General features: G+C 44.0%; 104 protein-coding genes, 1 tRNA gene and 2 pseudogenes (2 of these 107 only partly in view). 55 read left to right on the top strand and 52 right to left on the bottom strand.

Annotation, left to right across the window (positions count from 1 at the left end; all coding sequences use genetic code 11):
* The 5 genes in view from ABNE31_RS12260 to ABNE31_RS12240 are tightly spaced (at most 3 nt apart) and all read left to right on the top strand, a layout consistent with a single transcriptional unit that may run on beyond the window.
* Positions 1-218, top strand: the 3' end of a protein-coding gene (locus ABNE31_RS12260) for a molybdenum cofactor biosynthesis protein MoaE (RefSeq protein WP_349351338.1). The gene continues 226 nt to the left of window position 1, outside the view; only the last 218 of its 444 coding nucleotides appear in the window; its start codon lies off the left edge, out of view; the stop codon is at positions 216-218.
* Complete coding sequence (gene moaCB, locus ABNE31_RS12255; protein WP_349351337.1) at positions 219-1,115, top strand: bifunctional molybdenum cofactor biosynthesis protein MoaC/MoaB; 897 nt, start codon at positions 219-221, stop codon at positions 1,113-1,115. It begins immediately after the preceding gene.
* The gene (gene moaA / locus ABNE31_RS12250; RefSeq protein WP_349351336.1) at positions 1,108-2,100 is read left to right on the top strand and encodes a GTP 3',8-cyclase MoaA; all 993 of its coding nucleotides are present in this window, start codon (positions 1,108-1,110) and stop codon (positions 2,098-2,100) included. The genes moaCB and moaA overlap by 8 nt, the downstream gene beginning before the upstream one ends.
* The gene (gene glp, locus ABNE31_RS12245; protein WP_349351335.1) at positions 2,100-3,266 is read left to right on the top strand and encodes a gephyrin-like molybdotransferase Glp; all 1,167 of its coding nucleotides are present in this window, start codon (positions 2,100-2,102) and stop codon (positions 3,264-3,266) included. Before moaA ends, glp begins: the two co-directional genes overlap by 1 nt.
* A 3-nt stretch (positions 3,267-3,269) precedes the next feature.
* Complete coding sequence (locus ABNE31_RS12240; RefSeq protein ID WP_349351334.1) at positions 3,270-4,025, top strand: sulfite exporter TauE/SafE family protein; 756 nt, start codon at positions 3,270-3,272, stop codon at positions 4,023-4,025.
* Here ABNE31_RS12240 and ABNE31_RS12235 read toward each other — a convergent pair.
* From ABNE31_RS12235 to ABNE31_RS12220, 4 genes are all read right to left on the bottom strand, one after another.
* Positions 4,022-4,369, bottom strand: a complete 348-nt coding sequence (locus ABNE31_RS12235; RefSeq protein WP_293282453.1) for a winged helix-turn-helix domain-containing protein — start codon at positions 4,367-4,369, stop codon at positions 4,022-4,024. The genes ABNE31_RS12240 and ABNE31_RS12235 overlap by 4 nt on opposite strands.
* Positions 4,359-5,096 (bottom strand): DUF6624 domain-containing protein, encoded by a 738-nt coding sequence (locus ABNE31_RS12230; RefSeq protein ID WP_349351333.1) that lies wholly within the window; start codon positions 5,094-5,096, stop codon positions 4,359-4,361. The genes ABNE31_RS12235 and ABNE31_RS12230 overlap by 11 nt, the downstream gene beginning before the upstream one ends.
* Complete coding sequence (locus tag ABNE31_RS12225; RefSeq protein ID WP_349351332.1) at positions 5,093-5,566, bottom strand: hypothetical protein; 474 nt, start codon at positions 5,564-5,566, stop codon at positions 5,093-5,095. Before ABNE31_RS12225 ends, ABNE31_RS12230 begins: the two co-directional genes overlap by 4 nt.
* A gap of 759 nt (positions 5,567-6,325) precedes the next feature.
* On the bottom strand, positions 6,326-6,490 hold the full coding sequence (locus ABNE31_RS12220; protein ID WP_127141757.1) for a Lacal_2735 family protein: 165 nt from the start codon (positions 6,488-6,490) through the stop codon (positions 6,326-6,328).
* 114 nt (positions 6,491-6,604) lie between these two features.
* On the opposite strand from ABNE31_RS12220, the gene ABNE31_RS12215 reads away from it, so the two are divergent.
* From ABNE31_RS12215 to ABNE31_RS12145, 15 genes are all read left to right on the top strand, one after another.
* On the top strand, positions 6,605-6,829 hold the full coding sequence (locus tag ABNE31_RS12215) for a hypothetical protein (protein WP_127141758.1): 225 nt from the start codon (positions 6,605-6,607) through the stop codon (positions 6,827-6,829).
* Positions 6,830-7,663: 834 nt separating this feature from the next.
* The gene (locus ABNE31_RS12210) at positions 7,664-8,035 is read left to right on the top strand and encodes a metalloregulator ArsR/SmtB family transcription factor (RefSeq protein ID WP_349351331.1); all 372 of its coding nucleotides are present in this window, start codon (positions 7,664-7,666) and stop codon (positions 8,033-8,035) included.
* A 1-nt stretch (position 8,036) separates the two neighbouring features.
* Positions 8,037-8,639 (top strand): mercuric transport protein MerTP, encoded by a 603-nt coding sequence (merTP, locus tag ABNE31_RS12205; protein ID WP_090292213.1) that lies wholly within the window; start codon positions 8,037-8,039, stop codon positions 8,637-8,639.
* Complete coding sequence (locus tag ABNE31_RS12200; RefSeq protein ID WP_090293639.1) at positions 8,639-8,848, top strand: GDCCVxC domain-containing (seleno)protein; 210 nt, start codon at positions 8,639-8,641, stop codon at positions 8,846-8,848. The genes merTP and ABNE31_RS12200 overlap by 1 nt, the downstream gene beginning before the upstream one ends.
* A gap of 453 nt (positions 8,849-9,301) precedes the next feature.
* Complete coding sequence (locus ABNE31_RS12195) at positions 9,302-9,571, top strand: helix-turn-helix domain-containing protein (protein ID WP_349351330.1); 270 nt, start codon at positions 9,302-9,304, stop codon at positions 9,569-9,571.
* 75 nt (positions 9,572-9,646) lie between these two features.
* Positions 9,647-10,852: a primase-helicase family protein gene (locus tag ABNE31_RS12190; protein WP_349351329.1), complete on the top strand. Its 1,206-nt coding sequence runs from the start codon at positions 9,647-9,649 to the stop codon at positions 10,850-10,852.
* A 205-nt stretch (positions 10,853-11,057) separates the two neighbouring features.
* Positions 11,058-11,960, top strand: a complete 903-nt coding sequence (locus ABNE31_RS12185; RefSeq protein ID WP_349351328.1) for a toprim domain-containing protein — start codon at positions 11,058-11,060, stop codon at positions 11,958-11,960.
* A 45-nt stretch (positions 11,961-12,005) separates the two neighbouring features.
* Positions 12,006-12,302: a mobilization protein MbpA gene (gene mbpA, locus ABNE31_RS12180; RefSeq protein ID WP_349351327.1), complete on the top strand. Its 297-nt coding sequence runs from the start codon at positions 12,006-12,008 to the stop codon at positions 12,300-12,302.
* Positions 12,303-12,307: 5 nt separating this feature from the next.
* Positions 12,308-13,168, top strand: a complete 861-nt coding sequence (locus ABNE31_RS12175) for a relaxase/mobilization nuclease domain-containing protein (protein ID WP_349351326.1) — start codon at positions 12,308-12,310, stop codon at positions 13,166-13,168.
* Positions 13,169-13,178: 10 nt separating this feature from the next.
* Positions 13,179-13,634: a DUF6730 family protein gene (locus ABNE31_RS12170; RefSeq protein WP_349351325.1), complete on the top strand. Its 456-nt coding sequence runs from the start codon at positions 13,179-13,181 to the stop codon at positions 13,632-13,634.
* A 264-nt stretch (positions 13,635-13,898) separates the two neighbouring features.
* Positions 13,899-14,579 carry a response regulator transcription factor gene (locus ABNE31_RS12165; protein WP_349351324.1) on the top strand — a complete coding sequence of 227 codons (681 nt, stop codon included), beginning with the start codon at positions 13,899-13,901 and terminating at the stop codon, positions 14,577-14,579.
* Positions 14,580-14,593: 14 nt separating this feature from the next.
* The gene (locus ABNE31_RS12160; protein WP_349351323.1) at positions 14,594-15,979 is read left to right on the top strand and encodes a HAMP domain-containing sensor histidine kinase; all 1,386 of its coding nucleotides are present in this window, start codon (positions 14,594-14,596) and stop codon (positions 15,977-15,979) included.
* An 83-nt stretch (positions 15,980-16,062) separates the two neighbouring features.
* Positions 16,063-16,563: a hypothetical protein gene (locus ABNE31_RS12155; protein ID WP_349351322.1), complete on the top strand. Its 501-nt coding sequence runs from the start codon at positions 16,063-16,065 to the stop codon at positions 16,561-16,563.
* Between the two features lie 212 nt (positions 16,564-16,775).
* A complete protein-coding gene (locus tag ABNE31_RS12150) occupies positions 16,776-17,591 on the top strand; it encodes an HAEPLYID family protein (protein WP_349353050.1) in 816 nt (271 codons plus the stop codon).
* A 252-nt stretch (positions 17,592-17,843) separates the two neighbouring features.
* A complete protein-coding gene (locus ABNE31_RS12145) occupies positions 17,844-18,425 on the top strand; it encodes a hypothetical protein (protein ID WP_349351321.1) in 582 nt (193 codons plus the stop codon).
* 277 nt (positions 18,426-18,702) lie between these two features.
* Here the strand turns inward: ABNE31_RS12145 and ABNE31_RS12140 are convergent, their stop codons facing one another.
* The 4 genes and pseudogenes from ABNE31_RS12140 to ABNE31_RS12125 form a co-directional block, all read right to left on the bottom strand.
* A complete protein-coding gene (locus ABNE31_RS12140) occupies positions 18,703-19,665 on the bottom strand; it encodes a site-specific integrase (RefSeq protein WP_349353049.1) in 963 nt (320 codons plus the stop codon).
* 3 nt (positions 19,666-19,668) lie between these two features.
* Positions 19,669-19,932, bottom strand: a pseudogene (locus ABNE31_RS12135) (Arm DNA-binding domain-containing protein); the annotation flags it as partial.
* 250 nt (positions 19,933-20,182) lie between these two features.
* Positions 20,183-20,267: transfer RNA gene (locus ABNE31_RS12130), tRNA-Ser, on the bottom strand.
* A gap of 126 nt (positions 20,268-20,393) precedes the next feature.
* A complete protein-coding gene (locus ABNE31_RS12125; protein WP_349351320.1) occupies positions 20,394-20,894 on the bottom strand; it encodes an outer membrane beta-barrel protein in 501 nt (166 codons plus the stop codon).
* 180 nt (positions 20,895-21,074) lie between these two features.
* Between ABNE31_RS12125 and ABNE31_RS12120 the strand changes: the two genes are divergently transcribed.
* Positions 21,075-21,827 (top strand): sulfite exporter TauE/SafE family protein, encoded by a 753-nt coding sequence (locus ABNE31_RS12120; RefSeq protein WP_306013026.1) that lies wholly within the window; start codon positions 21,075-21,077, stop codon positions 21,825-21,827.
* A gap of 16 nt (positions 21,828-21,843) precedes the next feature.
* Positions 21,844-23,037, top strand: a complete 1,194-nt coding sequence (locus tag ABNE31_RS12115; RefSeq protein WP_349351319.1) for a DegT/DnrJ/EryC1/StrS family aminotransferase — start codon at positions 21,844-21,846, stop codon at positions 23,035-23,037.
* Positions 23,038-23,085: 48 nt separating this feature from the next.
* Here the strand turns inward: ABNE31_RS12115 and ribB are convergent, their stop codons facing one another.
* The 11 genes from ribB to ABNE31_RS12060 form a co-directional block, all read right to left on the bottom strand.
* The gene (ribB, locus tag ABNE31_RS12110; protein WP_179383840.1) at positions 23,086-24,225 is read right to left on the bottom strand and encodes a 3,4-dihydroxy-2-butanone-4-phosphate synthase; all 1,140 of its coding nucleotides are present in this window, start codon (positions 24,223-24,225) and stop codon (positions 23,086-23,088) included.
* Positions 24,222-25,709 (bottom strand): LptF/LptG family permease, encoded by a 1,488-nt coding sequence (locus tag ABNE31_RS12105; RefSeq protein ID WP_179383839.1) that lies wholly within the window; start codon positions 25,707-25,709, stop codon positions 24,222-24,224. Before ABNE31_RS12105 ends, ribB begins: the two co-directional genes overlap by 4 nt.
* Before the next feature lie 3 nt (positions 25,710-25,712).
* Positions 25,713-26,360 (bottom strand): outer membrane lipoprotein carrier protein LolA, encoded by a 648-nt coding sequence (locus tag ABNE31_RS12100; protein ID WP_293282461.1) that lies wholly within the window; start codon positions 26,358-26,360, stop codon positions 25,713-25,715.
* 4 nt (positions 26,361-26,364) lie between these two features.
* Positions 26,365-28,752, bottom strand: coding sequence for a DNA translocase FtsK (locus ABNE31_RS12095; protein WP_349351318.1), 2,388 nt, complete (start codon positions 28,750-28,752; stop codon positions 26,365-26,367).
* A 62-nt stretch (positions 28,753-28,814) separates the two neighbouring features.
* Positions 28,815-29,180, bottom strand: coding sequence for a diacylglycerol kinase family protein (locus ABNE31_RS12090; RefSeq protein ID WP_293287774.1), 366 nt, complete (start codon positions 29,178-29,180; stop codon positions 28,815-28,817).
* Positions 29,173-29,679, bottom strand: coding sequence for a thiol peroxidase (tpx, locus tag ABNE31_RS12085; RefSeq protein ID WP_179383835.1), 507 nt, complete (start codon positions 29,677-29,679; stop codon positions 29,173-29,175). Before tpx ends, ABNE31_RS12090 begins: the two co-directional genes overlap by 8 nt.
* A gap of 95 nt (positions 29,680-29,774) precedes the next feature.
* On the bottom strand, positions 29,775-30,032 hold the full coding sequence (locus ABNE31_RS12080) for a hypothetical protein (RefSeq protein WP_349351317.1): 258 nt from the start codon (positions 30,030-30,032) through the stop codon (positions 29,775-29,777).
* Positions 30,013-30,327 (bottom strand): thioredoxin family protein, encoded by a 315-nt coding sequence (locus ABNE31_RS12075; RefSeq protein ID WP_349351316.1) that lies wholly within the window; start codon positions 30,325-30,327, stop codon positions 30,013-30,015. Before ABNE31_RS12075 ends, ABNE31_RS12080 begins: the two co-directional genes overlap by 20 nt.
* A 6-nt stretch (positions 30,328-30,333) precedes the next feature.
* Positions 30,334-30,978 carry a peroxiredoxin gene (locus ABNE31_RS12070; protein ID WP_179383833.1) on the bottom strand — a complete coding sequence of 215 codons (645 nt, stop codon included), beginning with the start codon at positions 30,976-30,978 and terminating at the stop codon, positions 30,334-30,336.
* A gap of 209 nt (positions 30,979-31,187) precedes the next feature.
* On the bottom strand, positions 31,188-32,678 hold the full coding sequence (gene nhaC, locus ABNE31_RS12065; RefSeq protein ID WP_349351315.1) for a Na+/H+ antiporter NhaC: 1,491 nt from the start codon (positions 32,676-32,678) through the stop codon (positions 31,188-31,190).
* A gap of 71 nt (positions 32,679-32,749) precedes the next feature.
* Positions 32,750-33,970, bottom strand: coding sequence for an aminotransferase class I/II-fold pyridoxal phosphate-dependent enzyme (locus tag ABNE31_RS12060; RefSeq protein WP_349351314.1), 1,221 nt, complete (start codon positions 33,968-33,970; stop codon positions 32,750-32,752).
* Between the two features lie 150 nt (positions 33,971-34,120).
* Here ABNE31_RS12060 and ABNE31_RS12055 point away from each other — a divergent pair, with 150 nt between their 5' ends.
* Positions 34,121-34,579: an Lrp/AsnC family transcriptional regulator gene (locus tag ABNE31_RS12055; protein ID WP_349351313.1), complete on the top strand. Its 459-nt coding sequence runs from the start codon at positions 34,121-34,123 to the stop codon at positions 34,577-34,579.
* A 238-nt stretch (positions 34,580-34,817) separates the two neighbouring features.
* Here ABNE31_RS12055 and ABNE31_RS12050 read toward each other — a convergent pair whose 3' ends face one another.
* Positions 34,818-35,048, bottom strand: coding sequence for a hypothetical protein (locus ABNE31_RS12050; protein WP_349351312.1), 231 nt, complete (start codon positions 35,046-35,048; stop codon positions 34,818-34,820).
* Between the two features lie 11 nt (positions 35,049-35,059).
* Here ABNE31_RS12050 and ABNE31_RS12045 point away from each other — a divergent pair, with 11 nt between their 5' ends.
* The 3 genes from ABNE31_RS12045 to lpdA all read left to right on the top strand — a co-directional run bounded on the left by ABNE31_RS12045 (position 35,060) and on the right by lpdA (position 40,093).
* Positions 35,060-36,712, top strand: coding sequence for a BspA family leucine-rich repeat surface protein (locus ABNE31_RS12045; protein WP_349351311.1), 1,653 nt, complete (start codon positions 35,060-35,062; stop codon positions 36,710-36,712).
* A 56-nt stretch (positions 36,713-36,768) separates the two neighbouring features.
* Entirely contained in the window at positions 36,769-38,157 is a 1,389-nt protein-coding gene (locus ABNE31_RS12040) for a BspA family leucine-rich repeat surface protein (protein WP_349351310.1), read from the top strand.
* A gap of 532 nt (positions 38,158-38,689) precedes the next feature.
* Entirely contained in the window at positions 38,690-40,093 is a 1,404-nt protein-coding gene (gene lpdA, locus ABNE31_RS12035; RefSeq protein ID WP_349351309.1) for a dihydrolipoyl dehydrogenase, read from the top strand.
* Positions 40,094-40,211: 118 nt separating this feature from the next.
* On the opposite strand, the gene ABNE31_RS12030 is transcribed toward lpdA, so the two are convergent.
* A complete protein-coding gene (locus tag ABNE31_RS12030) occupies positions 40,212-41,423 on the bottom strand; it encodes a heparan-alpha-glucosaminide N-acetyltransferase domain-containing protein (RefSeq protein WP_349351308.1) in 1,212 nt (403 codons plus the stop codon).
* A gap of 115 nt (positions 41,424-41,538) precedes the next feature.
* Here ABNE31_RS12030 and ABNE31_RS12025 point away from each other — a divergent pair, with 115 nt between their 5' ends.
* The 7 genes from ABNE31_RS12025 (at position 41,539) to ABNE31_RS11995 (ending at position 51,383) form a co-directional block, all read left to right on the top strand.
* Positions 41,539-42,072, top strand: coding sequence for an NAD(P)H-dependent oxidoreductase (locus tag ABNE31_RS12025; protein ID WP_349351307.1), 534 nt, complete (start codon positions 41,539-41,541; stop codon positions 42,070-42,072).
* Between the two features lie 6 nt (positions 42,073-42,078).
* Positions 42,079-43,362: an anthranilate synthase component I family protein gene (locus ABNE31_RS12020; protein WP_349351306.1), complete on the top strand. Its 1,284-nt coding sequence runs from the start codon at positions 42,079-42,081 to the stop codon at positions 43,360-43,362.
* Between the two features lie 22 nt (positions 43,363-43,384).
* Positions 43,385-44,692: a tRNA lysidine(34) synthetase TilS gene (gene tilS, locus ABNE31_RS12015; protein WP_349351305.1), complete on the top strand. Its 1,308-nt coding sequence runs from the start codon at positions 43,385-43,387 to the stop codon at positions 44,690-44,692.
* Positions 44,689-46,671, top strand: a complete 1,983-nt coding sequence (locus tag ABNE31_RS12010) for a cytochrome c biogenesis protein CcdA (RefSeq protein WP_349351304.1) — start codon at positions 44,689-44,691, stop codon at positions 46,669-46,671. The genes tilS and ABNE31_RS12010 overlap by 4 nt, the downstream gene beginning before the upstream one ends.
* Before the next feature lie 81 nt (positions 46,672-46,752).
* On the top strand, positions 46,753-49,140 hold the full coding sequence (locus tag ABNE31_RS12005; protein WP_349351303.1) for a penicillin acylase family protein: 2,388 nt from the start codon (positions 46,753-46,755) through the stop codon (positions 49,138-49,140).
* Positions 49,141-49,246: 106 nt separating this feature from the next.
* A complete protein-coding gene (locus ABNE31_RS12000; RefSeq protein WP_349351302.1) occupies positions 49,247-50,782 on the top strand; it encodes a YifB family Mg chelatase-like AAA ATPase in 1,536 nt (511 codons plus the stop codon).
* A gap of 190 nt (positions 50,783-50,972) precedes the next feature.
* Positions 50,973-51,383, top strand: a complete 411-nt coding sequence (locus ABNE31_RS11995; protein ID WP_179383820.1) for a hypothetical protein — start codon at positions 50,973-50,975, stop codon at positions 51,381-51,383.
* On the opposite strand, the gene ABNE31_RS11990 is transcribed toward ABNE31_RS11995, so the two are convergent.
* Positions 51,380-51,823, bottom strand: a complete 444-nt coding sequence (locus tag ABNE31_RS11990; protein WP_179383819.1) for a hypothetical protein — start codon at positions 51,821-51,823, stop codon at positions 51,380-51,382. The two genes, ABNE31_RS11995 and ABNE31_RS11990, sit on opposite strands and share 4 nt — an antisense overlap.
* Before the next feature lie 181 nt (positions 51,824-52,004).
* On the opposite strand from ABNE31_RS11990, the gene ABNE31_RS11985 reads away from it, so the two are divergent.
* From ABNE31_RS11985 to ABNE31_RS11940, 10 genes are all read left to right on the top strand, one after another.
* Complete coding sequence (locus ABNE31_RS11985) at positions 52,005-53,201, top strand: Nramp family divalent metal transporter (protein ID WP_349351301.1); 1,197 nt, start codon at positions 52,005-52,007, stop codon at positions 53,199-53,201.
* On the top strand, positions 53,202-53,942 hold the full coding sequence (gene pxpA, locus ABNE31_RS11980) for a 5-oxoprolinase subunit PxpA (RefSeq protein WP_349351300.1): 741 nt from the start codon (positions 53,202-53,204) through the stop codon (positions 53,940-53,942). It begins immediately after the preceding gene.
* Positions 53,942-54,676, top strand: a complete 735-nt coding sequence (gene pxpB / locus ABNE31_RS11975) for a 5-oxoprolinase subunit PxpB (protein ID WP_349351299.1) — start codon at positions 53,942-53,944, stop codon at positions 54,674-54,676. Before pxpA ends, pxpB begins: the two co-directional genes overlap by 1 nt.
* Complete coding sequence (locus tag ABNE31_RS11970; protein WP_179383815.1) at positions 54,669-55,508, top strand: biotin-dependent carboxyltransferase family protein; 840 nt, start codon at positions 54,669-54,671, stop codon at positions 55,506-55,508. The genes pxpB and ABNE31_RS11970 overlap by 8 nt, the downstream gene beginning before the upstream one ends.
* A gap of 359 nt (positions 55,509-55,867) precedes the next feature.
* Complete coding sequence (gene ilvD, locus ABNE31_RS11965) at positions 55,868-57,544, top strand: dihydroxy-acid dehydratase (protein ID WP_293287816.1); 1,677 nt, start codon at positions 55,868-55,870, stop codon at positions 57,542-57,544.
* Between the two features lie 36 nt (positions 57,545-57,580).
* Positions 57,581-59,314: a biosynthetic-type acetolactate synthase large subunit gene (gene ilvB, locus ABNE31_RS11960; RefSeq protein ID WP_349351298.1), complete on the top strand. Its 1,734-nt coding sequence runs from the start codon at positions 57,581-57,583 to the stop codon at positions 59,312-59,314.
* Positions 59,315-59,388: 74 nt separating this feature from the next.
* Positions 59,389-59,916 (top strand): acetolactate synthase small subunit, encoded by a 528-nt coding sequence (ilvN, locus tag ABNE31_RS11955; RefSeq protein ID WP_179383812.1) that lies wholly within the window; start codon positions 59,389-59,391, stop codon positions 59,914-59,916.
* Between the two features lie 24 nt (positions 59,917-59,940).
* Positions 59,941-61,416, top strand: a complete 1,476-nt coding sequence (gene ilvC / locus ABNE31_RS11950) for a ketol-acid reductoisomerase (protein WP_349351297.1) — start codon at positions 59,941-59,943, stop codon at positions 61,414-61,416.
* 16 nt (positions 61,417-61,432) lie between these two features.
* Positions 61,433-62,698 carry a threonine ammonia-lyase IlvA gene (gene ilvA / locus ABNE31_RS11945; RefSeq protein ID WP_349351296.1) on the top strand — a complete coding sequence of 422 codons (1,266 nt, stop codon included), beginning with the start codon at positions 61,433-61,435 and terminating at the stop codon, positions 62,696-62,698.
* A gap of 159 nt (positions 62,699-62,857) precedes the next feature.
* The gene (locus tag ABNE31_RS11940) at positions 62,858-64,450 is read left to right on the top strand and encodes an NADP-dependent glyceraldehyde-3-phosphate dehydrogenase (RefSeq protein WP_179383809.1); all 1,593 of its coding nucleotides are present in this window, start codon (positions 62,858-62,860) and stop codon (positions 64,448-64,450) included.
* A gap of 222 nt (positions 64,451-64,672) precedes the next feature.
* On the opposite strand, the gene leuB is transcribed toward ABNE31_RS11940, so the two are convergent.
* The 5 genes from leuB to ABNE31_RS11915 form a co-directional block, all read right to left on the bottom strand.
* Positions 64,673-65,731 (bottom strand): 3-isopropylmalate dehydrogenase, encoded by a 1,059-nt coding sequence (gene leuB, locus ABNE31_RS11935; protein ID WP_349351295.1) that lies wholly within the window; start codon positions 65,729-65,731, stop codon positions 64,673-64,675.
* A gap of 50 nt (positions 65,732-65,781) precedes the next feature.
* A complete protein-coding gene (locus ABNE31_RS11930) occupies positions 65,782-67,299 on the bottom strand; it encodes an alpha-isopropylmalate synthase regulatory domain-containing protein (RefSeq protein ID WP_293287830.1) in 1,518 nt (505 codons plus the stop codon).
* 30 nt (positions 67,300-67,329) lie between these two features.
* Positions 67,330-67,926 carry a 3-isopropylmalate dehydratase small subunit gene (gene leuD / locus ABNE31_RS11925; protein ID WP_293287833.1) on the bottom strand — a complete coding sequence of 199 codons (597 nt, stop codon included), beginning with the start codon at positions 67,924-67,926 and terminating at the stop codon, positions 67,330-67,332.
* A gap of 74 nt (positions 67,927-68,000) precedes the next feature.
* On the bottom strand, positions 68,001-69,413 hold the full coding sequence (leuC, locus tag ABNE31_RS11920) for a 3-isopropylmalate dehydratase large subunit (RefSeq protein ID WP_293282492.1): 1,413 nt from the start codon (positions 69,411-69,413) through the stop codon (positions 68,001-68,003).
* A gap of 201 nt (positions 69,414-69,614) precedes the next feature.
* Positions 69,615-72,155 (bottom strand): DUF559 domain-containing protein, encoded by a 2,541-nt coding sequence (locus tag ABNE31_RS11915; protein ID WP_349351294.1) that lies wholly within the window; start codon positions 72,153-72,155, stop codon positions 69,615-69,617.
* Between the two features lie 91 nt (positions 72,156-72,246).
* On the opposite strand from ABNE31_RS11915, the gene ABNE31_RS11910 reads away from it, so the two are divergent.
* Positions 72,247-74,292 (top strand): M1 family metallopeptidase, encoded by a 2,046-nt coding sequence (locus ABNE31_RS11910; protein ID WP_349351293.1) that lies wholly within the window; start codon positions 72,247-72,249, stop codon positions 74,290-74,292.
* Entirely contained in the window at positions 74,289-75,203 is a 915-nt protein-coding gene (locus ABNE31_RS11905; RefSeq protein ID WP_349351292.1) for a patatin-like phospholipase family protein, read from the top strand. Before ABNE31_RS11910 ends, ABNE31_RS11905 begins: the two co-directional genes overlap by 4 nt.
* 1 nt (position 75,204) lies before the next feature.
* Here the strand turns inward: ABNE31_RS11905 and ABNE31_RS11900 are convergent, their stop codons facing one another.
* The 5 genes from ABNE31_RS11900 to ABNE31_RS11880 form a co-directional block, all read right to left on the bottom strand.
* A complete protein-coding gene (locus tag ABNE31_RS11900; RefSeq protein WP_179383801.1) occupies positions 75,205-75,726 on the bottom strand; it encodes a hypothetical protein in 522 nt (173 codons plus the stop codon).
* Between the two features lie 79 nt (positions 75,727-75,805).
* The gene (locus ABNE31_RS11895) at positions 75,806-76,579 is read right to left on the bottom strand and encodes a hypothetical protein (protein WP_349351291.1); all 774 of its coding nucleotides are present in this window, start codon (positions 76,577-76,579) and stop codon (positions 75,806-75,808) included.
* A 37-nt stretch (positions 76,580-76,616) separates the two neighbouring features.
* A complete protein-coding gene (locus ABNE31_RS11890; protein ID WP_349351290.1) occupies positions 76,617-78,191 on the bottom strand; it encodes an FMN-binding glutamate synthase family protein in 1,575 nt (524 codons plus the stop codon).
* A 98-nt stretch (positions 78,192-78,289) separates the two neighbouring features.
* The gene (locus ABNE31_RS11885) at positions 78,290-79,576 is read right to left on the bottom strand and encodes an amidohydrolase (RefSeq protein WP_349351289.1); all 1,287 of its coding nucleotides are present in this window, start codon (positions 79,574-79,576) and stop codon (positions 78,290-78,292) included.
* 12 nt (positions 79,577-79,588) lie between these two features.
* On the bottom strand, positions 79,589-80,128 hold the full coding sequence (locus ABNE31_RS11880; protein WP_179383797.1) for a DsrE family protein: 540 nt from the start codon (positions 80,126-80,128) through the stop codon (positions 79,589-79,591).
* A 139-nt stretch (positions 80,129-80,267) separates the two neighbouring features.
* On the opposite strand from ABNE31_RS11880, the pseudogene ABNE31_RS11875 reads away from it, so the two are divergent.
* Together ABNE31_RS11875 and ABNE31_RS11870 are read left to right on the top strand one after the other, a co-directional pair.
* Positions 80,268-82,594, top strand: a pseudogene (locus ABNE31_RS11875) (UvrD-helicase domain-containing protein).
* 139 nt (positions 82,595-82,733) lie between these two features.
* Entirely contained in the window at positions 82,734-84,962 is a 2,229-nt protein-coding gene (locus ABNE31_RS11870) for a hypothetical protein (protein ID WP_349351288.1), read from the top strand.
* A 3-nt stretch (positions 84,963-84,965) separates the two neighbouring features.
* Here the strand turns inward: ABNE31_RS11870 and ABNE31_RS11865 are convergent, their stop codons facing one another.
* Positions 84,966-85,565, bottom strand: coding sequence for a hypothetical protein (locus ABNE31_RS11865; RefSeq protein WP_349351287.1), 600 nt, complete (start codon positions 85,563-85,565; stop codon positions 84,966-84,968).
* Between the two features lie 217 nt (positions 85,566-85,782).
* Here ABNE31_RS11865 and ABNE31_RS11860 point away from each other — a divergent pair, with 217 nt between their 5' ends.
* Entirely contained in the window at positions 85,783-86,403 is a 621-nt protein-coding gene (locus tag ABNE31_RS11860) for an L-threonylcarbamoyladenylate synthase (RefSeq protein WP_179383793.1), read from the top strand.
* Between the two features lie 61 nt (positions 86,404-86,464).
* Here the strand turns inward: ABNE31_RS11860 and ABNE31_RS11855 are convergent, their stop codons facing one another.
* From ABNE31_RS11855 to ABNE31_RS11845, 3 genes are all read right to left on the bottom strand, one after another.
* Positions 86,465-87,337: an OmpA family protein gene (locus tag ABNE31_RS11855; RefSeq protein WP_179383792.1), complete on the bottom strand. Its 873-nt coding sequence runs from the start codon at positions 87,335-87,337 to the stop codon at positions 86,465-86,467.
* A 95-nt stretch (positions 87,338-87,432) separates the two neighbouring features.
* On the bottom strand, positions 87,433-88,434 hold the full coding sequence (locus ABNE31_RS11850) for a glycosyltransferase family 2 protein (protein WP_349351286.1): 1,002 nt from the start codon (positions 88,432-88,434) through the stop codon (positions 87,433-87,435).
* A 12-nt stretch (positions 88,435-88,446) separates the two neighbouring features.
* On the bottom strand, positions 88,447-88,893 hold the full coding sequence (locus ABNE31_RS11845; protein ID WP_293288069.1) for a type I restriction enzyme HsdR N-terminal domain-containing protein: 447 nt from the start codon (positions 88,891-88,893) through the stop codon (positions 88,447-88,449).
* A gap of 26 nt (positions 88,894-88,919) precedes the next feature.
* Here ABNE31_RS11845 and holA point away from each other — a divergent pair, with 26 nt between their 5' ends.
* Complete coding sequence (holA, locus tag ABNE31_RS11840; RefSeq protein ID WP_349351285.1) at positions 88,920-89,921, top strand: DNA polymerase III subunit delta; 1,002 nt, start codon at positions 88,920-88,922, stop codon at positions 89,919-89,921.
* Between the two features lie 2 nt (positions 89,922-89,923).
* Here holA and ABNE31_RS11835 read toward each other — a convergent pair whose 3' ends face one another.
* From ABNE31_RS11835 to uvrA, 5 genes are all read right to left on the bottom strand, one after another.
* Positions 89,924-90,301 carry a DoxX family protein gene (locus ABNE31_RS11835; protein ID WP_293282506.1) on the bottom strand — a complete coding sequence of 126 codons (378 nt, stop codon included), beginning with the start codon at positions 90,299-90,301 and terminating at the stop codon, positions 89,924-89,926.
* 97 nt (positions 90,302-90,398) lie between these two features.
* Positions 90,399-92,810 (bottom strand): thiamine pyrophosphate-dependent enzyme, encoded by a 2,412-nt coding sequence (locus ABNE31_RS11830; RefSeq protein ID WP_349351284.1) that lies wholly within the window; start codon positions 92,808-92,810, stop codon positions 90,399-90,401.
* 157 nt (positions 92,811-92,967) lie between these two features.
* The gene (locus tag ABNE31_RS11825) at positions 92,968-95,772 is read right to left on the bottom strand and encodes a metalloprotease (RefSeq protein WP_349351283.1); all 2,805 of its coding nucleotides are present in this window, start codon (positions 95,770-95,772) and stop codon (positions 92,968-92,970) included.
* Between the two features lie 42 nt (positions 95,773-95,814).
* Positions 95,815-96,501, bottom strand: a complete 687-nt coding sequence (locus ABNE31_RS11820) for a TIGR00730 family Rossman fold protein (RefSeq protein ID WP_179383786.1) — start codon at positions 96,499-96,501, stop codon at positions 95,815-95,817.
* A gap of 20 nt (positions 96,502-96,521) precedes the next feature.
* A complete protein-coding gene (uvrA, locus tag ABNE31_RS11815; protein WP_349351282.1) occupies positions 96,522-99,383 on the bottom strand; it encodes an excinuclease ABC subunit UvrA in 2,862 nt (953 codons plus the stop codon).
* A gap of 109 nt (positions 99,384-99,492) precedes the next feature.
* Here uvrA and ABNE31_RS11810 point away from each other — a divergent pair, with 109 nt between their 5' ends.
* Entirely contained in the window at positions 99,493-100,428 is a 936-nt protein-coding gene (locus ABNE31_RS11810) for a nucleoside hydrolase (RefSeq protein ID WP_349351281.1), read from the top strand.
* Here ABNE31_RS11810 and ABNE31_RS11805 read toward each other — a convergent pair.
* Positions 100,425-100,820, bottom strand: a complete 396-nt coding sequence (locus ABNE31_RS11805; RefSeq protein WP_349351280.1) for a hypothetical protein — start codon at positions 100,818-100,820, stop codon at positions 100,425-100,427. The genes ABNE31_RS11810 and ABNE31_RS11805 overlap by 4 nt on opposite strands.
* Positions 100,821-100,909: 89 nt before the next feature.
* Entirely contained in the window at positions 100,910-102,172 is a 1,263-nt protein-coding gene (locus tag ABNE31_RS11800) for an APC family permease (RefSeq protein ID WP_349351279.1), read from the bottom strand.
* An 84-nt stretch (positions 102,173-102,256) separates the two neighbouring features.
* On the opposite strand from ABNE31_RS11800, the gene ABNE31_RS11795 reads away from it, so the two are divergent.
* Positions 102,257-102,784 (top strand): hypothetical protein, encoded by a 528-nt coding sequence (locus ABNE31_RS11795; RefSeq protein ID WP_349351278.1) that lies wholly within the window; start codon positions 102,257-102,259, stop codon positions 102,782-102,784.
* On the opposite strand, the gene ABNE31_RS11790 is transcribed toward ABNE31_RS11795, so the two are convergent.
* Both ABNE31_RS11790 and ABNE31_RS11785 read right to left on the bottom strand, forming a co-directional pair.
* Positions 102,785-103,561, bottom strand: a complete 777-nt coding sequence (locus tag ABNE31_RS11790; RefSeq protein WP_349351277.1) for a TIGR03915 family putative DNA repair protein — start codon at positions 103,559-103,561, stop codon at positions 102,785-102,787.
* 63 nt (positions 103,562-103,624) lie between these two features.
* Entirely contained in the window at positions 103,625-104,887 is a 1,263-nt protein-coding gene (locus ABNE31_RS11785) for a putative DNA modification/repair radical SAM protein (RefSeq protein WP_349351276.1), read from the bottom strand.
* 183 nt (positions 104,888-105,070) lie between these two features.
* On the opposite strand from ABNE31_RS11785, the gene ABNE31_RS11780 reads away from it, so the two are divergent.
* Positions 105,071-105,823: a S24 family peptidase gene (locus ABNE31_RS11780; RefSeq protein WP_349353048.1), complete on the top strand. Its 753-nt coding sequence runs from the start codon at positions 105,071-105,073 to the stop codon at positions 105,821-105,823.
* Positions 105,824-105,825: 2 nt separating this feature from the next.
* On the opposite strand, the gene ABNE31_RS11775 is transcribed toward ABNE31_RS11780, so the two are convergent.
* From ABNE31_RS11775 to ABNE31_RS11760, 4 genes are read right to left on the bottom strand one after another with little or no spacing between them, the layout of a single operon-like run.
* Positions 105,826-106,821 carry an SMP-30/gluconolactonase/LRE family protein gene (locus ABNE31_RS11775; protein ID WP_349351275.1) on the bottom strand — a complete coding sequence of 332 codons (996 nt, stop codon included), beginning with the start codon at positions 106,819-106,821 and terminating at the stop codon, positions 105,826-105,828.
* A 44-nt stretch (positions 106,822-106,865) separates the two neighbouring features.
* Complete coding sequence (locus ABNE31_RS11770; RefSeq protein ID WP_349351274.1) at positions 106,866-107,792, bottom strand: hypothetical protein; 927 nt, start codon at positions 107,790-107,792, stop codon at positions 106,866-106,868.
* Between the two features lie 11 nt (positions 107,793-107,803).
* Positions 107,804-109,486: a gamma-glutamyltransferase gene (ggt, locus tag ABNE31_RS11765; protein ID WP_349351273.1), complete on the bottom strand. Its 1,683-nt coding sequence runs from the start codon at positions 109,484-109,486 to the stop codon at positions 107,804-107,806.
* Positions 109,474-110,067, bottom strand: a complete 594-nt coding sequence (locus ABNE31_RS11760) for an acyl carrier protein phosphodiesterase (protein ID WP_349351272.1) — start codon at positions 110,065-110,067, stop codon at positions 109,474-109,476. The genes ggt and ABNE31_RS11760 overlap by 13 nt, the downstream gene beginning before the upstream one ends.
* A gap of 91 nt (positions 110,068-110,158) precedes the next feature.
* Between ABNE31_RS11760 and glmM the strand changes: the two genes are divergently transcribed.
* On the top strand, positions 110,159-111,547 hold the full coding sequence (gene glmM, locus ABNE31_RS11755) for a phosphoglucosamine mutase (protein ID WP_306012977.1): 1,389 nt from the start codon (positions 110,159-110,161) through the stop codon (positions 111,545-111,547).
* Here glmM and ABNE31_RS11750 read toward each other — a convergent pair.
* Positions 111,544-112,461 carry a lipid A biosynthesis acyltransferase gene (locus tag ABNE31_RS11750; RefSeq protein WP_349351271.1) on the bottom strand — a complete coding sequence of 306 codons (918 nt, stop codon included), beginning with the start codon at positions 112,459-112,461 and terminating at the stop codon, positions 111,544-111,546. The two genes, glmM and ABNE31_RS11750, sit on opposite strands and share 4 nt — an antisense overlap.
* 53 nt (positions 112,462-112,514) lie before the next feature.
* Here ABNE31_RS11750 and ABNE31_RS11745 point away from each other — a divergent pair, with 53 nt between their 5' ends.
* Positions 112,515-113,165 carry a rhomboid family intramembrane serine protease gene (locus tag ABNE31_RS11745; RefSeq protein ID WP_127141826.1) on the top strand — a complete coding sequence of 217 codons (651 nt, stop codon included), beginning with the start codon at positions 112,515-112,517 and terminating at the stop codon, positions 113,163-113,165.
* A 148-nt stretch (positions 113,166-113,313) separates the two neighbouring features.
* Here ABNE31_RS11745 and ABNE31_RS11740 read toward each other — a convergent pair whose 3' ends face one another.
* Together ABNE31_RS11740 and ABNE31_RS11735 are read right to left on the bottom strand one after the other, a co-directional pair.
* Positions 113,314-114,435, bottom strand: a complete 1,122-nt coding sequence (locus ABNE31_RS11740; protein WP_293282518.1) for a DUF4369 domain-containing protein — start codon at positions 114,433-114,435, stop codon at positions 113,314-113,316.
* Positions 114,436-114,534: 99 nt separating this feature from the next.
* Entirely contained in the window at positions 114,535-115,035 is a 501-nt protein-coding gene (locus tag ABNE31_RS11735) for a hypothetical protein (protein ID WP_179383776.1), read from the bottom strand.
* Between the two features lie 88 nt (positions 115,036-115,123).
* Here ABNE31_RS11735 and ABNE31_RS11730 point away from each other — a divergent pair, with 88 nt between their 5' ends.
* A protein-coding gene (locus tag ABNE31_RS11730) for an FAD-linked oxidase C-terminal domain-containing protein (protein WP_349351270.1) crosses the window boundary here: on the top strand, positions 115,124-115,343 show its beginning. 2,696 nt of this gene lie beyond the right edge of the window; the window shows 220 of its 2,916 coding nt (coding positions 1-220); the start codon lies at positions 115,124-115,126; the stop codon falls past the right edge of the window.

The following is a 115,343-nucleotide window of genomic DNA, read 5'->3' as shown; positions in this document are numbered from 1 at the left end:
CTTTTGCCAAGTTCGACATCACCTGCGCCCATATTTATCATAGTTTAGGTAAAGTCAATGTGGGAGAGCTGTGCTTGTTCGTGTTCACATCATCAGCACACCGAAAGATTGCCATCGATGCGACCAACTTTTTTGTGGAGGAAATCAAGGCGAAAGTACCGGTATTTGGAAAGGAGATTTTTGAGGACGAAACCCATCAATGGAAAGTAAATACGTAAATGGTAGATATTACACATAAAGTGACCACTTTGCGGGAAGCTACCGCTGAAGCTATCGTAAAAACGAGCAGTCAGGCTACGATTGATGCCATACAAAACAATGCCGTTCCCAAAGGGAATGTATTTGAAATGGCCAAGGCAGCCGGCTTGTTGGGGGTCAAAAAAACACCGGATTTGTTGCCCGATTGTCATCCCTTGCCCATCGAATACACGGACATCGATTATGAAATCAATGGGTTGGAGATCATCATTTCCATGACGGTAAAGACCATTTACAAAACTGGGGTGGAGGTGGAGGCGATGCACGGGGCCAGTGTAGTGGCCCTTACGATGTACGATATGCTGAAACCGATTGACAAGAATGTCGAAATAGGCACCATTCGACTCAAATCCAAAAAAGGAGGGAAATCTTCATACAAAATCAATTCGGAAGGATTGACTGCCGAAGTGGTGGTGTGTTCGGATACCATTTCCAAAGGAAAAGGCGAGGACAGGGCCGGAGAGGCCATCGTGGAGCGATTACAGGCTTTGGGGGTTACATCCCAAAAAAGCATCATTCCCGATGACGCTGAGGAAATCATACAAAAATTGGAAAATACCAAAGCCGACCTCTTGATTTTTACTGGAGGTACGGGCGTGGGACCACGAGATGTCACCCCACAGACCTTGGAGCCCTTGTTGGACATCAAACTAAAAGGAGTAGAAGAACAAATGCGTAGCTACGGGCAAAATCGGATGCCGTATGCGATGTTCTCGCGTTCCATCGCGGGCATCAAGGACGGAAAATTGATATTGGCACTGCCGGGCTCCACCAAAGGGGCGGCAGAATCCATGGATGCGATTTTCCCCCATGTGCTGCACGCATTTAAAGTGATAGAAGGAAAAAGACATGATTGACAAGAAACCACAAATAATCGACAATTTCGGTAGGCCACATACCTATCTGCGCATTTCATTGACGGACCGATGCAACCTGCGGTGCTTTTACTGCATGCCCGAAGAAGGCATTGAGTTAATGGAAAAGCCCAGCATCATGACCTTGGAAGAAATCATTGCCATTACGCGAACTTTTAGGGATTTGGGAGTGGACACGGTTCGATTGACGGGCGGTGAACCTTTGGTTCGCAAGAATTTTGGCTACTTGGTCGAAGAGTTGGCCAAGTTGGATGTCACCCTTAAATTGACCACCAACGGCATTGTACTCGACAAATATCTGGAGCTTTTTCAGAAAGTGGGATTGCGCAAGATCAATTTTAGTTTGGATACCCTGGACAAAGCCAAATCCGTTTTCATCACCAAACGGGATTATTACGAACGCATTATGCGGAACCTGAACATGGCGTTGGACATGGATATGGACCTTAAAATCAATGTGGTGTTGATCAAAGGGGTAAACGATAATGAAATCAATGATTTTATCGCTTTGACCAAGGATAAAAAGATTACGCCCAAGTTTATTGAGTTTATGCCTTTTAAGGGGAATAAATGGGATTGGAGCAAGGGCGTGTCCAAAGACGACATTTTAAAGACGGTTGGCGATAAATTTGGTGAAATAGAAACCTTGGATAATCCCAAGCACAGCACTTCCACCAATTTTAGGGTAAAGGGCCACAAGGGCAGTTTTGGCATTGTGAGCACAATTACCAATCCGTTTTGTGATGAGTGCAACCGTATTCGATTGACAGCTGATGGAAAAATGAAAAATTGCCTCTTTGCCACCTCCGAAACCGATTTGTTGACTGCGTTTCGAAATGGAGAACCCATAGAGAATATCATTTTGGAGTCCATCAAATCCAAAAAACACTCAAGGGACGGCATGGACGTAAAAATGGATGCCGACCATTATGAGCAGAACCGTTCCATGATTTCAATAGGAGGCTAATGGTTACGATTGAAGAAGCACTTAGGATCATCGAAGACCAAAAGATTGAACTAAAAAGCGAATCCAAACCTTTGGAGGAGGCACTTGGTTATGCTTTGTCGACGAACACGACCGCCCCTTTTGATGTGCCTGAGTTTGATAATTCGGCCATGGACGGCTATGCGCTTTGCGGACTTTATCAAGAATACCAATTGGCAGGGGAGGTGGCAGCTGGTGACTCCAAGTCTATCTCGTTAAACGATGGCGAAGCCGTTCGAATTTTTACGGGGGCGAAGGTACCCCAAAACACCACGGCTGTGATGATGCAGGAGAAAACCTCCGTTAAAGACAAGACGCTGTTTCTTGATGAAACGCCCAAGGCTGGACAAAATGTCCGTAAAAAAGGCGGTCAGTTGGCGGAAGGGCAAACGGTATTTGAAAAAGGACATATGTTGAATTCACCTTCTTTGGCTTTGATGGGAAGTTTGGGGTTGTCGCAGTTCACAGTTTTTTCTAAACCACGGGTCAATATCATCACCACGGGAAATGAATTGGTAAAACCGGGAGAATCCAAAACGGAGGGACAGATATATGAATCCAACAGCTACGCAATTGCAGGAGCCTTGCAACAATTCGGATTCCAGCACCATCAAAAAACACAAATTAAAGACGATTTCGAGGCCACAAAAGCGGGAATCAAAACCGCATTGGAGTCTTGCGATGTGCTCATTATCTCTGGAGGAATATCTGTGGGTGATTACGATTTTGTAAAACAATCCCTGGAAGAAAATGGAGTTAAGGAGTTGTTTTACAAGGTGTTTCAAAAACCGGGAAAACCGCTTTATTTTGGCCGAAAGGAAAATCAGTTTGTGTTTGCCTTGCCAGGAAACCCAGCGTCATCATTGACCTGTTTTTATGTGTACGTACTTCCTTTGCTGCAACGCTTATCTGGATATGAAAAAGTGGGTTTGACCACATATCGATTCTCGATACAACATGATTTTGAAAACCGTTTTGGACGCCCCACTTTTTTAAAGGCCGCTGTTGTGGACGGAACTGTAGAGATTTTGGACGGACAGGGCTCTTCCATGATCCAATCCATGGCCCAAGGTAATGCACTCGCCTTTGTAGATGATGGCGAGGCATTGAAAAAGGGGGATTTGATTCAATGTAAGCTAATTTCTTAATTGATGACAGTCGAATACTTGCCCTTGGTCTTTTTTCTGATTGCGCTGTTTTATAGTTCGGTCGGATTTGGGGGTGGGTCCAGTTATCTGGCGATTTTAAGCCTTTTCCTTACCGATTTTTACGAAATACGTTCCACTGCGCTCTTGTTGAATATTTGTGTGGTCACTATTGGGACGATAGTTTTTATTCGGAACCGGGTATTTGACGTGAAATTGTTCTGGCCCTTTTTGGTGATGAGCATACCGTTTGCATATCTGGGTGCCCAAATCCGCTTGTCCCAAACCACCTTCTTTTTGATTTTGGGAGGTGCATTAGTGATGGCAGGATTTTTTATGATGCTTCGCTTTGCGAAGAAAAAACTGGACTCGAAAAAATTTTCAAATCCAAAAAAATTGACGCTCGGTGGAGGCATTGGCTTACTTTCTGGAATATCCGGAATAGGTGGCGGCATCTTTTTATCACCGGTGCTCAACCTGCTTAAATGGGAAAACCCAAGAATAGTGGCTTCTTTGGCTTCCGTTTTTATTTTGGTGAATTCCATTGCAGGCCTGATTGGTTTGAATATGGCGGGAACCTTCCAACTGAACAACGAGCTGATGCTACAATTGGTGGTGGCAGTAGTGCTTGGCGGTGGAATCGGCTCTTATCTGTCCAATAAAAGGTTCAATCTAAAGTTTTTGGGTGTACTCACGGCCATTTTGGTGCTGTATGTGGGTTTCCGTTTGATACTGCTTCACGGATTCGGTATCAAGATTTAAATCAGCCCCAACATGTCTTGGGTGTGTTGCTCCAAAGTTGCCTGAATCTGGGCGTTCATATGTTGAAAGGCAGCCAATACTGTTTTGCCCCGTGGTGTTAATTCGGCCCCGCCCCCTTGGGTACCGCCCTTGTGCAGTTCCACGTAGGGTTGTTGGCCTCTTTGGTTCATATCCTCGACCATGGACCAGGCTTTTCGGTAGGACATGCCCATTTCCTTGGCCGCTTTGGAGAGCGAACCGTTTTTATCGATCATCACCAATAATTGCGCCCGTCCCGGGCCAAAAAACTTTTTTCCGTCAATATCTATCCAGCAGCGGTTGCGCAGTTCTTTTTTAGTTTCCATACAGTTGTGGTTCCATAATGCCCTTGTCCAGAAATAGTTGTTTGTTCATTTCATAGTGCATTTCGGTCATTTGATTATAGTATTCGATAAAATCGGGCATGGAGTGGGCTTTGCGCAAACTGTCGACCGCCGTGGTATCCACCAGTCCGTTCTTTGGAATGGCCTGTCCCATATCGTTGTAGGTCACTTGGCTTCCAAAACGTTGCGGTTTGTTGAGATTGACATTGATCCTGTCTTCCAACATCGCATAGTGGTATTTGTCCTTGCTGCCCTTTGCGATTTCCGTTTCCATGGCCTTCAACATTTCCTGTTGGAAGGGGATGTCATTATCCGCATGTTGGACCACCACCCAAAAATCGGTAGCGGCTTCCTTTCCTATCTTTTGCTCGCCCAAGTATCCGTACTTTTGGTATAATTTCTTGATTTTGTTCTGGTTGACTAGGCCTACGCTATCCCGCTGCTTTTTAAAAATTTCCCAAGCTTTCTGATTGCCGTGTTTTTCCCGAAGCTCATTGGACGGAATCCCCGCATATTTCTGGTCGAGTTCCATGATTTCGTTCAATGCAGCCACAACTTGAGGCTTTTCTTCTTCGGAAATAGTCTTTTCCTGCTTGCAGCTCAATGCCAGGAGTCCGATAACAGACCATAAAAAGAGTGGTTTCATATACTTGCTTTTCATTTCTGGACTTGCAGCTGCACCTTTGGGTTTTTGGATTTGGATTTTCATTGGGTATTTATAAAGGTGTCTTCAAATGTTTTGACCCATTTTCCGTTGATCAATTGTTCGCCATATTCTCGAAAACGCCCCTCTGGGGTACTACCGAAGAAAAACCGGGTGTTTTCGTCCCGCCATACAATGAGCTCCTCCTTAAATTCTGCGGGGTATACGGCAGCTCCATCTTTGGAAAATCGGTGGTAGTAGTATTTCTGGTCTTTTTCGTCGTAAAGGATAACGGTATGGAGTTGTAGAAACTCCGTATTCAGCTCAATGACCAATATGTTCTTTTCCAAATCGTAGGAGATATGCTCGTAGGCCGCCCCTTCCTTGGCCAAAACTCCGTTTTCATAGATTTTAGAGGTGCCCACCCATTCCCCGACCAGAAAATGGAGCTGCTCCATCTTTTCTTGCTTTGGGCTTTGCGCGACAAGAACATTGGATAGTAGCAGTAGGCAAAAAAGGGGTCTGAGGTGTTTCATGCGTATCTGTTTCATGGTGGGCAAAAGATAATTCAGATGATTTGCGTTTTACGGTTCGAAGGACATATCAATTACCGATATTTCAATTTAAAGGTAGTGATTTTAAAGAATGCTCCTTTGGAGTACATGACATACCTGCTATTCATAAATTTTCATTGGGAATTCAAGTTAACGATCTATACATCACGATGATTAGTGCTATCACAAAAATGGATGTGAAGATAAGTTTGTTATGCTTTGCGAGCCAATTGGGTAAGAAAATGTCAAAGTTGTCTTTTTGGGATTCCGAGTAGTTTCGCGCGATAACGGTGAGGGGGCAGGACATTTTGAATAGTAAGAGAATTAACCCTTCCCCAATAATTAATCCGATACCCATCCAGGTATACAATGTTACCTTGTCCGTTAGCCCGGAATACAGAATGTAAATAATTATCGAAACAAAGAATACCCAAATTAAAGTATGAATTGATTTGATAATGAAAAGTTTACTTTCGTTATCCATACTTCTGTGTTTATTTGGTGTTTAACTTCAACATAATCGAAATAGAAAGTTTCTATACCTTTCAAAATAGGCATAAAACCAATACGCCGCATCATTTTTAACTTATAGGCCAAGGAATTCCAACCTTTGGTTGGAAGCAGGATTAAGCCTTATTGGATATAAGTTATGCACATGTAGTGGTTCATCAGAACTAGGACTCTATTGTGTTCGTGTATCCGATAAGTACCAACTGGGGAGGGAATGGGAGAGAGTAAACCTTAATCCAACTGTTCTATTTTTTTCATGATTTCTTCCGCCTCAAAGACTTTTTCATCGCTGAGCTTGCGATTGGTGGTGGATAGCGCATGGGCTTCCTTTAGCAACTTGGCGTATTTTTCCTGTAGTTTTTCTTTTTCCGTTTTCTTTTTGAACAATCCGAACATGGGGTATCTAGATTTTAGGATTAAAGCGTTTTTTTTTAACAGCAATTTTGTGAAAGATACAAAATGTTTAACTATATTAGGTTAAAATTAAACAAAACAATAAAAACCTAAAGGATGAAGATTTCTGCGATGGATTGGCTTGGTTTGACAACCCTTGTTTTGGTAACGGTGACGCTCTTTGCGGCCATGGATTTGGCCTTTAACTGGGTGTTTTACCTTACTGTTTTGGGTCAGGTAGCGCTCATTATTACGGTCTACAAGGTGCTGCGAGACGATTACACTACCGAAAAAACGTTCAAGGACTTCTACGAGGACCGGCCCATGCCCGAAAATGACTGACTCCAAGGATTTAAAGGTGCATAAACCCTTAAAATAAAAAAAACCGCAGCGTTAAATCTGCGGTTTTTTACTTTCAAGCTTTGTGCTTGGTTGCGGAGGAAGAGGGTCTTCTTTAATTTGAAAAAACCACTGTTTTTAAGGGTTGTGAAGGGTAAGGAAGTTATACTGACACCGAAAGGGGCACCTTTTTAACAATACTTTAACAATTTTACAATTTTAGATTACCAAATAGGGCCATTGAGATTTAAAATAAGTTAAAGAGCCTCAAAAAGACAATATTTTAAATTGAACATGCTATGTAACGAAATCGCAATTTTATGTAGACCACCTATTAACCATGGAATGAAAATATTTCAATAGGTCATTTTATGACATTTCCATTTTAGTAACCTAACTTTCCTGGCAGGCAAGAGGTCACCGGTTCGAATCCGGTATTCTCCACAGTAACAGTAAGGCTTCAAGAGTTTTTAACTTTTGGAGCTTTTTTCATTTGCACGCAATTTGCACGCAAAACTGGTTTTAAATTAAGCTCGGTATTATTTGATTCAAATTGGGCTATTTCTATGCTTTTTAATCCTTTATAGCATAATTTTTTGAAAAAGTATCACATTTATTACATGCGTTAGCTTCATTATTAGATTTATGAATCTAAGTCCCATAAAAGGTCAATTAACGAAACAAATAAAAGAGACCACAAATGTGACCGAATGACAACAGAATTTTTGAAATAGAAAAGAAGTTCAAAAAAAGGGCCGTTAAACAGAACCGCATCTATTCTATTTAAGTACTTGCTTAAATAATTATATTAATGTAGCTTTGTTGGAAAGAATATATATGAAACTTGAAACTAGCTGCATTAGGGCAGAGGCCGATTACGTTCAAATACTACGCTGTAAAGAAGATTTGAACGCTGTATCAACTTCCATGGAGGGAATAAGTAAGGTTATGGCACTGGCCGGTAATAAGGTTCGTTTTAAAATGTTGTATCTGTTGCAACGGGAAAACGAATTATGTCCTTGTGACTTTGCGGATATTCTGGAAATGAGCGTTCCCGCTATTTCCCAGCATTTACGTAAGATGAAGGATGTCAATGTCATTTCTACCCGTAGAGATGGTCAAACCATCTTTTATCGAATTTCAGAGGAGAATAAAGCTTTTTTGACTACTATTTTAAGTAATGTAGCATCTGAAAGAAAAACTGCATAAGATGAAAAAAACAATGACATCAAATCGAACTGCTTTTGCTGGGCTGTTTTCGGCTATCGTAGCTTCTCTATGTTGCATAACTCCTGTTTTGGCGTTGCTTTCCGGAACTGCGGGAGTTGCCTCTACCTTTTCTTGGGTAGAACCCTATAGGCCTATTTTGGTAGGTTTGACCGTTTTGATTCTTGGTTTTGCCTGGTATCAAAAATTAAAGCCACGTCCACAGGATATTGATTGCGCCTGTGATGATGACAAACCTAAATTTATCCAATCAAAAAAGTTCCTGTTTTTGGTTACAATTTTTGCGGGTATAACGTTGGCATTTCCATACTATTCGCATTTGTTTTATCCCAACTCGAATGTTGAAAAGCAAATCGTTTATGTATCTGAAAGTAACGTAAGTGAAGTGAACTATTCCATTGAGGGAATGACGTGTGCAGGTTGCGAAGCCCATATCGAAAACGAGGTAAATAAACTAGAGGGTATTTTAGAGGTAGATGCCAATTATGAGACTTCTAAAGCTTTTATAAAGTTTGACAACAGTAAGGTAAACACTAATGAAATAGAAGCTGCGGTTGGAAAGACAGGATATAAAATCATAGAATGATGGAAGCTATTTTAGAATCTACAATTACGTGTCCAAACTGTGGACACAAGAAAGAAGAAGAAATGCCAACGACAGCTTGCCAGTTCTTTTATGATTGTGAAAATTGTAAAGAAGTACTACGCCCTAAAGAGGGGGATTGCTGTGTTTTCTGCTCCTATGGTACTGTCGCTTGTCCACCCATCCAACAAAACAAGAGTTGTTGTAGTTGATCTCTGAATCTCTTTCTAAGCATTGTACTGTTAAACGAACGATTTTCAAGACAGTATTTTTCAAAAAAGCGCTAGACTTTCTTAAAGTAGTATCAAAGTATCAGACTTCATTAAGACAATCCAAAGATTAAAACATGCTTTTTTAAAGTGCCTATTTTCTAACTCCCCTAGTCTTAATTGTTGATAACTCTGCTTTCTTCCATTAAACCACCTATTTGCCCAAAATAAGAACAGTTCCATTTGGTATCAAATGAAACCAAATAAAACTAAGGGTTTATCAATACCATTATATTTGAACTTTTTTAACATAAAAAACTGTATGTCAATTATTTGTGAATAAAATCAATAGGTCAATCTTACTTTACCTTTGCCTTCTTTTTATCTTTATCCAAAGAATTCTTCAAAGGAAAACAAAAGCGCTTTTGTTCATTTCTAATCTTTAAAAGAAACAAAATGGACAATTTTTTGATACTCGAACGGCTCGACCGTTTGGAACGACTGTTGATCGCCAATAAAGAAGTATTGACCTTTGATGAGACCTGTGATTACACGGGCATATCAAGAAGCTATCTTTACAAGCTTACTGCTGCGGGGCAAATCCCGCATTCCAAGCCCAATGGAAAACTGATATTCTTTGAAAGGGAAAAGATAGTCAGTTGGCTGCTGCAGAACCACCGTAAGCCTTTGCCGGAAAGTAAAACGATTGTGGATTCAAATCCTTAGTCGCGTATTCATCTTTAAATTATTTGTGGATTCACCAAAAGTGGAAGTAATCACAAAATTCCAAAAAGCACCAATATGGAAACAGTACCCTACATAAGGGTCGGGACCACTTTTTACAAGTTGGTAAGGATTCCGACCATTTCCGGACATTTCAACGAGCAGCTGCTCCCGTGGAACGAGCATATCATAAAACAGGACCATGGCAAGGACTATCTGGGCAAGGTTCCCAAATATGACGGGTTCGCTTGTATTCCTTGCCATATAGATTTCAAAAAGGAACACCATGGTTTTTATAATACCTATTCCCCTTTGGCGCACGAACCGAAAGAGGGGAGCATCAAAAGAACACAGACCTTTTTAAAGCATATCTTCGGAAACCAGTTGGAACTGGGACTGGACTATCTGAAACTTCTGTACCAAAGGCCAGTGCAGGTGCTCCCCATCCTCTGTCTGGTCTCCACCGAAAGGAACACTGGAAAAAGCACTTTTCTTAAATGGCTCAAGGAAATCTTTGGCAACAACCTGACATACCTGACCAATGACAGTTTTGCAAGCCAGTTCAATGCGGACTGGGCCAACAAGTTGCTGATATGCGTGGACGAGGTACTGTTCAACAAAGAGGAGCTTACCGAGCGCATCAAATATCTGAGTACCACCAACCGGAACAAACTGGAGGCCAAGGGCAAGGACAAAAGGGAAGTGGAGTTCTTCGGTAAATTTATTCTGTGCAGTAACAACGAGGACAGTTTTATCAAGATCGATGCCCATGAGACCCGTTTCTGGGTGAGGAAAATCCCATCCCTTAAAAAAGAAGACACCGATTTCCTGGACCAGTTGGCCCAGGAGGTACCCGCCTTTTTGGATTTCCTTTCAAAAAGGGAGTACAGCACAAAGCAAAGAACACGAATGTGGTTCACGCCAAAACAGGTCCATACACCAGCGTTGAAGAAACTGGTGAACAATAACCGGAACAGGGTGGAGAAGGAACTGGCCAGTCTACTGCTCAGCGCCATGGAAAAGTTCGAGATGGACTCGGTTGACCTTTGTCCCATCGATGCCCTGCACATGCTCAACCGCACAAGGGTCAAGACCGACCTGACCCAATTGAGACGGTTGCTGAAAAAGGATTGGAAACTGGACAACCAGCCCAATTCCAACAAGTACCAAAAGATCACAATCTGGAATACCGGCGAGATAAACACCGAGGACGCCAAGGGAAGGTACTTTACCATAAAAAAGAAATTTTTGGTCCAAAATTTTGATGATTTGATGACAGATTGATATAAGCCCAATGTTTATAAGGGTTCAGGCCGTCATCACTTTGTCATCATTCTGTCATCAAAATAAAAAATGATGACAGGTACCATGAAGAAAAAAACAAAAACGATGAAACGATGACAAAATGATGACGGGGAAACAACCAGTATTTATAGGGTCTCCCAGAGGTTTGTCATCAAATCATCAAAAATCGATTAAAAACAGAACCATGAAAGAAAAAAGAATGGACTGCGAAAAAGCCCGCAACATTGACATCATTTCCACGCTGGCCAAGTCGGGGCACTTTCCAGTCCGGAAAACGGAAAAAGAAGCTTGGTTCCTCAGCCCGTTCCGGAGCGAGACCCAAGCCTCTTTCAAGGTATCATTGAAGAAAAACTATTGGATAGACTTCGGGACCTTCGAAGGGGGCAGTACCATAGACCTGGTCATGAAAATGGAGAACTGTTCCGTAAGGGAGGCATTGGAGAGACTGTCCGGGAACATGGGCCATTTTTCCTTTCACCGGCCTCCGAATCCAACCAAGAAGGAACATAGGGCCAACCCGATTGAAATCATCGAGGTAAAGGAAATCGAGCACCGGGCCCTAGAAAACTATCTGAGCTCCAGAAAGATTTCGACCAAGACCGGAAGAAAACTTTGCAAGGAGGTCCATTATCGAATAAGAGGGCGGGCATACTTTGGCATCGGACTCCAAAACAGGTCCGGGGGATGGGAACTGCGGAACAGCTATTGGAAAGGCTCCACCTCACCAAAGGATGTTTCATTGATCAAGAGCGATTCCAAAAATTTGGCCATTACGGAAGGTATGTTCGATATGCTCACCCTTTTGGAACTTAGACCAGAGCTTCTTAATACCCATGACCTTTTGGTATTGAATACCACGGCCTTTGTAAAACGGATGATAAAAGAAATAGGGGAATATGAAAATGTGGAGCTGTTTCTGGATAGGGACAAAGCGGGAATGGGGATGACGGAACTTTTATTGGAAAAGTGCCCGAACAGTAGGGATATGTCCTCTCTCTATGAAGGTTTCAAGGATATGAACGAATGGAAGGTAAAAAGCGCGAAGGATGAGGTTCGGCAACGAATTCAAGATGTGTCATTGTCATGACAAATCTTGCTTTTGCTCCCGAAGGTCGCAAAAGATGATGTAAAAATGAAGAAAGAGTTCGTCCAGTTCCGGTGCTCGGTCTACGAGAAGAAACTGCTGAAGGTCAAGGCCCGGAAGAGCGGTCTTTCCGTCAGTGAGTACTGCAGACGGGCAGCCTTCGAAGACCGAATCGTGGAGCGGATGACGGACGAACAGATAGAGGCCTATAAGCTATTGGTCAAATACCAACGGAACTTCAAACTGATCACCAACATGTTCCGCAAGCGCAACCCCAGATTGGCCGAGGAAACGGCCCAGCTGGCCAAAGAGATACGACAACACCTTTTAAATTTCAAGAAATGATAGGCATGGGAAAGTCCATATCGCACACTTCGGCCTCCATGAGCTACGGGATGAACCAGGAGAAAGGATCGGAGATCATCCACAGCCAATATCTGGCAGGGGAGACCCCACGGGAGATCACCGAGGAGTTCAAGGTCATCCAAGAGCAGAACGAACTGTGCCGGAAGAACACGCTCAGCTTTGTGCTCAGTCCCACCATCGAGGATGGAAGGAAACTGGAACGGGAACAGCTCAAGGAAATGACCGAGAGGTTCCTCAAGGAAATGAACCTCAAGCAGCACCAAGCGGTTGCCTTTGTCCATAGGGACAAGGAACATGTGCACGTCCATCTGTATGCCAACCGGATAAACTTTCAGGGCAAGGCCTACAATGACAGTTTTATTGGAAAGCGGAGCCAACAAGTGGCGGAACGGGTGGCCAAACAGATGGATCTGAACACAGTAAGGGAAGTACAGCAGGAAAAGCTGTACCGGATGCAACATATCCGATCGGAAATACAGAAAATCCATGAAAAGGTCATGGCCAGGGAACGTCCAAGGGACTTTGACCAGTACATCAAGTCGATGGAGCGGAACAGCGTAAAGGTCATCCCGAGCATCAACAGACAGAACCAATTGCAGGGTTTCCGTTTTGAGTACAAGGGGACCAACCTAAAGGGAAGCGAGGTGCACCGGTCCATGTCCATGGGCAGGATTGCACGTCAAATGAACTTTGAAAAGGAAAGGGCACAGCGGATAGCCAAGGACAAGAGCATGCAACTTTTGGGCAAGACCGTGAATATCCCAACAAGTTTGACCCAGACCATCATAAAGAAGACCATCAAACTGGCCATCAAAGTGGTCAGGGATACTGGAATAGGAATCTAAACACAACAACATGGCAAAACTGGATGAAATCGCGGAACTGTTGACCGAGGAAATCAACGGCTTTGAGAAGAGCATCGGCCGATTGGAAAAGGCGCATGAAAATTTGAAAGGCCTTCCATTAAGGCCAGATACCAGCGAGTTAAATGCTCTTCTAAAGGAGTACGGCAACAATCAAAAAACCAACATTGAGGAACAGCAAAGATTGATGGAAAGAATCCTCCAGAAGGTGGAGAAGTCCCTTCTGTTGCCCAGTTGGGCCATAAAACTGTTCTGGGGATTGTTGGTGTGTGTCCTTTTGGTGCTTGGTTATTCGGTATATCAGATATCAAGGATATCAAAGAAAGAAGAGGCGGCATATATCAAAGGACAGGACAGTGTGATGGGACATTATGGGGCATTCCTTGATGAGAGCCCACAGGCAAAGGAACTCTACCAAAAATGGTTGGAAGAAAATGGCAAAAAGTAGGACAGCGCCCTATCCTATTTTTGCTGTACGCTTATCTTCCCGAACACTGCAAAAATAGGCCAGGATCCGTGCGCTAAATTTGGAGTAAGATTTGGGAGATGACAAAATCTTAGGGTCATGATATTTTCAGTTAAAGAAATCTTTAACCAACTCAAATTCTCTAATTTTAAAGAATCAATAAAATGGAAAAAAAACCTTCATTTGTTAGCTGCATAAAAAACTATTTTTAACCTTCTAATTTTCAATGATAATTCGGAATAAGGTATGCCAAAAAACATATTAGTGATAGAGGATGAGCATAATGTTGCAATCTTTATCAAGCAAGGACTAGAAGATACCGGTTACACAACCTTATTGGCATATGATGGTAATATGGCCTTTGAACTTTTGAACCAAAACACGGTCGATTTGGTGTTACTTGATATTATCCTACCAGGAATGGATGGAAGGGAAATAGCGAGAGAGATTAAAAAAAGGGAGAGTGCGCCCCCTATACTTATGTTAACAGCTTTGGGTACTACCGAGAACATTGTACAGGGACTGGATTCCGGTGCTGATGACTATCTGGTCAAACCCTTTAAGTTTTCAGAATTGTTGGCACGAATTCGGGCTTTGACAAGAAGAAGCAATATAGACATAAAAATTGGCGGCAAAATAATTGTTCAAGATTTGGAACTGGACTCAAATACTAAAATAGTCAAGAGAGGTGGGATTGAAATCAAGCTTACCACCACAGAGTTTCGTTTGCTGGAGTTCTTGATGAAGAACAAAAATAGGGTGTCGAGCCGTGTTGACATTTTGGAAAGTGTCTGGGACATCAATTTTAATATGGCCACCAATGTCGTTGATGTATATATCAACTATTTACGGAACAAGATCGATAAAGATTTTGACAACAAATTAATCCAAACCGTCATTGGTATGGGTTATGTCATCAGGGAATAATATTTGAAGCGCTCATGCCACTAAAAACTAGAATCACAATAATATTTATCCTACTGACAGGCTTGCTCCAAATCGTGATATTCCTTTCCATTTACTTCTTTGCCAAGGAATATACAGAAAACGAGTTCTACTTAAGGCTTAGCCAAAGGGCAACTATCGCTGCCCAAGTTTATCTTGAAAAAGATGAAGTCACGATCGAAATCTATGAAGCGATCAGACTTAGGCATTTGCAGACACTTCCTGATGAAAAAGAAGTTATCTATCCTGTGGACACCGAAAGCGGTATTCCTCCAAAAGAGCTTAAAGCCAATTTTCCAAGTCAGTTCTTGCAAAAAGTATTTGAGGAGAAGTATGCGGAAACGAAGCTGGGCGACTTCTACCACACGGGTTTGCTCTATAATGATAATCAAGGGGATTTTATGGTTTTGATGTCCGCCAAGGACCTCTATGGTTCCGGAAAATTGGAAAATCTCAGGGATATTCTCGTTGTAGCCTTTTTGATAAGTATGGTCTTTATATCCATTTTGGGCCAATATTTTGCACAACAGGCGCTAAGCCCTATTTCTAAAATTATAAGGAAAGTAAACACGATAAGGGCGGAAAACTTAAACCTAAGACTCGAAAAGGTTCGTGGAAAAGGAGAGCTCTCCGACTTGACACAGACTTTCAACAATATGTTGGACAGATTGGAAACTTCTTTTGAAATGAAGAACAATTTTGTCCAAAATGCATCACATGAGCTCAAAAACCCATTGACGGCCATTATAGGACAGGCAGAGACAGCTCTTGCCAATTCCAGAAACAAGGAGGAATATATCTTGGCATTGAAAGCTATAGAAACGGAGGCAAACAGGCTTAACAACCTCCTTAATTCCCTCTTCAATTTGGCCTACACGGACCAAGACTCCAAAGGCCTCAAAATTGATATGATTCGGATTGACGAGATATTAATGGATTTAAAGTCCAACTTTGACAAAGTTATGTCCAGTCGGATCAATTACTGTTTCCAAAATCTGCCCAAAAATGCTGACGACCTTGTCTTCAAAGGAAACCAAAGTCTTATCACCATTGCGTTTATGAACATTCTGGATAATGCGCTTAAGTATTCGATGGATGGTCAGGTTGATATCGGTATCCACGTGGAAGAAGGAATCATAATGGTCAAAATAGAAGATAAAGGTATTGGAATACCTGAAAAAGATCTTAAAAGTGTATTTGAACCATTCTACAGGGGCTCCAATGCAAGAACTTTTAAAGGTTTTGGTTTTGGTCTTTCCCTTTCCGGAAAAATAGTTCGGCTTCATGGAGGTACAATGCGGATAGATTCCAAGTTGGGAATGGGTACTATAGTATATGTTGAATTGCCCAACATTTTCCTTGGTTATGAAATAGCCCGTTGAAATTTTAATGTGATTCTAATCCCTTTCTTACTTCCCTTTAATGTTCACTGGCTATTCTTGTGGTCAAAATCAAAAAACACATTATGAGAAAAGTTTTGATTCCCACAGACCTCAGCGCACAATCACTAAAAATAGCTGAAGAAGCCTTTAAAATGTACCCGGACGAAATCATCGATGTTTTATTGGTCTATCCATATCATTTGCCACTCTGGAGCTCCGAGCTTTATTGGTTCTCTCCTGTAAAAATCATTACCGAACATAGGGATGAGCATTTTGCCCGAGCAAAGGACGATCTTGTGAGAAAGTATTTTAGGAACATCAGCTCCATTTATACAGAACTGTTCACAGGTGTAAACTCACTTGCTTTCGATAATTTTAGAGTCCATCATCAAATTCAAACAGCAGTGGTTCCCCAAAAAGGATTTTTGGATTTTTCACACGATGATACTTTTGACCCTGTCGATTTGATAATTAAGACGGTTCCTGAGGTCCAAAGGGTCAAAATTGAAAAGGAAGTAGATCACAATACCCAAAGACAAAAGTCTGGACTGTACAACCTTATCCAAAAGGTCTTTCGTTCTTGATTGTAATTCCATAACCAACGTCATTTTGTTGTTGTAAAAACTATCCGATGTCATTGAATGGCAAAATTTGACGTCAGCTATTCTTCTTCCATTGGGAAGTTGGGTTTTACAATTTACTGACAGACTGACTATTCAATGGTCAAGACCAATGACAACATTGAAGATTTAATTACCATAAATATAAAAACATGAGATTGACGATTGTTCTTTTAATGATAGCAATCCTAGGTGTGAAAGCACAGAATCCAGAAAAGAAAGAACAGGATAGCGTATACATCGATGAAATAGAGAAACAAGCACCAGTAAAAATACTGCATGCAGAACCACTTTATATTGACTTAATCCGGGATTTGGGAGCTAGAAAAGGTGAAAAGGAATGGAACGTGGGGTTTGGAATTACGGATAGAAGCGTATACGATGAATACGAAGCCTTGGTGGAATATGAGTGGGCGCCTTTGGACAGATTGGGCCTGGAAGTGGAATTGCCGTTTTCCATTTACCCTTCAGGGATGAATGGAAATGCCCCGTCCAGTAAACTCAATAGCCTGAAAATCGCGGGACAGTATTCTTTCTTCGTATCTGAAAAATTCAATACGAGTATGGCAATTGGATATATCCATGAGTTAGAGCTGACCGAGTTTGTAAATTATGGAACAGAACAGCTCTTCACAGGCAACGTTTACAACCCCTTTTACATTGTAGCTAAGCGCTGGGGCTCAAACTTCCATTCATTGCTATACACAGGCCCACAATTCCTTCACCATTTCTCAAATGGTTTGGTCGAAACAAATTGGCAGATCAATTCCAATTTTCACTATATGATCAGTGGAACAAGAAATTTCATTGGCATTGAATTGAACAAAAATGTTGGAACAGATTATTTCGATATGACAATTAGACCACAAATGAGACTTGGAATCATGGACAATCTTTTGATAGGGATTGTTGCAGGCGTGCCAATCAGCAGAGACAATGAAAGATTCAGCACATTTTTGAGGCTCATTTATGAGCCAGGACATAGAAAATGATTAATGTGCCGGCTTGGCTCATCTTCTCTTTTTGGGGTTTGTGAATGGAGTGAATTTTAAAGTGGAAATCAACTGTTTCAAAACTATAATCAATAAAATTCCCATATGTAAACACTGAATTTTGTGTATTGCGATTCTCCGGATGACGGATATATTGAATTTGGTCCGAGAATTTGCTAATGATGGAGGGAATCAAGGAAACGACAAGGGGTCTTTATATGGAAACCTAAACCAATTTAAAGAACAGAAGCCATGGGAAAAATGAGCAAACTTAATTTAAAGCTGATTATTTCGATACTTTTTGTGTTTGTCTTGGTGCTATTTACAAATCGGCTCGACCACGGGTATTTTTCAAAAATCCTGTATGATAGTGAACAAAAGCATCTGGCGCAATACAACCTGAATGAACTTTACCGCAATTTTAGCTTAAAAAAATGCTCTCTTGATTCTTCACGCACTTCTTCAAGTACATACACCAATGAAGAAATAGAGAAGTTGCTGTTGAATATTGATGCGATTAAATTATCTCATTTGGCATCTATGGAAATCAACAAAATAAAGGGTCATTACAACACTTTATCAAACTTGGAAGCTTCTGGTTTGAGGAATGATGAAATTCTTTTGAATAAAAGTGAATTAAAAACCCTGTTGGACCAGATTTTGGAAAAGATAGAGGGCTTGTTGGAGACCGTTCATGATGAATCAACATCACTTGTTCCGTCCAGACATTACTCAGGGGCGGGGAAGCTACTTTTGAACGTTGAGTTGATATTTATGCTGATACTTGGCTCAATAATTCAATTAATCATAATATGGAAACCAAATGAAGAATAAGTGCAGCTAAGGGGTTATTTGCCAAGGTGGAAATATTAATGCATTTTTCTGTGTTTTATTTCTAGGTTACAAATTTTGATAAGAATTCATAACCAAATGCTTTCATTCATTGAATGATTGGACTTACCACGAAAGTATCTGCATAAGGCACTAAACTCAAGGTTAAAATGATATAGCAACCTTTCAAATTTTTGGGTAAACTGAGTGCTTCCCAATTGCCATAAATTTAAGTTGAATTCACAGAACAAGTTATGGATAATAGTTTAATACAATGAGATTAAGCATTCTTTGACTTGACTTTTTCCTGGAAGCTCAACTTCTTTTTTAACAGTTGCATATCCTCACTGACTTTTCGGTTCAATATTTTCGCATAATGTTGTGTGGTTCGAAGTGATTTATGCCCCAACATTTTACTTACCGATTCAATGGAGACACCATTGGAAAGAGTTACCGTTGTCGCAAAAGTGTGTCTGGCCAAATGAGTGGTCAGGTGTTTGTTGATACCGCTAAGGTCCGCTATTTCCTTTAAATAGGCATTCATTTTTTGGTTGGTCAATACTGGTAACACCTTTTTATCTACAAGTAACGGACTGTGCTCATATTTTTCAAGAATCATCAATGCAGTGGGAAGAACGGGAATGTTACTTTTTGTTTTTGTCTTGGTACGTTTGGTGTTGATCCAAAGATCTCCGTCAATCCCTATCACAAAATCGTCATGTGTCAATTTTTTTACATCTGCATAGGCCAATCCTGTAAAACAGCAAAAAACAAAACAATCTCTTACATGCTCCAATCGTTCATTAGTAAAAGAATGGTGCATTAGTCGTTGTAGTTCTTCATCGGTTAGGAATTCCCGCTCGACCGTTTTTAATCGAGCTTTCCAATTAGCAAAAGGATCTGTTTTGATCCAACCATTCGCATAGGCAATTCGAATGATCTTTTTAAAGTTCACCACATATTTGATGGCCGTGTTATGGCTGCACTTTCTTTTCGTCTTTAGATAATATTCGAAACCGGAAATAAAGGAATGATCCACATCCACAACGGGTATATCTTTTTTTCGAAGTTCGATCTGTAAATATTCAGCCAGATGACTTTTTGCTGTTCTGTATCGTTCTGCTGTACCGGGGGCGAAATCTTTTCCTACCAGTTCATTAACTCTGTCATTGTGTTCTTGAAATATCTCCAAAAGCATTTTACTGGGCTTGTCCAATCCCAAATAGGACTCCTTAAGTGACACCGCGGTAAGTGTTTGATCTCGATCTCTCACTATCTCCGCATGTCGGTAAAGGTCAGTGCGTATTTTGCTTAAATACGAATTCAAGAGCCTTATTTCCTGGGAAAAACCTATTGCTTTGCCATACGCCGCGTCCCATATACTGGGGTGTATCTTGCGTCCAGTACTGAATTCTGAACGCTTGCCATCAATTGTAATTCTGACATAAATAGTTGACCGGCCAACACGATCTTTTTTATATTTCCTGAGATAGAATAGAAGAGAAACCATAAGAGGCACCTAATTTAACATTAAACACCTTGAAATTATGAAAAAAAATTTAAAAGGAGTTTGTTGTAAATACTTGATAAACAGAATAATATAAGCGATTAGGTGCCCCTTTTTGAAGTTGCTATAGGGGGCACCGAAAGGGGCACTATTAAGTATGGTTTCAAATGATATTATTTGATATCATAAAAAATAAAAAACCCTGTAAATTATTGATTTACAGGGTTTAATGTATTGAGATGTTGTTTCTCAGCGGAGGAAGAGGGATTCGAACCCCCGGAGGTGTGACCCTCAACAGTTTTCAAGACTGCCGCATTCGACCACTCTGCCATTCCTCCTAAGCGGGTGCAAATATATAAAGCTTTTTCTTATCCCAAAAGACCTTTTTTGTTTATTGTTGTCCGAAAAGAAAAATCCGATATATTCTCATATACCGGATTTAAAAAAATATTGCTCTTAGCTTTTTAGTCTAGGTCAAACTCCAATCCCAATGAAAGAATATCCCAACTACCACCATCCAAAGAAACGCCCCTGTACGCCAATACTAAATCCAGGGCTGTTGATACAGAATAGGCCATTCTTGGGGAATAATAAAAGCCTCCATCATTTCCATCGCTGATACCAAGAGCATAACCAAGGTCGGCTCCCAGTGAAAATTGATCAGAAATTTGAAATCGCCCGGCGGCTGCGATAGGTAGGAACTGCACATCATCAACATCAACGGTACCGATTCCCGTATCGATTTCTTTCCCAAAGGAATGGGAATAGCCCAAGGTTGGGCCCACTTTGAATTCGTCGGAAACATCAAATAAATAGCCCAATTCCACCGCGATGGCAAAGCTTGAAAAGTCCCCGGCATCCCCGACAGGCAAGCCTGCATGGATTCCTGCGTTAAAATCACCTTGTGCTTGGGCAAAGGAGAATCCTAACAACGTAGTTAGCGCAACTAAAACGATTTTTTTCATGATTTTGAATTTTAAGGTTACTCTAAAGTAGTGAAAATTAACATAATCGCATTTTTAAAGGCCGTATTTTGATAAATCAATAATTTCAGCAACATCTGGAGAAGCAAAAGGTGTGCGGATCCTTTAAAAGATGTTGAAACCATTAAGGCCGATCAAAACAATGGTCATACCTTTGCCACTATGCTCGAATGGTACCACTATTTGCTATTGATTGCTGTAGGTTTTGCAGTAGGGTTTATCAACACCGTGGCGGGGGGCGGTTCCTTACTTTCCTTGCCCACGCTCATCTTTTTGGGTTTGCCACCGGCTGTGGCCAACGGAACCAACCGGGTGGCCATTGTAGTCCAGACCGCTTTGGGAACGGCCGGTTTCCGCAGCAAGGGTGTTTCCACCTTTCCGTTCAATCTGTACTTGGGTATTGCGGCCTTTTTAGGATCTATAATCGGAGCCTATATTGCTGTTGATATTGATGGGGAAACCTTTAATCGGATTTTGGCCATCGTTATGATTGCCGTGGTGCTGATTATTATTTTCAAGCCAAAGATGCGGTTGGAGGAGATGCAAGAACGACTTACGGGCAAATACCTGTGGGTTGCTTTGATCGTTTTTTTCTTTTTCGGGATTTATGGGGGATTCATCAATGCAGGACTAGGATTTTTAATGATGCTTTTTTTGCATTACTTTAATCGAATGAACCTAGTTCGGTCCAACGCTACCAAAGTCGCGGTCGTATTTGTATATATGCTGGCAGCTTTGGCCGTTTTTGCGTTCAACGATAAGATAGACTGGAAATTAGGCTTTATCCTTGCCATCGGGAATGGGTCAGGCGCATGGTTCGCCAGTAGGTTCTCCGTAAAAAAGGGGGATGGGTTCATCAAAACATTTTTGGTCGTGGCCGTAGTGGCAATGGCCATCAAACTATGGTTTTTTTAAAAATTTAAATTGATATATGCCAGGATTTGAACTTTTTGGGGATAAGGAAAGAATGGAAGTGCAAAACGTATTGGATTCCGGAGTGCTGATGCGCTACGGTTTTGATGCCATGCGCAACGGACATTGGAAGGCCTTGGAACTCGAACAAGGTTTGGCAAAACGCATGCAGACCCAATATGCCCATGCCGTGAGCAGTGGAACTGCGGCTCTTACCGTGGCCTTGGCCAGTGCTGGTATTGGTGCTGGGGATGAAGTGATCATGCCCACCTTTACCTTTGTGGCCAGTTTCGAGTCCATTTTGGCCCTGGGAGCTGTTCCGGTACTGGTCGATATTGATGACACCCTAACCCTGAAACCCGAAGCGGTCGAGAAAGCCATCACTCCAAAAACCAAAGTGGTGATGCCCGTGCACATGTGCGGCTCCATGGCAGATTTAAATGCGTTGAAGGCCATTTGCGAGGCCAACGATCTTTTGTTGCTCGAAGATGCCTGTCAGGCCATCGGAGGGACCTACCACGGAAAGCCCTTGGGCAGTATCGGCGATTTGGGTTGTTTCTCCTTCGATTATGTAAAAACGATTACCTGTGGAGAAGGCGGGGCGTTAATTACCAACAATAAGGCGTATTATGAAAATGCCCACAAATACTCCGATCATGGTCATGACCACATCGGAAACAATAGGGGGGCGGAGGAACATCCGTTTTTAGGGTACAACTTTCGTATTTCCGAGATGAATGCAGCCGTAGGGGTGGCCCAATTGGCGCGTTTGGATGATTTTTTGGCCAAACAAAAACGGAATTATACCCTATTGCGGGAAGCCCTGTCCCAGATTCCAGAAGTCGTGTTTAGAACCCTGCCCGAAGGGGGAGAGGAGAACTACTCCTTTCTCAACTTTTTTATGCCCTCGGGGGAATTGGCACAAATAGCACACCAAGAACTGATTGAAGCTGGAGTGGACGGCTGTTTTTATTGGTTCGACAATAATTGGCACTACTACAGAAAATGGGAACACCTAACCGATAGGAGGTCGCTGGGCAAATTGCCCAAAGATGTAGTAGAATCCTTGCCCGATTACGGCAAAGCTGATTTTTCCGAATCCGACCAATGGATGTCCCGAAATATTTCGTGTTTGATCAAACTGGGATGGAACGAAGAAGAGGTTAAAATACGTGCCAAGCAAATGGTCGATGCCATCAAGGCAGCATTATAAGTGGTCTGCTGTCAATCGCAGCTAGCTTCGTGATGTTGAACCGTTGAATCAATACTTTACGTACTCCACGATTTCCAAGCCATAGCCTACCATGCCTACACGTCGGGTTTGTGCAGAATTGGTGAGCAAGCGTATTTTGGAAATATTGATGTCGTGCAAAATCTGTGCGCCGATACCAAAATCCTTGTTGTCCATTTCCACTTTAGGTGCCTTGGTAACCCCGTCGCCCTGCAGTTTTTTAAACTCGGACAATCGGCTCAATAAGTTCATGGATTGATTTTCTTGACTTATAAAAATCATCGCACTTTTCTCCTCCTTGTTCAGCGCATCGAACATCCGTTGCAATGCTTCATCAGGATTATTGGTCAAAGTGCCCAGCATATCGTTGTTCACCAAAGTAGAATTGATACGGGTCAGCACAGGCTCACCACTTCTCCATTTGCCTTTCAGCAGCGCGATATGGACTTGGTCGTTTGTGGTCTGTTGATACGCCCTGAGCCGAAATTCACCAAATCGGGTATTGATGGTAAAGGCTTCCTTGAGTTCTATCAGGCTATCGTGCTCCATGCGGTAGGCAATCAAATCCTCGATGGACACGATCTTAAGGTCGAACTTTTTGGCCACCTCCATCAACTGGGGCAAACGCGCCATGGAACCATCCTCGTTCATAATTTCCACGATCACTCCCGCGGGTTGCAGTCCGGCCAAACGAGCAAAATCAATGGCAGCCTCCGTGTGTCCCGTTCGGCGGAGCACTCCACCTTCCTTGGCAATCAAGGGAAATATGTGCCCAGGTCGGGCCAATTCATGCGGTTTGGTCGAGGGGTCAGTGAGCGCAATCACGGTTTTGGCCCTATCACCGGCAGAAATGCCCGTGGTAACCCCATTGCCGCGCAAATCTACCGACACAGTAAAGGCGGTTTCCAGCGGGTCCGTATTATGGCTCACCATTTTATGTAGTCCCAAATCTTTGCAACGGCCCTCGGTTAGGGGAGTGCAGATGAGTCCACGGCCATGGGTGGCCATAAAATTGATGGTTTCAGGTGTAATCAGTTCGGCAGCGGCCAAAAAATCACCTTCGTTCTCCCGGTTTTCATCATCCACCACAATAATCACTTTGCCTCGCCTAATGTCGGCAATGGCTTCTTCAATGGTGTTCAGTTGTATGTTGTTTTCGTTGGAGATCATTCGTCCTCTGCTTCTTTATTTTTCCTTTTAAACAATGCTTTAATACGGTCGATAAAATGACCAAAGCCTATCAATCCTTTATCTGCGGTTGCGCGTCGGGTAAGCGATATGCCCAGTGGTAACATAATCATGGTGGGCAGCCAAGCGCCTATCGCTGGGTGAATATTGCCTTCCTTGGCGTAGTTGCCGGCAAACACCCCAATAAAATAATAGGCCAAGAATAGGATAATGGCCACTACCATGGGCAGTCCAAGTCCTCCTTTACGGATGATGGCCCCCAATGGTGCACCCACAAAAAACAGGATAATGCAGGAAAGTGCAAGCGCATACTTTTGATGCAGCGATAAAATATGGCTGTTGTAAAATTTATAACGGCTTTGCAACTCATCCTTTTTGGCGTTTACCGTACTCAGAATGCTGGTCACTTCGTTCTGCGCTTTTTTAACTACCTGCAGTTGTTCCCATTGTTGCAAACTTGAAATAAACACATCAATGTCGCGGATGGTATCTTGTTGAATCTCTGTTTTCTTTTCTGGGACAATAAGTTCCAAGGAATCTACTTTGGGTTCCACGGGGAAGGCTCCCATGCGGTTGACCACGTTTTTGGAGAAGGCCGTCACTTTTTCGAGATTGTTTTCCCGAAGGGAGTCAATATCCTTGATAAGGCGCCCCACATTTTTCATTTTGTTGGTGGTGATGTTTTGGTCTTCTTCCAAATCCTGATCGTTCAATTCAGAAATGTCGATATTGATGGTGTAGGTGTCAAAATTGGACTTGGCAAATGGATGCTTTCGCCGTTCCGCTGCCTTTTGCGGAATCACCTCTTCGTAGTAATTGCCATCTTTGAGCACCAATTGGATAATGTCGGACTCCTCACTACTGATCAACTCACCTGTTTTTGCCTTAATGACGGTATTGTTGATGTTTTGGTTTGTTTTTTTATGGATGATGACATTGTCCAGAAAGCGGTCCTGCTCGCCATATTTTCTGTCCACTTTTATGTTCATTCCTTGGGCAGTTCCTTCAAAATCACTGAAAACACCCTCCGTAATGGCGGCTGCAGGCTTTACTTTGGCAATATTCCGCCTCAGGTTGAACATTTTTTGTTCCGATTTTGGAATTACATCATTGGCAAAAAAGAAGGTCACCAATCCAAGAAAGAGCACAAAAACAATCAAGCTCCGCATCCCTCGTTGCAGGGATATACCTGATGCTTTCATGGCCGCAAACTCATAGTTTTCCGCGAAAGTACCAAAGGTAAGGATGGAGGACAGGAGTACCGTAAGGGGCAGCACCTTGTCGACCAAAGTGGGAATAAAATAGAAAATAAACTTGCCAATGATTACCATGCCCAGCCCCTTTCCAGCCAAGTCATCGATGAACAGCCATATCCCTTGAAAAATGAATATGACGATCAGGATGAAAAAGGAACTGAAGAAGTTGTATAGAAATCTTCTTAGTATATACTGGTCAAGTATTTTCAATGCTTAATTTCTTATGATGTAGTACCCTTTGTCCTCGTATTTTTGCTCATCAAAGGTAAAGAGTGTGCTCGATATGGGCTGATTGGTTTTGAAAGAATTAACGGTAATGGTGGTTTTGGTACCATTGTTTCCGGTTTGGATCAGTTTGTAGATGTGCTTGGTCTGTGCATCTATACCCAAAAGTATTGATTTGATCTCCGTATTGGAATCAATGGGAATCAGCTTGACATACTGGATTTTTCTGCCTCCCACATTTTGTAGAATATCCCATTGGTAATTATGGCCTGTTTTGTAAAAGGTCAGCATTTTGGAAGGACTCACCGTATCGTTGTCCTCGTTCACGTCCTCAATGGTGACTTCCTCATTTTCGGGAACCACTGTGTACACTTTGTTGCCATCATACAATTGCTTGGCCCCAAAATAGTTCAGCAGATATTTTTCACCCTGAAGGGTAACGTTTCCGTTGGTTTCTTGCTTTAGATCGGCTTCCGTATTCTCCAAAACAGACTGAAAGTCAATATAAATATTATCGTAGCTCTGCACTTTGTTGTACACTTCGTCCAACAGTGCCTTTGCCTTGTCCGAATTTTGTCCGTAGGAAAGGATTCCAACGGTAAACAAGGCTACAAATAGGATGTTTTTTTTCTTCATGATGTTACTTTGCTTCATTTTCCAATAATTGTTCCAAGGAGTACATGTCGGGAACCAACACTTGCCGTGCCTTGCTGCCTTCAAAAGGCCCTACAATACCTGCAGCTTCCAGTTGATCGATAATCCTACCGGCCCTGTTGTACCCCAATTTCAGTTTTCGCTGGATGAGGGAGGCCGAACCTTGCTGTGCGGTCACGATAACCTCGGCAGCTTCTCGGAACATGGCATCCCTGTCCTCAATATCATTATCAAGACTTGTGCCAGATTCTTCGCCTACATATTCTGGCAGTAGGTGCGCTTCGGGGTAGGCCCGTTGCGACCCAATATAGTCGGTAATCTTGGCTACTTCTGGGGTATCCACGAAGGCGCATTGAAGCCTGGTTACGTCATTGCCTTGGGTGTACAGCATATCCCCGCGACCGATGAGCTGGTCCGCACCTTGGGCATCCAGGATGGTTCTGGAATCTATTTTTGAAGTCACCCGAAACGCAATTCTAGCTGGGAAGTTGGCCTTTATGATTCCCGTAATAACATTTACGGATGGCCTTTGCGTAGCAATGATCAAGTGAATACCGATGGCACGTGCCAATTGCGCCAATCGGGCAATGGGGGTTTCGACTTCCTTGCCCGCGGTCATGATCAAATCTGCAAACTCATCTATCACCAGTACAATGTAGGGGAGGAACTTGTGCCCATCGTTCGGGTTGAGCTTTCTGGCCTTAAATTTGGCGTTATATTCCTTGATGTTTCTAACCATGGCGGTTTTGAGCAACTCGTACCGGTTGTCCATTTCGATACAGAGCGAGTTCAAGGTGTTGATCACTTTGGTGTTGTCCGTAATGATGGCCTCATCGGAATCGGGCAACTTGGCCAAAAAGTGACGTTCAATTTTGTTGTAAAGCGTCAACTCTACCTTTTTGGGGTCGACAAAGATAAATTTCACCTCTGCCGGATGCTTTTTATAGAGCAAGGAGGTAATCACAGCATTCAATCCCACAGATTTACCTTGTCCGGTGGCACCGGCCATGAGCAAGTGGGGCATTTTCGCCAAGTCCACTACAAAGGTTTCGTTGCTGATGGTTTTTCCAAAGGCGATGGGCAGTTCCATTTCGGCCTTTTGGAACTTATTGGATGCGATAACCGAACGCATGGAAACAACGGTTGCGTTCTTGTTGGGCACTTCGATACCCACGGTTCCCTTTCCGGGAATGGGAGCTATGATACGGATTCCCAAGGCCGCTAGGGAAAGCGCGATATCATCCTCCAAGTTTTTGATCTTGGAAATCCGGATACCAGCTTCAGGAACAATCTCATAAAGTGTGACCGTGGGTCCAATGGTCGCCTTGATCTGTGCAATCCCGATCTTGTAATTTTTGAGGGTGCTGACAATACGATTCTTGTTTTCTTCCAGTTCTTCCTGGTTGATGGTGATGCCGCCCGATGCACCGTGTGCGTCCAAGAGGTCCAGTTGGGGAAACTTGTAGTTGCCCAGCTCCAGTTTGGGGTCGAATTCACCAAAATCCTCTACCAATTTGGCCGCTTTGGCGTCGGTTTCTTCCTCTTCCTCAACCGGGGTTGTCTCCACTTTTAGGTCGATGTCCGATTCTTCCTCTTCGGGAATATTCACGTCGAGCCCAGCTTCATCCAAAGGTGGTATATCTTTCTTATGGGTATACGTATCTATTTTTTCCGGTGCCGTTTCTTCTGTGGTCAGCACTATGTTATCCTCATCATCCGCGGAGGGTGCTGCGGTTATATTTGAAGTGTCCCCGTCACTGAGTTCCGATGTAATCTGTCGTTTTTGTCTGCGGAAGAAGTTGGCAAAACCTTCGGGGGTAAAATTGAACAGGCGCACCAAAATTACCATCAACATAAAAAGCAAGATCAGGAAGACCCCAATTTTACCGGTATAATCTTGAAGAAAATCATTCATTTCGTAACCCACAAGACCGCCCAACAAAGGAAAGTCAGCGGCAAAGAACCCTAGGGCAATCGATCCCCAAATAACGCCTACCAATCCCCAAATCCATTTGGATATCAAACCTTTAAGCTCCAGTCCCAGAAACAAATAAAGTCCAGTTACAGCCAACAAAAAAGGAAACACGAATGAAGCCAGACCAAAGCCCTTGTACATAAAAAAGTGGCTTACATTGGCCCCGAATTTATTCAATAGGTTACTTGCTTGGGCATTGCGGTCAGCAAATTGGGACAACATGCTTTGGTCTTCCTGCCAAGTAAAATAAAACGACATGAAAGAGAAGAAAAGCGCAATGCTCAGAACGATCAAAAGACTACCAAAGATGATCTTGTTCTGCTTGGAAAGCTTGAACGAGACCTTTTTTGGGGCATAGGTAGTTTTCTTGGTTTTTGATTTTGTCCTTTTTTTGGCCATCAATTCTGTTTAAGCGGGGCTAAGTTACAAATTTACGTTGCTACTCCTTGTGTTGGATTTTGCTAAAAGATTTTTGGGATATAGATGATCAACCCTATAATGCTGGCTAAGATGGACACTATCATTACGGCTCCAGCGGAAATATCTTTTATCAAACCAATTTTGGGGTCCAGATTGGGTTGGATGTAATCACAGATTTTCTCCACGGCCGTATTAACACCTTCCACACCCATAACCATGCCTATGGCCAATAATTGTATGGTCCATTCTGTTTGGGAAATCTCAAAATAAAAACCGAAAGCGGTAACCACAATAGCGATCACAAATTGAATTTGGATGCTGGACTCGGTCCGCAGCAATAGGAACATGCCCTTAAGGGCATATCCTACGCTTTTTACACGGTTTTTAAAAAAAGATTCTTTAGGCATCCATCAATGCTTCTAAGGCTGCTTTGTAATTGGGTTCGTCCACGGTTTCGGCTACTTGCTCGGTGTAGACCACCTCACCAGCCTCGTTGACGACTACCACGGAACGGGACAACAGTCCTTGCAATGGCCCATCGGTAAACTCTACCTGATAGGATTTTCCAAAGTTCCCGTCCCTGAAATCAGATAGGGTTTCCACCTTATCGATACCCTCCGCTCCACAAAAACGGGCTTGGGCAAAAGGCAGGTCTTTGGAAATACAAAGCACTTTGGTATTGCTCAGTTCCGCTGCTTCCTGATTGAATTGTCGCACGGATTGGGCACAGGTTCCCGTGTCGATACTTGGGAAGATGTTCAACACTACTTTTTGTCCTTTGTAGTCGGACAATTCTACCGTAGACAGGTCATTTTTGACCAATGTAAAGTTGGGTGCTTGGGTGCCGTTACCGGGAAGGTTTCCCAAGGTATGCAATTCGTTTCCTTTTAATGTTACAGTTGCCATAGTCGCAGTTTTGATTTGGAATCAAAAATACTAAAAAAACCTTCCCGAAGTCTGTTACGGGAAGGTTCTTATTTCAACGTTTACAATAATGTCCGTTACTTATCGATGGAGCCGAGAACCCTGGACATAAAACCGTTAAGGGCTTCTTTTTTGGGAGTGCCATTTTTGATCTCGTTCGAGACTTCAAGGGCGCCGTACAAATTGGAGATCAGTTCCCCGATCATGTCCAACTCCTCGTCTTTGAGGCTTGCAACCTCGCATACATTCTCCAAGGTGTCCGCAGTTTCCTGCAAATAATCCTCGTCATGCTCCTCGGCAAAATTGACCAATTGCTTAATTATGGGCAACTTCATGGATCAAGTCTTTTAAAACATCATATTTGTTGGTCTGCACCTGATTTTTTAGGCTTCCTTTGGAAAAAGCGGCAAATGTGGGCAAGTTGTTCACATTGGCCAGTTTTCTGGATTCCGGAAATTTTTCTGCATCGACCATTACAAAGGTTACGTTCTCGTTCAAAGTGGCTTCTTTTTTGAACTTTGGCTTCATTATTCGGCAATTGCCACACCAAGACGCACTGTACTGTACCACTACGTTCTCGTTGTTGGCAATGACCTCGCTCAAATTGTCTTTATCCAATTCTACTACCATGGGACACTAGTTTACGTGATTGGCCAAATATTCGGAAACACCTGCTCTGTCAGCATTCATGGCTTCCTTTCCTTCTTCCCAGTTGGCAGGACAAACCTCGCCTTTTTCCTGTACGTGGGTATAGGCATCTACCAAACGCAAAAATTCCTTCACATTTCTTCCCAAGGGCATATGGTTGATGCTTTCATGGAATACCGTTCCTTCCTCATCGATCAAATAGGTGGCCCTGTAGGTTACATTGTCGCCTTCTACCACAACAGAGTTGGTCTCTTCGTTGAAATCCTCCTTCATAATGTCCAAGATGCCCAATGCGCTGGCCAAGTTTCGGTTGCTGTCAGATACAAGTGGGTATGAAACGCCTTCGATACCGCCATTGTCCTTTTCCGTGTTCAACCATGCAAAATGCACCTCCGCCGTATCACAGGAAGCTCCAATGACGATGGTATTTCGTTTTTCGAACTCGGCTAGGTTTTGTTGAAATGCAAAAAGCTCGGTAGGACATACAAAAGTGAAGTCTTTTGGGTACCAGAACAACAAAATTTTCTTGTTCTCGGCCTTGGCTTTTTCTACAATGTTGATTTTGAACGTATCGCCCAATTCGTCGATAGCGTTTACTTCAATACTTGGAAATTTTCTTCCTACTAAAGTCATTTATTGGATGTTTTTATAAAATTCGAGCTGCAAAAATAGGGCGGTTTGATGGCTTACACCAACTTAAAAATTTCTATTTCTTATGACTGGATAAGCTGTGACTATGTGCTAAAAAAACGTTGTCATTATTAAGGTTGTCACAAATATGAGCTAGTCACATTGAGAACTTCTCAAAGAATGTGGCTTATTTAAAAAAGTAGTATTAAAATTTATTCAGCCGCAGTATTGGCCAGTTGCTTGATCTTGATTCGAAATGCGGCAAACAACAAAGTCATGAACGGGCTCAACCAATTGAAAATGGCATAGAGCGCATACTCGCCAACACCAACGCCCAAAACCCCACTGTGATAAGCCCCACAGGTATTCCAAGGCACCAAAACAGAAGTTACGGTCCCGGAATCTTCTAGCGAACGGCTCAGGTTTTCTGGAGCCAGCCCACGCTCCTCATATGCTTTGGCAAACATTTTTCCGGGCACTACAATGGCCAGATACTGATCGGAAGCGGTAACGTTCAATGCCAAACAACTGCCCACCGTGCTGGCGAACAGTCCAAAAGTGGTCTTGGCCAATTTTAGCAGGGACTCCGTGATACGCTCTAAAGCACCAATACCGTCCATAATACCTCCAAATACCATGGCGCAAACAATCAGCCAGATGGTGCCTAGCATACCGGACATTCCCCCGGAAGAGAACAAATCGTTCAAGGCTGGGTCGCTGGTGGCAATCTCGGTATCTACGGTTATCGCATTTAAAATGCCTTTGTAGCCTGTTTCAAAGTTGAGTGCAGTTCCTCCGCCAATGTTGGCCACAATATCCGGTTGAAAAATAAGGGCGAAGAGGCCGCCCAACAAAGTTCCCACCAATAGAGCCATTAATGGTGGTGCTTTTTTTACGATCATTCCGATGACGGCCAAGGGTACAATGAACAACCATCCGTTGATGTTGAAGGTAGACCCAATATTGTTCAATAATGAACTGGTATCGGCAACACCAGAGGTATCCAACGTAAAGCCGATAATGATAAAGACAATTAAGGTTACTACAATGGTCGGGACCGTGGTATAGGTCATGTAGCGAATGTGGGAAAACAAGTCCCCTCCGGCCATCGCCGGAGCTAAGTTGGTCGTATCACTTAAGGGGGACATCTTATCCCCGAAGTAGGCTCCAGAAAGCACGGCACCTGCCGTCATCCCGAGTGATATGCCCAAAGCGTCACCAATCCCGATCAAAGCAATGCCTACGGTGGCGGCTGTGGTCCAGCTACTGCCCGTGGCAATGGAGATAATGGCACAAATAATGACACTCGCCGCTAAAAATATGGTTGGGTTCAAGATTTGTAGCCCATAATAGATCATCGCGGGAATAATTCCGCTGACCAACCATGTTCCGGATAGGGCACCCACCATTAAAAGGATGAGCAAGGCACCGGTGGTGGACCTCACGTTCTCGGCCACTTCGGCAATCATCTGTTCGTAGGATACCTTGTTGAAAATACCGACAATGGCAGCGACTGCTCCGCCCATTAAAAGGATGAATTGGTTAGAACCGCTTAGGGCGTCATCCCCAAAAACAAAAACATTGTAGGCCAGCATCGCCACGAGGGCAAAAACGGGTATCAATGCTTCTGCAATGGAGAGTTCTTTGTTTTCTACAATATGTTCGTCTTCCCTAAACTTTGGTTCTTCCTTTGGGTTCGGCATGTTGGTCTGAGTTTGTTAAAAGGTAATATTACGATTTTGCACCTTGTTGTGCAAACCGTTGCAATATACCCTTAGGCCAAACTTGTATCGAGAGACAAAATATCCAGTTTTTCCATACAGCTTCGCATGGTGGTGTAGGTTTTTCGGATATCGTTGTCCAAACCGATGGAGAATCGTATAAGTCCTTGGGAAAGCCCAAGTTCTTGTTGTTCCTCCTCAGGTATTTCAGAAGAGGTGGATGTGCCCGACGCACTGAAAAGGGTCTTGTAGAAACCGAGGCTTACGGCCAAATAGCCCAGTTTTTCCTGTTGCATCAGTTCCATAAGGGCATTGGCGCGTTCCACAGAACCCACGTCCAAGGTCAGCATACCCCCAAAACCATATTCATGGTTCATTTGGGATTTCATCAACTCATGACCGGGGTGACTTTCTAACCCGGGATAGACCACTTTAAGACCATCCTTTTCAAATTGTTGGGCTAAATAATGGGCATTTTCACTGTGTTTTTTGATTCGAATGTGCAACGTGCGCATATTCTTTAAGATGGATGCCGCCCGCAAACTATCCAAGGTACTTCCTAAAAGCATACCTGCCCCGTTGTTCACATCCTTAAGGCTCAAGCAAAAATCGGTAGAGGCGCAAACGGCACCCGCAACGCAATCGCTGCTCCCATTGATGAACTTGGTGAGACTGTGCACCACAATGTCCGCACCCAGTTGTGCAGCGTTGATGGTAAGGGGTGAAAATGTATTGTCAACCACCAAGGGCACGCCATTTTTCTTGGCGATTTTGGAAAGCGAGGGGATATCTGCAATTTCCAACAGTGGATTGCTCACAGCCTCGCAGTAAATCAATTTGGTTTTTGGGGTAATGGATTTGTTTACCGTTTCCAAATCGGTAATGTCCACAAAGGAAACTTTGATATTGAATTTCTTCACAAAGTTTTTCAGGAAGGCGTAGGTGCCCCCGTAAATGGTTCGGCTACATACAATATGGTCATCCGAATCACAAAGCTGCAAGAGTACTGCGGTGATGGCTCCCATGCCGCTGGCATATACGTTGGCAGATTCCGTCCCTTCCAATTGTGCCATGGCCTCGCCTAAATATAGGTTGGAAGGGGAGGAGTGGCGACTGTACAAATAGCAACCTTCCGTATTGCCCTCAAAGGTATCGAACATAGTCTTAGCCGATAGAAAAGTGTAGGTAGATGAATCTGATATGGAAGGGTTTACGCCCCCGAATTCACCAAAATATTGAAGGTCCTGAATGTGTTCTGATGCCTTGTAGTCCATAATGTATCATTTTTGATAAAAGTAGCGATATAGGGACCCATTGTCAATGGTATTTTACAAATGAAGAATCAAAGTCTTTTTTTAAGTATATTTTAGGAAATTGTTCCAAATTGTGTCAATTTAGCGAATATTGCTAGAAAATTCGTCGGAATGAAACTGGATAACATTGATATTGAACTGATTCGACTGCTCCAAGCGGACAGTAAAAAAACTACGAAGCAATATGCAGATGCATTGTATTTATCCAAAACTGCAGTCTACGAACGCATTCGTCGATTGGAACGCAATGGGGTCGTTACCCAATACACGGCCTTGGTGGATAAGGTAAAGGTGGGACGTGATTTTATGGTACTTTGCCAAATTCGTTTGGTTCAGCATACCAAGGAAAACGTGCTAAAATTTGAGCGAGAGATCTTAAAACTCAAGGAGGTCTCCGAGTGCTTTCACGTAGGCGGGGATTATGATTATGTACTCAAGATTTATGTGAAGGACATGAAAAGCTACCGGGAGTTTATGCTGACCAAGCTCACGGCCATATCAAATATTGGCAATACACAGAGTTCCTTTGTCATCAATGAAGTGAAGAACAGCCCATCGGTGCATATTTAGGTTTGTTGGTTACGAGTTTCTGATTTCAAGTTTATTGTTTTCCTGTTCCACTTTGAATAATCGGGTCTGGACCACGAACTCTCTGCTAAAACATTGTCTCTTTCCTCCTTTGTTTCCCTAAAGTGAAGAACAGCCCGTCTTTGTATATTTAGTTTTGTTGGTTACGAGTTTCTGGTTTCAAGTTGACTGTTTTCCTGTTCCGTTATTCTAATAAAGAGCCCAGACCGCAAACTCCCTGCTAAACCATTTTCTTTTGTCTGATGTCTGATGTCTGATGTCTGATGTCTCCCGTCTCCCTTCTCTTGTCTCCTGTCTTTTTCCTTCCATCCAATTTTCCAAATCCCACCCCTAAAATCGATACCCCAAAAAAAGCATCCGTCAGATCAGAAAGGGCATCCGTCAGATCAGAAGGGGCATCCGTCAATTGGCACCCAAAAAATTCAATGGCATTGTAGACCTTAGCCTTCAAAATATATAAGTATGAAAGCTAGATTTTTATTTCTGATCATGGTTTCGTTCGTGGTTTTTTGGTCTTGTGAGCCCAACGAACCGGATTCCGTTTTGATCAACAATGCACCCGTGGTGCCCAGCCAAACCTTTACCGTTCCGGAGAATTTTCCCGACGGCCAATTGATTGGCGTAATCCAGGCGACGGATAAGGACGAAGATGCCTTAGAATTTTCCTTGGTACAGGAAGCCAGTGGGCTATTTGAAGTAGCCAAAAATGGGAACCTGTTCTTGGCAGCAGGTAAAAAGTTGAGTAATACAGACCAAGAAGAACATGTTCTGGATGTGTATGTCCACGATGGGGTTGTGGGCAGAAAGGGAAGTGTAACCATAAAGGTTACCCCGCCCGAAAACTTGCCGCCCATAGCCGAGGATAAGATTTTTGATGACATTATTGAAACGCTACCTGAAGGAGAGCTCATTGGTGTCCTCGAGGCAGTTGATCCCGAAGGAGAACCATTGACCTATGAAATTATAGAAGATGAAGACGGCTTGTTTGCGGTGACCAACAATGGTGAAATTGTTTTGGCAGAAGGACAAAGTTTGGATTTTGAAACCTCGGAGCAACACACGATTGTGGTAAGCATCAGCGACGGGGTCAATACGGTGGAAATCACCGTGACCATAAACGTATTGGACGATGGTGATATTTTTGACGACCCAGCTTCCTTTATCACTACTTGGAATGTGGAAACCGATGGACAGGAATTGATTATCGGTACAAATTCTAATTTCGATGGATACGACTATACCATAGATTGGGGAGACGGCACTATAGAACAGATTACAACTAACGAAAGTCCTTCACATGTCTATGAAAACGCTGACACCTATACAGTGGCCATCAATGGGCAGTTCCCAGCATTAGATATGAGTGAATCAGATGTTTTAAGCCAAGAAGCCTTGGTGGATGTGGTGCAATGGGGTAGCCAACAGTGGCAATCTATGGCGTATGCATTTTTTAATTGTACGAATTTAGAGAGCTTTAGCGCTTCGGATTTGCCAGATTTAACACAGACAGAAACAATGGCTTTAATGTTTTACAATGCAATCGCATTTAATGGGGACCTGAGTCAATGGGAAGTAGGAAATGTGGTTGATATGATAGGAGTTTTTGGTGGAGCGACTAATTTTAATGGAGATTTAAGCAGTTGGGATGTTGGCAATGTGACGATTATGACTGCTATGTTTAGAGAAGCCTCAAGCTTTAACCAAGACATTAGCAATTGGAATGTACTAAAGGTAACGCACATGGATAATATGTTTACAGATGCCATTTCATTTAATCAAGATATTAGTGGATGGGAAGTGGATAATGTGGCTCAGATGCTAAATATGTTCAGGAGGGCAACCTCGTTCAATCAGGATTTAGGCGTATGGAACATTGGAAGTATTGTAAGTATGTTTGGAATGTTTCAACAAAGCGGTATGAGCACCTTAAATTATAGTGCCACGCTAAGGGGCTGGGCCAGTTTGGGGAATGACAACATTCCGGACGGTATAACCTTGGGAGCCCTTGACAAGAACTTTTGCGATGATCCGGAAACTATAACGGCAAGAATAGACATCCTTCAAGGAGATAATGGTTGGACCATTGATGATGGAGGCTCTACTACTTGCTTTTAATGTAATGTGTACTTAGCACAATCCAAAATTCAAGATTAAAACATAAAAAAGAACTTATGAAACTTAAAAATATAATAGCACCATTGTTCGCCCTGGTCCTTTTTTGGTCCTGTGCCGAGGACGATGCAGGCTACCCCATTGCCACCAACCGAGGGCCGGTAATGGTAGCACAAAGTTTTAACCCTTCCGAGGATATTTCCGATAGTGACATCATTGGACTCGTGAAAGCCTTTGATGCAGATGGAAATGCGCTCACCTTCAGTTTGACCACTAATGATGATGATATGTTCGAGCTGACCAGTGATGGTCAGTTGAGCCTTGCCACCGGAAAGAACCTCGATTTTGAGACCAAATCACAGCATAGCATCACGGTAACTGTGACCGATGGTATCACCAATCCCATCAGCAATAGCATTACCATTGAAGTGGAGAACGTCATCGAGACCCTTTTTGAAGACCCAGCGGCCTTTATTACGGAGTGGGAAGTGGCCGAAGGTCAAGTGCTGACCATAGGGACCAATGAAGACTATGAATACGATTATGTCATAGACTGGGGCGATGGAAACTCGCACGGGTCTTTAGATCAAAACCCATCCCATGAATATACCGATGCCGGAACCTATTTGGTAGCGATCAAAGGACTGTTTCCGGCCATTAGCATGTTCAATGCAGATATGGCAAGTAAGGAATCACTTGTGAGCGTTGTACAATGGGGTACAGGTAAATGGCAGACCATGGAGCGCGCGTTTATCGATTGCCCCAATCTTACAGGCTTTACTGCTACCGATACGCCCGACCTCTCTGAAGTCACCTCTCTGAGGTCCATGTTCTTAAATGCCTCTTCCTTTAATGGAGCTATGAGTGGTTGGGACACCAGTACTGTGACCGATATGCAGACCATGTTCGCGGGAGCATCAGCATTCAATCAAAGTATAGGAAGTTGGGACACAGGTAACGTAACCAACATGAGAGGAATGTTTAGCAATGCGGTTTCGTTCAATCAGAATATTGGTGACTGGACTACTAGTAATGTGTTGTCAATGAACACCATGTTCCAGGGAGCAACTTCCTTTAACCAAAATATTGGTGGTTGGGATATCTCCCAGGTCACAGACGTAGAGAATATGTTTGACGGCGCTACCGCTTTTGACCAGAATTTGGGCGCGTGGGACATCGGAAGTGTCTTCACCATGGAATTTATGTTGGACAATAGCGGTATGACCGCTCCCAATCTCAACGCCACATTGATTGGTTGGAATGAGTATGTGGAAGAGAATGAGGGTCCTAAGGATATCACCATAGGTGTTGATGGACTTTCCATTTGTGGTCCGGATGTAGTTGAGGCTATTCAAAACCTTACCATAAACCATAATTGGGCCCTCACGGGCATATTGCAAGTTGATGCTGACTGCCCAGAAGAAGAAGCAGAAGAAGTAACAGAATAAAAATCTATACTATCAAATTTTACGTTGGGTTATTTTTCCACCGGGCGACCTTCGGGTCCTCGGTGGTTTTTTATTCCGCACCTGATGCGGAATCCATGAGTTGTGGACTGCGGATTACTGCGCGGGTAGGAATGACAGTTCCGGTATCGCGGCATGGGGTTATTTCCACCTGAAATGCGAAGCACCGATGTAGAAATCTGTTTGAAAAATTCAAGTTCAAGCATCAAGTTCAAAACAAGACTGAACTCACAACATCAAACCCGCAACTCTAAACCCATAACCCATAACTTCCGACTTCGGACTTCTGACTCCCGACTTCTGACTCCCGACTTCTGACTTCCGACAAAATAAACACCAACCGCTTACTCCATACTGCCAACAGAATCATTGCCCACTGTAATTCAATCCGATCAACTACTGCACAAATTTTAGAAAACAGTGAATTGATGCCGTCCCGAAAAACATTTGTATTTTTACGGTCGTTTTGTAACGTACAAATCTGTTTAGCAATTATCCTTTCAAAAAATAGAATATGAATCAATATGATGTAGCCATCATCGGCTCAGGACCAGGAGGCTATGTGGCGGCCATTCGTTGTGCCCAATTGGGAATGAAAACGGCCATAATAGAAAAATATGCAACCTTGGGCGGTACTTGCCTTAATGTGGGATGTATCCCTTCCAAGGCATTGTTGGACTCTTCTCACCATTATGAAGATGCCGTAAAGCATTTTGAAGAACACGGTATTGAAATTCCGGGAGAGGTAAAGGTCAATTTGGAACAAATGATCGCCCGTAAACAGGGCGTTGTGGACCAAACCACCAAGGGCATCGAGTTTTTGATGAGCAAAAATAAAATCGATGTGTACCATGGAGTTGGGAGCTTTAAGGATGCCACCCATGTCCATATTGCCAAAGAGGATGGAGAGGAAACCATTGAGGCCAAGAACATCATTATCGCAACAGGTTCCAAACCTGCGTCCTTGCCATTTATCGAAATTGACAAAGAACGCATTATTACTTCCACCGAGGCCTTAAAACTCAAAGAAGTTCCAAAGCACATGATTGTCATTGGCGGTGGTGTTATTGGTCTGGAATTGGGTCAGGTGTACAAGCGTTTGGGAGCAGAGGTTACTGTGGTCGAATACATGGACCGAATCATCCCTGGGATGGACGGTGCCCTTTCCAAAGAGTTGACCAAGGTGATGAAAAAACAAAAGGTAAAGTTCAATCTATCCCACAAGGTGAAATCTGTGGAGCGTAAAGGCGATGAGGTCATTGTAAAGGCAGATGACAAAAAGGGTGAAGAGGTTACACTTAAAGGTGATTACTGCTTGGTAAGTGTTGGCCGAAAACCGTACACGGACGGATTAAATGCCGAAGCAGCTGGAGTAAAGCTGGATGATAGAGGTCGCGTTGAAGTAAACGAGCATCTACAGACCAATGTTTCCAATATCTACGCCATTGGAGACGTGGTGAAAGGAGCGATGTTGGCACACAAAGCGGAAGAAGAGGGCACCATGGTTGCCGAACTATTGGCCGGACAAAAGCCACACATCGATTACAATTTGATTCCCGGGGTCGTGTATACTTGGCCGGAAGTTGCAGCGGTTGGAAAAACCGAGGAGCAATTGAAGGAAGAAGGAGTCGAATACAAATCAGGACAGTTTCCCATGCGCGCATTGGGCAGGGCCCGTGCCAGTATGGACATTGACGGCTTTGTGAAAATTCTTGCCGACAAGAAAACCGATGAGGTACTGGGCATTCATATGATCGGGGCACGTTGCGCCGATCTGATTGCCGAAGGCGTTACCGCGATGGAATTCAGGGCTTCGGCCGAGGATATTTCCAGAATGAGCCATGCACACCCAACTTTTGCGGAGGCCGTTAAGGAAGCTGCCTTGGCCGCTACCGACGACAGGGCATTGCATGTGTAAGATACGTGTCATTTCGAGTGTTTTTTTGAACCCAAGTTCAAAAAAATGTATCGATAAAGGGTTTATTGAAGTATAATCATAATTAAAAGCATTCAATCTTAGGGATTGGATGCTTTTTTTAGCTTCGTACGGTACGTAAAACACGCTTTAGGAAAAGATGAAGGCGAACCATCAGCTCTTTCAGTAATGGAAGTGTAATCTCCTTTGCTTCTACAATTTGCACTCTGGCAAAAGCAATCCCCGAGGCAATCTGTGATTTGATATGCGCTTCGTGTTTATGGTATTGCAAGGCCAAGAAGGTGCAGACCATCATAAACAATAGTGCTCCAGGAACAACGACTTCAGGGGAAAGGGAACGATTGAAAAATCGGTACAGTCCCAAACCGGTAAAACTTCCGTAAAGAATCATAAAGTGAATCACGTAAATGGATAACGTGCTTGCGCCGATATTCAAAACGGTTTTGTTGGTCATCCAACTACGCAGCATCATAAATACGGCAAATACCACAAACACATTCCCCAAACGTATAAATAGGTAATTGTTGGTCAACAATAACTTTAGGAATCCAAATCCGGTCACTTCATACAGGGCGGCGAATGCAGGGGTCGAATGATAAATCAATACATAGCCTAACAAAAGGGCAATGGAAATGGCGGTGGGATACAAATACCTGAAATGCTTGAAGCGAGTGAACAACCCTGCAATGAACGCTCCTATGGTGGCATAGCCGAACCAAGGGATAATGGTAAACACCGAACCATTGGCTTTTGTAAAGTAATTGGCGAGAAAATCAGGCAAAAAAGCAAAAGTCCATGGTTTATAGGTCCGTTCGAACAAAAACAGCAATAGGGTCGTGGTGACCAAGACCAATGGAAAAACGTATTTTTTCTTTTTGGCAGTGAGCAGGTAAAGCCCAATAAGGCCTAAAATGGAAAGCCCGATACAATGGAGCACATCCACCAGATAAAATGAATTATAAATCTCTCCTTTGAGCAATCCGCCAAGGTTTAAACGCAATAGATATCCAATAGCCAGCAATTGCAGACCACGACGAATGCCTTTGGCAACCCTCGGGTTTTCCATTCCTTTTTGGGGAGCTCTGATGAGCAGATACGTAAAAATAAAACCGGAAACCGTAAAGAACACTGGGGCAGTAATTCCCCTAAAATAGAGCCAAACCGCATAAACCGGATTGTTGGGATCCCTAAAAATGGGGTCCAAGAGACCATCGATGAAATGCCCTTGCAGCATCATCAAAATGGCCCAAGCACGCATGGCATCAATAAAAAACAATCTGTTTTTGTCCGTTGTCATCCAATTTTTGTTCACCCTATATACTTGTTTAGCAAGTAGTTTGGATGTTACTCGCGCCAAAAATATGGAAAATAGTCGCAGGTATGTATCAATTACGGTATTTTAGCGAAACAATCAACGATTTTTAGCTATGGCTGCAATTTTGGCATTTGCCGGGAGCAATTCTTCAACTTCCATCAATTTTAAATTGGTAGAACTCACCACATCTTTAGTCCAAAATCATGATTTACAGACCTTAAACATGGCTGAGCACCCTTTTCCGATGTTTAGTGAAGACTTGGAAAGGGAAAAAGGGTATCCTGATGCACTTACCGGATTGAAGGACCAGATTGCTCAAGCCGATGGCATCATTTTATCGGTAAACGAGCATAATGGCAATCCATCCGCCTACTTTAAAAACCTTTTGGATTGGTTGTCCCGATTGGAGCGCAACTTTTTGGGGGGCACCAAGGTACTTTTAATGTCGACTTCTGGCGGAAAGCGAGGGGCAAAGGGTTCGTTGAGTGTGATTGAGAGCATGTTGCCACGCTTTGGGGCCGAGATAGTGGCTACATTTTCTTTGCCATCCTTTTACGATAACTTTAGCGAGGATGGGATTTTGGACGAAGACCTCAAGGCTGGGCATCAGCATGCGTTGCAGACCTTTTTGGATTCATTAAACTAAAAGCTCTTGCGGACGCATCGGTCATTCAAGATACATTCGGTACAGCAGTGCAAGGAATCCTTGCTCCAATGGTCCAGGAACTATGGACACGTAGTTTGGTTGGACAGTAACTCCCATCACGAACCATATTCCAGTTTTGAGGCCTGCCTCGCCGTTGGTGCATCAACATTTTGCAACGACTTAGAAGAAATCGAATCATTTTTAAATCATACACCAGATTGGCTTTTTGGCTATTTTTCATATGATGTAAAAAATGTATTGGAAGATTTGACTTCCTCCCATGTGGATGATCTGGATTTTCCAATGATACAATTCTTTCAGCCCCAAAAGCTCATAGTAGTAGCGAATGGTCAACTCCATTTTAAGTATTTGGACACTTATGATTATGAAATTGATGCTGATTTTGCAGAAATCTGCGACAATAAAGACCAAGCCAGTGTTCAAGAGTCCCACGGACCCATCAAAATAAAGATGCGAATCCATAAGGATGCTTATTTTGAAAAAGCGCAGCAATTTTTGGGACACATTCATCGCGGCGATATCTATGAGGCCAATTTTTGTCAGGAATTTTATGCAGAGGATTATGCGTTGGACCCCTGGGCGACCTACCAAAGGTTGAATAGGATTTCGGAACCACCTTTTGCAGCTTTTGCGCGATTTTCGGACCATTATCTCATGTGCGCCTCGCCAGAGCGCTATCTTAAAAAGATAGGTGCAAAAGTGATTTCACAACCCATAAAAGGTACCGCTCGAAGAGGTGAAGGCAAACGTGAGGACGAGCAGATTAAAAAAGAGCTGAGTGCGGACAAAAAGGAACGTTCGGAGAACATTATGATCACCGACTTGGTGCGCAACGACCTTTCCAAAAGTGCCATCAAAGGTTCGGTTAAAGTGGAAGAACTTTGTGAACCCTATTCTTTCAAACAGGTGCATCAATTGATTTCGACCGTTGCGGCTGAGGTTTCGGAAAACAAACCATCTGTTGAACTCATCAAGGAAACGTTTCCTATGGGCAGCATGACAGGGGCCCCGAAAATATCGGCCATGAAGATCATCGAAGATTTGGAAGAGACCAAACGGGGATTATACAGCGGTACGGTAGGCTATTTTGACCCAAACGGCGATTTTGATTTCAATGTGGTTATCCGAAGCATTTTGTACAACGCTTCCAAAAAATACGTCTCTTATTCTGTTGGGAGTGCCATCACGGCACAATCGGACCCCGAAAAGGAATATCAGGAGTGCCTGCTCAAAGCCAAAGCCATGCGCTTGGTTTTGGAGGAGGGATAATGTTTATTCGTAAATTTGCAAAATGCTCCAGAAGTTCAAGCAACACATCAACGAAAGTTTTTCTTTTCTAAAAGAAAAGAAGCTGTTAATTGCCTGTAGTGGAGGAGTGGACAGCATGGTATTGGCGCATTTGTGTGCGGCTGCTGAATTAACGATTGCGCTGGCCCACTGCAACTTTGGACTTCGCGGCAAGGAGAGCGATGGTGATGCGGAATTTGTAAAAAATTGGGCAGTTGCCAAAGGAGTGACCTGTTTTATAAAGCATTTTGATGTGGAAGGCTACTTGGAAAACCACGGCGGTTCCGTACAAATGGCAGCGCGTGAACTACGCTACCAATGGTTTGCCGAGCTTTTGGATGCTGAGGGCTTTGATTATGTGCTGACAGCGCACCACGCGGATGACAATCTAGAAACATTTTTGATCAATTTATCTCGTGGCACCGGAATTGCTGGACTCACGGGTATCCCGCAGCAAAATGATAAAATTGTAAGGCCGTTATTGCCCTTTTCCCAAGACGATATTTTGGGATATGCCAAATCCAGCGGTGTTGCATGGAGAGAGGATAGCAGTAATGCAAGCAGCAAATACCTCAGAAACAAAATCCGTCATCAAATAGTACCGGTGCTCAAGGAGCTGCACCCGACTTTTTTGCAAAATTTCCGGTCTACACAAAAGCATTTGGGTCAAACCAACGACTTGGTAAGTCAATATATCCAAACACTGCAATCCGAACTGTTCGAGCCACAAGGTGAGGTGTTTAGGATTAACATAGCAAAACTTAAAGCGTTACAGCCCTTGGGAGCCCATTTATACCATCTGTTTCAGGGATATGGGTTTACGGAATGGGGCGATGTGGAAGGACTGCTTTCGGCAACAAGCGGAAAGCAAGTGGTTTCCAAAACGCATATTTTGCTCAAGGATCGAGATTATCTGTTGCTGTCTCCAAAAGAAAATAGGGTAAATAAATCCTATCCTGTCTATTTGGATGAAACCCCAACGAAATTACCGATACCATTGAAAGTGGAGTCGGTCGAAAAAGTAGAAAAAGAAGGGAAACATGTGGTCTTTTTGGATAAGGAAAAGTTAAACCCACCGTTATTGTTAAGAAATTGGGAAAAAGGCGACTATTTTTATCCCTTCGGGATGCAGGGCAAAAAAAAACTGTCCAAGTTTTTCAAGGATGAAAAAATGGATGTGTTTTCCAAAGGAAAACAATGGTTGCTTTGTTCTGGAGACGATATTGTTTGGGTCGTGGGCAAACGGGCCGATCAGCGTTTTAAGGTAGGGGAATCGACCCGTGAAATAATTAAGATTACACAGTTGCTATGAGATTATTGGTACTCTTTTTTGGACTATTGTTTATTGGTACAGGCACTGCTCTGGCCCAAACGGATGAAAATCCTGCGGTTTGGAGCCACGAGGTTCGCCAACTATCGGATACCGAATATGAACTGGTGTTCAAGGGAAAAATTATGGAGGGATGGCATGTATATTCCCAACATACGGCCGAAGGTGGTGCCCTGCCCAGTGAGTTTACTTTTGAAAAAGCAGGGGAAGACTATGAATTGGTCGGGGTCACTGAGGAGAGTGAGACCATCACCGAATACAGCGATATTTTTGAAGTGGACGAGACCTTCTTTAAAGAAGAGGCCATTTTTACCCAGAAAATAAAACTCCTCGACCCAGAGGCGAATCAAATTTCCGTCAACCTCTTTTATCAGATTTGCAAGGAGGTGTGTCTCCCCGTAGATGAGTTCTTCCAAATTTCGTTGGATGGAAGCGGTTTTGTGGCAGAAGAGACATCCTTGGATGAACGAAGTGTGGCCTTGGGCGAATCGCTAAAGGTTGATTTAAAGAACAAGGAACTGCTCCAACAAGATGGAGTGACCGATTCCGAAGGCAAATCCAACCTTTGGATGATTTTTGGGCTTGGGTTTATAGGTGGACTTATAGCCTTGTTGACGCCCTGCGTTTTCCCCATGATTCCGCTAACAGTTTCTTTTTTTACCAAACAGACCAAGCAGAAATCCAAGGGGATTGCCAATGCCTTGCTCTATGGATTTTTCATTGTGTTGATTTATTTCTTGTTGAGTTTACCGTTCCATTTGTTCAATTCGGTGGACTCCCAAATATTGAATACCATCGCCACCAATATATGGCTTAACGTGTTCTTCTTCGTCATTTTTGTGTTCTTTGCCTTTTCTTTTTTCGGTTACTACGAACTGACCTTACCAAGCTCTTGGGCCAATAAGATGGATTCGGCATCCTCCAAAGTAGGAGGGGGATTGGGCATCTTTTTTATGGCCTTGACCTTGGCCATTGTTTCATTTTCCTGTACGGGACCAATTTTGGGTGGACTCTTGGGCAGTACCACCTTGGCAGAAGGAAATGTGGCGACCAATTTAACTTCCGGGATGGTCGGTTTTGGTTTGGCCTTGGCCCTGCCTTTTGCCTTGTTTGCAATGTTCCCGGCTTGGTTGAATTCGCTGCCTAAATCAGGGGGATGGATGACTACGGTGAAAGTGGTGTTGGGCTTCTTGGAGCTGGCTTTGGCCTTCAAATTCTTATCCAACGCCGATTTAGTGGGGAATTGGGGCATTCTGAAACGGGAAATATTCGTAGGCATTTGGGTGGTCCTGTTTGTATTGATGACCCTTTATTTATTCGGATTGTTCAGGTTTCCGCATGATGGTCCCAAAAAGAATTTGTCTCCTTCCAGAAAGATTGTTGGGCTGATAAGCTTTGCTTTTACCGTGTACTTGGTACTTGGGCTATTCAAAGTAACTTCTTTGAAATTGTTGAGTGGATTTCCGCCTCCCGGCTTTTATAGTGTAGTGGAAACCGAAAGCGATTGTCCGTTGGGCTTGGACTGTTTTAAGGATTTTGAAGAAGGCGTTGCTTATGCAAAGGAAGTAAACAAGCCCATTTTGCTCGATTTTACGGGATGGGCCTGTGTGAATTGCAGAAAAATGGAAGAAAATGTGTGGAGTGACCCTAATGTGTATCCTTTACTGAAGGATGAATACGTGCTCATTTCCCTCTATGTGGATGATAGGAAGGAATTGCCCGATTCCGAAAAATTCGATTTTAAATACGATTCAGGACGGGTAAAGGCCATTGAAACCATCGGACAAAAGTGGGGTACCTTCCAAACCATCAATTTTAATGCGGCATCGCAGCCCTATTATGTGCTTATGTCACCCGAATTGGAGATATTGAACGAAGCTGTGCAGTATGTGGATGTGGACACCTACGAAGATTGGTTAAAATCCGGTTTGGAAAAACATCAGCTATCCATGAACAAATAATTGACATTTGTCAATCAATTTTGTTCAACATCTAAAAAAATAATTATACATTAGGTCTACTAATCGACTTAACCCTTCTTTGTGAAAACATACAAAAAGATTCTTCTTGTTCTAGCAGGATTACTTCTACTTGTAATTATTGGCGTAGCCTTATTTATCAACAGTCTTAAACCCGACTATGGAGGGGAAAAATCCCTTCCGGGTCTATCCTCCGAGGTAAAAACGTATTTTGACCCCTACGGAATCCCACATGTTTATGCCGACAATGAGGCGGATGCCTTAAAAGCACTTGGCTACGTGCACGCCCAGGACCGATTGTGGCAAATGGAGCTGTTGAGAAGGGTGGCCAAAGGAAGACTTTCGGAGGTGTTTGGCAAGGACATGGTAAAGACCGATAAGTTTTTTCTATCCCTTGGCATAGATGAGCATACCCGTGAAACTTTACAGGGATTGGACAAAAGCAGTGAGCCCATTGTGCTCTCACAAGCCTATTTGGATGGAATCAATGCCTTTATAGAAGAAGGTCCCACCCCCATAGAGTTTTACTTGACCGGGATAGATAAAGAACCTTTTACCATTGAAGATGTGTACAATGCGGTTGGGTATATGGCCTTTAGTTTTGCCATGGCCCATAAAACGGACCCGTTCCTAACCAGTCTTAGGAATAAATTGGGTGATGAGTATATGAAGGACTTGGCCATTGATTCCGATTCTTCCACCGTATGGATAAAAAACTACAAAGGAGAGTCCGTTGACACCTTGGGAACCCAAATTACCGCCAGTGTGGACGAGGCGTTGAAAAAACTGCCCATTCCCCAATTTGAAGGCAGCAATAGTTGGGTGATAGCGCCACAAAAAACCAAAAATGGCAAGGTCATCTTGGCAAACGACCCACATATTGGGTTTGCACAGCCATCCGTCTGGTACGAGGCACATGTAAGCACACCTACCTACGAAAAATATGGATATCATTTGGCAGGTGTTCCCTTTCCGTTATTGGGTCACGACCGAAAAATGGCGTATGGACTTACCATGTTCGAAAATGATGATATTGATTTTTACTATGAAGAAACCAATCCATCCGATAGCACACAATACAAAACAGCCGAAGGTTGGAAAACCTACCAATTAGTAAATAAGACCATAAAGGTTAAGGATGGTGAAGATGTGGCCTTTTCATACAAAAAAACACACCACGGTCCCGTGCTGAACAACATTGCGGACCAAATATCCGGTGAGCGGCCCATAAGCATGTCATGGATATATACTAAGCCCAAGAATATGGTGATGCATGCGCTATATGGGCTTAGTCATGCCAAAAACATGGAAGAGTTTAAAAGTGCCCTGCCCAATATCCATGCACCGGGACTTAACGTAATGTACGGCGATGCCGAGGGCAATGTAGCTTGGTGGGCCACAGCCAAACTTTATCAAATGCCAGACAGTTTGTCCACCAAATTTGTGTTGGATGGAACATCTGGAAAAGAGGAGCCTTTGAGATATCTGGATTTTTCTGAGAATCCAATGGCGGAAAACCCACCATGGAATTACGTCTACTCGGCCAATAATCAGCCCGATTCCATTGCGGGAATGTTATATCCCGGCTACTATTTGCCCGAAAACCGCGCCAAAAGGATAGTTCAGTTGTTGGATGCGAAAAACGACTGGGACAAGGAATCCGTTTCTGAAATGATATTGGACGTCACCTCACCCGTAAATACGGAAGTGGTCACGGAACTCATCAAATTGTTTGATGTCAACAAAATGACCGAAGAACAGCTGGTTATGGTGGATTCCCTAAGAAATTGGAACGGCAAGTATTCCTTGACCAGCACCAGTCCCGCTTTGTACCATCGAAGCCTCTATTTTATGGTAAAGAACACGGTCGAGGACGAAATGGGCCCTGAAATGTTCAAACAGTTTTTGTCCACCCATTTATTCAAAAGACAGATTGCTTGGGGTGCTTCCATAGAGCGTTCCAAATGGTGGGACAATGTCAATACGCCCGATGTAGTGGAAACCAGACAGGATATGGTCATGGCTTCCTTTTCCGATGCATGGAATTCGTTGGTGGAAGATTTCGGACCCGATCCCAGCCAATGGACATGGGATAAACTACATACGCTGGAGCATCCACACCCATTTGGGCAAGTAGAATCCTTACGAGGCTATTTCAACGTAGGTCCATTTCCTGTGGAAGGCACTCGAGAAGTAATCAACAACCTTGCTTTTCCCTATGACAGCACAGGTTTTTACAAAGTAAATTCGGGTCCATCCACTCGGAGGATCATCGATTTTTCCGATGTAGAGAACAGCATCAGCATCTTGCCCACGGGCCAGTCGGGAAATCCGTTCAGCGAGCATTATCAGGATCAAGCCCAAATGTATGTGAATGGGGAGTTCCGTAAAATGATGATGAACAAGCAGGAAATTGAAGAAACTGCATCATCCATTTTGATCTTTCGTTAACCCAAAAGGCGCATCCGTCAATTCAAAAGGGGCATCCGTCAATTGAGCACCTATTCTTGAACATAGATTGTTTACATTTTCAGTCTTTTTCAATTAGAAACAATTTATGCTCACAAAAGTTTACGGAAGTGCCGTTTTTGGTATAGAGGCCACCACCATTGTAGTGGAGGTCAATATCGACAAGGGAATCGGGTATCATTTGGTAGGATTGCCAGATAATGCCATTAAAGAAAGTAATTTTCGAATTGCCGCTGCCCTTCAGAACAACGATTACCGCATTCCCGGTAAAAAAATCACCATCAACATGGCTCCGGCCGATATGCGCAAGGAGGGTTCGGCCTACGATTTAACCTTGGCCATTGGAATCTTGGCAGCATCAGGACAAATCCGTTCGGAAAACATTGAAAACTATTTGATTATGGGAGAGCTTTCTTTGGACGGAAGCCTGCAACCCATAAAAGGTGCCCTTCCCATTGCGATTAAGGCCCAGCAAGAAGGTTTCGAAGGCTTTATCCTTCCCAAGGAAAATGCCAATGAAGCTGCTGTGGTGGACGGACTCAAGGTCTACGGCGTGGAAACCATTAAACAGGTTATTGATTTTTTTGATGCCGACCTTCCTCTGGAACAAACCGTGGTGGATACCCGAAAAACGTTTTACGAACAACAGTACCTGCCAGAATTTGATTTTGCTGATGTTAAGGGACAGGAAAGCATAAAACGATGCATGGAAATTGCGGCTGCCGGCGGTCACAATATCATCTTGATAGGTCCCCCCGGAGCAGGGAAGACCATGCTGGCCAAGCGTTTACCGTCCATTTTGCCGCCCATGACCTTGCACGAGGCCTTGGAAACCACCAAAATACACAGTGTGGTAGGAAAGGTGAAAAACAAAGGCTTGATGAGCCAGCGACCTTTCCGTAACCCGCACCATACCATAAGCAGTGCCGCCCTAGTGGGTGGGGGCAGTTATCCGCAACCCGGTGAAATATCGTTGGCCCACAATGGAGTCCTGTTTTTGGACGAGCTCCCTGAGTTTGAACGACGTGTACTGGAAGTGATGCGACAACCGATGGAAGATAGGGAGGTCACCATAGCCCGCGCCCAATTTACGGTTACTTATCCCAGTAGTTTTATGCTGGTGGCCAGCATGAATCCCAGTCCGGGAGGATATTTTAACGACCCCGATGCCCCTGTGACATCATCACCCGCAGAAATGCAGCGGTATCTGGGCAAAATATCGGGCCCTTTGTTGGATAGGATAGATATTCACATTGAGGTCACCCCGGTCCCTTTCGATAAATTGTCCGAAGACAGGAGAGGGGAGAGCAGTGTCGTTATCCGAAAAAGAGTGGAAGCGGCCAGGGACATTCAGAACCAAAGGTTTGCCGAAATAGAGGGTATCCATTACAATGCCCAAATGGGAACCAAACATATTCGGGAGTTTTGCAAATTGAACGATTCCTCCAAAAATCTTTTAAAGGAAGCCATGCAACGACTGAATCTATCTGCGAGGGCTTATGACAGAATCTTAAAAGTATCCCGCACCATTGCCGATTTGGAAGGGTTTTCTGAGGTAACTGAAAACCATATCTCGGAAGCGATACAGTATCGAAGTCTGGATAGGGAAGGGTGGCTGGGTTAAGCTAAACCTCAAATTGATGAAAAAAGGGAATGCGAACATGGAAAATAAACCAAAGGTTTATCATCAAATTGATAAGGTTAGGGTCTTTTGTGGATAGATATGGCGTGATTACGTTAAATATTGCTTAAACCGCTGTTGATAAGACTTTTAAACAGTACTTTCGCCCCGTTTTTTTTAAAATTTAGTGAACATGCAGTTTGTGGAGTTGAACCCAATGGGGAATTTTGACCCTTGGGAGCAGGAGAAGATAGATGAGTTGCTACATCAGGAAATCAAAGAATCGTTGAGCAATCGACTGGTTTTTGAAAATGAAGAGGTCAAGCTTTGGGATTTATGCCTTTTGCCCGGAGAACGTCTTAACTTTAGAAGACACAATACCAATTACGGCTGGGTATGCACCACAGGAGGTTTGGTGATCACCCGTTACGGCAACGGTAAAATCGACATGATCAAATTAAACCCCGGGGATACCGAATATTTCGAAAATCGTGGCAAAAACTACGTCAACGATTTGGAAAACATTGGTGAGGCAACCGTAGTCATCAATATTTTGGAATACAAGGAAACCAAAAAAGAGAACAGATTTCAGTTTTCCAACTAAATGGCCTTGATGTTGGCTTTTAGTCCTTCGATGATTCCCATGATGTTCTCCACCGTTTCGTCCAAATAATATTTGATGGCCAAATGGGGAATCCGAACAGTGGTAAACCCATTTTTGAACGAATGCATGGCATCTTCAAGGTCGGCTATGGCCTGTTCGTGGGTGATCATGTTGTAGTTTTGGTCAATTTCAATATTGAGCTTTACTCTGGAAATTGCTATATCCACAGATTTTTTTCCATCCCACCATTCCAGCATTGGAGATACACCGGCCTCTTTAAGGGCATAGAATAAATGAATGGCCTCAATTGGCGTATCATTGTTCAATATCACTCGTTTGATAAGCTTTGTATGTCTTTCGCAGAGTGTAACACCCAAAGATTCCTTGGAAGCTTTATATTGTTGGGGGTCAAGGCCTTTGCCACAATCCTTACATATCATAGGTTTTAGTCAAGTTTAGGTCTCAATAAGATTTGGTATAACCATAACTTTCAGTTTTTCGAAATCGTATAAAAAATCGATGTACGGCATCCCACTTTTAGACGAATGGCACTTTTTCGGATGAAATGCATGATTTGTCCATTTATACTTTTAATTTCAACCCACCAAAACCAAACCATCCATGTTTAAAAAAATAGGTCCGGGAGTTCTTGTTGCAGCAGCCTTTGTTGGGCCGGGAACCATAACCATGTGCACGCTAGCAGGAGCAAGTTTTGGGTACGCTTTGCTGTGGGCTCTCTTAGTGTCGGTAATAGCCACTATCGTGTTGCAGGGCATGGCCGGTAGGATTGGACTCATAACCCAAAGTGGCCTAGTGGACGTGGTTCGGGCAGAACTGCGAACACCATGGATTCGAAATATAGTCATCGCCATAGTGCTCGGTGCCATTTTGGTGGGAAATGCTGCCTACGAAGCGGGAAATATCGGCGGTGCCACCTTAGGATTGGAGCAGTTGTTGCCCTATCCTTCGGTTAAACCTTTTTTGCCCGCCATTATAGGAGGAATAATTTTTATGCTACTATGGTGGAGCAATTATAAGATTTTGGAAAAAATATTCATGGGCTTGGTAGGCATTATGGGTGTAAGCTTTGTTATTTGTGCCATCATCACCCAACCATCGATTGGTGAAATTGTAAAGGGAATGTTCGTTCCTAAATTGCCTGAAAACGCATTGCTTACCGTAATTGCCCTGGTGGGGACTACGGTGGTTCCTTACAATCTCTTTTTGCATGCCTCTTTGGTAAAGGAAAAATGGAATTCGCAAAAAGATCTAAAAGCAGTGCATTGGGACACTCTTATTTCCATAGGATTGGGCGGTTTGGTTTCTATGGCCATATTGGTGACTGCCGCCGCTGCACCCATCTCCGAAATCAACAATGCCTTGGATATGGCCAAGGCCTTAGAGCCCTTATTTGGACAAATGGCATTTTTGTTCATGTCCATTGGGCTTTTGGCAGCGGGAATTACCTCCGCCATTACAGCCCCTTTAGCCGCCGCCTACGTGGCCAGTAGTTGCTTTGGCTGGAAAGGCGGAATGCAGCACAAAAAATTTAAAATGGTCTGGACTACGGTACTGCTTTGCGGAGTGGTTTTCCTTTCTTTCGATATTAAGCCCATTGAGGTCATTCAATTTGCGCAAGTGGCCAACGGTATTTTGCTTCCCGTGATGGCCTTATTGCTCTTATGGGTGGTAAACAAAAAATCGGTGATGGGCCAACACCGAAACTCTGTCATCCAGAATGCATTTGGCATCGCCATCGTTGCTTTTGCCATTTTTCTCGGTGCAAAAAGTATATTAAAAGTGATAGGTTTGTTTTAAATGGATCAGTTTACCATAGATATCAATTGTGATGTAGGCGAAGGTGTAGGGAACGAAGCGCAGATTTTTCCGTACATCAGTTCGTGCAATATTGCTTGCGGCGGACATGCGGGGGATATGGAAACCATGCGTGAAATAGTTTCTTTGGCCAAGCAGCACGGACTTAAAGTGGGCGCGCATCCATCATATCCGGATAAAGCCAATTTTGGCAGAGAGGTCATGGATATTTCGAACGAAGATCTTATCCAAAGCATTCAATCCCAATTGACAGATTTTGATGAAGTGCTAAATCAGGGAGAAATTACATTGCACCATATCAAAGCGCACGGTGCCTTGTACAATCAAACGGCGAAGAACAACCAACTGGCCATTGCCTATTTGGATGCCATTGCAGCATATAAAAACGAAGCTATCCTGTATGTGCCTTTTGGTTCAGAAATCGCAAGAATAGCTCAAGAACAAGGGTTTCAAATCTGGTATGAAGCTTTTGCGGATCGAAACTATAATCCTGACCTGTCCCTAGTTTCCAGAAAAACGGAATATGCCCTTATTGAGCAACCTGAGGCAGTCTTGCAACATATTCTTCCCATCATCAAAAAAGGGGAAGTTTTAACCGTTGATGGTGGACTTCGACAAATCAGTGCGGATACGTTGTGCATTCATGGCGATACGGTTTCTGCTTTGGATATATTGATGTATCTTTCTAGAGAATTACCTCAAAATCAGGTGAAAATAGCATAGTGAAAAGTTACCCCATCAGTATAAAGCCCTTTGGTGAACGTGCCGTTCTGGTAGAATGGCCCAAAGAGGTGAGTGAATCCATTTTGGCCGACATTCTCGACTTTATGGATGCGTTTAAAGAGCTGGAAATCCCAGGTTGGGAAATGTCCGTAGCCTATAATTCCTTGACCATGGTCTACAATCAGGACCATATCGATTTTGAGGAAACCAAAAAGATGATTGCGGAATGCCAAGAGCGTCAGGCCCAATCCAAAACAGAACGGATACAGCATTTATGGACACTGCCCGTTTGCTACGATTTGGAATTTGGAATGGACCTCGAAGATGCTTCCAAAACCTTGGGGCTTTCTCCCGAAGCGCTCATCGAACAGCATACTTCCCATCAATATGTGGTGTACGGCATCGGCTTTTTGCCCGGCTTTATGTATTTGGGCGGACTTCCTGCTTCTCTGGAAATCCCTCGCCGTGCCGAGCCGAGGTTAAAGGTTCCCAAAGGCTCGGTAGGACTTGCCAGCAAACAAACCGGAATTTATCCACAGGAATCTCCCGGCGGCTGGAACATTATCGGAAACTGTCCAGTGGATCTATTCGACCCCAAAAAGGATGACCCTTGCTTTGTGAAGGTAGGGGACAAGATACAGTTTGAATCTATTTCAAAAGCGGAATACAAACTTCATAAAATCGAGGGCGAAGTAGGTATATATGAACCCGAAAAAGTGGTGCTGAATGCTTAAAGTATTGAAACCTGGCCTTTATTTGACCATCCAAGACCTTGGAAGGTTCGGACATCGGGATATTGGTGTGCCCATAGCTGGGGCCATGGATGTGGAATCGGTGAAGAAGGCCAACCTTTTGTTGGAGAACGATGAGAACGATGCGGTTTTGGAAATTACCATGACGGGTCCGACCCTTCAATTTGATACCGATACGTATATTAGTATGTCTGGTGCCCATATCGCCGCCACTCTTAACAATGAGCCTGTTGATACCTACACCGTAATCAAAGTGGGCAAGGGCGATATTTTGTCCTACGGTCGTCTGGAGAAGGGTTTCAGGGGATATTTGGCCGTGAAGGGAGGTTTTCAAACGGAAAAACTGCTCCACAGTCGCTCACAGTTTTATCCCGTTACCAAGTCGGCCCGACTTAAAGATGGCGATGAGGTCCCTTACAAGGAAACCAAGTCCTACGAACCCAAAATATCGGAAGTCAAGATTGAAGAGCATTTTGAAAGTAATGTGCTCAAGGTGTACAAAGGTCCCGAGTTTTCGTTGCTTTCGGACGGGCAGTTGACCGAGATCTTTACCAAGACCTATCATGTTTCCAAGGAAAACAATCGAATGGCCTATCAAATTTCGGAGCTCATCGCAGGGCATTCGCATACCATGCTTACTTCCGGGACCTTGCCGGGCACTATCCAGCTTACGCCAGCAGGCCGTATGATCATTTTGATGAAAGATGGTCAAACCACCGGCGGTTACCCACGTATTTTGCAACTCTCAGAAGCGTCCATCTCCATTTTGGCCCAAAAGAAGTACGGGGATGAATTGCGGTTTAAACTGATTTAAAAAAATCTCCAAGGCCTTCGTACCAAAAACAATTATTTTTTGTACCATTGGTGTATGAAAATAAATAACCAAGTCATCGTAGCTGTCATTATTATTCCCAAAACGGGGTGATATGGACTTGCTATTGACTTAAAAGGCCTGTATCCCACACGATACAGGCCTTTTTTATTTCCAAGAAAATTAATTGAATGTTGGATTTTTAAACCATCTAAAAGTTTGAAAAACAGTAATTTATGTATATTATGTTTCCAGTGGATTTAAACAGCGAACAACTGTTAAAAATCTAGGGCTTTTTAAACATATATCTTTGAATTACTGCATTTATTTAGGAGAATGTGGTATTTGAATGAATTTTTACAATGGAATTGAACAAGTTTAGTAAAAAAGTGACACAAGACCCAACGCTGCCAGCGGCCCAGGCTATGTTGCATGCGATTGGATTGACAGATGAAGATTTACAAAAACCTTTAATCGGGATAGCGAGTACAGGTTACGAGGGAAACCCCTGTAATATGCACCTCAATGATTTGGCCCTAGATGTGAAAAAAGGGGTAGAGTCCTCCAATTTGGTCGGTCTTATCTTTAATACCATTGGAGTTAGCGATGGGATATCAAACGGAACACCAGGTATGCGGTATTCGCTGCCATCAAGGGATATTATTGCCGATTCCATTGAAACCGTAATCCATGCCATGAGCTATGACGGCTTGGTCACCGTGGTGGGGTGCGATAAAAACATGCCGGGAGCCTTAATGGCACAATTGCGTTTGAACCGCCCATCCATTTTGGTATACGGGGGAACCATTGCTCCGGGTTGCCATAACAACAAAAAATTGGATATTATCTCGGCTTTTGAAGCTTATGGACAAAAAGTGGCCGGTGCCATAGATGAAAAGGAATACAAGGAGGTCATCCACAAGGCATGCCCGGGAGCTGGGGCCTGTGGCGGCATGTACACCGCAAACACCATGGCATCCGCAATAGAAGCCATGGGGATGTCCATGCCCTTCAACTCATCCATTCCAGCGGTGAACGATAAAAAACAAGCGGATTGCGAAGCTGCAGGAGCGGCACTGTACCATTTATTGAAAGAAGACATCAAACCAAGGGATATCGTAACCAAAAAGTCATTGGAAAATGCGTTTAGGTTGGTTACTGTACTTGGGGGTTCCACCAATGCAGTGCTTCACTTTATGGCCATTGCCCATGCCGCGGAAGTGGATTTCTCTTTGGAGGATATCACACGCATCAGTGAGTCCACCCCTTTGCTGGCCGATTTAAAGCCCAGTGGCAAATATTTGATGGAAGACCTGCACAATGTTGGAGGGGTGCCTGCTGTACTGAAATACATGTTGAAGGAAGGGATGTTGCATGGGGACTGTATGACCGTTACGGGAAAAACCTTGGCCGAAAACCTATTGGATGTTCCCGATTTGGCCGAAGGGCAGGACATTATCCGAAAAAAAGAACAACCTATTAAGGAAACCGGACATATTCGCATTTTAACCGGGAACATCGCCACAGAAGGCGCCGTTGCCAAGATTACGGGTAAAGAAGGACTTGAATTTACGGGAACCGCCCGCGTATTTGATAGCGAGGTCGCGGTGAACGAAGGCATCCATAACGGAAAAGTACAAAAAGGCGATGTAGTGGTCATTCGCTATGAAGGACCAAAAGGAGCACCAGGTATGCCCGAGATGTTGAAGCCTACATCTGCCATCATGGGAGCGGGACTTGGAAAGGATGTAGCCTTGATTACCGATGGTCGATTCTCCGGTGGTTCACACGGATTTGTGGTGGGCCACGTATCGCCCGAAGCCCAGGTAGGAGGCGGTATTGCCCTGGTGAAAGATGGTGATGAAATTACCATCGATGCCGTGAAGAATACCATTAATGTGAATATTTCAGACGAAGAGCTCGAAAAAAGAAGAAAAGAATGGAAGCAACCTGAATTGAAGGTCAAATCAGGAAGCTTGTACAAATATGCCAAAACGGTGTCATCCGCAGCAAAAGGCTGTGTTACCGATTTGTTCTAACAATTACAAAAGGGGTATCTCCCTAAATTTAGGCTTATGGAGACATTAAAAGCACAAAAAAAAGATAGCAAAACGCAAAATAGCATCCGAATAACAGGAGCAGAGGCCATCATTCACTGTTTGCTTGCTGAAGGAGTCGATTTAATATACGGTTATCCCGGTGGGGCCATTATGCCTGTTTATGACGAGCTATATAAGTTTCAGGATAAATTGACGCATATTTTGACCCGTCACGAACAAGGGGCCACCCATGCTGCGCAAGGCTATGCAAGGGTGACAGGCAGGGTAGGTGTGGCCATGGCTACATCGGGTCCTGGAGCCACTAATTTGGTGACAGGGTTGGCCGATGCACAGATTGATTCTACCCCCATGGTTTGCATTACTGGGCAGGTGACACGAAGCCTTTTAGGTTCCGATGCCTTCCAAGAAACCGATATTGTGGGGATTTCGACCCCTGTGACCAAATGGAATTACCAAATCACTCGTGTGGAAGAGATCCCAGAAATCATGGCGAAGGCATTTTATATTGCCAAATCGGGACGGCCCGGACCTGTTTTGGTGGACATCACCAAGAATGCTCAGTTTGATGAGCTCGATTTTGTGTATGAAAAATGTACCAAGGTCAGAAGCTACAAACCCGTTCCCACTCCTGAATCGGGTAGCTTGGAGAAAGCAGCGGAACTCATCAATAGTGCCAAAAAACCATTTATCGTATTTGGGCAAGGGGTGATTTTGGGCGAAGCGGAGGCAGAGCTCAAAGCCTTCGTGGAAAAAACGGGAATTCCTGCGGCTTGGACCATTCTTGGTCTTTCGGCCATGGATACCGACCATCCATTGAACGTGGGTATGGTGGGAATGCACGGCAATTATGGACCCAATCTGCTCACGAACGAATGCGATGTGCTTATTGCCATTGGAATGCGTTTTGATGACCGGGTCACCGGTAATTTGGATACCTACGCCAAACAGGCCAAGGTCATTCATTTTGAGATAGACCCTGCAGAAGTCAATAAAAACGTAAAGGTAGATGTAGCGGTTTTGGGAAATTCCAAAGAAACATTGCGCGATATTCTCCCTTTGGTGGATAAAAAAGAGCACAGCGCATGGAAGGCAGAGTTTGATAAAATGTATCAAATCGAATACAATGCCTTGATCGATAAGGACATTCACCCGACCAAGGAAGGGTTGACCATGGGCGAGGTCATTGAGCAAATCAATTTGGCGTCCGGCCACAAAGCGGTGATGGTCTCCGATGTTGGTCAGCATCAAATGATTGCTTGCCGTTACGCCAAGTTTAAACAATCCAAGAGTAATATTACCTCCGGAGGTCTGGGCACCATGGGATTTGGCCTTCCGGCAGCTATCGGAGCCAAAATGGGCGCCATGGACCGCGAAGTGGTGGCCATTATCGGTGATGGAGGCTATCAAATGACGATTCAGGAACTCGGAGTTATTTTTCAGCACAATGTGCCCGTTAAAATTGTGGTACTGAACAATGATCACTTGGGCATGGTGCGCCAATGGCAAGAACTATTCTTTGATAGGCGTTACGCATCCACCGTTATGACCAACCCCGATTTTGTAAAGATTGCGGAAGGTTATCACATTCAAGCCAGAAGGGTGACCGAAAGGGGAGACCTTCAAGAAGCGGTGCAAGAGATGATGGCATCCAAAAATCCATATTTCTTGGAAGTAAAAGTGGAGAAAGAGGACAATGTGTTCCCAATGATTCCATCAGGTGCATCTGTTTCGGACATCAGATTGAAGTAAAAATGAATAGAAAAGGAAACTTGTAGGGTGATGTTTTATCAAACCTAACAAGTCACAAAGCATATCAAAACACTATGGAAAAACAATGGTATACCATCTCGGCATATTCCGAAAATCATGTGGGATTGCTCAATAGGATATCGGGAATATTCTTAAAGCGACATATCAATATAGAAAGTTTAAATGTCTCAAAATCAGAGATTGAAGGTGTTTCTAAGTTCACGATTGTGGTTTTTACCACCGAGGAGTGGACACGGAAAATCGTTGGTCAGATAGAAAAGCAGGTTGAGGTCATCAAGGCCTATTATCACACCGATGATGAGACCATCTATCAGGAATCGGCATTGTTCAAAATTGCTTCGCATTTGTTGTTCGATGAACGACAGATTCAAAACATCATCAAAGAAAGCCATTCGCAGATCGTGACCGTAAACCGGGAGTTTTTTGCGTTGGCCAAAACAGGGCGTCGGCACGAAATAGATGAAATGCACGAAGCATTGGAGCCTTATGGTATCCTTCAATTTGTTCGATCAGGGCGGATTGCGGTCACCAAGGCCACCATGCCCATAAGCGAAATGTTGCAAGAATTTCAAGAAAACTAAATAGCATAAAATCAAATATTAAAAATGGCAAATTACTTTAACACACTATCACTTCGCGAACAACTGACACAGTTGGGAAAATGTAGATTTATGGATTCCAGCGAGTTCGCTGATGGTGTTACCGCATTAAAAGGAAAGAAAATTGTAATCGTGGGGTGTGGTGCCCAAGGGTTGAACCAAGGATTGAACATGCGCGACTCTGGGCTGGATATCTCTTACGCCCTTCGGCCAGCAGCTATCAAGGAACAACGTCAATCTTACAAAAACGCAAAGGAAAACAACTTTACGGTAGGAACGTATGAAGAATTGATTCCGACTGCCGATTTGGTCATCAACCTGACACCGGATAAACAACACACCAATGTGGTAAGCACAGTAATGCCTTTGATGAAGCAAGGCGCCACCTTGTCCTATTCGCATGGTTTCAATATCGTGGAAGAGGGAATGCAAGTGCGTGAAGACCTTACCGTAATCATGGTAGCGCCCAAAAGTCCAGGTTCCGAGGTGCGTGAAGAGTACAAAAGAGGATTTGGTGTACCCACCTTGATTGCCGTTCACCCCGAAAACGACCCGGAAGGAAAAGGTTTGGAACAAGCCAAAGCCTATGCTGCGGCAACGGGAGGGGACAAAGCCGGTGTATTGGAATCATCATTTGTGGCAGAAGTAAAGTCGGATTTGATGGGAGAGCAGACCATTCTTTGTGGTTTGTTGCAGACAGGGTCTATTCTTTCGTTCAACAAAATGGTGGAAAAAGGTATCGATGAAGCCTATGCCTCCAAATTGATTCAGTATGGATGGGAAACCATCACCGAAGGATTGAAGCAAGGTGGAATCACCAATATGATGGACCGTTTGTCGAATCCCGCCAAAATCAAGGCATTTGATTTGGCCGAAGAATTGAAGGAAATCATGCGACCCTTGTTCCAAAAGCACATGGACGACATTATGAGCGGCCACTTCTCCAAAACCATGATGGAAGATTGGGACAATGGCGATAAAAACCTATTGGATTGGAGAGCTGCAACGGGAGAGACCGCTTTTGAAAAAACACCTGCTGGGGATATGAATATTTCCGAGCAGGAATATTATGACAATGGGGTATTGATGGTCGCTTTTGTAAAATCTGGGGTGGAATTGGCCTATGAGACCATGACCGAATCCGGAATCATTGGAGAGTCAGCCTACTATGAATCGCTGCACGAAACCCCATTGATCGCCAACACCATTGCTAGAAAGAAATTGTTCGAAATGAACAGGGTCATTTCCGATACTGCGGAATACGGCTGTTATTTGTTCGACCATGCTTGTAAGCCATTATTGGCAGATTTTATGAAGAATGTGGACACCGATATCATTGGCAAACACTTTGGCGAAGGAAAAGATACAGGGGTGGACAACGTTCGACTGATTGCAGTGAACAAGGCCATCCGTGAGCATGATGTGGAAGTGGTCGGTGCCAGATTGCGTGCTTCCATGACAGCCATGAAGCCCATAGGATAACAAAACCATTGGTCCCATGAGCGAAACGGTGGAAACATACTTTCCGCAAATAGCGGATATTTATCAAGCGGCAAAGACCATTGCCCAAGTGGCAGAGGTAACCCCTTTGCAGCAAAGTATCCGCTATTCCAAATCCCATGGGGCCAATATTCTTCTCAAGCGTGAGGATTTACATCGCGTACGAAGCTACAAGATTCGTGGTGCGTACAACAAGATCAGTTCACTTAGTAAACAACAACTGGAGAGCGGAGTAGTTTGCGCGAGTGCTGGAAATCACGCGCAGGGCGTTGCCTTTGCCTGTAGCCATTTGCAGGTGAAAGGAACCATTTACATGCCCGTAGTGACTCCAAAACAGAAAATTGACCAAACAATGATGTTTGGAGGGGAATGGGTGGATGTTGTTCTGGAAGGGGATACGTTTGACGATTCCAAAAAGGCGGCTGAATTGTTTTGCGAGCAAGAAAGCAAAACCTTTGTGCATCCCTTTGATGACGAAAAAACCATAGAGGGACAAGCCACTGTTGGTTTGGAAATGTTGCAACAGTCACATGTACCTATCGATTATGTGTTTGTGGCCGTTGGCGGTGGCGGATTGGCATCAGGGCTTTGCGGAACCTTCCAGGCCTTATCGCCAAACACCAAAATTATAGGGGTAGAACCTGAAGGAGCCCCGTCCATGCTAAAATCCATGGAACAAGGGGAGTTGGTGGAGCTGGAAAACATCGATAAGTTTATTGATGGAGCGGCAGTGCAAAAAGTCGGTTCGTTGACCTATCCTATTTGCAGGGACTATCTACACAAAATGGTCACTGTTCCCGAAGGAAAAGTGTGCCAGACCATCTTGGATCTTTACAATAGGGATGCCATTGTGGTGGAGCCCGCTGGAGCACTCACCATTGCTGCTTTGGATGATTTCAAGGAAGAAATCAAGGGCAAAAATGTGGTTTGTGTGGTAAGCGGAAGCAACAACGATATTACCCGAACGGCCGAAATCAAGGAAAGGGCCTTGCTCTACGCCCAATTGAAGCATTATTTTATTGTGAGGTTTCCCCAGCGACCCGGCGCGTTGAAGGAATTTGTGGTCGATATTTTGGGCCCCAACGACGATATCACGCACTTTGAGTATTCCAAAAAGTCAAGTAGGGAAAATGCCCCGGCGATTGTAGGGGTAGAGCTAAAATCCCCAGAAGATCTTGAACCCTTAATGCAGCGGATGAAAGACAACAACTTCTTTGGGGATTACCTGAACAACAAGCCTGATCTTTTTCAATATTTGGTGTGATGCCACCAACATTTTCAAGCATCATTATGATAAAGTTTGGTTTCCTGTCCAACACTAAGTGTTTCCACAGAATCAACATGATTTTCAATGGTTTTTGTGTTAGCTTTGTGTAGTAGAGGTGACCATTTATGAACACTAATCGCTTAAAATCAATAACTCATGGCGAAAACGAAACCAGCAATACCAGAAGCTTTTCAAATCACTGAAGAGATACATCAAAGAACATATTTAGTAAACGGGGAACTCCGTAAATGGGACGGAGCTACTAGTCCAGTGGTTTCTACCATTTCCTCAACGGATGAATACGCACCCACCCCATTGGGAAGTATTCCCGATATGGGCGAAGAAGAGGCCATGGAGGCTTTGGATGCCGCTTTGGCGGCTTATGACAAGGGTCAAGGGCTTTGGCCTACCATGAAGGTGAAGGACCGGATTGAGTGTATGGAGACCTTTGTAAAGAAAATGGAGCAAAAGCGCGAGCAGGTCGTAAAGCTGTTGATGTGGGAAATTGGGAAGTCCAAACCGGATTCCTATAAAGAGTTTGACCGAACTGTTGAATACATCTACGACACCATCGAAGATTACAAGCAATTGGACCGTGACTGTGCCAAATTCCAGAAACATGACGGGGTCTACGCCCATATCCGTCGTGGACCGCTCGGGGTGGTATTGTGCCTTGGACCATACAATTACCCCTTAAATGAAACCTTTGCCTTGTTGATTCCCGCCATTATTATGGGGAACACTACCATTTTTAAGCCAGCGAAGCATGGCGTTCTTTTAATCACACCTCTTTTGGAGGCTTTTCAGAGCAGTTTTCCCAAGGGAGTTGTAAATATACTTTTTGGTCGCGGAAGGGCGGTAGCGGCGCCCATAATGAAAACGGGAAAGGTGGATGTATTGGCTTTGATCGGCAACAGTAAATCTGCCAATGCATTGCAGGACCAGCATCCAAAAAGTAACCGATTACGGTTGGTCTTGGGCTTGGAGGCCAAAAATCCGGCTATTGTGCTGCCCGATGCCGAGTTGGATTTGACCATCAATGAGTGTATTTCGGGCACCTTATCCTTTAATGGGCAGCGATGCACAGCCTTGAAGGTGGTTTACGTCCACGACGAGGTAAAGGATGAGTTCTTAAAGCGCTTTTCGGAGAAAGTGGATGGATTAAAGTTTGGAAATCCTTGGGATGATGGGGTGCAGTTAACGCCACTACCCGAACCAGACAAACCAGCTTACATACAAGAGCTTTTGGATGATGCTTTGGCCAAAGGAGCCAAGATCATCAATAAAAAAGGAGGGAAGCATTTCGACAATTATATCTGGCCGGCGGTGCTGTATCCTGTTACCAAGGATATGCGGGTCTACCAAGAGGAGCAATTTGGCCCCATTATACCAGTGCTTTCCTTTCAGGATATCGAAGAGCCTTTGGATGATATGGCAGAATCCAACTACGGACAGCAAGTGAGCTTGTTTGGAAAGGATGTGTATAGCTTATCGCCGCTCATTGACACTTTGGCCAACTTGGTCTGTCGTGTAAACCTGAACAGCTCTTGTCAGCGTGGACCGGATGTGTATCCGTTCACGGGTAGAAAGGACTCCGCCCAGTCCACTTTGAGCGTGCACGATGCATTGCGTTCCTTCTCTATCCGAACCTTTGTGGCATTCAAGGACAACAACTTGAACAATCAGACGGTGGAGCAATTGTTGGAGGCTAAGGTGAGCAACTTCTTGAGTACGGACTACATTTTGTAAAAAAAAGTGTCAGTTTGAGTTTTTTCCAAAGGAATAACTACCTGCCTACCGGTGGCAGGTCGGGAACAAGATTTAAAATGATGAAGTTCTGATTCTCGATACATTTTTCGTTTCACTCATAACACTCGAATTGACGAATTTCTAGTCATAAAACCATTTTGGAATCGGAATAAAAAAAGCCCCGATTTTCGGGGTTTTTTTTAGGTTTTTATGTGGGGTTAATCAAATATGTTTTGCCAACCAGTCCCCAACTTCACTGGTCTTGTAGGCTTTCCCGCCCTCGGCTAGATCCTCGGTAACCACTCCTTCGGCCAAAGACTTATTGACCACCTCACGGATGGCTTCTGCCTCATCTTTAAGACCAAATGCCGTTTCGAACATCATGGCTGCGGATAAAACTGTTGCCAACGGGTTAGCGATGTCTTTTCCGCCCGCTTGCGGATATGAACCGTGGATGGGCTCAAACAGTGAGGTTTCCTCTCCCAAGGAAGCGGAGGGCATCAACCCCATAGAACCTGAAATCACCGAAGCTTCATCGGTTAGAATATCCCCAAACAAGTTTTCGGTGATTAAAACATCGTAGGCACTTGGCCATTGTACCAAGCGCATGGCTACGGCATCCACAAATTCATAGGAAACTTCTATTTCAGGATATTCTTTTTCCAACTTTTGAACGGTTTCCCTCCATAAACGGGAAGTTTCCAAAACGTTGGCCTTATCCACACAGCAGAGTTTTTTGGAACGCTGCATCGCCATTTCAAAACCTTTTCTGGCCAATCGCTCCACTTCTGCACGGGTGTAGGTGCAGGTATCGTAGGCGGTATTGTCATTATCCTCACGACCTCTTTTCCCAAAATAGATACCTCCTGTCAGCTCACGTAAGAAAACCAAGTCCGTTCCTTCAATACGCTCTCTTTTCAACGGTGATTTTTCAATCAGGGACGGAAAGGTGAACGTTGGCCGAACATTGGCAAAAAGCCCCAATTTTTGACGCATTTTCAGCAAGCCTTGCTCGGGACGCACTTTGGCCGATGGATCATTGTCAAATCGAGGATGGCCAATGGCACCAAAAAGAACGGCATCAGCAGCTACGCATATTTCATGGGTTTCGTCGGGATAGGGCTCTCCCACAGCATCAATGGCAGCAGCACCTGTCAGTGCAGGAGTCCAGCTAATTTCATGACCGAACTTCGCGGCGACGGCATCAGATACTTTTACGGCTTGATCAATTACTTCGGGGCCAATTCCATCTCCGGCCAAGAGCGCTATGTTTAATTTCATTTTTTCAATTATCAATTATCAGTTTTCAATGAACAACTCTCAATGTTCGGTTATACGAGATTCAGCATTTTTTCCGTGGCCTTAATGGCGGATACCGTTTGGTCTGAATCCAAACCTCGTGTGGTAAAGTCCTTTTCTTTGGTTTGCCAAGTAATAACCGTCTCGCAAAGTGCGTCGGAGGTACTGCCTGGCGGTATCCGAACGGCATAATCTACCAGTTTGGGCAATTCGCGACCTTCTTTTTTGTACACTTTTTTCAAAGCGTTGATGAAGGCGTCGAACTGACCGTCACCTTGTGCATTTTCCTCATACGTTTTCCCATCGATTTCGATGGAAAGGGTAGTGGAGGGCTTCAACCCCTTGGAATGCGTCAACACATATGATTTGACGAAGACCTTTTGTTGATGCAAATTACTGTCCAGCACATCGGAAATAATATAGGGTAGGTCATCTTTGGTGACACGCTCTTTTTTATCTCCTAGCTCGATGATACGTTCGGTAACCTTTTTTAGCTCATCATCGTTAAGGGTCAACCCCAGCTCCTGAAGATTCTTCTGAATATTGGCCTTGCCCGAGGTTTTACCTAAGGCATATTTGCGTTTTCTTCCAAATCGTTCGGGCAAAAGGTCATTAAAGTAAAGATTCTTTTTACTGTCTCCATCTGCATGTATGCCAGCGGTTTGGGTGAAAACATTATCCCCGACAATGGGTTTATTATCCGGAATGCTTATACCCGTAAAGGCGGACACCAGCTTACTTACTTTGTAAAGGGAAGATTCTTTGACGCCAATCTTTATTTCTGGTAAAAAATCGTTGATAACGGCCACTGCACTCGCCAAAGGCGCATTCCCTGCGCGTTCGCCCATGCCATTTACGGTAAGATGCAAACCATGAACACCAGCCTTCAAAGCCTCCATCACGTTGGCTACGCTCAAATCATAATCGTTGTGACCGTGAAAATCAAAATGGGTGTTGGGGTATCTTTGGATGATTTCCTTAAAGAATGCACCTGTCTCGGTATGGGTCAGCACGCCCAAAGTGTCCGGAAGCAAAATACGTTTGATAGGCTGTTGGGTCAGAAAATCCAAAAACTGAAAAACGTAGTCTTTGGAATTGCGCATTCCGTTGCTCCAATCCTCTAAATACACATTGGTGTCTATGCCAACTCGATGAGCTTCTGAAATAACTTTTTCAATTTCCGTAAAGTGCTGTTCAGGAGTCTTTTTAAGCTGATGGGTTAAATGATTTAACGAACCCTTGGTCAATAGGTTTTGGACCTTGGCTCCGGCATCTTGCATCCATTTTAAGGAAACACCATTATCCACAAAGGTCAATACCTCTACTTTGGATAAATACCCTTCCGCAGCGGCCCACTCCGTAATATTTTTGACGGCTTGCAATTCCCCATCCGAAACCCGTGCGGATGCCACTTCGATGCGGTCTACTTTGAGCTCTTCCAACAAGAGCTTGGCCAAGGTAAGCTTTTCCGAAGCGGAAAAGGAAACCCCAGAGGTCTGTTCACCATCCCGAAGGGTGGTGTCCATAATTTCTATGGTGCGTTTTTTCATTTGGTGTGCCGTAGTGTTCCGAGCTGTGGCTTAAAGGGGCGTGTTTTCGGCGTATTTTTCAATATCGTCCTGAATGTTCAATAGGTAGTCGATATCATCAAAGCCATTGAGCATATTGTCTTTTTTGTACCCATTGATTTCAAAACCTTCACTTTCTCCCGTAGCCAAAATGGTGATTTTTTCTTCGGGCAGGTTGATTTCAAACTCCGCTTTGGGGTCGGCTTCAATAGCCTTAAAAATTTTGTCCAAGAACTCTGGGCTTACCTGAACGGGTAGCACCCCGATGTTCAAACAGTTGTTTCTGAAAATATCAGCAAAGAAACTGGATACCACACAACGGAAGCCGTAATCGTACACCGCCCAAGCTGCGTGCTCCCGGGACGAACCTGAACCAAAATTTTTGCCGCCCACCAAAATTTTTCCTGAATAAATCGGATTGTTCAGTACAAATTGCTCCTTTGGTGTGCCATCCGAATTATAGCGCCAATCACGGAACAGATTGTCCCCGAAACCTTTCCGCTCCGTCGCTTTCAGAAATCGGGCCGGGATGATTTGATCGGTGTCCACATTTTCGATAGGTAGGGGTACCGCTGAACTGGTTAGTATGTTGAATTTATCGTAAGCCATCTTGTTTTCAATTTTCAGTTATCAATGTTCAATTAACAATGAGTTGCTAATTGCTTATTGTGCATTGTTTATTCTTAAGCTAAAACTTCTTCCTGCATCAGTTCCCTTGGGTCGGTCACCTTTCCGGTAACGGCAGCCGCAGCGGCCACCAATGGACTTGCCAACAGCGTGCGGGCTCCAGGTCCTTGACGTCCTTCAAAATTTCTGTTCGATGTACTCACCGCATATTTGCCTGCAGGAATTTTATCATCGTTCATGGCCAGGCAAGCGGAACAGCCGGGCTCTCTCAATTCAAAACCGGCCTCGGTCAAAATATCCAAAATACCTTCACTCTTAATGGCTTCTTCCACCTTGTGGGAACCGGGTACCAACCAAGCGGTTACATTGTCGGCTTTTTTTCTTCCTTTGATGATGGAAGCAAAGGCCCTAAAATCCTCGATTCGACCATTGGTACAGCTTCCCAAGAACACAAAATCAATAGGTTTGCCCACCATGGCCTCTCCTTCGTTGTAATCCATGTATTCCAAGGATTTTTTGTACGTGGCAGGAGAACCATCGATGGTTTCCGCCAATGGAATATCCTTGCTGATTCCGATGCCCATTCCCGGATTGGTTCCAAATGTGATCATGGGTTCAATCTCGTTGGCATCAAAAGTTACTTCTTTATCAAAAACGGCATCTTCATCGGAATAGAGGGTTTTCCAGTACTCCATGGCCGCATCCCAATCCTTTCCTTTGGGGGTATATTCCCTTCCTTTGATGTATTCGAAGGTTTTCTCGTCCGGGGCGATCATTCCACCACGGGCTCCCATTTCAATACTGAGGTTACAGACCGTCATTCGGCCTTCCATGGACATATTTTTGAACACATCCCCTGCATATTCCACGAAGTAGCCTGTGGCTCCAGAGGTGGACAGTTTTGAAATGATGAACAAAGCCACATCTTTTGGTGTTACCGCCTTGTTCAATTCACCGTTCACGTTGATGCGCAGGCGTTTCGGCTTGGGCTGCATAATACATTGGGTAGACAGCACCATTTCTACCTCGCTGGTTCCGATGCCAAATGCAATAGCACCAAAGGCACCGTGGGTAGAGGTATGTGAATCGCCACAGACGATGGTGGCACCAGGCACGGTGATTCCGTTTTCAGGACCAATCACGTGCACAATTCCATTTTTCTCATGGCCAAGTCCCCAATAAGGTATGTTGTGTGCATTGGCGTTTTCTTCCAGAGCCCTCAACTGATTGGCGGACAAGGGGTCCTTAACGGGCAAGTGCTGGTTTCGTGTAGGGGTATTGTGGTCCGCGGTCGCAAAGGTACGCTCTGGGTACAATACCTTAATTCCTCTGTTCTTCAATCCCAAAAAAGCTACGGGACTCGTGACTTCGTGCACCAAATGCCTATCGATGAAGAGTACATCCGGGCCATTGTCGATATGCTTTACTACATGGGAATCCCAAACTTTATCAAATAGTGTCTTGCTCATTGTATCTTCCATAATTTGTAAGCCTACGAAGTTAAAAATTGTATATAAACCCGTTTTTCGGTCCCTTATAAAATTACGATGTTCAACGGCAATTTCAAGCCATTATTTTGAAAATAAAGTAGGGGTAAGGGTTGATTGTCAACCAGTAATGACGTATTTATGGATACGGGTGTATGCTATCAATTACAAACCTTATCTGCATCAACTAATGTAATTCCAAATGGTAGTGTTGGCCATCATTTTGGAATAGGCACTTAAAATGGGTGCGTTTTCCACTTTTTCCAAACGGGGGTCATCTTTTAGCAATTGAATGGCGTGGTAGCGTGCGGTTTTCAAGATTTGATTATCCTTTACAATATCCGCGATTTTTAGATTGAGCATACCGCTTTGTTGTGTGCCCATAAGGTCACCGGGACCTCGAAGCTTCAGGTCCACCTCCGCAATTTCAAAACCATCGTTGGTGCGCACCATGGTCTGCAATCGGGTTTTGGCATCTTCGGACAGTTTATGGCCCGTCATGAGGATACAAAAACTTTGCTCGGCGCCTCGGCCCACACGTCCACGTAGCTGATGCAATTGGGACAGCCCAAACCGCTCGGCACTTTCAATGATCATTACAGAGGCATTGGGGACATTTACGCCCACCTCGATGACCGTGGTGGCAATCATAATTTGGGTCTCGCCTTTTACAAAACGTTCCATTTCATAATCCTTATCGGCCGGCTTCATTTTTCCGTGCACAATGGAAATCTGATACTCGGGCTGCGGAAAATCACGTACGATGCTCTCATAGCCATCCATCAGGTCTTTATAGTCCAATGCTTCCGATTCTTGGATGAGTGGATACACAATGTAGATTTGCCTTCCTTTTTTGATTTCATCTTTGATGAACCGGAATACTTTCAAACGGTTACTATCGTATCGATGTACCGTTTTAATGGGCTTTCTCCCTGGTGGGAGCTCATCGATGACCGAAACATCCAAGTCTCCGTAGAGGCTCATGGCAAGGGTTCTGGGAATTGGGGTGGCTGTCATCACCAAAACATGGGGGGGTACGGCCCCTCCATCCTCCCCAACGGGGAGACTATTGAGCACTTCCTCTATTCTTTTCACGACGGAATCTAGGGCTCCGATGACTTCTTCATTTTTAAAGCGAATTAACTTGTACCCAAAATCGTTCAGTATGGCTGTGCGCATGGCATCAGCTTCCTTTTGCATTGGGTCATTGTGGTATCCGCCATCAACTTCTACAATCAGTTTTTTGTATAAGCAGACAAAATCGACGATAAATTCATCAATTACGTGCTGTCTTCTGAACTTTGCACCTAGCTTTTTTGTCCTTAATTGCTCCCAAAGAATACGTTCTGCTTCAGTACTGTTCTTTTTGCTCTGCTGCTGGAGCTCTTTTAAGATTTTATAGGTTGAAGGTCTGGCTGTTTGATATTTATAACGGATTTCTTCCACCCTCCCTTTGGGAGGGAGCTCGGGAGGGCTTCCTTTGCGCCATAGCTTCGATCGCTGTGCCACACCAAATCGATGTTGCTCGTCCACAATGGCCAAGCCTAGATTCTGAAACTGGACTTTATCCTCCAGAAGGGCATGTGTACCTACCAAAATGTTCAAGTTCCCATTCTCCAGTTGATTGTGGAGGAGGGTGCGTTCGGATTTTTTCGTGGAACCTGTCAGTAGGGCAATTTTAACATCCATGCCTACCAACAACTCCTTGAGTCCATTATAATGCTGAGTGGCCAAAATTTCGGTCGGGGCCATCAAACAGGCTTGAAACCCGTTGTCAATCGCGAGCAACATGCACATTAAGGCAACAATGGTCTTGCCCGAGCCCACATCACCCTGCAACAAACGGTTCATTTGGGCATTGCTGCCCAAATCGTTCCGTATTTCCTTAATGACCCGTTTTTGTGCGTCGGTGAGCTCAAACGGAAGGTGGTTTTCAAAGAATTCGGTGAATTTTTCGCCCACGGCCCCAAAAGGCATTCCCTTGATCTTTTGTTTGCGCCTTAAATTTTGGGATATGAGTCGCAATTGCACAAAGAACAATTCCTCAAACTTTAATCTAAACTGTGCTTTTGCCAACAATTCTTGATTCTTCGGAAAATGGATGTTAAAGAGCGCAGAACTCTTCGAAATCAGCCGTAACTCCTCCATGATCGTGGGAGAAAGTGATTCAGGAAACTTTCCCTTGCACTCCAAAAACAACTGTTGTATCATTTTACTGATGACCCGATTGGTGATTCCCTTGTTGCTCAACTTTTCAGTAGATGGATAAATAGGCTGCATGACCATTTTTAATCCCTGTTGATGCTTTTGCAGCGTTTCCATTTCTGGATGAGGCATGGAGAAGGTACTTCCGTATTTGTTCACCCGGCCAAATACTACATAGGGTTCGTTCAATTTTAAACTTTCCTTGATCCATTTGTGCCCCCTAAACCAAACAAGGTCCATTTGTCCCGTTTCATCCACAAAAGTGGCCACCAAACGCTTCCCTCTTTTCTGTTCCACCATTTTTATGTGGACAATTTTTCCTATCACTTGCACATCGGCACCGCTGGGTTGAAGCTGGTTGATCTTATAATAGCTTGTCCGGTCCAGATAGCGATTGGGGAAGAGGTGCAATAGGTCCCTAAAGGTCTCAATGCCCAGTTCGGCCCTGAGCACATCGGCCCTATTGGGGCCAACACCCTTTAAATAGGCTATGGGAGTTTGTAGAAAATTGGGATTCATCGAACTAAAATATGTAATTTGGAAGGACTTTTGATAAGATGATGGTATGAAGCTGAGCCCCATAGTTATTTTTTTACTGCTTGTGCAATCAATGTCCGCCCAAATTCAGGATAAGGTGGACTTTTTGCATGCCCAAGTTTGGATTGAACCTGAACCCGTTGAAAACCGTATTCACGGCACTGTTACTTATCGGTTTGAAGTAATCAAGGATGTAGATTCCGTTTATCTGGATGCGGTAAATATGGATTTTTCCAAGGTTTTTATTGATGGCAAAAAAATGGACTACGTGTATGACGGTAAAAAAATGACCATCAAAACGGACCTCAAAAAAGGAGGACAGCATGATTTATCCTTGGCGTATGTGGCAAAACCAAAACAAACGGTATATTTTTTAGGGTGGGACGATGCTGTTAGGAACAATGAGCAGGTCTGGACCCAAGGACAGGGCAAATACACCAGCCACTGGTTGCCAAGTTTTGACGACATGACCGAAAAGGTAGAGTTCGACCTTAAAATTACGCTGGAACAAGCATATACGGTAATTGCCAATGGTAAACTGATAAAAAAAGAGCCTTTGCCCAACTCCAATGGGTATACTTGGCAATTTGATATGGAAAAACCGATGAGCAGTTATTTGGTGGGCTTCGCTATTGGCAACTACAACAAAAAAACGGTCGAATCGTCCTCAGCCATACCCATTGAGCTTTATTACGAACCTACAGATGTTGAAAAGGTGGAGCCTACCTACCGATACACTGAAGCCATTTTTGACTTTTTGGAAACCGAAATTGGTGTGCCCTACCCATGGCAAGACTATAAGCAGGTCCCCGTTCAGGATTTTTTATATGCAGGGATGGAGAACACCACCTGTACCATTTTTTCCAATCAGTATGTGGTGGATTCCATCGCTTTTGTGGACAAAAATTACGTCAACATCAACGCCCACGAACTCGCGCACCAATGGTTTGGCAATCTGGTTACCGAAACCAGCAGCGAGCACCACTGGCTACACGAAGGTTTCGCTACCTTTTATGCCTATTTGGCGGAAAAAGACATTTTTGGAGAGGATTATTTTTATTGGAGGTTATTGGAAACAGCCAAGGCTTTGGAACGTTTTTCGGGGGATGATAATGGCGAGGCACTGCGCAATCCCAATGCCGGGAGCCTGACCTTCTACGAAAAAGGGGCATGGGCCTTAGTGATGCTCGAGGATAGGATAGGGGAGGAAGCCTTTAAAAAAGGGATTCAGAACTATTTGGAAACCTACGCCTTTAAAAATGTGACCATTCCCAATTTTATGGATGAAATGGAGAAGGCTTCGAATATGGCTCTTGCCGATTTTGAAACAATCTGGCTGGAAAACACCCATTTTCCGTATGACGAAGTCGTTTCCTTTTTAAAGAAGAAAAACACTTCCATTCAAACCTATTTCGAGCTAAAGGATAGGATTGGGGAGGAGCCGGAACAAGTGGAGTCCGTTTTGAAGAGAGCCTGGAAAAAATTGAAGTCCACCCAACTAAAGGAAAATCTGGTTTTGGATTATGGCTCCAAGTTATCGTCGGAGTTTCTAAGTTCTATCCTTGATTCTGAAGATGTAAAGGTAAGGCAGGCCGTGGTGCTTTCCCAAGCTAAAATTCCAGCTGAGCTAAGATTACAAATGGAAAGCCTATTGAGGGATGACAGCTATACAACCATCGAAGCTGCTTTATACCGGTTATGGTCGGATTTTCCACAGAACAGAAGCAGGTATCTCAATGAAACAGATAACATCACTGGTTTTTCCAACAAGAATATCCGCTTGCTTTGGTTGACATTGGCTTTGGTGACCCCAGAGTACAATCCTGATTTCAAAGCTTCGTATTTTGATGAATTGAGCGGTTACACCAGCTCCGAACATCATTTTGAAACCCGATTGCTCGCATTTGAATACCTCAAAAATATAGGAGGCTTTACCGATACCACCTTGAAAAACTTGGTGGAAGCCTGTAGCCATCATGTATGGCACTTTAAAAAATCGGCCCGGGAAATATTGAATGGCTTTTTGCAATCCGAAGGGAACACAGCCCGTATTAAGGGACTTTACCCTTTGTTAAGTCAGGAAGAAAAACAATATTTGGAGAAAACTTTAGCTGAATGAGGGCATTGGTCATTTCGGGAGGAGGTAGCAAGGGTGCCTTTGCGGGCGGCGTTGCCCAATTTTTGATACAAGAAGCCAAACGGGACTATGATTTGTTTGTGGGAACCTCTACGGGAAGCCTTTTGATTTCCCACTTGGCCCTAAATAAATTGGACAAGATCAAGGATATTTACTCCAATGTGAATCAGGATAGCATTTTCAATAACTGTCCTTTCATTATCAAAAAGAAGCATGGTGTTGAAACCATTGCCATCAATCACTGGAATGTGCTTCGAAACTTTTTGAAGGGAAAAAAGACCTTTGGGGAGAGCGAAAACCTTCGGAAACTCATTCGAAACTCCATTACTATTGAGGAGTTCAACGAATTGAAAGCAAGCAAAATGGATGTGGTGGTCACGGTCTCCAATCTCTCTTTGAACCAAGTGGAATACAAGTCTATCAACGATTGCACCTATGAGGAGTTCTGCGATTGGATATGGATTTCGTCCAACTATACCCCATTTATGAGTTTGGCCAAAAGGAACGGTTGCGAGTATGCCGACGGTGGACTGGGAACTTTGGTACCCATTGAGGAGGCACTTTTACGAGGGGCGACCGAAGTGGACGTAGTGGTGCTCCATACCGAAGTCAACCACCTGAACCGCCTGTCTTCCAAAAACCCTTTTGATTTGATTACGACGATATTTGGCTTTATGCTGGACCGTATCGAAAACCAAAATATCCGAATCGGAAAACTGGTGGCCAACCAAAAGGATGCCATCATTAATTTTTATTACACCCCAACGGTGCTCACGACCAATTCCCTTATTTTTACTAAGGAACGCATGACGCTGTGGTGGAAACGGGGCTATCTGTATGCCAAAAACAAAAATGAGGAAACAAGCCCCATTGAGCCCGAAAAGCAGGAATAGCCTATTTCCAGAGCTCGCTTACCTCTTTTTTAACATAGGCTAGGGCCGCGCTCGATGGCGATTCCCGCTCCATGGTTTGGTTCAGGATGTCCTCTCGCAATTTATCGGGCGAATCCGTTTCGCTCATGCCGGCCGAACGAATAATCTGTATGGTGGTGTTCTTGGCTGTTTTGATGATGCTCCAACAAGCATCCGACATATAAATCTGCTGCGAAAGATTATGTTCAAATTCCGTTTCAATCTGTTTGATCAACAAATTTTCGTAGTCACTTTTATTTTTGCTGGTAGGAGCCACACGAACTACAAGATTGTTCAGTGTAATGCGTTCCAAGAACAGGGCCATACGCTCATAGGCTTGCAACCGAATGGGCAGGGTTTCCTTTTGCGAATCTTTGTGCAATAAAAAACGTCTGCGGCCATCTTCGTTGCGCGTATGCAGTCTGAAAAAATAAAAGGCCACTGCTCCGGTAACCACGGCTGGCAATAAAAAGGCGAATAGCTGAAGGATTTGATCTCCACTCATAAGGTAGTATGGTTTTTTTTTGTTGATTTTACACTACCAAGAACGCATCAAAACCACAAAAAGTATATTGATTTTTGCCTTATTGGGCCGCTTTGGCACTTTCTTTGGCTTGGGCATAAAAACCTTTGTAATCGGGCTGCAGTCTGATGTTCACTCCTTCCTTAAAGTTCCCATCCTTGGCCGAAACCGCGATACGCTCCGCAGGAATTTCCAAATTGGTGACCAATTCCGATGCTACGGAAGCAACTTGATTGAATGTAGGACCAAATTCACCGGTGATGTTCAAACCTTGGACTTCTGTCTTAAAATTCGGATTGGATTTGATCACTTTTGCTACACTTGCCAACCATGTCTTGCCCTCTTCGGTGAGTTCGGTAGCCGTATCCGAACCAAATAGTCCGTTCAAGCTATTGCTGATGACAATGACTCCACCTTCCACGGCAACATTGGCGTTTTCTCCCAACGTCTGTTTAATACGTGTTAAGGACACAATGGCAGTGGAATCGTTGGCCGAAATCATATCGTTGATTCCACTCAACTGTTTTTCTTTTCGGGCCAAAGCTGCCATGGCCTTATTGACGTTTTCGGAATTTTGTTTGGAGAGTTCCGAGAAGTTGCTCAAATTCCCCAAAAGCGTAGCGTTGGCATCGCGTAGGCTCACATTTTCGGCCCTTAGCGCTTCTGCCTCCGCACTGCTGGAAGATATTTCACGTTTGGCCTTTGCCAATTCTTGCTCCACTTGCGAAATCCTGGATTTTAAGGTGTCTATCTCAGCAAAAAGCTCGCTTTTACGCTGCGCAAAAGCACTTGTGACCATTGTCAAACATAGGAGTAGGAGTAAATTTCTTTTCATAAGTAGTATAGTTACTTGTTGAATATTTGGGTTTAAATTAAAACGTTTTTTCCAAAGCTTTTTTTCCGCCTAAATGTTCGCAATCAAAAAGTTGTTGCATTGAATTAAAATTCACTTTTTCCTTTTGATAACCATAAACAGACTTTAAATCGCTGCTAAGATAATCATCATCCACATTTACTTGCACATCATCCATATTAAATTGGCAGGGATGTTCATAACCTGCGGCATGGGTAATCTCCAACAACTCCTTTCGAAAGGTTTTGAAGTATTGCGCCAACCTATCGGATTTTAGAGGTACATTGATGCCCTTTTGCAGCCATTTGTTTTGGGTCGCAACACCGGTGGGGCATCTATTGGTATGGCATACTTGCGCCTGAATACAGCCAATGCTCATCATGGCCTCTCGTGCTACATTGATACAATCTGCTCCCATGGCAAACGCCATTGCGGCTTTCCCTGGGAACCCCAATTTACCGCTACCTATAAATACGATGCGCTCCGTTAGTCCGTGCTCCATGAAAAGGCTGTACACTTTGGAAAACCCGTACGTCCACGGTAATGAGACATGGTCTGCAAAGCTTGGAGGTGCGGCTCCGGTTCCTCCTTCGCCACCATCAATCGTGATGAAATCAGGTCCTTTCCCTTTCTTTTTCATCAAATCTGCTAGCTCCTCCCATTGCTCAATTTTACCAATAGCCGCCTTTATTCCAACTGGAAGACCAGTTTCTTCGGCAATGGATTCAATCAATTCCAAAAGCTCGGGAATATTGCTAAATGCTTTGTGGGTAGGAGGGGAGATTACATCTTTACCTACCTCTACTCCCCGTATATCAGCGAGTTCATGGGTGATTTTGGAGCCGGGAAGTACTCCGCCCTTACCCGGTTTTGCACCTTGGGAAAGTTTGATCTCAATGGCCTTGATACAAGGATTTTCATCTACCAGCACTTTTAATTTGTCCATGGAAAAGCCACCTTCCCTTGAGCGAACACCAAAATAGCCTGTACCAAAATGAAAAATAACGTCACCGCCTTGTTTGTGGTAAGGAGAAAGTCCTCCTTCTCCTGTATTGTGATAAGCTCCACATTGTTCTACACCTTTGTTCAACGATTCAATGGCAGCAGCGGATAGCGACCCAAAACTCATGGCCGAAACATTGATAATAGAAGCCGGGCGATATGGTTTTCTACGCTGGTTATAAGCACCCATTACTTTGGCGCAGGGCAAGAAATAAGGTTTCTTTTTGTTGGGGTGCGTTTCGGGCATTTGGAATCCGATCATTGCATTTTTTATAAAAATATGCTGGTGCTTGTAAATATCCCTATCCGTTCCGAAACCTTCATAATTGTTCTCTTTTTTTGCTGATGCATAAATCCAACTTCGCTCAATACGGTTGAATGGAAGCTCCTCCCGATTATTAGCTACGAAGTACTGGCGCATTTCGGGGCCTATACTTTCCAGCCAGTACCTAAGATGTCCCACAATAGGATAATTATGTGATATCGTATGTGCCTTTTGAAAAAAGATATCACGTATAGCGACCGAGAACAAAAAAATCAAAACCCAGGCCCACCAGGGAATGTAACCGATAAAATCAAGGAATGAATGCATTTATATGGTTTGAAGGATTACCTACAAATATCAAGCCCCAATATCCAAATTCCAAACGGATGGGGATATTGGGGCTCATTAGGTATCTTAAAGTTGGTCTATTTGCTTCTATCCAAATAATCCAATGCGATTTCCGTCATGGCTTTTACCCCTAGCTGCAGGCCACTATCATCAATTTTAAAGTCAGGAGTGTGGTGCGGAAAATGATCATCTGGGCCAGCATTGGGGTCCTTTCCCCCCAAAATATAAAAGAAGCCCGGAATTTTCTCCTGATAAAACGAAAAATCCTCTGCTCCGGTTATGGCCTTGATCAAATGCACGTTGTCTTCTCCTGCCACTTGTTGCAAACTGGGCAGTGAAGCAGCGGTAAGGTCTACATCATTGTAAGTGATAGGCACCCCTTTGTCAATTTCCACAATGGCCTCGGCACGGTAAGCTTTGGCAATGGTGGATGCCATTCCTTTCATTCGTTCGTTAACCTGCTTTTGCATATCGTAATCCAAGGTTCGAATGGTTCCGATGAGTTCGGCACTTTCCGGAATGATGTTGTTTCGGACCCCTCCACTTATTTTTCCAACGGTGATTACTGCGGCCTCCTTGGTCAGTTCCAATTCGCGACTAATGATAGATTGGAATCCATCCACAATTTTGGAAGCGACGTAAATCGGGTCAACACCGCCCCAAGGTTGGGAACCGTGCGACTGCTTTCCTTTAATTTTTACCACAAACCGCTGGGCAGCTGCCAGAGCACCTCCTGGTTTATAGGCAATATGTCCCACAGGAAGATAGGAACCAATATGAAGCCCATAAATGGCATCCACTTTGGGATTTTCAAGCACTCCTTCCTTTACCATGAGTGCAGCACCGCCTTCCTCTCCAGGAGGTGCGCCTTCCTCGGCAGGCTGGAAAATGAATTTGACGGTTCCATGGATTTTGTCCTTGTTTTTGGCCAATACCTCGGCAGTGCCCATCAAAATGGCGATATGGGTATCATGCCCACAGGCGTGCATAACGCCCACCTCTTCGCCCAAGTATTCAGATTTCACTTCTGATTTAAAGGGCAAATCGTTACGTTCGGTAACGGGTAGCGCATCAATGTCAGCCCTCAAAGCAACCACTTTTCCAGGATGGTCTCCCTTGAGCAAACCTACAACGCCCGTATGTGCAACTCCTGTTTGCACTTCCATCCCCAAAGATTTTAGGTGCGCTGCAATTTTTTCAGCGGTCTTGAACTCGCGGTTACTGAGCTCTGGATGTTGGTGGATGTCGCGTCGCCATTCGATGACTTTCGATTCCACGGCGGCAATATCATTTTCAAGTCCATGTTCTTGGGCATATATACCCATACTTGCGAAACATACGGCAAGTGCTAAAAATTTCTTCATAATTGTGTTGGTTTAAAGGTTAATAGGTCGGTATCCTTGGTTTTGTAGCTGAATGTTGGCTGTCATGGCCGATAGGGCTATTTTCACCCCTGGAATGAGTTCTTCCTTGGGTAGGTCCCTGGTTTTTGAGGACTGCCCGCACATGATCACCTCCACATTGGCTTCCATTAATTGCTCCACAAGCTCACGGTTGGGATTAGGAACACCATAACGTTGTTGATGGCCTTCATCGGTCAATAGGTTCCTGGCAGCCGTCCCATGAACGATTAGGGCTACCTTTAGTTGAGAGGCTGGCACACCATGCTGTGCATGCATGTTTAAAAAGCGGGCAACGGTGTTTAGGTTTCTGTTGACCTCGGTGTCGGATTCCGGACCAACCTTTACATCAAAAACCACTTTGAACTCCTGCGATTTGTCCGTTGCAAAGTCGGGATTTTCAATTTCCCAAACGGCACCGTAGTCCTGAATGATGGGACCTGTTTGGGTCTGCTGTGAAAACGCATAAAATCCTGTAAAAAAAAGAAGAAATACCGAAAATTGTTGAAATTTCATTGGTTATTTTAGTTGAGATGTTAAATATATTTAAAAAAGAGGCTAATTCCACGTTCACTGTTTATAAATATTGAAAGCTTGATTTCAGCAAAAGAGCAATAATGGCTAATTTCACGCCTACTTTAAAAGCTTCGAGCCCTTGAGTACTTTTTTGGATGAATTGAATGATGCGCAGCGCGCTCCCGTGCTGCACAAGGATGGTCCCCTAATGGTGATTGCCGGTGCCGGTTCTGGTAAGACCCGTGTTTTGACCTACAGGATTGCCCATTTGATGGAACAGGGCGTGGATTCCTTTAATATTTTGGCCCTTACCTTTACCAATAAGGCGGCGCGCGAAATGAAAAAGCGTATTGCCACCATTGTTGGGAATTCCGAAGCGAAAAATCTTTGGATGGGTACGTTCCACTCCGTTTTTGCCAAATTGCTTCGTTTTGATGGCGATAAACTGGGGTTTCCGAGCAACTTTACGATTTACGACACCCAAGATTCACAACGCTTGATTGCATCCATCATCAAGGAAATGGGACTGGACAAGGATGTGTACAAGTACAAACAGGTGCAGAACCGAATTTCATCCTACAAAAACAGTTTGATTACCGTTAAGGCATATTTTCAAAATCCAGAATTGATGGAGGCCGATGCCATGGCCAAGCGACCTCGATTGGGAGAAATCTACCAAAACTACGTGGACCGCTGTTTTAAGGCAGGTGCGATGGATTTTGACGACCTTTTGTTGCGCACCAATGAGCTCTTGACCCGATTTCCTGAGGTGTTGATGAAATATCAGGACCGTTTCCGATATATTTTGGTGGATGAGTATCAGGATACCAATCATTCCCAGTATTTGATCGTGAAGGCATTGTCCGACCGCTACCAAAACATTTGTGTGGTGGGTGACGATGCCCAAAGTATCTATTCCTTCCGAGGGGCGAACATCAGCAATATCCTCAATTTTCAACGGGATTATGATGATGTGGCCGTTTACCGTTTGGAACAAAATTATCGTTCCACCAAGAATATTGTAAACGCAGCCAATTCCATCATTGCCAACAACAAAAATCAGCTGGAGAAAAATGTTTGGACTTCAAATGACGATGGAGGACTTATAAAAATACATCGAAGCGTAACCGATGCAGAGGAAGGACGATATGTGGCGGGTTCCATTTTTGAGAATAAGATGCAACAACAGATGCAGAACGGGGATTTTGCCGTATTGTACCGCACCAACTCCCAATCCCGAGCTATTGAGGATGCACTTCGCAAACGTGATATTCCTTATCGGATTTACGGTGGGCTTTCCTTTTACCAACGAAAGGAGATTAAAGATGTATTGGCCTATTTACGGTTGATTGTAAACCCAAAAGATGAAGAGGCACTAAAGCGGGTGATCAACTTCCCTACGCGGGGCATTGGTCAGACGACCATTGATAGGCTAGTGGTGGCAGCGAACCATTATGGCCGCTCCATTTATGAGGTAATGGACAATCTGGACAAACTCAATTTGAACATCAATGCAGGGACCAAACGCAAATTAGCGGACTTCGTTACCATGATCAAGAGTTTCCAGATCATGAACGAGGGTTCGGATGCCTTTACGTTAGCGGAGCACGTGGCCAAGAAAACGGGACTTTTGTTGGAGTTCAAAAAAGATGGGACTCCCGAAGGGATAGCCCGAATGGAGAATATTGAGGAACTCTTGAACGGTATCAAGGACTTTGTGGAAGGTCAAAAAGAGATTGCGGATGCAACGGGCAGTTTGACGGAATTTTTGGAAGATGTGGCGCTTGCCACGGACATGGATAAGGATGTTGGCGATGATGACAGGGTCGCTTTGATGACCATTCACTTGGCCAAGGGCCTCGAGTTTCCATATGTATACATCGTGGGTATGGAAGAGGATTTGTTTCCATCGGCCATGAGCATGCACACAAGGAGCGAACTGGAGGAGGAGCGAAGGTTGTTTTATGTTGCTCTGACCAGGGCCGAAAAGCAGGCATATCTCACCTATACCCAAAACAGATATCGTTGGGGAAAATTGATTGATGCCGAACCCAGCCGTTTTTTGGAGGAAATCGAGGAGCGATATGTGGAGAACCTTACCCCGGTAAATGATGGCTATCGTTACAAATCGATAATCGATAAAAACATCTTTGGTGAAGTGGACAAAAGCAAACTGAGGCAAGTGAAGCCCAAAAATGGGACACCTCCCAGTGTGCATCAACCTAATGAAAATCAGCTGCGGAAATTGAGAAAATTAAAACCTGAGATGTCCGCACCCGCCAAACCCATGGAGCTCCTGGCCTTACTATTGGAGCCCGAGTTAATCACACACGATTTGGGATTGGAAAAATACTCAACATAGAAGGAGCGGGTAACGACAAAAAGGCAGAAATCCATTTTGACCAAGGGGGGATAAAAAAACTGTTGTTGCGTTTCGCCAAGCTGGAGGTTTTGGACAATGCCTAGGCTAAATTTTATTTTCCAATAATTGAAACCCAGCTGTTTTGAGAACTCCTTAAATAAAAGGAGTAAGTCGGTCTGGGTGGACAAAATTGTTTAAATTCAGAGCTAGATTTAGAAATTTTGACCAAACCAACCTCCCTTTATGAAAAATCTTCTGCTCAAGCCTGTTTTTATTGCCGTTGCCATCCTTGTCATCATTCTTTTTGGTGTAGCTGGATATCATTATGATGTCGGTTATCCTGCATGGGTAATGATGGCGACTGGAATCCTGATTGGTTCAATTTTGGTGATTGCCCTTAAGTTGTTGCTCACATGGATTCTTCCTTTTTTCAAAAAAATACCATTACCGCTGCTTACTTCGCTATTGGGCGGTTTAGTTTCCTTCTATTTATTGAGGGAATTTGCCTTTAGGTGGCCTTCACAGCTGTTTTATGCCTTGGTAGTATTCGGATTTATCTGTACGGCATTATTGGTTTTCGGTATATGGAACATCTTTCTAAACAACAAAAAACCATTGGGGGCTGTCCTCGCTGTAGTGGGTGTTTTGCTGACAGTTTTCGGGTTTTATGGTTTTAGCGGTCTCGACGGTGACCCTTATGCAACTGATTTATCAAAACAGGAAAACATAGATGTAACCACGCTAGCCGATATGGGAGTTCAAAATCCCTCCAATAAGGGCAATTTTGAAGTGGAGGTATTTACGTATGGTAGCGGAACCGATAAAAAACGTTCCGAATATGCCACAGCTATCAAACTGAAAACACCTACTGTGGATGCAACACGATTGCTTCCCGAGTGGAAAGGAAAAAAGAAAAAGTGGCGCGAAAAGTATTGGGGCTTTGGCGTGGATAGTTTTCCGTTGAATGCGCGTGTGTACATGCCTAAAGGCAAAGGACCATTCCCAATGGTGATGATGGTTCATGGAAACCACAGCATGCTCGATTATTCCGATGGTGGTTACGCCTATTTAGGAAAGCTCTTGGCAAGTAGGGGCATTATTGGGGTTTCGGTGGATGAGAACTTTATCAACGGGCACTGGTCTGGCGATTTTATGGGAAAGGAAATGCCAACACGGGGTTGGCTGCTATTGAAACATTTGGAACAATGGAGGGAATGGAACAATGGTGTTTCACCTGAATTAAAAGGGAAAGTGGATTTGGACAATGTTGTTCTGGTGGGACACTCAAGAGGAGGAGAGGCCGTATCCATTGCAGCGGCTTTTAACCAACTGGACAGGTTCCCGGATAATGGCAATGAAATTTTTGATTTTGATTTTGGGATCAAGGGCATTGTGACGATTGCGCCAACAGACTATCGGTATAATCGGGAGATAAGCCTTAAGGATATCAACTATTTGTCCATTCAAGGAGCCTTCGATTCGGATGAGACCAGTTTTTGGGGAATGCGGCCGTACCATCGTTTGGCGTTCTCAGAGGGTTTTGAGGGATTTAAAGCAGGATTATATATGAACCATGCCAACCATGGCCAATTCAATTCCACTTGGGGACGTTCGGATTTCGGAGCTCCCATGAAGTGGTTGCTCAATCTTGACCCCTTGGTTACAGGTGAAGAGCAACGTCAGGTGGCCCAGGTGTATGTGAGTGCTTTTGCAGAGGCCGTGCTCAAGGGCAACACGGATTATCGCCCCATGTTCAAAAACGTGGATGTGGTGAACAATTGGCTACCAAAGGAAACCTATCGCAGTCAGTATGCGGACAATCATAAAAAAGTATTGGTCGATTTTGAAGGGGATATCGATGTGACCAAGGCATCCAACAGTATAGCATTAAATGCCAAGAACTTTAAAGTTTGGCGAGAAACGGAATTGGAGTCAAGGGATGGGGGAAGTCAGCAAAACAATGCTTTGGTGCTGGGATGGAAATACGACAAGTCAACATCTGTCGATTCCATTCCCGTCTATCAAATAGTACTTTCAGATTCACTAAAGAATTTTAGCGAGGCCGATACGCTGGCCCTTTCGATGGCGATGGGCGATATTTCCGAATTGAAATCCAGCGATGATGATGAAAAATTGGAATCACCGGAAAAAGGGTTCAATTTTAGTATTATGCTCAAGGATAGCTTGGGGAATTCGGCATCGGTTGCATTGGACCAAAGCAACAGACTTCCCGGCATTATCAAAACAAGGTTCACCAAGTTCAAGTTCCTGGATAAGGATATGATTGGTGAACCTTCCGAAGTTCAGTTGAAAAGTTGTTATGTCCCGGTTTCTGCCTTTAGGTCCCAAAATGACAGTTTGCAATTGGGTAAAGTGCAGAGCATCAATTTGGTGTTTGATAGAGACAGCTTGGGCATTGTTGTTTTGGATGATATCGGTTTTTATTCAAAAAACAGGTCTGCTGAGGAATAAATGTTACTCGTCCTCAAAGGGTTGATTATCTGCGAAAGAGGCATCTTTTAGGTCTATTGGAGTCTCTTCCAAATAGCCATTGGAAATGGAGTATCCTTTAATGGTGTTATTGGCATGCAGAAGGTAGTTTCCTTTTTTCATTGGATTGCTGCTCACCCTATGGTATATCATGGGCGTGCCGTACAAGGAGGAGGTCAACACGCCATTATCCGTTTTATAAAGGGCAATATTCTTGATTTGATTTCCTAAACAGTCCATTTTGGTACGCCAGGAGAAAACACCAAAAGTCCCATCCTCCGAAGCGGCAAATTTGACATTGGGTCGATGTGTTTTGTAGGCTTTTGCCAGTTTATCGAACTTTTCGGCGGAACGAATGTTTTCTACGATTCTCCGCATGCTTTCGTTGATGCTGACGATTTGATCCATGTTTCTGCAATCAATCGTGTCCAATTGGTTTAATTGAGTCAATAGCACCTCCAATTCATCTAAAGTATTACTGGCGTTAAAGTCGTTTTCTTTTGACTTTTTGGAAAAATCACAACTTGAACTGATCATGGAAAGGACTATGGCAATGGAAAGGATATTAAATGTTACAGATTTCATCGTTGTTCAATTTTTGGTTTAAAGGTGTGACAATTCCATCAATATTTTGGGTACCAATTGATCAATGCCCCTTTTGAATTGACGAATGCCCCCTTTTCAATTGACGGATGTATTAAATGCTATTGGGTTGTGTGTCTTATAAAAGGTTTAACAGGTAGTTTTGTGGTACCGATTTGTAGTATCTTTGTTATCAATCGATTGGATATTTTTTGCTTTTATGGCTGAATTGATCAAACTTTATGAGGAAAACCCCAACCCAAAGCAGGTTGAGAAGGTGGTAGACGTGCTACGGCAGGGCGGCTTGGTCATTTATCCAACAGATACCGTGTATGGATTGGGTTGCGATATTACCAACTCCAAGGCATTACAGCGCATTGCCCGGATAAAGGGAGTAAAGCTGGAAAAAGCAAACTGGTCCTTTATTTGTGCAGATTTGAGCAATTTGTCAGATTATGTGCGACAAATTGATAGCGCTACTTTCAAGATTCTTAAAAGAACTCTACCCGGCCCCTATACCTTTATTCTTCCGGGAAACAATAATCTTCCCAAAGATTTCAAGAAAAAGAAAACGGTGGGTATCCGTGTACCGGACAATTCCATTGCCAGAGCTTTGGTAACTGGGCTGGGACACCCTATTGTTTCCACCTCTATTCGGGATGACGATGATATTCTGGAGTATACCACAGATCCTGAGCTCATCTTTGAAAAATGGCAGAACCTTGTGGATGTTGTGATCGATGGGGGATATGGCGACAATGTGGCCTCCACGGTAATCGACCTTTCTGGGGATACACCCGAAGTGATACGAGAGGGCAAGGGCAGTCTTGAAATTTATTGATAACTGTATATAAAAAAAGCGGCCTAATTGGCCGCTTTTCTTTTTTAGCTATTGCCATAACTTATTTACCGGTACCTCCGATGGCAGGATCTTTCATTCCTTCTTCGATCATGTTATAGAACTGATCGATTTTTGGAAGTACAACGATTCTTGTTCTTCTGTTTTTGGCTCTGTTTGCAGAGGTATCGTTGCTTACCAATGGTACGTAGTAGCTACGTCCGGCAGCAGTCATTCTAGCAGGGTCTACACCAAAATCGTTTTGTAGGATACGAACAACGGATGTGGCTCTTTTGGCACTCAAATCCCAGTTGTCCAATAAAACACCGCTTCTGTATGGTACGTTGTCGGTATGACCTTCTACCATAAACTCAAAGTCTGGTTTGTTGTTCACCACTTTGGCAACTTTTCCAAGTACTTCTTTTGCAGCACTGGTTACGTTGTAGCTTCCGCTTCTGAACAACAATTTATCGGAAATGGAAACAAATACCACGCCTTTTTCAACACTGATTTCGATGTCGTCGTCGTCCAAATTGCCCAATACACCTTTCAAGCTCTGTACCAATGCAAGGTTTACAGAGTCTCTGCGGGTAACGGCATCTTGCAACTTTCTGATGGTAAGGTCCTTTTCACGTAGGCTTTCCAATGACTTTTCAAGGTTTTCGGCACCTTTTGTGGTCAAAGTGGTCAAGTTGCCCATGTTGTTGATGAGCTCTTGGTTATTTGCCTTAAGGAATGCGTTTTGGTCTTCGAGGGTTTTCAACCTAGAGTCAGCAGTAGCTTTTTCTTCCAAGCAATCGTTCAATTTAACGGTTGCAGAGTTCAATAGGTCTTGGGTTTCTTTGTGTTTGGCCTCCAGTTCAGCGTATTTCTTCTGCGATACGCAAGAGGATAAAAGAACGGTCATTGCCAATGTTCCTAAAAGAAATTTTTTCATAGTTCAGAATATAATTTAAGGATTGTTAGATATATCAAATTTGAAAAACTCAACCAAAATTAGATAAAAAGCAAGGCTCGCTTATTTCGGTATCGTTAATCTTTTACTAAAATGTTAAAATTCTTTATTTGATGTACGAAATAGGACCACACTATGGATGTCGCCACATAATATTTTAATATAAAATTAGCTTTTTCCCGCTTTCTGTACATTTTGATAAAGTTACCATAAAAACTGAAATGTGCCCTTAAGATGGCAAAGCAATGATCGAATTTTAATTGGAAGATAAAACGGAGGGCAGCGATGGCATCTAACAATAGGCGGATAAACACAATGGGCCATGCCTGTCTCCTCGGTAGATTTTTTGTGATGGAATACAATGAGTTCCTAAAATTGAGGAAAGTTTTTTTGGGGTTCATGTTGGATAGGGTGCTGCCCCCTAAGTGATATACATGGCTATGCCCTACATAAAACACTTTGTGCCCGGCATTCTGTGCACGCCAGCAAAGGTCGATTTCCTCTTGATGGGCAAAATAATCCTCATCAAAACCGCCAAGTGACCAAAACACATCGCTTTTGATGAACATGCAAGCTCCTGTGGCCCAAAACACTTCTCTGATGTCATCATATTGACCCTCATCTTTTTCAATGGTCTGAAATATACGTCCCCGACAGAACGGATACCCAAATTTATCCAAAAATCCGCCTGCAGCTCCGGCATATTCAAAGTGGTCCTTTTGCATCAAATCCAATATTTTGGGTTGAATGATGGCCGCCTCTGGTTGGGTACTAAAGGTATTTTGGATAGGTTCCAGCCAATCAGGGGTCACTTCAACATCCGAATTCAAGAGACAATACACATCTGCCTTTACGTGCTGCAAACCTTCGTTGTACCCTTTGGCAAATCCGCCATTGGAACTGTTCTGTATGATGTTGATGTTGGGGTAGTGCTGTGCAACATACGCCACCGAACCATCGGTACTGGCATTGTCCACCACATAAACATCCGTTCCTTTGGAATATTCAAGGACCGAAGGCAGGAACCTTTCGAGCAGGGCCTCTCCATTCCAGTTGAGTATGACTACGGCGATTTTCAAAACGGAGGCAAATTAACGGCTAAAATCAGGAATATCCTCTAAAAACCTATACTTTTCATTCACATGGTCCATTTCGCAATAATAATGGTCCAAACCATTGGTGACCATCAGGTGCTGGGCCTCCAATTGATAATTGTACTGGGCTATCTGGTCAAATGTCGCCTGGGTAATCCTCACTTCCGGTGCCTTGCACTCAATTAACAAAAATATGGAGCCGTCAGGATTGTAGACCACCACGTCATACCTTTTTTTAAGTTCGTTCACTAGGAGCTGTTTCTCAACGTTGATAAGGCTTTTGGGGTAGTTTTTTGTGAACACCAAATACCGGAGCACATGCTGCCGTACCCATTCTTCGGGTTGGAGTACCACAAACTTTTTACGGATACCGTCAAAAATGTACTGTCTATTTTGGCTATTTTTGATTCGAAATGAGTATGGTGGAAAGTTAAGGTCTTGCATAAGACAAAACTGGTGAAATATTTTCAATGGACAAAGTAAAGGAAATCGTATCGGAAATTAAGCAGGGAAGCCCAAAGCCCATTTATTTTTTAATGGGGGAGGAGCCCTATTACATTGATCGTATTTCGCAGTTCATAGCCGAAAACGTGCTAACGGAGGATGAGCGTGGTTTTAATCAAATGGTGCTTTATGGAAAGGATACCTCAATCGATGAAGTGGTCGCCAATGCCAAGCGTTTTCCCATGATGGCGCAGTATCAGGTGGTAATCGTTAAAGAAGCGCAACACCTATCCCGTACCATTGAGCAGTTGGTACCTTATGCCGAAAACCCCCAACAGACCACGATTTTGGTACTCTGTTACAAATACAAAAAGCTCGACAAGCGAAAAAAGCTCTACAAGGCCATTCAGAAAAAGGGAGAGCTGTTTGAGAGCAAAAAGCTTTACGAGAATCAGGTGGCCGACTGGATTCGAAGAACCCTTGGCGGCAAGCAATACAGAATTTCCCCCAAGGCGTGCATTATGCTTGTGGAGTTTTTGGGAACAGACCTCAGTAAAATCAGCAATGAACTGGACAAGTTGACCTTGATCGTACCGCCGAATGTAGAGATTACCCCTGAATTGGTTGAGGAGCATATTGGCATCAGTAAGGATTTCAACAACTTTGAATTAAAAAAGGCCATTGGAGAGCGGGATGTTAAAAAGGCCTCGCGGATCATAGACTATTTTGCACAAAACCCTAAGGACAATCCCTTTGTAGTGACGGTTACCTTGTTGAACACCTTTTTTACGCAATTGCTACAGTACCATGGCCTAAAGGATCATTCACCGGGCAATGTGGCCAAGGTATTGGGCGTGAGCCCTTACTTTGTAAATGAGTATGTGGTAGCGGCGCGAAACTATCCCATGAAAAGGGTGAGCGGGGTTATCTCCAGCCTAAGAAAATTGGATTTAAAGGGCAAAGGTGTGGGAGCCAGCAATATGGCGCAGGCCGATTTGCTGAAAGAACTCTTGTCCGAAATACTCTAAGCTTACTTTTTGTCCACACTGTATTTACCAGGCCCCAGCAGCATGATCACTACAAAAATGGTAAGGTAAAGCAATGCCATTTCCTTTTTGCCAAAGGGGTCTGCCCCATGAATCATAAAGCCTGCAACGAACATGGTGATTGCGGTTGGAATAGCTGCCCATCTGGTTTTAAATCCAATAATGATAAGTAACGGGCACACAAATTCGGCTACAACCGTCAAAAATAGGGAAGGAGCCTGTCCAATACCAAAAGGATTGGCGAATTCAGTATTCCCGTTGATAAGGTTCATCAATTTGGGATAACCGTGGGTCAGCATAAAAGCAGATGGTACAATTCGAAGTATGGCCAGCCCAAGGTGAATCAGAGTGTTATTTTTCATGTGGGGAAATTTAATCCACGTGAAAATATAAATTATGTTTTAAATAGAACAACATAAATTAATGAAAAGGTGCTTTGAGTTGACGGATGTAGAAAAATCACCTCAATTCAGGGTATGATTTTGGGTCCACTTCGTGCATGATTTGGTACACTTTCTCAAAAATATCCTCAGCATTGGGTTTGGAAAAATAATCACCATCCGAAGCATAGGCAGGTCTGTGCGCCTTGGCGGAAAGGGTTTGTGGTGCGCTGTCCAAATAACGATACCCGCCTTGTTTCTCCACTACTTCTTGAAGCAGATATGCGGAGCATCCACCCGGTACATCTTCGTCGATGACCAACAGTCGGTTTGTTTTTTGGAGGCTTTTCACCACATCATGGTCCAAATCAAAAGGGAGCAGTGACTGGGCGTCGATGACTTCGGCATCAATACCGACCTCCAGCAGGTCTTGGGCTACTTTTTCCACAATACGAAGTGTGGAACCATAGGATAACAGCGTAATATCGTTTCCTTCCTTCAAGGTTTCCACCTTTCCGATAGGTGTGCAAAATTCACCCAGATTGGAAGGTTTCTTTTCTTTGAGGCGGTAACCGTTCAGGCTTTCGATGACCAAGGCTGGTTCATCACTTTTCATCAAGGTATTGTAAAAACCTGCGGCCTGCGTCATGTTCCTTGGCGTCAAAATGTACATTCCGCGCAGTAAATGAATCAGTCCGCCCATAGGTGAGCCTGAATGCCAGATACCTTCCAAGCGGTGCCCTCGTGTACGAACGATGAGAGGGGCTTTTTGCTTGCCAACGGTCCGGTACATCAAGGTCGCAAGGTCATCGCTTAAGGTTTGTACGGCATACAGAATGTAATCCAAATATTGTATTTCGGCAATGGGTCGCAGTCCGCGCATGGCCATTCCAATCCCTTGGCCAATAATGGTAGTTTCACGGATTCCGGTATCGGCAATTCGCAATTCACCATATTTTTTCTGAAGTCCTTCGAGCCCTTGGTTAACGTCCCCAATATTACCCGTATCCTCACCAAAAATCAAAGCTTCTGGATATTGGGAGAAAAGGGAGTCAAAATTATCCCTTAATATGATCCTGCCATCCACTTCTTCGGCATCATCAGCATATGATGGAGGAATAGGGGCAATGTTGGTAGCCTTGTTACCCACTTCATTATATAGGTGTGAGCTGTATTGTGGTTCGTTGGTGGCCAAAAATTGGTTGACCCACTGTTGAAGTTGTTTTTTTTCTGCGAAGGATTCACCCAACAAATAACGGAGTGCCTGTCTGGATTTGGATGCCAAATCCTTTTTTAAGGGCTCTTCAATTGCGATCAAATCATTTTTCAATTTGTTGATGAACGCCCTATTGGCACTTTGATTGGCGACTTTTTCGAGCAATACGACCAATTCTTTTTTGGCAGCGAGTTGTGGCCTTAAAAATTCGGACCAAGCTTCTTTTTTGGCAGAACGGACTTTGTGTTTGATGTCTCGTTCCAGTTTTTTCAAATCCTCTTCGGTACTGATGCCGTTTTCCAGAATCCACTCCCTGAACCGTTTGTTACAATCGTTTTCGCGTTCCCATTCCAAACGTTCCGCCGATTTATATCTTTCATGGGACCCGGAAGTGGAATGCCCCTGAGGCTGGGTGAGTTCCGTAACGTGAATGAGCACGGGCACGTGGTTTTCACGTGCAATATCCGATGCGTTCTCGAACGTATGGATAAGGGCGGTATAATCCCATCCCTTCACCTTGAGGATTTCGTAGCCGTTGTTTTCATCGTCCCGTTGCAGTCCGCTCAGTGCTTCTGAGATATCACCTTTGGTGGTATGGAACTCAGAAGGCACGGAAATACCGTAGTCATCGTCCCAAACACTTATCACCATGGGAACCTGCATGACTCCTGCGGCGTTCAAGGTCTCAAAAAAATGACCCTCGCTGGTACTTGCGTTTCCAATGGTACCCCAGGCCACTTCATTTCCGTTTTTGGAAAAGTTGGTCTGGTCAATGCCCTCTACGTGGCGATATATTTTGGAGGCTTGGGCCAATCCCAACAATCGTGGCATCTGCCCTGCGGTACAGGAAATATCCGCACTGCTATTTTTTTGTTCGGTAAGGTTTTTCCAAGTCCCGTCCTCGTTCAAACTGTGCGTTACAAAGTGCCCTCCCATTTGCCTTCCGGCACTCATGGGTTCCTTTTCAAGGTCGGTAGTGGCATACAATCCATGAAAGAAAGCTTTTGGTGTCAAGTGCCCCAATGCCATCATAAAGGTCTGGTCGCGGTAGTATCCGCTCCTAAAATCACCATCTTGGAATGCCCGGGCCATTGCCAGTTGGGGAAGTTCTTTTCCGTCTCCAAAAATTCCAAATTTGGCTTTGCCTGAAAGTACTTCCCTTCGTCCTAGAACACTACATTCCCTGCTGGTGACGGCTGTCTCATAATCTTGAAGAATCTGGGACTTAAAATCGTCAAAAGAAATATCGCTGCTTGTACTAGGATTAGGTTTCATGGACTGATTAAGATTTCTGCGAAATTACTAAAAATCCGTCTAAATAGCAATATTGAACGGTGTTAATAAAATTAAATACCCTCAATAATTTATCACAATAAATGGTGATTTTGTAAAAAACACCCCAAAATAAGCGACTGCATTGTCAAATTGATAATTAAAACCACTTTCGGGTAAATAGCCCGGTAAGTGTTCTAGGACTTAAGGTAACAATAAATCGGATACGTTGTCCATAGTCGTTTTGCGCAATTTCCCAACCTCTGTTGGAATACACGGGAAAGTAAAGTTCAAAGTAATCCGTGACCAAGTTGAGACGGATACCGGAGTCGTAAACAAAACGGGTGTTCTCTCCTTTATTTTTTATAAAGCCAACATCCCCATAAGCCTCGATCCAACGCCAAATGTTGGTGCTGGCATTGGTGGTGGCAATCCAATCGTTCGCAAATGGATTCTCTAACTTTGATTTGAATCCTCCTTCAGCAATGATTACCTGTTGACTGTAGATTCCGGAATCTTCCGACCTACCCAAATAGGCAAGGTCGAACATATAATCCGTAGGTCTGTCCAGTGCAAAGCTAAAAAAGTTGGAATTCGTGGTATTGCGCAAAAACTTTCCTGCGTAGAAGCGAAGGTTCAACTGCCTATTGCTCTGGAAGAGTTTTCGGTATTCCCATTCGAACGCCAGCTTGCTGAACTCACTGGAATGTTGTGCATCTATGGACCAAGAGGAGTAATTGATTATGCTGTTGTCCACATCGGTAAAGCGTGCATTCAACACCCCATAATCAGGGTCGGTCTCCAGTTCTCCCTGTAAACTCTCATCAATGCTCCTAAACACATTCCGGTACCTTAAAAGAAGATATTGCCTTCGGTTGGACAATAAATCGTTGGGGCGCCATCCAAAACTAATGGCCGGCGTTACCGTAGAAAACCTTGAATTTTGCTCAAAATGGGAAGTGGAGGCCGAGAAGGAGTAGTTGGTCACAAAAAGACCTGTTTTGTTATGATATTTCCGATATCGGAATCCCACTTTACCCACCATGGTGCGTTCCAAAAAGGAATAGGTGGGGGCTATATCATATTCAAATGGGCGCTCCAAGAAGGTTTTGTTGTACAATCGCAACCCTGGGGTTACACCGTCATAAAGGTTAAAGTTCATGATGGGCACATAAAACACCTGATTGTAATAAGGGTCTTCGGTATCCTTAAAAAATTGAAACTTTAGTTTTTTATTGCTGGAAAACCATCCATTCAAGGTTTTCCAATTATCCCGTTGGTTGAATTCCGGGATCTTTTGGTCGTAGTTCAACACCAAACGGTCTTCACTTCCTCGCGGAATGGTAAAGCTCTTGGTGGAATCAATATTGCTGAACCAGTATTGGGAGACTACAGAGTCGTTCTCCAGTCCAAAAAGCGATATCGGCACATTGGTTCCCCGCTTGTTCTTGAGCATAAAGGTGATGGAATCCTCGGTTTTTTCAACACTCTTGATCTTGAAATCAATCTTTTTATCCGAGCCTACATATTCCTCAAAAAACCAATCCACCTCCTTATCCGCATATTTTTCAATGGTTTTTCTAAAGTCCGCAGCACTTACTCTTTGCTGCTGTTTGTAGTTTTTATAAAAGTCCAACACCGTACTGTCTATCTTCTTTTCGCCCAAATAGGCCGATAGGTAGGACATTCCCAATCCAGCCTTATAGCCGTTGGCAATACGTTCGTTGAACTTGATCAGGGAGTCATTCGAAGTGGTCAATGCCTGGTCGATGTTCTTTCGGGCCGAAAGCATGCTGAAAAGTGCATATTGCTCGTTAAAATCCATTTTGGCCAAATGAAAGCTCCTTACGCCCCAAATTCTGGAAAGCTTCCCTATCAGTTTTTGGTCGGGATAGAACTCTTCCACGTATTTGATCATCAAGTAATACCCAATGGCATCGTTTACCCAGCGTTCCTTTCTCGGATTCAAATAGAGCGATTCTTTCAAGTAGCTTCGGATAGCCGTTTTGAGAAACTTCATCTCAAACTGGAACTGTTCTTCGTAAGGTCTGATGAAAGAAGGCAACTGATTGATGCCGTAGAGCGGCGAGCGGTTGTAGTCAAATTCAGAAACCAACAGGTTTCCGTGCGGATAGGAACCCATATTTTCTTGAAGGAACTGCGCAATTTTTAAAATGGAGATGCCCTGTGCAATTTCCTCATATTTGTTCGATTCGATATCCGTGGAAACGGTGACGAAGTCGGTGACGTGCTTGGTGAAACGGTCATCCACGGTCAAAATGATCTCACAGTTTTTTCTATTGTCCCCGATCAATTGCGTGTATTGCCCATTTGGAAACCCTGAAACGCTCGACTTTCTATAATTTGACACCAAAAACAGGTTTTCGGGAAAGGTAAAGTTGATTCGGGTATTGGTCACATCAGTATAAATATCGTTCAGGTTGATGTTGTTGTACAGATGCCATTCCCCGTCAAAAACAGCAGGGGAAAAATACCAATCCTTTAAATGGTAACCCCCATCATCCCGATGTCCGTATCCGGTAAATTTGGCGCTCGGCAGTTTGATGGTGTAGGTGAAAAAGAGTTGTATGGATTCATTGGGTTTTAGGACTTCGTTCAGGTTGACGGTGATAAAATCCGAATTGCCTTCCCTTTTCCAGTCCAATCCAACATAGTTGTTGTCCACTATAGTCTTGATGGTAGTATAGCCTCTTTCCCTATCCTTTGCCAAGTGCAAACTTCTGTTGAACTCCTCCCCAAAACGTTTGGCAAGAGCCGTGTTTTTATTGGAGTAGGCATGGTTCCAATCGTTGAAATAAAGGGTAGACAGTCCTTTGTCCGATTGGTTGTGGTACGTAAAGTGTTGCCGAATACGTATTTGGTTCGTTGGGTCGTCCAAAGTGGCCACTATCTCGTTGGTGTGCTGTCCCCAAAGTTGGGGGCACAAAAAGGATAAAACGAGCAAAACGCAAAGTAGTATTCTAGATGGGACCAATACCAAACGGGATTAAAAGTTGGGACTTAACGTTCGGCCTTTGTAGAAGGCATCAATGATTTCGATAACTTCATCCTCGGTATCCACCAATTTGATCAAGTCCAAATCCTTGGGGCTGATGTTGCCCTCTTCGACCAAGGTGTTTTTGATCCAGTCCATCAACCCTTTCCAGAATTCAGTACCGACCAAAATAATGGGAAACGTATGGATTTTATGTGTTTGGATAAGGGTAAGAGCCTCAAAAAACTCATCCAAGGTGCCAAAACCTCCCGGCATTACCACAAAACCTTGCGAATATTTCACAAACATTACCTTTCTAACGAAAAAGTAATCAAAATCCAAGCTTTTATCACTATCAATGAATGGATTGTCATGCTGCTCAAAAGGCAGGTCAATGTTCAACCCGACCGAGGTGCCGCCTGCCAAATTGGCCCCTTTGTTTCCCGCTTCCATAATCCCGGGTCCTCCACCGGTAATGACACCGTAGCCTGCTTCGGCAATCCGTTTGGCAATTTTCACGGCCAAATCATAGTAAGGATGGCCTTCGCGCACCCTTGCCGACCCAAAAATGGAGACGCATGGCCCAATAACGCTCATTTTTTCAAATCCATTGACGAACTCGCCCATAATCTTAAATATGGCCCACGAATCGTTCGTCTTTATCTCATTCCATCCTTTGGAATGTTGTTCTTTTCGCATTTGCATAGTACTTCTATTGTTTAAACTGCGCTTTTTATGTTCTGTTTTGTGCTCTCCAATTCTTTCTTCAAAAATCGAGCCGTGTAACTTTTCTTGTCCTTGGCCACCTCTTCAGGGGTGCCGGTTGCAACCACTTCGCCACCTCCCTTACCGCCTTCGTATCCAATATCGATAATATGGTCCATCATTTTAATGACATCCATGTTGTGTTCAATGACCAAAATGGTGTTTCCTTTGTCCACCAGTCGGTCGAGTACTTCCATAAGTACCCTAATGTCTTCAAAGTGCAAGCCGGTTGTAGGTTCGTCGAGGATATAAAACGTGTTCCCGGTATCCCGTTTGGAAAGCTCCGTGGCCAATTTGACCCGTTGTGCTTCTCCTCCGGAGAGAGTAGTGGACTGTTGTCCCAATGATATATAACCCAAACCTACATCTTTTATTGTTTTGAGCTTACGATGAATTTTTGGAATGTTCTCAAAAAAATCAACAGCCTCATTAATGGTCATTTCCAGCACGTCGGCAATGGACTTTCCTTTGTAACGGATTTCTAGTGTTTCCCGGTTGAATCTTTTACCGTTGCAGGTTTCACATTCCACATATACATCGGGCAAAAAGTTCATTTCAATCACTTTAAGCCCTCCACCTTGGCAGGTTTCGCACCTACCACCGGCCACATTAAAACTGAATCGGCCCGGTTTATAACCACGAATGGTGGCCTCCGTAGTTTTGGCGAAAAGCGATCGTATTTCACTAAAAACCCCGGTATACGTAGCGGGATTGGACCTCGGGGTACGTCCGATAGGGGATTGGTTGATATCGATGACCTTATCGATATGCTCCAGCCCCATGATTTTTTTGTAGGGCATCGGTTTTTTGACCCCATTAAAGTAGTGGGCGTTCATAATGGGGTAGAGGGTTTCGTTGACCAAAGTGGATTTTCCACTTCCCGAAACACCTGTGACCCCAATGAGTTTTCCCAAAGGGAAATCCACGGTCACATTTTTAAGATTGTTTCCTGTGCATCCGGAAAGGGTAATTTTTTTGCCCGTTCCCTTGCGCCTCTTTTCTGGAACAGGAATCTCCAATTCTCCGGTGATGTATTGTGCGGTGAGCGTATGCTGGTCTATCAGTTCCTTTGGTTTTCCTTGTGATATGATTTCGCCGCCGTGTTTTCCCGCTTTGGGGCCAATATCGATAACGTGGTCCGCACTTTCGATCATATCACGGTCATGCTCCACTACGATAACCGAATTGCCGATATCACGCAGGGACTCCAAGGAATGGATCAAACGTTCATTGTCCCGTTGGTGCAGACCAATACTGGGTTCGTCCAGAATGTAGAGTACTCCCACCAATTGGGAGCCTATTTGTGTAGCCAATCGTATGCGTTGGGCCTCACCTCCCGATAATGATTTAGAACTACGGTTGAGCGACAGGTAATCCAATCCAACATCCAACAAAAAACCAACACGGGCCTTGATTTCCTTAATGATTTCCTCAGCGATTTTTTTCTGGTTGCCTTCCAAGGTATCCTCCAAATGTTGAAAGAAATCCGCCAACTCGTTGATGTCCATTTCGGCCAGCTCCGCAATGTTTTTTCCATCCACTTTAAAATAGAGCGACTCCTTGCGTAATCGGGAACCTTCACAGGACGGGCATTTCACTTTGTCCATATAGTCTTTGGCCCATCGTTTTATGGAAGTGGAGTTCGCTTCTTCATATTGGGTTTTGATGAAATTGGAAATCCCTTCGTAATCGATTTTGTACTGCCGTTTGACGCCCAAACTTTTGGAATCGACCTCAAAACTTTCCTTTCCGCCGTTCAGAATAACGTCCATGGCCTCCTTCGGAATCTTTTCAATAGCATCGGAAAGGTCAAAATTGTAGCGCTGGGCTATGGTCTCCAACTGTTTAAAGGCCCACGACTTTTTGTATTCCCCGAGCGGAGCCAGTCCACCGGCTTTGATGGATATTTTTTTGTTGGGGATGATTTTGTTCTCGTTTACTTGATACACATGGCCCAATCCGCTGCATTCGGGGCACATTCCCTTGGGTGAATTGAACGAAAAGGTGTTGGGCTCAGGAGTGGGATAGGAGATGCCCGAAGTGGGGCACATTAAATCCCGACTAAAGTACCGTGGCACTTTTTCGCCCTCTTCCAAGACCATCAGCACATTATCGCCGCTGTACATGGCCGTATTGATGGTTTCGCTCAATCGCTTGTGAAAATCCTCGCTGTCACCCACTTTCAATCTATCGATTACAATCTCAATATCGTGCGTTTTGTAGCGGTCGACCTTCATGCCTTTGGTGATGTCCACTATTTCGCCATCGACCCTTACCTTAACGAAACCTTGCTTCGCAATCTGTTCAAAAAGTTCACGGTAATGTCCTTTTCTGGATTTGATGACCGGGGCAAGCACATTGATTTTTTTGTCCTTGTAGGTTTCAATGATCAAATCTTTGATTTGTTCATCGCTGTAGCTTACCATTTTTTCGCCCGTGTTGTAACTGTAGGCGTCCCCGGCACGTGCAAAAAGCAATCTTAAAAAATCGTAGACTTCGGTGATGGTCCCTACCGTGGAGCGCGGTGATTTGGAGGTGGTCTTTTGCTCTATGGCGATAACAGGCGATAGCCCGTCGATTTTGTCCACATCGGGACGCTCCAGTCCACCCAAGAACTGACGGGCGTAGGCCGAAAAGGTTTCGATGTATCTACGTTGTCCCTCCGCATAAATGGTATCAAAGGCCAGTGATGATTTTCCGCTTCCCGAAAGCCCTGTAATCACTACTAATTTTTCCCGGGGAATGGTGACATCTATATTTTTAAGGTTATGGACCCGAGCACCCTTAACCTCAATATGTTCTTCGTAATTGATCATAAATCATAGCAAACCTCAAATGTAGCGATTTGGGATGTAAAAAGGAAGCCAACGCCCATTACCATTTTGATAAAATAAGCAGTAAGTTTAACAAATCAAATTATCGAAAATGAACCTTAAGCCAGTATCCGTCCGAATCTTGGTGCTTGTATTTTTCCTCAGCTGCTCTGCACTTGTACTTGGACAAACAAGGCAAGTCATTGTGGATGCCGATACGGGCAATGAGGTGGACGATTTTTACGCCCTCGTCCGAATTCTGGCAGATTCCACAGTAGAAGTGACCGCTTTGAATGCGGCACATTGGCAAACCAGCCATTGGGCTGTGGACAGGACGATGGAAAATAGCCACCGCCTGAACCAACAGCTTCTGGGAGAAATGGATTTGCAGATCAGGACTTTGCGCGGGGCCCCCGCCCGTATGTACGATTGGGGCGATAGGGCGCAACACTCGGCCGCAGCCTACGAAATTATAGCCCAAGCGGAGCAAAAGGATAGGGTAACTATTTTGGTTTTGGGTGCTTTGACCAATGTCGCCTCAGCGGTGTTCATTCGACCGGAAATCGTAGAAAAGCTTGAAGTATATTGGTTGGGTACGACCATGGATTTTGATACCGGTGTTCTGAAGCGAAACGATTTCAATCCGCTGATGGACCCTTTTGCGCTGGATTATCTGCTGGATTCAAGAGTTACCATGAACATTATGCCCATTAATGTAGCAGTGGATATGGAAATTGATTATGATGAACTGTCCAGTAAGATTGGAAATAATGCGTTGGGCCGCTTTTTGATAAAACGATGGGACGACCATTTGGACGGCTCACGACAAAGTAGGGTGCTTTGGGACTTGGCATTAACGGCGGCTTACCTAAGGCCCGAACTGGCAAAAAGCATATTGGTTCGGACTTCACGTGACAGTGGGAATAGGGACATTATTTTTTATAGCAGCATAGACGCAAAGGCCATTTATCAAGATTTTTATAAGATATTGGCGGATTTTCAAGACCTATTAAAAGAAAAAAATATTGAACGCAAAGTACCAAATTAAATAATCAATCTTACACCGCCGAGATCTTGTAGTGGATAGGGGAATTTATCTCCGGGACTTCCAATGAACATAAAATTGATAGGGATATTCCAACGGTTGGAGAGTTCTTTGATTAAATCGGGTGTAAACTCTCCGTTGAGTTGAATGAATTCAATTTTAATTTCAGGATATTCCCTGTCCAATACATTTAAATCAGAAACAAAACTGTCTGCGGCCTTCTCTCCTTCTGGAAAAACAGAGACAATCTTCAATTTACGGGTGTGCTCGTTATTTCGGATGTATAGCAAAACTTTGTTCAAGGCAGAAACATCATCCTTCTTCGTGAAGTACACGAACTCCTGATCGTTGATACGGTCTATTACTCGATTGATACTATGATAAGATTTTACCATAAAGCGATTGATGGGGTCCAAAAAATATCGAATAAGGCGTAAAAGAAGTTTTAGTAAAGCGGTTCGGTTCAGCATCACCAAGACTAAGGCTATGGTAGGAATAAATATTCCATGAAAACTGCCAGATAATCTGGATTTAGTATAATATTACCCACCAATGCAGTAATTACGGCCAATATAGCAATCAACAACGAAAGCCACCCGGAGCGTTCTGGACGTGGGAGGTTTTTCCGCCTTACTTTCAACAGAATGTTCCCAATCCCAAAAAGGGCCATTACGGACAAGAACGCTATGGTATAAACTCCGGCCAAGGCTTCCAGGTTTCCTTCCGTAATCAATAGGATCGAAACACAGAGCATAAAAAATACGATTGCAATACGATAGGTGCTACCGTTCCTGTTCCGCTTCAATAAAAAAGGAGGAAGGATTCTGTCCAAAGTGATACGCTCCACCAAACCGGACACTCCGACGAAAGAGGTGAGCACAGCACCGCTCAGCACCAATACGGCATCCAGCGACACTAAAAAAGAGAGCCAACCACCGCTGACCTGATTTCCCATAATGGACAATAAGGCCTCGCTATTGGACTCTATTTCTGAAATGGGCAAAACGGCCAGGGCCAAAAATGCAATCAACGGATTAAAAATGGTAACCACGATCCACATATTGCGCAAGGTTTTTGGAAACACCCCTTTCTTTTGTTCCTCCACAAAGTTGGCAGAGCTTTCAAATCCACTAATACCAAGCATGGCCGCAGAAAATCCAAAGAACAATGCCATGGTTAGTGCACCGTGCTTTACCGGTTGGGCGTTATTGTCGCTAAAAACTCCCCAACCATGTTCAAAAAGATACATCCCGGCAAAGGAGGATAGCAGAATGAGTGAAGACAGGTGGAAGATGAAAATGGCAATAGCCACTTTTGAAGATTCCCCAATACCGATGATGACCAAACCCATAAAAATGGCCAAAAGACCAATTGTTGCCAAAATAACAGGTAATTGCGGGACAATGTTTTTGAGATATGCCATGGCTTCATTGGCTGAAATAACGGCTGTAGCCATATATGATAATAGGGTCAGGGATGCTGCCAAAGAAGCCATTCCCTTGCTAGTCGTGTTAAGTAATGCGTTGTAGGCGCCGCCGTTCATGGGTAATGCTCCAACGACCTCACCATAAATTTTTCGAAATAAAAAAAGAACGACACCAACGATTAATAAAGAAATCCAAGCATATTGCCCCGCATGTAAAACGGCCAAAGCGGATACGTACAGGCATGAAGAACTGATGTCGTTACCACTTATAGAAGTTGAGGCCAACTCCCCGAGCTTTGCTCTTATTTTTTGTGGTTCCATGAAAATTTGGTTTATAAAACCATTCTCGAAGTTAGGGCAAACAATCAAAAATTCTAAATTTGAACATAGAAAATTAGGGCAATTATGAAAATTTTAGGCATTGGCTCCAGAATCGAGCATCCCGAGTACGGCAAAGGTGTAGTCACCAATGTATCATCCAAGCACTATTGGGTCACTTTTATGGAAAATGGATTGGAAACCATTGATTTGGATGCGGATTTTGAAGTGATTGAAGGTGTGGAAGACGAAGTGGACAGCGTCAGTTTTTTTGATGTGGAACGCTCCTTGGTCAAGATTTTGGAAAAATGGAGCGATACACACGAAAAAGTGCCAATGGCGGATAAGTGGAAAGGGGGCAAGCTTATTTTGGACCCTGGGGATGGCACGGCCAGCAAAGAAATGCCAATAGATACCTTTTTTCATAAGATTGTAATGGTGCGTGACCGTATTCGGGTGATGGAACAAAAAATCAATAGCAGCAAAAACTTGGACGACCAAGAAAAAGTGGACTTACAACAATATATTACTCGCATTTATGGCAGCTTGACTAGTTTTAATGTGCTGTTCAAAGCCAAAAGCGACCATTTTGTGGGGGAGAAGGGGAAGGGCTGATCAAACTGCCTCTTTCTTCTCACTTAAATACTTCCAATACCTTTTGGGCACATGTTGTACATGCAATTTGGGGTTGATACGCGATGCAATATTAGTGCTCTTAAAATAATCGTTCCAAAGGGTCTGGTATTCGTATTCCTCATTCGCAAAGGCAGCGCTTTTCACCGTTCTGTTGTGATGGATGTCCTTTAGGTTTAGGGATACCATTTCCACATGGTCCAAGTCATAATAAATTCCGTAGCTGCGCTTTACGTCATAAATCAACCACTTTTGGTCCGCGTAGCGGTCACGAAAGTGCTTGGAGATTAAGGGCAATACGTCAAAATCGGGTTCAATATTGGCGAAGTAGATGCCATCTTTGGTCAACTGAAACCTTACAAAGGCCTCCATGCGGTGCTTTTCGCGTCCTACCTTTTTGGCCAGTTGGGCAATGTGCAACACCGTGGAATCTGAGTAATCCATATATTTCCCGTTTTTGTCTCGCATCAATTTTTGGATATAGTTGTACAACAGCAGCTCTATCCCTTCGGTTTCGCTCAAAAAGGCAAAATACACATTGGAAATGGCATTGTGACTCTTGTTTCGGATACCGTTCCAGACCCGTTTCGCCTTTTCCACATGGGTAAACACCGTTTCGGTTTCCGAAAACAGCCCGCTATGGGCCTGATGGTTCTTTTGAATATCGGCCACATTGATTTTTTCATCAAAGGCAACAAAGACGGCGGTCAGGAATCCGTTGAAACTGCCATCGTACACTAAGGTTGTTGAAGCGTTCATAACACCTACTTTTTTTGGTTTTTTGAAGTCATTTTAACTGACTCATTTATCAATTGTCCATTTCTAATTGAATAGGGACAATTGCGTACTGTACTGATTCCGAAATTTCCCGGTGGAATGTTGCAGAATCATACCTTTTATCTTCTCCGCATCCAAATCACGGCGTTCCCAGAAGCGGGAGTCGCACACCATAAAATATTGGGCACGGTTGAGGGCCACTCCCATTTTTTTGAGATGGTCCCAGTTCAATTTTCGAAACTTTCTAGCCTTTACAATTTTGTCCACGGACCGCAGTCCGATACCGGGTATCCGTGCAAGCAGGCGTTTATCTGCTGAATTCACGTCCACCGGAAAGTGGTGCAGGTTGCGCAGGGCCCATGAAAGTTTGGGGTCGACCTCCATGTCCAAATTAGGATGTTCGTTGTTCAGCAGTTCCTTTACCGAAAAACCATAAAACCGCAATAGCCAATCCGTTTGATATAGTCGGTTCTCCCGCAACATGGGCACTTGGGTCCCAATGGCTGGCAAACGTGAATCGTGGGTCACCGGCACATAACCCGAATAATAGACCCGTTTCATGTTGTAGGTTTTGTAATAATAGGTAGCGGAATACATGATGTCCTTATCCGATTCTCCTGATGCACCTACAATCATTTGGGTGCTCTGACCAGCTGGGGCATACTTTGGTGTACTTTTAATGATTTTACGTTCCGAGGTGTAGCGAACGATTTCATTTTTCACCTTTTCCATGGGTTTGGTAAAATCCTCGTGCTTTTTGTCGGGAGCCAACAGTTTAAGTCCTGAAACCGTTGGCACTTCAATATTTACGGAAAGTCTATCTGCATAGAGTCCCGCCTCGTACATCAATTCGTCACTTGCCCCTGGAATGGACTTTAAATGAATGTAACCGTTGAAGTTTTCCTCTTCGCGGAGCTTTTTGGCCACCGCAATCAAGCGCTCCATGGTGTGGTCGGGACTTTTAAATATCCCGGAACTCAAAAAAAGCCCTTCGATATAGTTTCTTCTGTAAAAATTAATGGTCAGATCAACTACTTCCTGTACCTTGAAAGCTGCCCTTGGAACATCGTTGCTTTTCCGTGTCACACAATAGGCGCAATCAAAAATACAGTGGTTAGTAAGCAGGATCTTTAAAAGAGACACGCAACGTCCATCCGCAGTATAGCTATGGCAAATTCCCATTTTGGAAGCGTTCCCCAACCCCTTGTTTGCGTTGGTTCGGTTACTTCCGCTACTGGCGCAGGAAACATCGTATTTGGCGGCATCCGCTAGAATGTTCAGTTTTTCTCGAATTCTTTCAAAGTTCATATCTTGGAAATATTCCAATCAAAAATATGGAAAAATTCCAAATATTGGAAATAATCCATAAAAAGTTTTGGAAATAATCCAAATACCCTATATTTGAGAATAGATTGTCCCTATCATTGCTTTCGAGATTAAAATGCTGCATAATGTCTCGACTGCGCTGGACAGGACATTATTGACTAGATGATGGAAAATGAAATAACCCTTAAACGATTTACCGACATCCGAAGGGAACTCGGATACACCCAAACAGAGTTCGCCCAATTGTTGGGTGTTAAAAATACGACTGCCGATATTGAACGGGGTAGGACCAGGCTGTCCGGAAAAGTAGTTGCTGAACTTTTAAAACAGTTCAAAATCAACCCTTTATGGTTGTTTGGTGAAAGTGACCAAAAGCATTTGGACACTTCAAAAACCAGTGTCATTCCCAAGGTGGTCACCGTGGATAATTCCGATAACGACAACATGGTGATGGTCAATGCCAAGGCAGCAGCGGGGTATCCACAAAATATTTCCGATACCAGCTGGTACCGACAATTACCAGCTTTTGATATGCCCATTCCTGAATTTCGCAATGCGACCTATCGTGGCTTTCAGGTGGAGGGCGATAGTATGCTCCCCAATTTGAGACCCAATGATTGGGTTCTTGCACGAGCCATCGAGCACATCGACCATGTGAGTCCCAATAAAATGTACGTTGTTGTGCTTCAGGATTCGGTAATGGTGAAAAAGATTGAACGAAAACCGAACTCCAATAACATTACCTTGGTTTCTCTCAACGAGACCTATCCGCCTTACGAAATCAAACCTTTCCAAATCCAAGAAATTTGGGAGGTAAGCAGCAAATTGACTTTCAACGTGGATGCCACTACGGAAACCGGCTTGTTGAAGCAGTTACAGCAGTCCATGGAAGAGCTCAAGAGACAAATTGCCAAGTAAAATTAGAAGCCTACCCCAGTGGTTTTCGTTTGAATTCGCATCAAATAGGAGTGGGCGGTCATGTACAGTACCGAACCATCGTCGCCCCAAGCACAGTTAGCGGTGCGTTGTCCGGTGGCGATGCGCCCCAAAAGCTTACCGCTTTCCGTGATAATCAATACACCTCCTGGTCCGGTCGAAAAAATAGTCCCATCTTTGGCAACTTTGAGACCATCCAAGGACCCGATCAAACCTTCTTCCAGCAAGGGGGACGCATCAAAAAAGATACGACCTTGCTGCAGAGTGCCATCAGGCTGAACCTGGTAGGCCATAATATATGGTGCCGCATTATCGGATTGATTGACGTATAGAATTTTTTCATCAGGGGAGAGGGCAATCCCATTGGGGCGGGAAAGATTCCCAACAACCCTATCCACCTGCCCATTCTTATCAATTTTATACACGCCAAAGGCATCCATTTCACGGGTTTTGGAATTTTGTTGCTGTGGAAGTCCATAGGGAGGGTCGGTGAAATAATAGGTGCCATTCGAGCTTTGTACAATATCGTTGGGACTATTGAACCGCTTGCCTTCCCAATGGTCAGCAATGGTTATTTTCCCTCCATTTGACAAAGGCATTCGAGAAACTCTACGGTCGCCATGTTCGCAGGATACCAACTCGCCTTGTTGGTTTATGATGAGTCCGTTACTGCCGGGCTCATGACTGTAAGGCAAAACGCCCGTATATCCTGAGGGTTTCAAAAATTCGGAAATCCCTTCGCCCTCTTTCCATTTAAAAATGGTATTCTGTGGTACATCTGAAAACAGCAGGAAGCCGCCATCTTTCACCCATACAGGTCCTTCGGACCAGATGTACCCATCGGCCAGCACTTCAATGGTTGCATGTTGATCAACATAATCATAAAAGGCTTCGTCCAGAGCCACCAATTCACCTGTCGTTTGCCGTTGGGCCATGCAGCCCAATACCACAAACATCAATGCGTATCGTACGATTTTCATTTTAAAATTGTTTTTCGTAGGTCATGTTCAATCAGGCTTTCCAATCAGGCCTGTTGCATCAAACAGCTATTTTTTATTGCTTTTGCCAGCAGACCGGCTGCTTCAGGTTTTAAGCGGAACCACAGTTCGGGTTCAAAAATTTCCAGCTCGGCCAAGGCCCAATTTCCATCATTGTCCTTAAAGATATCCACCCGTGCATACATGGGCAATTGTGGAGCCGCGTGAACCACAGTTTGCGCAAAGGCAATCTGCTCTTCAGTAGGTTGGTATTCGTGCACGGTTCCCCCAAAATCGTCCTGTACCCTAAAATCACCCGCTTTGGCTATTTTTAATACGGCATGAGTGAATGTTCCGTTGAATAGCATCATGGAAATCTCTCCTTCGGATACAATATGGTGCTGAAATTCTTGAAGCATTAATGCTTCTTCCGCAATCAATTCCTTAAAAATGGATTCATGTTTGCCAATTTCGTCTTTCCCTATTTTATAGGTATGGCGGGCAGCCCCCGAAACACAAGGTTTTAGAATAAAAGTATCCGATGCGAATCCGTACTCCAGCTGTGTTTTGGCAACGGCTTCGGCAAGGGTAATGCTTGAATCTTTTTCAATGAAAAGCGTTTTGGGAATGGTCACCCCGGCCTTGGACAGGTCTTGCAAATAGTGCTTATCGATGTTCCAGCGGATGAGTTCCTTGGAGTTTATGAACTGTGTTTGTTGTGAAGCTTGCTCGAGCCATTTGGAAAAGTCGGCAAAGCGGTCAAAATAGTCCCAAGTGGTGCGAAATAGCGCAAATCGGGTAGTGGACCAATCAAAATCGGAGTCGTCCCAAGCTTTTCGGCCTACGGTCAACCCTTCATTTTGCATAGCTTCCACGACCAATCGGTCCTCCAAAAGTACATTTTCAATATAAGGAGTCTTTTTTGTTGGGGACACATATCTATGGTCCGTCAATACCACAACATCAAATTGCATAGGGCTGAAATTTAGAATCCTACGGCGGTGTCATCGCCACGTTTGTCCGCCCCGCCTTCCAGTCTTCCATCGGGAAGCACCCGGATGGCATCTACCTTACCAATGATTGGAGTACGTTCCTCGTTGATAATGTATCCTTTGGACTTTAATTGTTCCTTGAGTTCATCCGAAAAACCTTCGGGTTCAAAAATCACCATATCGGGCAGCCATTGATGGTGAAAACGAGGTGCGTTCACCGCCTCTTGCATACTCAGGTTGAATTCGTACACATTAAGAATGGTCTGTGCGACTGCTGTGATAATCGTGGAACCTCCTGGAGTTCCTACCACCATGTACAGTTTGCCATCCTTTTCCACAATGGTGGGTGTCATGCTGCTGAGCATGCGTTTTTCGGGTTGAATACTGTTCGCTTCGGCACCAATGAGTCCAAACATATTCGGAACCCCTGGTTTGGCACTAAAATCGTCCATTTCGTTATTCAAAAAGAAACCAAGTTCTTCGCAATACAGCTTGGAACCATAGCCTCCGTTTAGGGTAGAGGTGACCGAGACCGCATTACCTTCGCTATCCACAATGGAAAAATGGGTGGTCTGTGCGCTCTCAACAATTTCGACCTCGCCATGGCTTACCTCGGAGGACAGGGTAGCCTTGTCAAAAGAGAAATTGGCCATCCGTTCCTGAATGTATTCATCGTTCAACAACATATCGTAAGGAATCTCCACAAAATCAGGGTCCCCCAAATAGAAGTTACGGTCGGCGTAGGCTCTTCGTGAGGCCTCGGTAAATAATTGGATGGTCTTCGCCGAGTTATGCCCGTACTTGGCCACTTCGTAGGGCTCCATCATTTTGAATATTTGATTGATGGTAACGCCACCGCTGCTCGGTGGACTCATGGAAATCACCTTAATGTCCTTGTAGTTAAAAACGATGGGGTCGCGCCAAACGGCCTCATATTTTTCTAGGTCTTCAGTGGTAATCAAACCGCCATTTTCTTGCACGAAATTGGCCAATTTTTGGGCCACTTCACCTTTATAAAATCCATCGCGCCCTTCTTCCATAATTTTTTGAAGTGTTTTCGCGTAGGTCGGATATTTGATGGTGTCGCCTGCGGTAAAAGGTCCCGCAAATTTGGTGCTATCGCTATTTGCCTTGATGAAATCCTCACGATAACCCGCAAGACGTTCTGCCTGCTTCTCCGTAACCACAACGCCTTTATTGGCCAATGCAATGATAGGTTCAATGATTTCCTTTAGCGGTAATTTTCCAAATTTTCTATGGACTTCCAACACACCTGCTACGGTTCCGGGTACGCCTACGGCGGTGCCGCCCGAAGTGCTCAAGCCAGGGATAACGTTGCCCAAGGAGTCCAAATACATATCTTTGTGGGCGGCGAGGGGTGCCTTTTCCCGATAATCGATGCCGCCGACTTCGCCATTGCTTTTGCGATAGACCATAAAACCGCCTCCGCCCACACTGCCGGCAAAAGGGTAGGCTATGACCAAGCTAAGCTCGGTAGCCACCATGGCATCAAAGGCATTACCACCTTTTTTCATGATGTCCGCGGCCAATTGGGAGGCTTCCTCCCGTGCGGAAACGACCATGGCTTTTTCAGTGACCAGTCCGGTTGGCGTTGCGGGTTGCTGCTTACAATTGATGAATAGGAGCAAGGGCAAAAAGAGTATCAGTCTTCGCATAGGGCAATAAATTTTTGGTTGGAAAAGGTAATCAATTCTTTAAAAAAGTCGGTGAACTCGTTTTCAAATTCCTCATAATGTTCCTCCAGGTCCAAAATGGCAAAATTCATTCGGGATTTGTTCTTGGTCCGTCGGTTCATGCCATTGAGCACGCGTTGGATTCCCGCTAGATTGGCATAGTTGAGCAGCCAGTTATCGGCAATCATGTAGGGCATCATCCGTTTGGTGGCCATGGGCAGAATATCGTAATTGTCTTCCAGCAAATCATAGAAGTTTTCTACATAATCGGCCAAGGAAACATCGGAATAATCCGTCCAATTCTTAGCCAAAAAGTGGTCATAATAAATATCGACAATCACACGGCTGTAGTGACTGTAGTTTTTGTGTAAACGTTTGCTGCTTTGTCTTGCGATGGGATGGGCATCGGTAAAAGTGTCTATTTCCCGATGCAGCAGGATGCCTTTTTGTATTCTGTCAGGAAAATGATGGTACTTATTTCCACGGATATGGTCGGCAAAAAAATTGCCCAAAGTGATTTCCTTATCATCGAACGATAAATAAATATGTGCTAAGAAGTTCATCGGGGCAAATTCCTTTTCCAACGAAATTTACAAATTCAAAACATGGAATCGAGGATACCCCATTATATTTGCAAAAACTTTTTTAACAATTATGACACTCATCAAATCCATTTCCGGCATACGAGGCACCATCGGAGGGCGCACAAACGATAACTTAACGCCCGTTGACGCGGTAAAATTCGCTGCCGCTTATGGTACCTGGTTACAATCGTACGCTGCGAAGGATAAGCTGAAGGTAGTCATTGGTCGAGATGCCCGTTTATCTGGGGAGATGATACAAAATTTGGTGGTCTCCACCTTGGTGGGATTGGGAATTGATGTTATCGATTTGGGATTGTCCACAACCCCCACCGTAGAGATTGCGGTTCCTTTGGAAAAAGCGGACGGCGGCATTATTTTAACGGCCAGCCATAACCCCAAACAGTGGAACGCCCTTAAATTATTGAACGAAAAAGGGGAGTTTTTGGATGCGGAGCAAGGCGCTAAGATCTTGGCCTTGGCCGAGAAAGAGGATTTTGAATTCGCCGAGGTCGATGATTTGGGTGAAATCATAAAGAACGATTCCTACATCGATATCCATATAGATGAAGTATTGGAATTACCTTTGGTAGATGCCGAGACCATAAAAAAGGTAGGCTTTAAGGTTGTGGTCGACGGGGTCAATTCAACAGGTGGGATTGCCATTCCAAAATTGCTTGAAGAATTGGGGGTTGAAGTAGTAAAATTATATTGTGACCCCACAGGACATTTTCCGCATAACCCCGAACCTTTGAAGGAACATTTGGGCGATATCTGCAAGAAAGTAGTGGAGGAAAAGGCTGATTTTGGCATTGTAGTGGACCCGGACGTGGACCGATTGGCATTTATTAGCAATGATGGGGAAATGTTCGGTGAAGAATATACGCTAGTGGCTTGCGCCGATTATGTGCTATCCAAGACCAAAGGAAATACGGTATCCAATCTTTCCTCCTCCCGTGCTTTGCGCGACATTACGGAAAAACACGGCGGCACTTACGAAGCTGCTGCAGTGGGGGAGGTGAACGTAGTGACCAAGATGAAGGCCAATAATGCCATTATTGGGGGTGAGGGCAATGGCGGTATCATTTATCCTGAGAGCCATTATGGACGGGATGCCTTGGTGGGGACGGCTTTATTTTTGATGCTGATGGCCGAGCGCGGTGGAACAGTGGCCGAACTTCGTGCCAGTTACCCGAGCTATTTTATGAGCAAAAAGAAGATAGCATTGACGCCCGACTTGGATGTAGATGCGCTGTTGGAGGCCATGCACCATAAATATAAGGATGAAGAGGTGTCTACCATCGATGGGGTGAAGATTGATTTTCCGGAGAATTGGGTGCATTTGAGAAAATCGAACACGGAACCCATCATCAGAATTTATACCGAAGCCAAGTCCCAAGCCGAAGCCGATGGATTGGCGGATAGGATAATCGGTGAAATCAAGGAAGTAGCGGGAATCTAGGAATTGACCACCTTTTGGGTTGTTATCTGGAACTCCTTGGGTACTTTGTCCTTGTGTTTCCAACGTTTATGTGTCCAGAAGTAATATTCTGGCGCTTCCCGGATGGATTTTTCAGTCTCCCGTAAAAAGGCGTCGGTGATTTTGTAGTCTTCTACCTCCGATGGGTTTTCGGAAAGTACCTTGACCGTACCCTCATAATAGCCCCTTCCAATTTTACGTGTCTTGAGGTAGACGGGAATAATATCGTTTGCTTTGCAAATTTCCTCGCCCCCCACATGCACAGGTACCACTATGCCCATAAAATCTGTCCAGTATTTGGCCTTGATGACCATGGGCGATTGATCGCTAATGATACCCACCATGAGCAGTAGTTTACTTTCCTTGGCGTCCTTCAAAATTTTTCGGGACTCCCTTGTGGAAATCAGTTGGGTGTTGAACCTGCCCCTAAGGTCCCGTACCAGTTTATCAAAATACTTGTTCTTTATTTTTTGGTAGATACCGTAGCCTTTGGACTTAATTTGAAGATTAAGGGAAACCACCCACTCCCAGCTGGCATAATGTGGCAGCATCAGCATGGTGTTGATGCCCTTTGCTTCAAGCTCGTGGAGCACCTCCATGTTGGTGACCGTAAATCTTTTTTGGACTTCCTTATTGCTAATCCCCAGAGTCTTGATCATCTCCAGAAAGATATCGCACATATGCCTGAAGAACTTTTTCTCTATAACCAATCGTTCCTCTTCTGATTTTTCAGGAAAAACAAGGGCCAAATTGTTGCGCACCACCTTTTTGCGGTACCCAATAAGGTAGTACAGGAGTATGTAGACCCCATCGGAGATAAAATAAATGATTTTAAAAGGGAGTCTGGAAACCAACCAGAGCAAAGGATAAACAAGGATATAAACTACCAGCTGCATAGACTATTCTTGTGTGCAAATATAGCTATATTTGAACCCAAACCTTTATTTACATGCTCAATTTACATATCGCTACGATAGCCATCATGGCTGCCAATGTGCTGGTTTCACTACGTGGTTTCAATAATATGGCGTTTTTTGACAGATACAAGTTCAGTATCAGTGCCATACAAGCGGGGCAGCGGGAACGGATGGCCACCTCTGGCTTTTTGCACGTGGATTTTTCCCATTTGTTCCTCAATATGTTCACGCTGTATTTTTTTGCTCCGGTAGTGATTGGTTGGTTCGGCTCCATCAAATTTTTAATCATCTATTTTGTGAGTCTGCTGGCAGGAAGCCTTTTGGCCTTGGTTTTTCATAAAGATGAGCCATTTTACAGTGCCGTAGGGGCCAGTGGTGCGGTTATGGGCGTGTTGTACGCCGCCATATTGCTCAACCCTGATATGCAATTGGGCATTATGTTCATTCCCATTCCATTACCGGCCTATGTGTTGGGGATTGCTTACTTGTTGTATTCCATTTGGGGGATGAAAAGCCGGATGGGCAATATAGGACACACCGCCCACTTTGGGGGAGCCATTGGGGGATATGCAACCACTTTATTGTTTAAACCAGAACTTTTTGTCACGGACACCTTGATTGTGGTGCTCTTGGCCATTCCTATCATCATCCTTTTTGTATTAGACAAAATGGGCAAGATTTAGCTAAGATGCCATAGGTAATTTTATTGGAAGTATGGTTTTCAATTCGAATGGATTCCGTGTCAAGCACGGAATGATGGTCATCCATAAATCCCATAAAAAAAGGCCTTGAAACTTCAAGACCTTTGTTCATCTATATTTTAGGGCTGATTTAGCTCTTACCAAGTATTTCGGCCACTTTTTCTTCCAAAGCAGGTCCCCTGAGGTCTCTTGCTACGATAACCCCATTTTCGTCCAATAAAAATGCAGCAGGAATAGCATTGATGTTGTACAAACGGGCAATCGGGTCCTGAAAACGCTGAAGGTTGGAAATATGGTTCCATTCCAATCCATCGGCTTCAATAGCGCCGGTCCATTGTTCGGCTTGGGTATCCAAAGAAACGCCCAAAACGTCGAAACCTTTTTCGTGGTATTTTTTGTAGACCGATACAATGTTTGGGTTTTCGGCACGACAGGGTCTGCACCATGCGGCCCAAAAGTCGACCAAGGTAAGTTTTGCATTGCTGGTCACATCGCTCAATGCTAGCACGTCACCCGAGGGCGTAGGGGCAGAAAAGTCGGGCGCTGTGGCTCCCACTTCGGTAGATTTTAAATTTTCAAGCTGCTCCGCAATCTTTTTTGCAGGTTCGGTTTCCTTCATCTCGGGTGAAAGTGCCTCGAACATGGATTTGATTTCATCTACGGTAGCTGACTTTGTGGCCAACAGGTTACCGATGACCAAAACGGAGATGTAGGCATCTGGATGGCTCTTCGCAAAATCAAGGTTGAAATTTTTGGCATCTTCCTGAAATTCCATGAATTCCTCGCGAAGTGCGGCCACAGTGGCAGTATCTTGCTGCTGGGCTGCGGTACGCATATCGTTCTGCATAGATTGCGCTCTTTCAGAAAACCTGCGGGACTCTTCCAAAAAGTCCATGAATACTTCGTTTTGTTCGGTTCCTTTGAGCTTTGCGTATCCAATGCTATCTTTTTGGAATTCTACATCGATTGTTCCGTTCTCCACGATTACCGGAACGTTTCCACGCATTTTATCCACAAAAAGATAGTACATCTTGGGCTCCACTTGGTTTCCGCTAAAGCTGAAAAGTCCATCTTGGACGGCGGTAGTGTCGATATCCACCAATTGGTTTAGGGAATCGGTGGTCTTCAAAAATATTTGGGTTCCATTTTCGGGTTCTCCGGTAATGGTTCCGCTCAACACGTATCCTTTGGGTTCAGAATTACAGGCACTTATCAAAAGTGCACCTAGGGATATGGCAAATAGTTTTTTCATTTCAATATGTTTAAGCCGCTAAGGTATTCAATGTTTATGGCATAAAAAAACCCTCGGCTTATTGAAAAGCCAAGGGCTTGTCTTTAAAAAATCGTATCGTTAGAATTGGTATCGGATACCCAATGCGATATCAAAATCAAAATCGTTATCGAAACCGTCGTACCCAACTAGGCCTAATTCAGGTCGGAAGTCCAAGGATAGGAGCAGTGGAATATCAAAATCGTATTCTATACCGATATTACCTGCCGCAAACACGAACAAGCCATCGTTATCATCGTTAAAATCGGGTTCTGGCCTATCAAAATCAACGCTTCCCAGTCCACCACCGACACCGTAGTACCAGTTAAAGTTGCCATCCAAAGGTCGTACCCATTGGTAAACTCCTGCCAATTTAAAAGCATCAAACTCCCGGCTATCCCTCCAGCCTAGGTTGAATTCCGCCCGGTTGTAGCGGCCAATCGATTTTTGATAGGAAATCTCGGCCCCAAAGCCGTCACTGTCGCCCAATCGTAGTCCCAAAGCATGCTCTGAGATGTTCTGCGCGCTTAAGCTCACTGTTGCAAACAAAAATAAAACGGATAATAATGTGGTAATCTTCATGAGGTTCTCGTTAAGTTAAAAAATAGAGATAGTTTTGTAATACATTTACGTTCTAAAAACCAATTTAGTTCCCAAAAAGTATTCCAAGTTGGATAAAAAATTGTTAAAAGACCTCTCTGAATCCTTGGAAGGGGAGTTGTTGTTCGACGAATTGAGCAGGGCGATTTATGCCACAGATGCTTCGGTGTATCGCAAACTGCCCTTAGCGGTGGCCTATCCCAAAAATCCACAGGATATCAAAACATTATTGGGTTTCGCCAACAAAAATAGGGTTGGACTGATTCCTCGGACAGCAGGAACTTCTTTGG

The organism is Flagellimonas sp. MMG031 (assembly GCF_040112705.1).
GTDB lineage: Bacteria > Bacteroidota > Bacteroidia > Flavobacteriales > Flavobacteriaceae > Flagellimonas.
The sequence above is the reverse complement of the archived record's forward strand: the minus strand, read 5'-3'. Positions and strand labels throughout refer to the sequence as shown.

Coding starts and splice junctions, on each gene's coding strand:
- ABNE31_RS12210 (WP_349351331.1), top strand. CDS start 7,664: ATGAAACTTGAAACTAGCTGCATTAGGGCAGAGGCCGATTACGTTCAA.
- ABNE31_RS12165 (WP_349351324.1), top strand. CDS start 13,899: ATGCCAAAAAACATATTAGTGATAGAGGATGAGCATAATGTTGCAATC.
- ABNE31_RS12190 (WP_349351329.1), top strand. CDS start 9,647: ATGGAAACAGTACCCTACATAAGGGTCGGGACCACTTTTTACAAGTTG.
- ABNE31_RS11870 (WP_349351288.1), top strand. CDS start 82,734: ATGAAAAATCTTCTGCTCAAGCCTGTTTTTATTGCCGTTGCCATCCTT.
- ABNE31_RS12025 (WP_349351307.1), top strand. CDS start 41,539: ATGGCTGCAATTTTGGCATTTGCCGGGAGCAATTCTTCAACTTCCATC.
- ilvN (WP_179383812.1), top strand. CDS start 59,389: ATGGAAAAACAATGGTATACCATCTCGGCATATTCCGAAAATCATGTG.
- mbpA (WP_349351327.1), top strand. CDS start 12,006: ATGAAGAAAGAGTTCGTCCAGTTCCGGTGCTCGGTCTACGAGAAGAAA.
- ABNE31_RS11830 (WP_349351284.1), bottom strand. CDS start 92,810: ATGAAACCTAATCCTAGTACAAGCAGCGATATTTCTTTTGACGATTTT.
- ilvD (WP_293287816.1), top strand. CDS start 55,868: ATGGAATTGAACAAGTTTAGTAAAAAAGTGACACAAGACCCAACGCTG.
- ABNE31_RS12080 (WP_349351317.1), bottom strand. CDS start 30,032: ATGAAGTTGCCCATAATTAAGCAATTGGTCAATTTTGCCGAGGAGCAT.
- ABNE31_RS11995 (WP_179383820.1), top strand. CDS start 50,973: ATGCAGTTTGTGGAGTTGAACCCAATGGGGAATTTTGACCCTTGGGAG.
- ggt (WP_349351273.1), bottom strand. CDS start 109,486: ATGCGAAGACTGATACTCTTTTTGCCCTTGCTCCTATTCATCAATTGT.
- moaA (WP_349351336.1), top strand. CDS start 1,108: ATGATTGACAAGAAACCACAAATAATCGACAATTTCGGTAGGCCACAT.
- ABNE31_RS12200 (WP_090293639.1), top strand. CDS start 8,639: ATGGAAGCTATTTTAGAATCTACAATTACGTGTCCAAACTGTGGACAC.
- ABNE31_RS11900 (WP_179383801.1), bottom strand. CDS start 75,726: ATGAGTGGAGATCAAATCCTTCAGCTATTCGCCTTTTTATTGCCAGCC.
- pxpA (WP_349351300.1), top strand. CDS start 53,202: ATGGATCAGTTTACCATAGATATCAATTGTGATGTAGGCGAAGGTGTA.
- ABNE31_RS12075 (WP_349351316.1), bottom strand. CDS start 30,327: ATGGTAGTAGAATTGGATAAAGACAATTTGAGCGAGGTCATTGCCAAC.
- ilvA (WP_349351296.1), top strand. CDS start 61,433: ATGAGCGAAACGGTGGAAACATACTTTCCGCAAATAGCGGATATTTAT.
- ABNE31_RS11895 (WP_349351291.1), bottom strand. CDS start 76,579: ATGAAAAGAAATTTACTCCTACTCCTATGTTTGACAATGGTCACAAGT.
- ABNE31_RS12060 (WP_349351314.1), bottom strand. CDS start 33,970: ATGGACTACAAGGCATCAGAACACATTCAGGACCTTCAATATTTTGGT.
- ABNE31_RS11735 (WP_179383776.1), bottom strand. CDS start 115,035: ATGAAGATTACCACATTATTATCCGTTTTATTTTTGTTTGCAACAGTG.
- ABNE31_RS11750 (WP_349351271.1), bottom strand. CDS start 112,461: ATGCAGCTGGTAGTTTATATCCTTGTTTATCCTTTGCTCTGGTTGGTT.
- ABNE31_RS12185 (WP_349351328.1), top strand. CDS start 11,058: ATGAAAGAAAAAAGAATGGACTGCGAAAAAGCCCGCAACATTGACATC.
- ABNE31_RS12150 (WP_349353050.1), top strand. CDS start 16,776: ATGATAGCAATCCTAGGTGTGAAAGCACAGAATCCAGAAAAGAAAGAA.
- ABNE31_RS11800 (WP_349351279.1), bottom strand. CDS start 102,172: ATGGAACCACAAAAAATAAGAGCAAAGCTCGGGGAGTTGGCCTCAACT.
- ABNE31_RS12070 (WP_179383833.1), bottom strand. CDS start 30,978: ATGACTTTAGTAGGAAGAAAATTTCCAAGTATTGAAGTAAACGCTATC.
- ABNE31_RS11760 (WP_349351272.1), bottom strand. CDS start 110,067: ATGAACTTCTTAGCACATATTTATTTATCGTTCGATGATAAGGAAATC.
- ABNE31_RS12235 (WP_293282453.1), bottom strand. CDS start 4,369: ATGGAAACTAAAAAAGAACTGCGCAACCGCTGCTGGATAGATATTGAC.
- leuB (WP_349351295.1), bottom strand. CDS start 65,731: ATGAAATTAAACATAGCGCTCTTGGCCGGAGATGGAATTGGCCCCGAA.
- ABNE31_RS11970 (WP_179383815.1), top strand. CDS start 54,669: ATGCTTAAAGTATTGAAACCTGGCCTTTATTTGACCATCCAAGACCTT.
- ABNE31_RS12055 (WP_349351313.1), top strand. CDS start 34,121: ATGAAACTGGATAACATTGATATTGAACTGATTCGACTGCTCCAAGCG.
- ABNE31_RS12000 (WP_349351302.1), top strand. CDS start 49,247: ATGCTCACAAAAGTTTACGGAAGTGCCGTTTTTGGTATAGAGGCCACC.
- ABNE31_RS12040 (WP_349351310.1), top strand. CDS start 36,769: ATGAAACTTAAAAATATAATAGCACCATTGTTCGCCCTGGTCCTTTTT.
- ABNE31_RS11845 (WP_293288069.1), bottom strand. CDS start 88,893: ATGCAAGACCTTAACTTTCCACCATACTCATTTCGAATCAAAAATAGC.
- ABNE31_RS12170 (WP_349351325.1), top strand. CDS start 13,179: ATGGCAAAACTGGATGAAATCGCGGAACTGTTGACCGAGGAAATCAAC.
- ABNE31_RS11790 (WP_349351277.1), bottom strand. CDS start 103,561: ATGAACGCTTCAACAACCTTAGTGTACGATGGCAGTTTCAACGGATTC.
- ABNE31_RS11930 (WP_293287830.1), bottom strand. CDS start 67,299: ATGAAAAAACGCACCATAGAAATTATGGACACCACCCTTCGGGATGGT.
- ABNE31_RS12225 (WP_349351332.1), bottom strand. CDS start 5,566: ATGAAACACCTCAGACCCCTTTTTTGCCTACTGCTACTATCCAATGTT.
- ABNE31_RS12115 (WP_349351319.1), top strand. CDS start 21,844: ATGCCAGGATTTGAACTTTTTGGGGATAAGGAAAGAATGGAAGTGCAA.
- ABNE31_RS11915 (WP_349351294.1), bottom strand. CDS start 72,155: ATGAATCCCAATTTTCTACAAACTCCCATAGCCTATTTAAAGGGTGTT.
- ABNE31_RS11860 (WP_179383793.1), top strand. CDS start 85,783: ATGGCTGAATTGATCAAACTTTATGAGGAAAACCCCAACCCAAAGCAG.
- ABNE31_RS11985 (WP_349351301.1), top strand. CDS start 52,005: ATGTTTAAAAAAATAGGTCCGGGAGTTCTTGTTGCAGCAGCCTTTGTT.
- ABNE31_RS11785 (WP_349351276.1), bottom strand. CDS start 104,887: ATGAACTTTGAAAGAATTCGAGAAAAACTGAACATTCTAGCGGATGCC.
- ABNE31_RS12095 (WP_349351318.1), bottom strand. CDS start 28,752: ATGGCCAAAAAAAGGACAAAATCAAAAACCAAGAAAACTACCTATGCC.
- ilvC (WP_349351297.1), top strand. CDS start 59,941: ATGGCAAATTACTTTAACACACTATCACTTCGCGAACAACTGACACAG.
- glmM (WP_306012977.1), top strand. CDS start 110,159: ATGACACTCATCAAATCCATTTCCGGCATACGAGGCACCATCGGAGGG.
- ABNE31_RS12155 (WP_349351322.1), top strand. CDS start 16,063: ATGAGAAAAGTTTTGATTCCCACAGACCTCAGCGCACAATCACTAAAA.
- ABNE31_RS12175 (WP_349351326.1), top strand. CDS start 12,308: ATGGGAAAGTCCATATCGCACACTTCGGCCTCCATGAGCTACGGGATG.
- ABNE31_RS11865 (WP_349351287.1), bottom strand. CDS start 85,565: ATGAAATCTGTAACATTTAATATCCTTTCCATTGCCATAGTCCTTTCC.
- ABNE31_RS11905 (WP_349351292.1), top strand. CDS start 74,289: ATGAGGGCATTGGTCATTTCGGGAGGAGGTAGCAAGGGTGCCTTTGCG.
- ABNE31_RS12195 (WP_349351330.1), top strand. CDS start 9,302: ATGGACAATTTTTTGATACTCGAACGGCTCGACCGTTTGGAACGACTG.
- ABNE31_RS12100 (WP_293282461.1), bottom strand. CDS start 26,360: ATGAAGAAAAAAAACATCCTATTTGTAGCCTTGTTTACCGTTGGAATC.
- ABNE31_RS11880 (WP_179383797.1), bottom strand. CDS start 80,128: ATGAAATTTCAACAATTTTCGGTATTTCTTCTTTTTTTTACAGGATTT.
- ABNE31_RS12240 (WP_349351334.1), top strand. CDS start 3,270: ATGACAGTCGAATACTTGCCCTTGGTCTTTTTTCTGATTGCGCTGTTT.
- ABNE31_RS12215 (WP_127141758.1), top strand. CDS start 6,605: ATGAAGATTTCTGCGATGGATTGGCTTGGTTTGACAACCCTTGTTTTG.
- leuC (WP_293282492.1), bottom strand. CDS start 69,413: ATGAGCAAGACACTATTTGATAAAGTTTGGGATTCCCATGTAGTAAAG.
- ABNE31_RS11835 (WP_293282506.1), bottom strand. CDS start 90,301: ATGAAAAATAACACTCTGATTCACCTTGGGCTGGCCATACTTCGAATT.
- nhaC (WP_349351315.1), bottom strand. CDS start 32,678: ATGCCGAACCCAAAGGAAGAACCAAAGTTTAGGGAAGACGAACATATT.
- tpx (WP_179383835.1), bottom strand. CDS start 29,679: ATGGCAACTGTAACATTAAAAGGAAACGAATTGCATACCTTGGGAAAC.
- tilS (WP_349351305.1), top strand. CDS start 43,385: ATGCTCCAGAAGTTCAAGCAACACATCAACGAAAGTTTTTCTTTTCTA.
- ABNE31_RS11805 (WP_349351280.1), bottom strand. CDS start 100,820: ATGGTAAAATCTTATCATAGTATCAATCGAGTAATAGACCGTATCAAC.
- ABNE31_RS11855 (WP_179383792.1), bottom strand. CDS start 87,337: ATGAAAAAATTTCTTTTAGGAACATTGGCAATGACCGTTCTTTTATCC.
- ABNE31_RS11780 (WP_349353048.1), top strand. CDS start 105,071: ATGGAAAATGAAATAACCCTTAAACGATTTACCGACATCCGAAGGGAA.
- uvrA (WP_349351282.1), bottom strand. CDS start 99,383: ATGATCAATTACGAAGAACATATTGAGGTTAAGGGTGCTCGGGTCCAT.
- ABNE31_RS11910 (WP_349351293.1), top strand. CDS start 72,247: ATGTCCGCCCAAATTCAGGATAAGGTGGACTTTTTGCATGCCCAAGTT.
- ABNE31_RS12160 (WP_349351323.1), top strand. CDS start 14,594: ATGCCACTAAAAACTAGAATCACAATAATATTTATCCTACTGACAGGC.
- ilvB (WP_349351298.1), top strand. CDS start 57,581: ATGGAGACATTAAAAGCACAAAAAAAAGATAGCAAAACGCAAAATAGC.
- ABNE31_RS11990 (WP_179383819.1), bottom strand. CDS start 51,823: ATGATATGTAAGGATTGTGGCAAAGGCCTTGACCCCCAACAATATAAA.
- ribB (WP_179383840.1), bottom strand. CDS start 24,225: ATGATCTCCAACGAAAACAACATACAACTGAACACCATTGAAGAAGCC.
- ABNE31_RS12090 (WP_293287774.1), bottom strand. CDS start 29,180: ATGCCTAAAGAATCTTTTTTTAAAAACCGTGTAAAAAGCGTAGGATAT.
- ABNE31_RS12145 (WP_349351321.1), top strand. CDS start 17,844: ATGGGAAAAATGAGCAAACTTAATTTAAAGCTGATTATTTCGATACTT.
- ABNE31_RS12125 (WP_349351320.1), bottom strand. CDS start 20,894: ATGAAAAAAATCGTTTTAGTTGCGCTAACTACGTTGTTAGGATTCTCC.
- leuD (WP_293287833.1), bottom strand. CDS start 67,926: ATGGCTTACGATAAATTCAACATACTAACCAGTTCAGCGGTACCCCTA.
- ABNE31_RS11775 (WP_349351275.1), bottom strand. CDS start 106,821: ATGAAAATCGTACGATACGCATTGATGTTTGTGGTATTGGGCTGCATG.
- ABNE31_RS12010 (WP_349351304.1), top strand. CDS start 44,689: ATGAGATTATTGGTACTCTTTTTTGGACTATTGTTTATTGGTACAGGC.
- ABNE31_RS11890 (WP_349351290.1), bottom strand. CDS start 78,191: ATGCATTCATTCCTTGATTTTATCGGTTACATTCCCTGGTGGGCCTGG.
- glp (WP_349351335.1), top strand. CDS start 2,100: ATGGTTACGATTGAAGAAGCACTTAGGATCATCGAAGACCAAAAGATT.
- ABNE31_RS12230 (WP_349351333.1), bottom strand. CDS start 5,096: ATGAAAATCCAAATCCAAAAACCCAAAGGTGCAGCTGCAAGTCCAGAA.
- ABNE31_RS11795 (WP_349351278.1), top strand. CDS start 102,257: ATGAAAATTTTAGGCATTGGCTCCAGAATCGAGCATCCCGAGTACGGC.
- ABNE31_RS11810 (WP_349351281.1), top strand. CDS start 99,493: ATGAACCTTAAGCCAGTATCCGTCCGAATCTTGGTGCTTGTATTTTTC.
- ABNE31_RS12220 (WP_127141757.1), bottom strand. CDS start 6,490: ATGTTCGGATTGTTCAAAAAGAAAACGGAAAAAGAAAAACTACAGGAA.
- ABNE31_RS11940 (WP_179383809.1), top strand. CDS start 62,858: ATGGCGAAAACGAAACCAGCAATACCAGAAGCTTTTCAAATCACTGAA.
- lpdA (WP_349351309.1), top strand. CDS start 38,690: ATGAATCAATATGATGTAGCCATCATCGGCTCAGGACCAGGAGGCTAT.
- ABNE31_RS11820 (WP_179383786.1), bottom strand. CDS start 96,501: ATGCGAAAAGAACAACATTCCAAAGGATGGAATGAGATAAAGACGAAC.
- holA (WP_349351285.1), top strand. CDS start 88,920: ATGGACAAAGTAAAGGAAATCGTATCGGAAATTAAGCAGGGAAGCCCA.
- ABNE31_RS11770 (WP_349351274.1), bottom strand. CDS start 107,792: ATGCAATTTGATGTTGTGGTATTGACGGACCATAGATATGTGTCCCCA.
- merTP (WP_090292213.1), top strand. CDS start 8,037: ATGAAAAAAACAATGACATCAAATCGAACTGCTTTTGCTGGGCTGTTT.
- ABNE31_RS11885 (WP_349351289.1), bottom strand. CDS start 79,576: ATGAAGAAATTTTTAGCACTTGCCGTATGTTTCGCAAGTATGGGTATA.
- ABNE31_RS12120 (WP_306013026.1), top strand. CDS start 21,075: ATGCTCGAATGGTACCACTATTTGCTATTGATTGCTGTAGGTTTTGCA.
- ABNE31_RS11740 (WP_293282518.1), bottom strand. CDS start 114,435: ATGAAAAAACTATTTGCCATATCCCTAGGTGCACTTTTGATAAGTGCC.
- ABNE31_RS11745 (WP_127141826.1), top strand. CDS start 112,515: ATGCTCAATTTACATATCGCTACGATAGCCATCATGGCTGCCAATGTG.
- moaCB (WP_349351337.1), top strand. CDS start 219: ATGGTAGATATTACACATAAAGTGACCACTTTGCGGGAAGCTACCGCT.
- ABNE31_RS12045 (WP_349351311.1), top strand. CDS start 35,060: ATGAAAGCTAGATTTTTATTTCTGATCATGGTTTCGTTCGTGGTTTTT.